At 55.7% G+C, this 114,906-nt stretch carries 110 protein-coding genes, 8 tRNA genes, 1 other RNA gene and 1 riboswitch (2 of these 120 only partly in view); of the genes, 57 read left to right on the forward strand and 62 right to left on the reverse strand.

The annotated features are described in order from the left end of the window. A protein-coding gene (gene ybbP, locus I6N93_RS05090) for a putative ABC transporter permease subunit YbbP (protein ID WP_085687089.1) crosses the window boundary here: on the forward strand, positions 1–616 show its 3' end. It extends 1,817 nt beyond the left edge of the window; only the last 616 of its 2,433 coding nucleotides appear in the window; its start codon lies off the left edge, out of view; the stop codon is at positions 614–616. Between the two features lie 802 nt (positions 617–1,418). Here ybbP and speG read toward each other — a convergent pair. Further along, entirely contained in the window at positions 1,419–1,988 is a 570-nt protein-coding gene (gene speG / locus I6N93_RS05095) for a spermidine N1-acetyltransferase (protein WP_085687087.1), read from the reverse strand. A 606-nt stretch (positions 1,989–2,594) separates the two neighbouring features. On the opposite strand from speG, the gene I6N93_RS05100 reads away from it, so the two are divergent. Beyond that, on the forward strand, positions 2,595–2,732 hold the full coding sequence (locus I6N93_RS05100) for a hypothetical protein (RefSeq protein ID WP_197669189.1): 138 nt from the start codon (positions 2,595–2,597) through the stop codon (positions 2,730–2,732). Positions 2,733–3,069: 337 nt separating this feature from the next. Here I6N93_RS05100 and I6N93_RS05105 read toward each other — a convergent pair whose 3' ends face one another. From I6N93_RS05105 to purM, 6 genes are all read right to left on the reverse strand, one after another. Next, positions 3,070–5,193 carry a TonB-dependent siderophore receptor gene (locus I6N93_RS05105; protein ID WP_085687085.1) on the reverse strand — a complete coding sequence of 708 codons (2,124 nt, stop codon included), beginning with the start codon at positions 5,191–5,193 and terminating at the stop codon, positions 3,070–3,072. Continuing rightward, on the reverse strand, positions 5,186–6,304 hold the full coding sequence (locus I6N93_RS05110) for an ABC transporter substrate-binding protein (protein ID WP_085687083.1): 1,119 nt from the start codon (positions 6,302–6,304) through the stop codon (positions 5,186–5,188). Before I6N93_RS05110 ends, I6N93_RS05105 begins: the two co-directional genes overlap by 8 nt. 278 nt (positions 6,305–6,582) lie before the next feature. Next, positions 6,583–7,401 (reverse strand): amino acid ABC transporter permease, encoded by an 819-nt coding sequence (locus I6N93_RS05115; protein WP_099017423.1) that lies wholly within the window; start codon positions 7,399–7,401, stop codon positions 6,583–6,585. 38 nt (positions 7,402–7,439) lie between these two features. Continuing rightward, positions 7,440–8,261 carry an ABC transporter substrate-binding protein gene (locus I6N93_RS05120; RefSeq protein ID WP_085687079.1) on the reverse strand — a complete coding sequence of 274 codons (822 nt, stop codon included), beginning with the start codon at positions 8,259–8,261 and terminating at the stop codon, positions 7,440–7,442. A gap of 248 nt (positions 8,262–8,509) precedes the next feature. Next, positions 8,510–9,148: a phosphoribosylglycinamide formyltransferase gene (gene purN, locus I6N93_RS05125; protein WP_085687078.1), complete on the reverse strand. Its 639-nt coding sequence runs from the start codon at positions 9,146–9,148 to the stop codon at positions 8,510–8,512. After that, positions 9,145–10,185, reverse strand: a complete 1,041-nt coding sequence (gene purM / locus I6N93_RS05130) for a phosphoribosylformylglycinamidine cyclo-ligase (protein WP_085687076.1) — start codon at positions 10,183–10,185, stop codon at positions 9,145–9,147. The genes purN and purM overlap by 4 nt, the downstream gene beginning before the upstream one ends. 232 nt (positions 10,186–10,417) lie before the next feature. Between purM and upp the strand changes: the two genes are divergently transcribed. The 3 genes from upp to hda all read left to right on the forward strand — a co-directional run bounded on the left by upp (position 10,418) and on the right by hda (position 13,340). Further along, positions 10,418–11,044: a uracil phosphoribosyltransferase gene (gene upp, locus I6N93_RS05135; protein WP_085687075.1), complete on the forward strand. Its 627-nt coding sequence runs from the start codon at positions 10,418–10,420 to the stop codon at positions 11,042–11,044. Positions 11,045–11,211: 167 nt separating this feature from the next. After that, complete coding sequence (uraA, locus tag I6N93_RS05140; RefSeq protein ID WP_085687074.1) at positions 11,212–12,501, forward strand: uracil permease; 1,290 nt, start codon at positions 11,212–11,214, stop codon at positions 12,499–12,501. Positions 12,502–12,632: 131 nt separating this feature from the next. Beyond that, on the forward strand, positions 12,633–13,340 hold the full coding sequence (hda, locus tag I6N93_RS05145) for a DnaA inactivator Hda (RefSeq protein ID WP_085687073.1): 708 nt from the start codon (positions 12,633–12,635) through the stop codon (positions 13,338–13,340). A gap of 6 nt (positions 13,341–13,346) precedes the next feature. Here hda and arsC read toward each other — a convergent pair whose 3' ends face one another. From arsC to I6N93_RS05165, 4 genes are all read right to left on the reverse strand, one after another. Then, positions 13,347–13,712 carry an arsenate reductase (glutaredoxin) gene (arsC, locus tag I6N93_RS05150; protein ID WP_085687072.1) on the reverse strand — a complete coding sequence of 122 codons (366 nt, stop codon included), beginning with the start codon at positions 13,710–13,712 and terminating at the stop codon, positions 13,347–13,349. A gap of 19 nt (positions 13,713–13,731) precedes the next feature. After that, complete coding sequence (gene bepA / locus I6N93_RS05155) at positions 13,732–15,195, reverse strand: beta-barrel assembly-enhancing protease (protein ID WP_085687071.1); 1,464 nt, start codon at positions 15,193–15,195, stop codon at positions 13,732–13,734. Positions 15,196–15,379: 184 nt separating this feature from the next. Further along, positions 15,380–15,847 (reverse strand): thioredoxin-dependent thiol peroxidase, encoded by a 468-nt coding sequence (bcp, locus tag I6N93_RS05160; protein WP_085687070.1) that lies wholly within the window; start codon positions 15,845–15,847, stop codon positions 15,380–15,382. A gap of 2 nt (positions 15,848–15,849) precedes the next feature. Further along, positions 15,850–16,419 (reverse strand): glycine cleavage system transcriptional repressor, encoded by a 570-nt coding sequence (locus I6N93_RS05165; RefSeq protein WP_085687069.1) that lies wholly within the window; start codon positions 16,417–16,419, stop codon positions 15,850–15,852. 147 nt (positions 16,420–16,566) lie between these two features. On the opposite strand from I6N93_RS05165, the gene dapA reads away from it, so the two are divergent. From dapA to ypfH, 6 genes are all read left to right on the forward strand, one after another. Beyond that, entirely contained in the window at positions 16,567–17,445 is an 879-nt protein-coding gene (gene dapA / locus I6N93_RS05170) for a 4-hydroxy-tetrahydrodipicolinate synthase (protein WP_085687068.1), read from the forward strand. A 16-nt stretch (positions 17,446–17,461) separates the two neighbouring features. Then, positions 17,462–18,502 (forward strand): outer membrane protein assembly factor BamC, encoded by a 1,041-nt coding sequence (bamC, locus tag I6N93_RS05175; RefSeq protein ID WP_085687067.1) that lies wholly within the window; start codon positions 17,462–17,464, stop codon positions 18,500–18,502. Between the two features lie 101 nt (positions 18,503–18,603). Next, on the forward strand, positions 18,604–19,317 hold the full coding sequence (gene purC, locus I6N93_RS05180; RefSeq protein WP_085687066.1) for a phosphoribosylaminoimidazolesuccinocarboxamide synthase: 714 nt from the start codon (positions 18,604–18,606) through the stop codon (positions 19,315–19,317). Between the two features lie 162 nt (positions 19,318–19,479). Beyond that, the gene (locus tag I6N93_RS05185; protein ID WP_085687141.1) at positions 19,480–19,935 is read left to right on the forward strand and encodes a DUF441 domain-containing protein; all 456 of its coding nucleotides are present in this window, start codon (positions 19,480–19,482) and stop codon (positions 19,933–19,935) included. A gap of 28 nt (positions 19,936–19,963) precedes the next feature. Further along, positions 19,964–21,973, forward strand: coding sequence for a tRNA(Met) cytidine acetyltransferase TmcA (locus I6N93_RS05190; RefSeq protein WP_085687139.1), 2,010 nt, complete (start codon positions 19,964–19,966; stop codon positions 21,971–21,973). Between the two features lie 149 nt (positions 21,974–22,122). Further along, a complete protein-coding gene (ypfH, locus tag I6N93_RS05195) occupies positions 22,123–22,806 on the forward strand; it encodes an esterase (RefSeq protein WP_085687065.1) in 684 nt (227 codons plus the stop codon). 143 nt (positions 22,807–22,949) lie between these two features. Here ypfH and I6N93_RS05200 read toward each other — a convergent pair whose 3' ends face one another. Genes I6N93_RS05200 through I6N93_RS05215 form a run of 4 tightly spaced genes read right to left on the reverse strand, consistent with a single transcriptional unit; the run spans position 22,950 to position 25,323 of the window. Beyond that, positions 22,950–23,162, reverse strand: a complete 213-nt coding sequence (locus I6N93_RS05200; RefSeq protein WP_085687064.1) for a YpfN family protein — start codon at positions 23,160–23,162, stop codon at positions 22,950–22,952. 1 nt (position 23,163) lies between these two features. Then, the gene (locus I6N93_RS05205) at positions 23,164–23,838 is read right to left on the reverse strand and encodes a M15 family metallopeptidase (protein ID WP_085687063.1); all 675 of its coding nucleotides are present in this window, start codon (positions 23,836–23,838) and stop codon (positions 23,164–23,166) included. Further along, entirely contained in the window at positions 23,835–24,962 is a 1,128-nt protein-coding gene (dapE, locus tag I6N93_RS05210) for a succinyl-diaminopimelate desuccinylase (protein WP_085687062.1), read from the reverse strand. The genes I6N93_RS05205 and dapE overlap by 4 nt, the downstream gene beginning before the upstream one ends. A gap of 1 nt (position 24,963) precedes the next feature. Further along, on the reverse strand, positions 24,964–25,323 hold the full coding sequence (locus I6N93_RS05215; protein WP_085687061.1) for an ArsC family reductase: 360 nt from the start codon (positions 25,321–25,323) through the stop codon (positions 24,964–24,966). A 544-nt stretch (positions 25,324–25,867) separates the two neighbouring features. Between I6N93_RS05215 and cspE the strand changes: the two genes are divergently transcribed. After that, a complete protein-coding gene (gene cspE / locus I6N93_RS05220; RefSeq protein WP_026738919.1) occupies positions 25,868–26,077 on the forward strand; it encodes a transcription antiterminator/RNA stability regulator CspE in 210 nt (69 codons plus the stop codon). Between the two features lie 45 nt (positions 26,078–26,122). Here cspE and crcB read toward each other — a convergent pair whose 3' ends face one another. After that, positions 26,123–26,506: a fluoride efflux transporter CrcB gene (gene crcB, locus I6N93_RS05225; protein ID WP_085687137.1), complete on the reverse strand. Its 384-nt coding sequence runs from the start codon at positions 26,504–26,506 to the stop codon at positions 26,123–26,125. A gap of 71 nt (positions 26,507–26,577) precedes the next feature. Next, positions 26,578–26,638: riboswitch (Fluoride riboswitch) on the reverse strand. Positions 26,639–26,732: 94 nt separating this feature from the next. On the opposite strand from crcB, the gene I6N93_RS05230 reads away from it, so the two are divergent. Both I6N93_RS05230 and tatE read left to right on the forward strand, forming a co-directional pair. Then, positions 26,733–27,530 (forward strand): deaminated glutathione amidase, encoded by a 798-nt coding sequence (locus tag I6N93_RS05230; RefSeq protein ID WP_085687060.1) that lies wholly within the window; start codon positions 26,733–26,735, stop codon positions 27,528–27,530. Between the two features lie 145 nt (positions 27,531–27,675). Beyond that, entirely contained in the window at positions 27,676–27,882 is a 207-nt protein-coding gene (gene tatE / locus I6N93_RS05235; protein WP_085687059.1) for a twin-arginine translocase subunit TatE, read from the forward strand. A 101-nt stretch (positions 27,883–27,983) separates the two neighbouring features. On the opposite strand, the gene lipA is transcribed toward tatE, so the two are convergent. The 13 genes from lipA to leuS all read right to left on the reverse strand — a co-directional run bounded on the left by lipA (position 27,984) and on the right by leuS (position 41,616). Beyond that, complete coding sequence (gene lipA, locus I6N93_RS05240) at positions 27,984–28,949, reverse strand: lipoyl synthase (RefSeq protein WP_085687058.1); 966 nt, start codon at positions 28,947–28,949, stop codon at positions 27,984–27,986. Positions 28,950–29,122: 173 nt separating this feature from the next. After that, positions 29,123–29,833, reverse strand: coding sequence for a lipoyl(octanoyl) transferase LipB (gene lipB, locus I6N93_RS05245; protein WP_176222538.1), 711 nt, complete (start codon positions 29,831–29,833; stop codon positions 29,123–29,125). A 107-nt stretch (positions 29,834–29,940) separates the two neighbouring features. Continuing rightward, entirely contained in the window at positions 29,941–30,204 is a 264-nt protein-coding gene (gene ybeD, locus I6N93_RS05250) for a DUF493 family protein YbeD (RefSeq protein ID WP_026738925.1), read from the reverse strand. Between the two features lie 118 nt (positions 30,205–30,322). Further along, the gene (gene dacA / locus I6N93_RS05255) at positions 30,323–31,534 is read right to left on the reverse strand and encodes a D-alanyl-D-alanine carboxypeptidase DacA (RefSeq protein WP_085687056.1); all 1,212 of its coding nucleotides are present in this window, start codon (positions 31,532–31,534) and stop codon (positions 30,323–30,325) included. Between the two features lie 171 nt (positions 31,535–31,705). After that, entirely contained in the window at positions 31,706–32,734 is a 1,029-nt protein-coding gene (gene rlpA, locus I6N93_RS05260; protein WP_085687055.1) for an endolytic peptidoglycan transglycosylase RlpA, read from the reverse strand. A gap of 9 nt (positions 32,735–32,743) precedes the next feature. Beyond that, entirely contained in the window at positions 32,744–33,856 is a 1,113-nt protein-coding gene (gene mrdB / locus I6N93_RS05265) for a peptidoglycan glycosyltransferase MrdB (protein ID WP_085687054.1), read from the reverse strand. A gap of 8 nt (positions 33,857–33,864) precedes the next feature. After that, entirely contained in the window at positions 33,865–35,769 is a 1,905-nt protein-coding gene (gene mrdA, locus I6N93_RS05270; protein ID WP_085687053.1) for a peptidoglycan DD-transpeptidase MrdA, read from the reverse strand. A gap of 36 nt (positions 35,770–35,805) precedes the next feature. Continuing rightward, positions 35,806–36,276, reverse strand: coding sequence for a 23S rRNA (pseudouridine(1915)-N(3))-methyltransferase RlmH (rlmH, locus tag I6N93_RS05275; RefSeq protein ID WP_085687052.1), 471 nt, complete (start codon positions 36,274–36,276; stop codon positions 35,806–35,808). Position 36,277: 1 nt separating this feature from the next. Continuing rightward, entirely contained in the window at positions 36,278–36,595 is a 318-nt protein-coding gene (rsfS, locus tag I6N93_RS05280) for a ribosome silencing factor (protein WP_085687051.1), read from the reverse strand. Positions 36,596–36,765: 170 nt separating this feature from the next. Next, a complete protein-coding gene (gene nadD / locus I6N93_RS05285; RefSeq protein ID WP_085687050.1) occupies positions 36,766–37,425 on the reverse strand; it encodes a nicotinate-nucleotide adenylyltransferase in 660 nt (219 codons plus the stop codon). Between the two features lies 1 nt (position 37,426). Next, positions 37,427–38,461 carry a DNA polymerase III subunit delta gene (gene holA, locus I6N93_RS05290; RefSeq protein ID WP_085687049.1) on the reverse strand — a complete coding sequence of 345 codons (1,035 nt, stop codon included), beginning with the start codon at positions 38,459–38,461 and terminating at the stop codon, positions 37,427–37,429. Next, positions 38,458–39,018, reverse strand: a complete 561-nt coding sequence (gene lptE, locus I6N93_RS05295) for an LPS assembly lipoprotein LptE (RefSeq protein ID WP_085687048.1) — start codon at positions 39,016–39,018, stop codon at positions 38,458–38,460. Before lptE ends, holA begins: the two co-directional genes overlap by 4 nt. A 15-nt stretch (positions 39,019–39,033) precedes the next feature. After that, positions 39,034–41,616, reverse strand: coding sequence for a leucine--tRNA ligase (gene leuS, locus I6N93_RS05300; protein ID WP_085687047.1), 2,583 nt, complete (start codon positions 41,614–41,616; stop codon positions 39,034–39,036). Positions 41,617–41,954: 338 nt separating this feature from the next. Here leuS and I6N93_RS05305 point away from each other — a divergent pair, with 338 nt between their 5' ends. Beyond that, positions 41,955–42,437 carry a zinc ribbon-containing protein gene (locus I6N93_RS05305; protein ID WP_085687046.1) on the forward strand — a complete coding sequence of 161 codons (483 nt, stop codon included), beginning with the start codon at positions 41,955–41,957 and terminating at the stop codon, positions 42,435–42,437. Positions 42,438–42,574: 137 nt separating this feature from the next. On the opposite strand, the gene I6N93_RS05310 is transcribed toward I6N93_RS05305, so the two are convergent. The 9 genes from I6N93_RS05310 to miaB all read right to left on the reverse strand — a co-directional run bounded on the left by I6N93_RS05310 (position 42,575) and on the right by miaB (position 51,818). Further along, positions 42,575–43,300 carry an amino acid ABC transporter ATP-binding protein gene (locus I6N93_RS05310; protein ID WP_085687045.1) on the reverse strand — a complete coding sequence of 242 codons (726 nt, stop codon included), beginning with the start codon at positions 43,298–43,300 and terminating at the stop codon, positions 42,575–42,577. Beyond that, positions 43,300–43,974 carry a glutamate/aspartate ABC transporter permease GltK gene (gene gltK, locus I6N93_RS05315; RefSeq protein WP_085687044.1) on the reverse strand — a complete coding sequence of 225 codons (675 nt, stop codon included), beginning with the start codon at positions 43,972–43,974 and terminating at the stop codon, positions 43,300–43,302. The genes I6N93_RS05310 and gltK overlap by 1 nt, the downstream gene beginning before the upstream one ends. A 2-nt stretch (positions 43,975–43,976) precedes the next feature. Further along, positions 43,977–44,717 carry an amino acid ABC transporter permease gene (locus I6N93_RS05320; RefSeq protein ID WP_085687043.1) on the reverse strand — a complete coding sequence of 247 codons (741 nt, stop codon included), beginning with the start codon at positions 44,715–44,717 and terminating at the stop codon, positions 43,977–43,979. 155 nt (positions 44,718–44,872) lie between these two features. Continuing rightward, positions 44,873–45,769, reverse strand: coding sequence for a glutamate/aspartate ABC transporter substrate-binding protein (locus I6N93_RS05325; RefSeq protein WP_085687042.1), 897 nt, complete (start codon positions 45,767–45,769; stop codon positions 44,873–44,875). Positions 45,770–46,121: 352 nt separating this feature from the next. Continuing rightward, positions 46,122–47,654, reverse strand: a complete 1,533-nt coding sequence (gene lnt / locus I6N93_RS05330; protein ID WP_085687041.1) for an apolipoprotein N-acyltransferase — start codon at positions 47,652–47,654, stop codon at positions 46,122–46,124. 6 nt (positions 47,655–47,660) lie between these two features. Further along, positions 47,661–48,539, reverse strand: coding sequence for a CNNM family magnesium/cobalt transport protein CorC (gene corC, locus I6N93_RS05335; RefSeq protein ID WP_085687040.1), 879 nt, complete (start codon positions 48,537–48,539; stop codon positions 47,661–47,663). Between the two features lie 119 nt (positions 48,540–48,658). Beyond that, positions 48,659–49,123 (reverse strand): rRNA maturation RNase YbeY, encoded by a 465-nt coding sequence (ybeY, locus tag I6N93_RS05340; RefSeq protein ID WP_085687039.1) that lies wholly within the window; start codon positions 49,121–49,123, stop codon positions 48,659–48,661. Then, positions 49,120–50,175 (reverse strand): PhoH family protein, encoded by a 1,056-nt coding sequence (locus I6N93_RS05345; protein ID WP_085687038.1) that lies wholly within the window; start codon positions 50,173–50,175, stop codon positions 49,120–49,122. Before I6N93_RS05345 ends, ybeY begins: the two co-directional genes overlap by 4 nt. Before the next feature lie 218 nt (positions 50,176–50,393). Then, positions 50,394–51,818 carry a tRNA (N6-isopentenyl adenosine(37)-C2)-methylthiotransferase MiaB gene (gene miaB / locus I6N93_RS05350; RefSeq protein ID WP_085687037.1) on the reverse strand — a complete coding sequence of 475 codons (1,425 nt, stop codon included), beginning with the start codon at positions 51,816–51,818 and terminating at the stop codon, positions 50,394–50,396. A gap of 197 nt (positions 51,819–52,015) precedes the next feature. On the opposite strand from miaB, the gene ubiF reads away from it, so the two are divergent. Both ubiF and I6N93_RS05360 read left to right on the forward strand, forming a co-directional pair. Continuing rightward, positions 52,016–53,182 (forward strand): 3-demethoxyubiquinol 3-hydroxylase, encoded by a 1,167-nt coding sequence (ubiF, locus tag I6N93_RS05355; RefSeq protein WP_085687036.1) that lies wholly within the window; start codon positions 52,016–52,018, stop codon positions 53,180–53,182. Between the two features lie 90 nt (positions 53,183–53,272). Continuing rightward, positions 53,273–53,605 carry an SMR family transporter gene (locus I6N93_RS05360; RefSeq protein ID WP_167459574.1) on the forward strand — a complete coding sequence of 111 codons (333 nt, stop codon included), beginning with the start codon at positions 53,273–53,275 and terminating at the stop codon, positions 53,603–53,605. A gap of 171 nt (positions 53,606–53,776) precedes the next feature. On the opposite strand, the gene I6N93_RS05365 is transcribed toward I6N93_RS05360, so the two are convergent. From I6N93_RS05365 to nagB, 10 genes are all read right to left on the reverse strand, one after another. After that, positions 53,777–53,850, reverse strand: a tRNA-Gln gene (locus I6N93_RS05365). Positions 53,851–53,855: 5 nt separating this feature from the next. Continuing rightward, positions 53,856–53,932 (reverse strand) — tRNA-Met (locus I6N93_RS05370). Between the two features lie 46 nt (positions 53,933–53,978). Next, positions 53,979–54,052, reverse strand: a tRNA-Gln gene (locus I6N93_RS05375). A 36-nt stretch (positions 54,053–54,088) separates the two neighbouring features. Continuing rightward, positions 54,089–54,163, reverse strand: a tRNA-Gln gene (locus tag I6N93_RS05380). Positions 54,164–54,193: 30 nt separating this feature from the next. After that, positions 54,194–54,278: transfer RNA gene (locus I6N93_RS05385), tRNA-Leu, on the reverse strand. A gap of 8 nt (positions 54,279–54,286) precedes the next feature. Then, a tRNA-Met gene (locus I6N93_RS05390) sits at positions 54,287–54,363 on the reverse strand. Positions 54,364–54,586: 223 nt separating this feature from the next. Next, complete coding sequence (gene asnB, locus I6N93_RS05395; RefSeq protein ID WP_085685643.1) at positions 54,587–56,248, reverse strand: asparagine synthase B; 1,662 nt, start codon at positions 56,246–56,248, stop codon at positions 54,587–54,589. Positions 56,249–56,552: 304 nt separating this feature from the next. Next, on the reverse strand, positions 56,553–57,776 hold the full coding sequence (gene nagC, locus I6N93_RS05400) for a DNA-binding transcriptional regulator NagC (RefSeq protein ID WP_085685641.1): 1,224 nt from the start codon (positions 57,774–57,776) through the stop codon (positions 56,553–56,555). A gap of 14 nt (positions 57,777–57,790) precedes the next feature. Then, positions 57,791–58,936 carry an N-acetylglucosamine-6-phosphate deacetylase gene (gene nagA, locus I6N93_RS05405; RefSeq protein WP_085685639.1) on the reverse strand — a complete coding sequence of 382 codons (1,146 nt, stop codon included), beginning with the start codon at positions 58,934–58,936 and terminating at the stop codon, positions 57,791–57,793. Positions 58,937–58,957: 21 nt separating this feature from the next. After that, the gene (gene nagB / locus I6N93_RS05410) at positions 58,958–59,758 is read right to left on the reverse strand and encodes a glucosamine-6-phosphate deaminase (RefSeq protein ID WP_085685637.1); all 801 of its coding nucleotides are present in this window, start codon (positions 59,756–59,758) and stop codon (positions 58,958–58,960) included. Positions 59,759–60,104: 346 nt separating this feature from the next. Here nagB and nagE point away from each other — a divergent pair, with 346 nt between their 5' ends. Both nagE and glnS read left to right on the forward strand, forming a co-directional pair. After that, a complete protein-coding gene (gene nagE, locus I6N93_RS05415) occupies positions 60,105–61,538 on the forward strand; it encodes an N-acetylglucosamine-specific PTS transporter subunit IIBC (RefSeq protein WP_373853574.1) in 1,434 nt (477 codons plus the stop codon). A 209-nt stretch (positions 61,539–61,747) separates the two neighbouring features. Beyond that, positions 61,748–63,406, forward strand: a complete 1,659-nt coding sequence (glnS, locus tag I6N93_RS05420; protein WP_085685633.1) for a glutamine--tRNA ligase — start codon at positions 61,748–61,750, stop codon at positions 63,404–63,406. An 86-nt stretch (positions 63,407–63,492) separates the two neighbouring features. Here glnS and fur read toward each other — a convergent pair whose 3' ends face one another. Then, positions 63,493–63,939, reverse strand: a complete 447-nt coding sequence (gene fur, locus I6N93_RS05425) for a ferric iron uptake transcriptional regulator (RefSeq protein ID WP_026738955.1) — start codon at positions 63,937–63,939, stop codon at positions 63,493–63,495. 344 nt (positions 63,940–64,283) lie between these two features. Next, complete coding sequence (gene fldA / locus I6N93_RS05430) at positions 64,284–64,796, reverse strand: flavodoxin FldA (protein WP_085685631.1); 513 nt, start codon at positions 64,794–64,796, stop codon at positions 64,284–64,286. A gap of 388 nt (positions 64,797–65,184) precedes the next feature. Here fldA and I6N93_RS05435 point away from each other — a divergent pair, with 388 nt between their 5' ends. Beyond that, positions 65,185–66,858, forward strand: coding sequence for a methyl-accepting chemotaxis protein (locus I6N93_RS05435; protein ID WP_085685629.1), 1,674 nt, complete (start codon positions 65,185–65,187; stop codon positions 66,856–66,858). A gap of 180 nt (positions 66,859–67,038) precedes the next feature. On the opposite strand, the gene ybfE is transcribed toward I6N93_RS05435, so the two are convergent. Together ybfE and ybfF are read right to left on the reverse strand one after the other, a co-directional pair. Beyond that, positions 67,039–67,320: a LexA regulated protein gene (ybfE, locus tag I6N93_RS05440; RefSeq protein WP_085685627.1), complete on the reverse strand. Its 282-nt coding sequence runs from the start codon at positions 67,318–67,320 to the stop codon at positions 67,039–67,041. A gap of 180 nt (positions 67,321–67,500) precedes the next feature. Then, complete coding sequence (gene ybfF / locus I6N93_RS05445; RefSeq protein ID WP_085685625.1) at positions 67,501–68,268, reverse strand: esterase; 768 nt, start codon at positions 68,266–68,268, stop codon at positions 67,501–67,503. A gap of 219 nt (positions 68,269–68,487) precedes the next feature. Here ybfF and seqA point away from each other — a divergent pair, with 219 nt between their 5' ends. Both seqA and pgm read left to right on the forward strand, forming a co-directional pair. Further along, on the forward strand, positions 68,488–69,024 hold the full coding sequence (gene seqA, locus I6N93_RS05450; RefSeq protein WP_085685654.1) for a replication initiation negative regulator SeqA: 537 nt from the start codon (positions 68,488–68,490) through the stop codon (positions 69,022–69,024). A 24-nt stretch (positions 69,025–69,048) separates the two neighbouring features. Then, on the forward strand, positions 69,049–70,692 hold the full coding sequence (gene pgm, locus I6N93_RS05455; RefSeq protein WP_085685623.1) for a phosphoglucomutase (alpha-D-glucose-1,6-bisphosphate-dependent): 1,644 nt from the start codon (positions 69,049–69,051) through the stop codon (positions 70,690–70,692). A 264-nt stretch (positions 70,693–70,956) separates the two neighbouring features. On the opposite strand, the gene I6N93_RS05460 is transcribed toward pgm, so the two are convergent. The 3 genes from I6N93_RS05460 to kdpD all read right to left on the reverse strand — a co-directional run bounded on the left by I6N93_RS05460 (position 70,957) and on the right by kdpD (position 74,863). Then, entirely contained in the window at positions 70,957–71,385 is a 429-nt protein-coding gene (locus I6N93_RS05460; protein ID WP_085685621.1) for an EamA family transporter, read from the reverse strand. A 62-nt stretch (positions 71,386–71,447) separates the two neighbouring features. Next, positions 71,448–72,128, reverse strand: coding sequence for a two-component system response regulator KdpE (gene kdpE, locus I6N93_RS05465; protein ID WP_085685619.1), 681 nt, complete (start codon positions 72,126–72,128; stop codon positions 71,448–71,450). A 17-nt stretch (positions 72,129–72,145) separates the two neighbouring features. Then, the gene (gene kdpD, locus I6N93_RS05470) at positions 72,146–74,863 is read right to left on the reverse strand and encodes a two-component system sensor histidine kinase KdpD (RefSeq protein WP_085685617.1); all 2,718 of its coding nucleotides are present in this window, start codon (positions 74,861–74,863) and stop codon (positions 72,146–72,148) included. Between the two features lie 294 nt (positions 74,864–75,157). Here kdpD and I6N93_RS05475 point away from each other — a divergent pair, with 294 nt between their 5' ends. The 8 genes from I6N93_RS05475 (at position 75,158) to nei (ending at position 81,887) form a co-directional block, all read left to right on the forward strand. Next, positions 75,158–75,364, forward strand: coding sequence for a YbfA family protein (locus I6N93_RS05475; protein WP_085685615.1), 207 nt, complete (start codon positions 75,158–75,160; stop codon positions 75,362–75,364). A 146-nt stretch (positions 75,365–75,510) separates the two neighbouring features. Beyond that, positions 75,511–76,470, forward strand: coding sequence for a YbgA family protein (locus tag I6N93_RS05480; protein WP_085685613.1), 960 nt, complete (start codon positions 75,511–75,513; stop codon positions 76,468–76,470). A gap of 22 nt (positions 76,471–76,492) precedes the next feature. Next, the gene (gene phrB / locus I6N93_RS05485) at positions 76,493–77,917 is read left to right on the forward strand and encodes a deoxyribodipyrimidine photo-lyase (RefSeq protein WP_085685611.1); all 1,425 of its coding nucleotides are present in this window, start codon (positions 76,493–76,495) and stop codon (positions 77,915–77,917) included. Positions 77,918–77,940: 23 nt separating this feature from the next. Then, complete coding sequence (locus I6N93_RS05490; protein ID WP_085685609.1) at positions 77,941–78,684, forward strand: type 2 GTP cyclohydrolase I; 744 nt, start codon at positions 77,941–77,943, stop codon at positions 78,682–78,684. A gap of 76 nt (positions 78,685–78,760) precedes the next feature. Next, positions 78,761–79,417, forward strand: a complete 657-nt coding sequence (gene pxpB / locus I6N93_RS05495) for a 5-oxoprolinase subunit PxpB (RefSeq protein ID WP_085685607.1) — start codon at positions 78,761–78,763, stop codon at positions 79,415–79,417. Next, the gene (gene pxpC, locus I6N93_RS05500) at positions 79,411–80,340 is read left to right on the forward strand and encodes a 5-oxoprolinase subunit PxpC (RefSeq protein ID WP_085685605.1); all 930 of its coding nucleotides are present in this window, start codon (positions 79,411–79,413) and stop codon (positions 80,338–80,340) included. Before pxpB ends, pxpC begins: the two co-directional genes overlap by 7 nt. After that, positions 80,330–81,067 (forward strand): 5-oxoprolinase subunit PxpA, encoded by a 738-nt coding sequence (gene pxpA / locus I6N93_RS05505; protein WP_085685603.1) that lies wholly within the window; start codon positions 80,330–80,332, stop codon positions 81,065–81,067. Before pxpC ends, pxpA begins: the two co-directional genes overlap by 11 nt. Before the next feature lie 28 nt (positions 81,068–81,095). After that, positions 81,096–81,887, forward strand: coding sequence for an endonuclease VIII (nei, locus tag I6N93_RS05510; protein ID WP_085685601.1), 792 nt, complete (start codon positions 81,096–81,098; stop codon positions 81,885–81,887). 148 nt (positions 81,888–82,035) lie between these two features. On the opposite strand, the gene I6N93_RS05515 is transcribed toward nei, so the two are convergent. Further along, positions 82,036–83,322, reverse strand: coding sequence for a citrate synthase (locus tag I6N93_RS05515; protein WP_085685600.1), 1,287 nt, complete (start codon positions 83,320–83,322; stop codon positions 82,036–82,038). Between the two features lie 655 nt (positions 83,323–83,977). On the opposite strand from I6N93_RS05515, the gene sdhC reads away from it, so the two are divergent. From sdhC to pnuC, 23 genes are all read left to right on the forward strand, one after another. After that, the gene (gene sdhC / locus I6N93_RS05520; RefSeq protein WP_085685598.1) at positions 83,978–84,367 is read left to right on the forward strand and encodes a succinate dehydrogenase cytochrome b556 subunit; all 390 of its coding nucleotides are present in this window, start codon (positions 83,978–83,980) and stop codon (positions 84,365–84,367) included. Then, entirely contained in the window at positions 84,361–84,708 is a 348-nt protein-coding gene (gene sdhD, locus I6N93_RS05525; protein ID WP_085685596.1) for a succinate dehydrogenase membrane anchor subunit, read from the forward strand. The genes sdhC and sdhD overlap by 7 nt, the downstream gene beginning before the upstream one ends. Then, positions 84,708–86,474 carry a succinate dehydrogenase flavoprotein subunit gene (sdhA, locus tag I6N93_RS05530; RefSeq protein ID WP_085685594.1) on the forward strand — a complete coding sequence of 589 codons (1,767 nt, stop codon included), beginning with the start codon at positions 84,708–84,710 and terminating at the stop codon, positions 86,472–86,474. The genes sdhD and sdhA overlap by 1 nt, the downstream gene beginning before the upstream one ends. Before the next feature lie 17 nt (positions 86,475–86,491). After that, positions 86,492–87,208 carry a succinate dehydrogenase iron-sulfur subunit gene (locus tag I6N93_RS05535; protein ID WP_085685592.1) on the forward strand — a complete coding sequence of 239 codons (717 nt, stop codon included), beginning with the start codon at positions 86,492–86,494 and terminating at the stop codon, positions 87,206–87,208. Between the two features lie 239 nt (positions 87,209–87,447). Next, positions 87,448–90,255 carry a 2-oxoglutarate dehydrogenase E1 component gene (gene sucA, locus I6N93_RS05540; RefSeq protein WP_085685590.1) on the forward strand — a complete coding sequence of 936 codons (2,808 nt, stop codon included), beginning with the start codon at positions 87,448–87,450 and terminating at the stop codon, positions 90,253–90,255. 16 nt (positions 90,256–90,271) lie between these two features. Continuing rightward, on the forward strand, positions 90,272–91,507 hold the full coding sequence (gene odhB, locus I6N93_RS05545; protein WP_085685588.1) for a 2-oxoglutarate dehydrogenase complex dihydrolipoyllysine-residue succinyltransferase: 1,236 nt from the start codon (positions 90,272–90,274) through the stop codon (positions 91,505–91,507). A 110-nt stretch (positions 91,508–91,617) separates the two neighbouring features. Then, positions 91,618–92,784 (forward strand): ADP-forming succinate--CoA ligase subunit beta, encoded by a 1,167-nt coding sequence (gene sucC / locus I6N93_RS05550; RefSeq protein WP_085685586.1) that lies wholly within the window; start codon positions 91,618–91,620, stop codon positions 92,782–92,784. Then, positions 92,784–93,662, forward strand: a complete 879-nt coding sequence (sucD, locus tag I6N93_RS05555; protein ID WP_085685584.1) for a succinate--CoA ligase subunit alpha — start codon at positions 92,784–92,786, stop codon at positions 93,660–93,662. Before sucC ends, sucD begins: the two co-directional genes overlap by 1 nt. Before the next feature lie 689 nt (positions 93,663–94,351). Then, complete coding sequence (gene cydA, locus I6N93_RS05560; protein WP_085685582.1) at positions 94,352–95,920, forward strand: cytochrome ubiquinol oxidase subunit I; 1,569 nt, start codon at positions 94,352–94,354, stop codon at positions 95,918–95,920. Between the two features lie 12 nt (positions 95,921–95,932). Further along, the gene (gene cydB, locus I6N93_RS05565) at positions 95,933–97,072 is read left to right on the forward strand and encodes a cytochrome d ubiquinol oxidase subunit II (RefSeq protein ID WP_085685580.1); all 1,140 of its coding nucleotides are present in this window, start codon (positions 95,933–95,935) and stop codon (positions 97,070–97,072) included. 16 nt (positions 97,073–97,088) lie between these two features. Further along, on the forward strand, positions 97,089–97,202 hold the full coding sequence (gene cydX, locus I6N93_RS05570) for a cytochrome bd-I oxidase subunit CydX (protein ID WP_071999786.1): 114 nt from the start codon (positions 97,089–97,091) through the stop codon (positions 97,200–97,202). Continuing rightward, the gene (gene ybgE, locus I6N93_RS05575) at positions 97,202–97,495 is read left to right on the forward strand and encodes a cyd operon protein YbgE (RefSeq protein WP_085685578.1); all 294 of its coding nucleotides are present in this window, start codon (positions 97,202–97,204) and stop codon (positions 97,493–97,495) included. The genes cydX and ybgE overlap by 1 nt, the downstream gene beginning before the upstream one ends. Before the next feature lie 141 nt (positions 97,496–97,636). Next, positions 97,637–98,041, forward strand: coding sequence for a tol-pal system-associated acyl-CoA thioesterase (ybgC, locus tag I6N93_RS05580; RefSeq protein ID WP_085685576.1), 405 nt, complete (start codon positions 97,637–97,639; stop codon positions 98,039–98,041). Further along, positions 98,038–98,724, forward strand: a complete 687-nt coding sequence (gene tolQ, locus I6N93_RS05585; protein ID WP_085685574.1) for a Tol-Pal system protein TolQ — start codon at positions 98,038–98,040, stop codon at positions 98,722–98,724. Before ybgC ends, tolQ begins: the two co-directional genes overlap by 4 nt. Before the next feature lie 12 nt (positions 98,725–98,736). After that, positions 98,737–99,162 carry a colicin uptake protein TolR gene (gene tolR, locus I6N93_RS05590; protein WP_085685573.1) on the forward strand — a complete coding sequence of 142 codons (426 nt, stop codon included), beginning with the start codon at positions 98,737–98,739 and terminating at the stop codon, positions 99,160–99,162. Positions 99,163–99,218: 56 nt separating this feature from the next. Continuing rightward, entirely contained in the window at positions 99,219–100,325 is a 1,107-nt protein-coding gene (gene tolA, locus I6N93_RS05595; protein WP_085685571.1) for a cell envelope integrity protein TolA, read from the forward strand. Between the two features lie 136 nt (positions 100,326–100,461). After that, positions 100,462–101,751: a Tol-Pal system beta propeller repeat protein TolB gene (tolB, locus tag I6N93_RS05600; RefSeq protein ID WP_085685569.1), complete on the forward strand. Its 1,290-nt coding sequence runs from the start codon at positions 100,462–100,464 to the stop codon at positions 101,749–101,751. 39 nt (positions 101,752–101,790) lie between these two features. Beyond that, the gene (gene pal, locus I6N93_RS05605; RefSeq protein WP_085652425.1) at positions 101,791–102,306 is read left to right on the forward strand and encodes a peptidoglycan-associated lipoprotein Pal; all 516 of its coding nucleotides are present in this window, start codon (positions 101,791–101,793) and stop codon (positions 102,304–102,306) included. A 9-nt stretch (positions 102,307–102,315) separates the two neighbouring features. Then, positions 102,316–103,089, forward strand: a complete 774-nt coding sequence (gene cpoB, locus I6N93_RS05610; protein WP_085685567.1) for a cell division protein CpoB — start codon at positions 102,316–102,318, stop codon at positions 103,087–103,089. 174 nt (positions 103,090–103,263) lie between these two features. Beyond that, a tRNA-Lys gene (locus I6N93_RS05615) sits at positions 103,264–103,339 on the forward strand. Positions 103,340–103,375: 36 nt separating this feature from the next. After that, positions 103,376–103,451: transfer RNA gene (locus I6N93_RS05620), tRNA-Lys, on the forward strand. 42 nt (positions 103,452–103,493) lie between these two features. Further along, a non-coding RNA gene (locus tag I6N93_RS05625) (RtT sRNA) lies at positions 103,494–103,624 on the forward strand. Positions 103,625–103,831: 207 nt separating this feature from the next. Next, entirely contained in the window at positions 103,832–104,557 is a 726-nt protein-coding gene (gene pnuC / locus I6N93_RS05630) for a nicotinamide riboside transporter PnuC (protein ID WP_085685565.1), read from the forward strand. Between the two features lie 15 nt (positions 104,558–104,572). Here the strand turns inward: pnuC and zitB are convergent, their stop codons facing one another. Further along, positions 104,573–105,517 carry a CDF family zinc transporter ZitB gene (gene zitB / locus I6N93_RS05635; protein WP_373853829.1) on the reverse strand — a complete coding sequence of 315 codons (945 nt, stop codon included), beginning with the start codon at positions 105,515–105,517 and terminating at the stop codon, positions 104,573–104,575. Between the two features lie 247 nt (positions 105,518–105,764). Between zitB and aroG the strand changes: the two genes are divergently transcribed. Further along, positions 105,765–106,817: a 3-deoxy-7-phosphoheptulonate synthase AroG gene (gene aroG, locus I6N93_RS05640; protein WP_085685561.1), complete on the forward strand. Its 1,053-nt coding sequence runs from the start codon at positions 105,765–105,767 to the stop codon at positions 106,815–106,817. 367 nt (positions 106,818–107,184) lie between these two features. Here aroG and gpmA read toward each other — a convergent pair whose 3' ends face one another. From gpmA to modE, 5 genes are all read right to left on the reverse strand, one after another. Next, entirely contained in the window at positions 107,185–107,937 is a 753-nt protein-coding gene (gene gpmA / locus I6N93_RS05645) for a 2,3-diphosphoglycerate-dependent phosphoglycerate mutase (protein ID WP_085685559.1), read from the reverse strand. A 350-nt stretch (positions 107,938–108,287) separates the two neighbouring features. Further along, the gene (galM, locus tag I6N93_RS05650; protein ID WP_085685557.1) at positions 108,288–109,361 is read right to left on the reverse strand and encodes a galactose-1-epimerase; all 1,074 of its coding nucleotides are present in this window, start codon (positions 109,359–109,361) and stop codon (positions 108,288–108,290) included. A gap of 75 nt (positions 109,362–109,436) precedes the next feature. Further along, complete coding sequence (galE, locus tag I6N93_RS05655) at positions 109,437–110,453, reverse strand: UDP-glucose 4-epimerase GalE (protein ID WP_085685555.1); 1,017 nt, start codon at positions 110,451–110,453, stop codon at positions 109,437–109,439. Positions 110,454–110,713: 260 nt separating this feature from the next. Further along, on the reverse strand, positions 110,714–112,186 hold the full coding sequence (gene modF, locus I6N93_RS05660; RefSeq protein ID WP_085685553.1) for a molybdate ABC transporter ATP-binding protein ModF: 1,473 nt from the start codon (positions 112,184–112,186) through the stop codon (positions 110,714–110,716). Between the two features lie 71 nt (positions 112,187–112,257). Continuing rightward, entirely contained in the window at positions 112,258–113,049 is a 792-nt protein-coding gene (gene modE, locus I6N93_RS05665) for a molybdenum-dependent transcriptional regulator (protein WP_085685551.1), read from the reverse strand. Positions 113,050–113,251: 202 nt separating this feature from the next. On the opposite strand from modE, the gene I6N93_RS05670 reads away from it, so the two are divergent. The 3 genes from I6N93_RS05670 to modB form a co-directional block, all read left to right on the forward strand. Then, complete coding sequence (locus I6N93_RS05670; RefSeq protein ID WP_085685549.1) at positions 113,252–113,407, forward strand: AcrZ family multidrug efflux pump-associated protein; 156 nt, start codon at positions 113,252–113,254, stop codon at positions 113,405–113,407. 141 nt (positions 113,408–113,548) lie between these two features. Then, entirely contained in the window at positions 113,549–114,322 is a 774-nt protein-coding gene (gene modA / locus I6N93_RS05675) for a molybdate ABC transporter substrate-binding protein (protein ID WP_085685548.1), read from the forward strand. Beyond that, positions 114,322–114,906: the 5' portion of a molybdate ABC transporter permease subunit gene (gene modB, locus I6N93_RS05680; RefSeq protein ID WP_085685546.1), read on the forward strand. The gene runs 105 nt beyond the window's last position; the window shows 585 of its 690 coding nt (coding positions 1–585); the start codon lies at positions 114,322–114,324; its stop codon lies off the right edge, out of view. Before modA ends, modB begins: the two co-directional genes overlap by 1 nt.

A 114,906-nucleotide genomic window follows, 5' to 3' on the forward strand; every position in this document is an offset into this window, starting at 1 on the left:
CGGTGCCAAAATCACCAGCTTCCGTCAGGTGGATTGGGAAAGCCTGCGGCCGAACTTCTTCTTTATCTTCCCGCCCGGCGCGCTGGAGCATCAGCCACAGTCGTGGCTGACCAGTTTCCGTCTCGTCGGGCAGGACAATGTGATAACCCAGCTTAACCGGCAGTTCCCGACGCTGAGCGTGCTGGATATCGGCTCGATCCTCAAGCAGGTCGGGCAGGTGCTGCAACAGGTCAGCCGCGCGCTGGAAGTGATGGTGGTGCTGGTCATCTGCTGCGGCCTATTGCTGTTGCTGGCGCAGATTCAGGTCGGGATGGGGCAGCGTCGTCAGGAGTTGCTGGTCTATCGCACGCTGGGGGCCAGCAAGAGGCTGCTGCGAACGACGCTGTGGTGCGAGTTTGCCTTAATGGGGCTCGCCGCCGGGCTGGCGGCGGCACTGGGCGCGGAAGCGGCGCTATGGATGTTGCAGCGCAAAGTATTCGACTTCCCATGGGAGCCCAACTGGCTGCTATGGATGGGTTTGCCGCCGCTGAGCGCCCTGCTGCTTTCCCTCTGTGGCGGATGGTTAGGATTGCGTTTGCTGCGCGGCAGGGCGCTGTTCCGGCGTTACGACGCCTAATGTCGCCGAAACGTCATCAAGCGCGAGATCGCGGGCAGATAAAGCGTTAAAGAAAGTGTGGGAAAAGCAAAGCTCGCGTGTCCTGTTCTAAAAGGGCGCGCGGCTTTGCTCACTTGATGCATACCTCCTTACTCGGGCGCGCGATATGTGGCGGCGAGGGTGACAATGAACAATATTTCCTGTTAGCCCGCTTCCCGCGGCTGATCCACTTAATGGCGCAATAAGGAAATTTTATTTTCCTCAGCGTGTGTTGACTGTTCCAAATATCGATGCCCGTCCTTCAAAATAGCCGTCTCGATAATAGACCGGTGAGGCCGAAAATTCATGGCGGGGAAGAGCCTCTAGTCCAGAATACTAACTGCACGGCCCTCATGCTATTTTGTTAATTTCCGTCAATTTGGGATGAATTTAGTATTTAAGTCACATTTCATTCTCAATGAGTCAATATAACGTTTAATTTAATTTTCAGAAAAAACTATTACCACGAAGTCCCGATGCTATATCGAGTCCTTTATATCAGACGAGACTTCAGTGACGGAGGCATGAATATCACGTCGTATTATCCCTGAATCGTCGTGAGATTTTCGGCAATAAAAGTTATGTGGGGATCTTAATTTTTGATGATTCTGATTTCCGTGCGAAGGGCATGAATGAAAGCAAATCTATCGTCGGACGGCAGGTTTGGTCGCGACGTTAATAATGGTTTTGTATACGCCTTTTTCAGCATTCATCAGTCAATCACCGCCGGTGCGAACGGGAGCGCCTGGAAGACAGACGGCGCGGGTTCGGCAATGCGTATCGATCACCGGGTGATATCCGCTTCGGGAGAAGGGGCGCCGCTGGGTTTTTTGTGCCTGGACAGATAGTTCTGTTGAAAAATGCACATCCGAATGGCGTTGCGGTACTCCCCATTAATAAAAAATTCGTGAATTAACTCGCCTTCTACATCAAAGCCCAGCTTACTGTAGATATGGATCGCCTTTTGGTTTTCCTTGTCCACAATCAGATACAGTTTGTAGAGGTTAAGAATGGCGAAGCCGTAGTCCATCGCCAGCCGGGCGGCGGCGCTGGCGTAGCCATAACCCTGATGCGCCGGGTCGATAATGATTTGAAACTCGGCCCGGCGATGGATGTGGTTGATGTCTACCAGTTCCACTAGGCCGACTTTGACTCGCTCGTGTTCGATGATAAAGCGGCGTTCGCTCTGGTCATGAATATGCTTGTCGTACAAATCGCTCAACTCCACGAAAGCTTCGTAGGGTTCTTCGAACCAGTAGCGCATGACGCTGGCATTGTTATCCAACTGATGAACAAAGGGTAAATCATCTCGTTCCAGAGGTCTCAGGCGAACGATGTTGGCGGTATTAGACATAATAAGTCCTCTATCATCAGTAGGTTATCGAAAAAATCCTGTTTTCTTCTCGTTCTTTATAGTGCCCGATATTCTCTATTTGGCGAACGATTTTTGCATCTCATTGAATTCCAATCAATGCAATGTACTATTTAAAATAGTATTTTCTCGTGGAAATAAGGTTTTATTCTTTTAGTGAAGATCGGACTCTTCTCTATTTTATTTAATTCCATAGTGAAACTGTATTTATTTTATTTTTATTATCTTCTGCGCGGTTTTTTTTGTTCAAATAACCTTTATCTATACAGATAATAGGCGCTATATACGTCTTCTTTTCATTTTATTGAACGGTGATTTATGTGACATTGAATAGCTGTTTATATTGGTGGTTGTTTAAACGTTAATAAGTGGCGGATGATGACAGGAAAGAGGGATGAGGTCAGATAGTGCGGTACCTGAGCCAATATGACTGATGTCTTTATGGCCTAAAATAAAAATTACAGAAAGATGATGAGTGTTTTATCAGTAGGGCGCGGGGACGTTCTGGTAATAAAAACTAAAAGAAAATAATATCTCTGGCTGAGAACTCCAAAGTTTTTTTATTTTAAAGTAAAGGGATTACACACCATGAATAATAAATTTGAATTAGCCGCAGCGGCTTTTGCGGTATCTCTGCTGGCAGGATATTCTTCTTATAATGCCAGCCAGCCGACGTCCGCGCTGGAAGGTAAAGTGGAATCTTCCGCTAAATCCGCGGCGGCCTAAACGCGGTTAAAGCGTCCGGCGCAGATCTGATCATTGCTTCGCGCTACGACATCACAACGAAAGACTACGGCGTATTCAAACAGCTGCACGTTGTGGTGACGGGTTATAAAAGCACCATCGCCAGCGTTGAATAATCTCGTTAGTGTCTCTGCCTGGCGCGCCGCGCCGGGCAATGCGATCCCCCGAAACCGCCTTTAATCTTGTTTCTTTCTCCGTCCTTTCAGCGCCGCGCCTGACATCGTTCACTCCTTCGCCGGCAAGGGTATCCCGTCGTCGTCGCTGTCAATGGCGTCAGAAGAAAAGCACTGCCCCGCCTTCGGAGCAGTGACGGCAAAGATTAGAAGTCTACGCTGGCGCGCAATACCACTTCCCGGGGTTCACCCACCGCGACGCGCAGGTTACTGCCGCTGGAAGGATAGTAGGTCTTATCGAACAGGTTCTTCACGTTGAGCTGCCATTTCACCGCATAGCCGTTGATCGGCAGACTATACGAGACGAAGGCATCCGCGACGGTGTAGTCGTCCAGCGTAAAGCTGTTGGCGGCGTTGCCGGCCCGGTGGCCGACGTAACGGGCGCCCGCGCCGACGCGCAGATTATCGCCCGCATGCAGCCCGAGATTGCCGAAGTCCTGCGTCAGGAACAGCGCAGCGGTATGGCGCGCCGCGTTCGGCATCCGGTTGCCGTTGTTGTCCGGATCGGAGGTGACCCGCGCGTCGGCAAAAGCATAGGAGCCGATCAGGCTCAGCGAATCGGTCAGCTTGCCGGCGATGTCCAGCTCAACGCCCTGCGAACGCACCTTGCCCGCCGTTCGCGTCACGGTCTCTCCGCCCACGTCCTCACTGACCATGACGTTGCGCTTATGAATATCGAACAGCGCGATGTTGGCGGTGATGCGGTTGGGCAGATCCAACTTGGCGCCGACTTCGTACGACTTGCCGAGTTCCGGCGGCAGCGCGCCGATCTGGGTGCCGATGGAGGTATTCGGCTTGAAGGATTCGCTGTAGCTGGCATACAGGGAGGCGTAGGACGTCAGGTTATACACGACCCCGGCGCGTGGAACGAGGCGGCCGTCGGAGCCGTCGGTATTGGTGACGAACGGGCGTCCCTTGCCGGACATGACGTCGAAGTGGTCGTAGCGCAGACCGCCCAGCAGCATCCAGTTGGCATTGAGACGGACGGCGTCCTGTATGAAGACGCCGGTGCTGTCGACGTTTTCACGCTGGTCGCTGTCCACCGCCCTGACGGACGTGGACGCCGGCAGCAGTCCATAAACCGGATCGTAGACGTTGAAGTTGGTGACGGCGGAGCCGCGGATCATGTCGCTGCGGTAGGTTCGGTCGGCTTCATGGTCGACGCCGAACAGCAGCTGATGGTGGGTTTGTCCCCAGTCGATATCGCCGTTCAGCGTCAGCTGTACAGCCTGTGACTGGCTGTGCGCGTCGGCGGTGGCGTCGGGCTGACGCGTCAGCGCGCCGGTTGCGGCGTTGTATCGGGTGGCGCGCGCCTGATTATCGCTGTAACGGTTGCGGCTATAGGCATAGGTCAGGCTGGTTTTCCAGCGGTCGGTCAGGTTGTGATCCGCCTGAAAGGTCAGAGTGTCCTGATCGCCGCGGGTAGCGTTATAGCTTTCATCGAAACGGCGGTCGCGCGGCACATCGACCGGTTTGCCGGTACGGCTGTCGATGACCGTGCCCCGGTCAAACGGGGTCAGGTATTCTTGATGCTCGTAAGCGACGCGTAAGGTGGTGCCCTCTCCATACCACATCAGCGACGGCGCGAGGGTGGTTTGGCGGTTGCGACCAAAGTTGCGCCAGTAATCGGTTTCGTCGTGATCGACGATCATGCGATAGGCGAGTCTGGAATCGCTAATCGGTCCGGTAACGTCCAACTGACCGCCGCCGCCGTTGAAGCTGCTGTTCCAGCCTTCAATATGGGTTTTCTGCACCAGCTCGGGTTTTTTGGTAATGACGTTAATCACGCCGCCGGGTTCGCCCATGCCGAACAGCATGGAGGCAGGCCCTTTCAGCACTTCGACGCGTTCGCTGGTCGGCGTAAAGTTACGCGCCTGAATTGAACGCACGCCGTCGTGGAAAATGGAGCCGTCACGGTTATCCCCGAAGCCGCGTTTGATCAGTGCATCCTGCGTTCCGCCCAGCGTGTTGGATTGGGTGATGCCGCTGACATTGTAGAGCGCTTCATCGATATTGGTCGCCGACCAGTCCTGCAGCACCTGCTGAGGGACGACGTTGACGGCCTGGGGAACGTCCAGCAGCCGGCTTTCGGTACGCGTCCCCGTTATCGTCTTGTGAGGCTGATAGCCGCTCTCCTTGATGCTGGAGGACGTTGCCGCCGTGTCGCGATTAATGACCAGCGTCTCTTCCTCCGGTTGCGTGGCGGCGTGTGCGGTGAAAGGCATGACGGCCAACAACGGCCAGCCTTTGCGCCATAAATGATTATTCATGTGATAACTGGCTCCAATAGGTCCCTGAAAAATCGATCGGTAAAAACTGCTGATAGAGTTGTTGTAAGGTGTGTTGCGGGTCGATATCGCCAAACAGCGACGGGTAAAGCGCCCTGGCGAACATTTCCACCATCACGACGTGATAAGGGCTGAGGTAAAAGTTGTGCCACATGCTCCAGGCTCTGCCGGATTGCACCGCGTCCAGATGCGAGAGTAACGGCTGTTGCAGCAGTAGCATGCTGAAGCTGTCGCGGGCCTCCTTTGGCGTCACTTCCGGGCCGAGCATCAGGTTAGATACGCGTTTTCCTTCCGGTCCGGCCATGCCGGTGGCGATATAGACCTCCGGTCTGGCGGCCAGCGCCTGTTCGGGATTAAGTTCGCCGTACACGCCGTGGATGATGCCTTTGGCGATATTGTCACCGCCGGCGAAGTCGATCAGTTCGCCCAAATTACCGTTGACGGCGGTGGTGCAGCAGGTATCACGCCGGCCCAGATGCAGGTGCAGCATGACGGTGGTTTTTTTGCCCTGATAGCGGCTGAGGCGGTCACGGATGACCTCCATATGTCGCTGATAAAACGCGCTGAAGGCGGCCGCGCGTTCGGGACGGTTCAGTGCTTCGCCCAGCAATTTGAGGCTGGGAAGGGTGTTTTTGAGTAGTTCGATGCGTAGATCGACATAGATATAAGGAATGCCGGCTTCCGTCAGGACCTGCTGCAAACGCTGTTCGTTATCTGACCCTTTTGCCAGACGCGGCAGGATCACCAGATCGGGTTTCAGCGGGAGCAGGATTTCGGCGTTGATGGTGTTGAGATTGCCGCTGCCCAGAATAGGGATTTGGGCGATAGCCGGGAATTTCCGCGTGTACTGTCGCCAGCTTTGCGCATCGTAGCGCGCCAGATCGTTGGGCCAGCCCACCACGCGCTGCGCCGGGTTGCCCGGCTCCAGCAGCGCCAGCGTATACAGCATGCGGCTTTCGCCGAGTACGATCCGCTGGGGATTATCCGGAATGACGACCTGGCGTCCCATTATGTCGGTGACGGTTTTCGCCGGGGACAGCGCGCTGAACAGGCTGCAAACGATCAAAGCGACGTAAGGAAATACCGGGCGCATGTAAAGTATCCGTATGAATGAAGCAGCGAAAGATAATAATTATTATTCAAGTTTTCAATACAGAGAATGCAGGGGTATTCGTCGATAAATAAAAAGCCTGAAATTTCAACGCGGGTCCGCGGATTTCGTAAATAAATAAAATGTGCCCGAGCGTGCGAGCCGGATGCGAAAGGATGTGGGGTGGTGATTGCGTCGCGTTTCGCGTTAAACGAACCGAAACGCTATCGGTTAAGCGGCGACTCGCCGATGGCCGAACAAGCGGCGGTCGGCGAGCATGCTCAGGAAGCGTCTTTACGGTCGTGGGGTTCGTAACCGCGTGCGAAATGACGCTCAAGACGGGTCTGCAACAGCTCCAGCACCATCGACAGCAGCCAGTAAATGGCGGCGGCGGAAGTCAGCATTTCCATATAGTGATAGGTGCTGCGACCATAAGACTGCGCCAGAAAGTTCAACTCCCACAGCCCCATCAGAGAGACCAGCGACGAATCCTTGATCATGGAAATAAACTGCGAACCGGCGGGCGGGATAATGATGCGCAACGCCTGAGGAGTGATGACGTGCGTGATGATGGTCCAGCGCGATAGCCCCAGCGCCATGGCGGCCTCTTTCTGACCGCGCGGCACCGACAGCACGCCGCTGCGGATGGTTTCGGCCAGATAGGCGCCATAGTTGAGCGACAGGGCGATAATGCCCGAGGTGAACGCGCCCATGACGATCCCAACCTGCGGCAAGGCCAGATAGATGATGAGTACCTGCACCAGCAGCGGCGTACCGCGAAATAGCGACACGTAAAACGTAGCGCAGCCGAAAGCCAGCGCGCTCGAGGAGAGGCGGCCCATCGCGGTGACCACGGCGAGCAGGATACAGAACAGCATGGAGATGACGGTGATGACGATGCTAAGCACCGCGCCCTGAATGAAACCGTCTGGCGACAGATGCAGCCCTAGCATGGACGGCAGCTTCTGACGGATCAGGCCCGTATCCAGGTGCATGCTGGCGAACAGCCAGAACAGCAGTCCGATCAGCAGCAGCCAGGTCAGTCCGGCCCGCACGCGGAATCCCAAACGGTTATCCTGGCTTCGCGCCGGCGCGCCCATCGTATCGAGAGGCGAGGAAGACGGTGTGTGCTGAGTCATTATTGGGAAATCTCGGTGATGTCTTCGCCAAACCACTGCTGCGAGATGCGCGACATCGTCCCGTCGGCGCGCAGGGCGTTAAGGGTTTCCACCAGCTTCGCGGTCCATTCGGGGTCGCCTTTGTCGGTGGCGATCCAGTTAGGTTCGGAATAGAGCGTTGAGACGATGCGCAACTGCGTCATGCGTGCCAGACGCGGCTTGGCGGTGATGCGGTCGGAGATCACGGCATCTAAGCGTTTGCCGGGACCGAGCGCCAGATTCTGGAACGCGATGGCCTCATCGGTCGGGACCGCCTGCACGTTTTGGAACGGGAAACCGATCGGCTTCCCGCCCGGAATCACGAGGCTTTTGTTGAGATAGCTTTCATAGCTGGAGCCGAGGCCCAACCCCACGCGTTTGTTGCTGAGGTCCGCCGCCGATCGAATCTGTTTTTCATCTTTATGCACGACAAGCACGGCATAGGTGCTGTAGTAAGGCGTGGCGAAATCGAGGACTTTTGAGCGCTCGGGGTTCGGCGTCATGGAACAAACGCACAGGTCCCAACGCCCCTGCCAGCGTCCGCCGACGATGGCCTCCCAACCCGGCGTCGCCAACTGCAGTTTTACGCCGAGCTTCTGTGCGATGGCCTTAGCGACGTCCACGTCAAAACCGACCAGCTGATTATTGTCATCGATGTAGCTGAACGGCGGATAGTCGTTAAACAGGACATTGCGCAGAACGCCGGTCTGGTTGACCCGGTCGAGTGTGGTTCCGGCCTGAGAGGGGATGCCGGCGGCGCACATCGCCAAACCGAGCATCATCAATGTGAAAAGTTTTTTCATTTGTTTTCCCTATTAATCAGGATGCTGACTCTAAAATCCCTTTTACAGAATGGCGGCTCTCAGCGGAAAAAGCGCGCTCAAAAGAAGTATCTTATAAACAGCAGGCGTGTCCTGTCAGCTATTACTCGTGCCGAATGACGACTTGCCGAACCTTGCGGCCTCGGCTTCAGGATCGTAAACGGGTAAAAAGCGGGGGAGAATACTCATGATAGGCCCCGTCGGCAAGTGCGATCGGGGCAAACGATGATTTAGTCAGCGGCGTAGCCGTGCGGCGGGATGCGAATGCCGTCCAGCCAGGCTTCGTTATCTTTCATTTTCAAACGGCCTTCCAGCAACCAATTGATCGCCAGCGGATAGATAGTGTGCTCCTGCGTCTGCACTCTCGCCTTCACATCCTGTTCTTCGTCATCGTCGAAGATGGGGACGCGCGCCTGCAGTACGATCGGCCCGCCGTCCAGCGCTTCAGTGACGAAATGCACCGAGGCGCCGTGCAATCGGTCGCGATTTTTCATCGCCTGGCGGTGCGTATGCAGCCCGGGGTACTTCGGCAGCAGGGAAGGGTGAATGTTGAGTATTTTCCCCTCGAAGCGGGAAACGAACTGGGCGCTCAATATGCGCATATATCCCGCCAGCACGATGACATCGGGCAGATACTTATCTATTTCGTCCGCCAGCGCCGCGTCAAAAGCGACGCGGTCTACCTCTTCAGTCGGGGACAACACGTGCGTCGGAATCTGAGCGTCCTGCGCACGGGCCAATCCCCCCGCTTCGGGATTGTTGCTGAAGACGGCGACGATCTTGCCTTTGACGCGGCTGCGTTCACAGGCGGAGATCAGCGTTTGCAGGTTAGTACCTTCACCTGAAATCAGCACAACGATATTTTTCATGCGTTAATAACCACGGTTTCTCCGGTATCGGTGTGGTTAATGTTACCGATTTTCCAGGCTTTTTCACCGTTGGCGTTCAGCAGGGCAATCGCGTCTTCTACCTGTTCGGCCGGCAGAGCGACGATCATGCCCACGCCGCAGTTGAAGGTGCGGTACATTTCATGGCGGCTGACGTTGCCGGCCTTTTGCAGCCAGTTGAAGACGGACGGCCATTGCCAGCTGGACTCGTCGAGGGTGGCCTGCATACCTTCCGGCAGTACGCGCGGGATGTTTTCCCAGAAACCGCCGCCGGTGAGATGACAGATGGCGTGAACATCCATTTTCTCAATCAGCGACAGGATGGATTTCACGTAGATTTTGGTGGGCGCCAGCAGGCGATCGGCCAGCGGCTGGCCGTCCAATAGCTCGGTGGCCGGATCGGTGTTGCTGAATTCCAAAATCTTGCGCACCAGCGAATAGCCATTGGAGTGCGGGCCGCTGGAGGCTAATGCTATCAAGGCGTCGCCTTCTTGTACTTTGCTGCCGTCGATGATTTCTGATTTTTCGACCACGCCGACGCAAAAACCGGCGACGTCATAATCTTCGCCGTGATACATCCCCGGCATTTCCGCCGTTTCGCCGCCGACCAGTGCGCAGCCGGACTGTTTGCATCCTTCGGCGATACCGGTGATGACGCTGGCGGCGGTGTCCACGTCCAGCTTACCGGTGGCGTAGTAGTCGAGGAAAAACAGCGGTTCGGCGCCGGCAACGACCAGATCATTGACGCACATGGCCACCAGGTCGATGCCGATGGTGTCGTGACGTTTCAGATCCATCGCCAGACGCAGTTTTGTGCCGACGCCGTCGGTGCCGGAGACCAGCACCGGCTCACGGTATTTTTGCGGCAGGGCGCACAGGGCGCCGAACCCTCCCAGACCGCCCATGACTTCCGGGCGTCGAGTCTGTTTCACTACGCCTTTGATACGTCCCACCAATGCATTGCCTGCATCAATATCCACGCCTGCGTCTTTATAGCTGAGAGAGGTTTTATCGGTCACTGCGGAGTCCCCACGAAGGTTACGTTTGGTGATTGGAAAATGGAGCGGGGCAATTCTAACAGCGTAAGCAAACGTTTGCGAGTGGCGCGTGCCGGCGGGGGCCTTTAGGAAATCAGGCCTCTAATTCCCAGAACGGTTTGATCTGGATCAGCCGCAGCCGTATGTTCCCGCTGGCAAAAGCGGTATAATCCGGCGATTTTTTTGCCGTCCGTAGCCGAAGGGGAGAAGAAAAATGAAGATCGTAGAGGTTAAACACCCACTAGTCAGACACAAACTGGGCTTGTTGCGCGAGCAGGATATCAGCACCAAACGTTTTCGTGAGCTGGCGTCGGAAATCGGGAGCCTGCTGACGTATGTCGCCACGGCAGATTTGGTCATGGAGAAAGTTACCATCGAAGGGTGGTGCGGGCCGGTCGAAATCGACCAAATCAAGGGCAAAAAAATTACGGTTGTGCCGATTCTGCGCGCCGGTCTGGGTATGATGGAAGGGGTACTGGAAAATCTGCCCAGCGCGCGTATCAGCGTCGTGGGGATGTACCGCGACGAAGAAACGCTGGAGCCGGTGCCGTATTTCCAGAAACTTGCGTCCAGTATCGACGAGCGTATGGCGCTGGTGATTGACCCGATGCTGGCGACCGGCGGTTCCATGATCGCCACCATCGACCTGTTGAAGAAAGCCGGCTGCAAGCGTATCAAGCTGCTGGTACTGGTCGCGGCCCCGGAAGGGATCGCCGCGCTGGAGAAAGCCCATCCGGATGTTGAGCTGTATACCGCATCCATCGATCAGGGGCTGAACGAACATGGTTACATTATGCCGGGCCTGGGCGATGCCGGCGACAAGCTGTTCGGCACCAAATAAGCAGAGACGATGAGCCGGCTGAAGAGCCGGTTTTTTTTTGGCTTATTTTGCGGGAAGCCGTTCGCGCCGGTGAGTGAGCGAACGGTCGCCCGGAGAGACGTTGTGTTCAAGCGGATACAACCGCTCCGCTGATTGTTTTTCAACACCTGAGATAAAGGAATAACAAGATGACTCGTCGCGCCATCGGCGTTAGTGAACGGCCACCGTTGTTACAAACCCTCCCGTTAAGCCTGCAGCACCTGTTCGCCATGTTCGGCGCCACGGTGCTGGTTCCGATTCTGTTTAAAATTAATCCCGCCACCGTGCTGCTGTTCAACGGTATCGGCACGTTGATGTATCTGCTTATCTGCAAAGGAAAAATTCCCGCCTATCTGGGATCCAGCTTTGCTTTCATCTCGCCGGTGCTATTGTTGCTGCCTCTGGGCTATGAGCTGGCGTTGGGCGGATTCATTATTTGCGGCGTGTTGTTCTGTCTGGTGGCGTTGATTGTCAAAAAAGCCGGGACCGCGTGGCTGTCGGTCATGTTCCCTCCCGCGGGGATGGGCGCTATCGTGGCGGTAATCGGTCTCGAACTCGCCAGCGTGGCGGCCGGGATGGCGGGGCTGTTGCCTGCCGATGGCGCGAGCGTCGACACCAACGCCGTGATCGTCTCGCTGGCGACGCTGGCCGTCACCATTCTGGGATCGGTGATGTTTCGCGGCTTTCTGGCCATCATCCCTATCCTGGTCGGCGTATTGGCGGGTTACGCGCTATCCTTCTTTATGGGCATGGTGGATCTGACGCCGGTCGCACAGGCCCGCTGGTTTGCTCTGCCGACATTCTACACGCCGCGTTTTGAGTGGTTCGCCGTGCTGTCCATTCTTCCCGCCGCGCTGGTGGTGATAGCCGAACACATCGGACATCTGGTGGTGACAGCCAATATCGTCAAGAAAGATTTGATGCGCGATCCCGGACTGCATCGTTCACTGTTCGCCAATGGGATCTCCACCGTTTTTTCCGGCTGTTTCGGTTCCACGCCGAACACGACCTATGGCGAGAACATCGGCGTATTAGCGTTGACCAAGGTCTACAGCACCTGGGTTATTGGCGGAGCGGCGGTGCTGGCTATCCTGCTGTCCTGCGTCGGTAAGCTGGCGGCGGCCATCCAGGCGGTCCCCGGGCCGGTGATGGGCGGCGTATCGTTGTTGTTGTATGGGGTGATTGCTGCGTCAGGTATCCGGGTGCTGATCGAATCGAAAGTGAATTACGACAAGGCACAGAATCTGATCCTGACGGCGGTCATCCTGATCATCGGGGTCAGCGGGGCGAAAGTGCACCTCGGTGCGGTCGAACTAAAAGGAATGGCGCTGGCGACGGTGGTAGGGATTTGTCTGAGTTTGCTGTTCCGCGCGATTTCCCTGCTGCGCAAGGAAGAAGTCGTGCTTGATCCGGCAGTTGAGGAAGAGCGTTCCTATTAATGCCATGACGAATGTCGCCGCTGTCGTTAGCCGGCGACGGGGACCGGCCCCGGCGGCGGGTGTGCTGCCGGTTCAACAGGGGAAAGTTTCTGTGATAGACTTGCCCCGTTTCCCTGCCCGTTAGGTTTGAGGTGCTTCTGAACACGCCGGCACAGCTTTCATTACCGCTTTATTTACCGGATGACGAAACGTTCGACAGTTTCTATCCCGGAGAAAACGCTTCGCTGCTGGCGGCGCTTCATTCGGCATTGACTCAGCGGCACGGCAGCTACATCTATTTCTGGTCGCGCCACGGCGGAGGCCGGAGTCACCTGCTGCATGCGGCCTGCGCCGAACTTTCCCGCAAAGACGAAGCCGTCGGCTATGTGCCGCTGGATAAGCGCGCCTACTTTGTGCCTGAGGTGTTGGACGGAATGGAGCAGCTTGCGCTGGTCTGTATCGATAATATCGAGGCCATTGCGGGCGACGAAGAGTGGGAAATGGCGATGTTTAATCTCTACAACCGCATTCAGGAAGGCGGCCGCACGCGGCTGTTGATCACCGGCGATCGTCCGCCTCGCCAGCTTAACCTGCAGTTGCCCGACCTGGCGTCCCGGCTGGACTGGGGGCAAATCTACCGCTTACTGCCGCTGTCCGACGATGAAAAAGGTGAAGCCTTGCAGTTGCGGGCCCGACTGCGCGGATTCGAGCTGCCGGAAGACGTCAGCCGCTTCCTGCTGAAACGGCTGGACCGTGAAATGCGCACGTTGTTCGTGACGCTGGACCAGCTCGACCACGCCTCGATCGCAGCGCAGCGTAAGCTGACCATCCCCTTCGTTAAAGAAGCCCTTGATCTCTAACGCCGGCTATTTTTGCGGCAGGATTGCCAGTACGTTCTCCGGCGGACGTCCGAGTCGCGCCTGACCGTCGACTACGACAATAGGGCGCTCAATCAATTTGGGATGGGTCGCCATCGCCTCAATCAGCTGCGCGTCACTCAGCGTCTCGTCCGCCAGATTTAATTCCTTGTAGAGCGCTTCGTTGCGGCGCATGAGATCCCGTGCGTGGATAAAACCGAGCATTCGAAGAAGCTTGTCTAGCGTATCGCTATCGGGTGGGGCATCCATATAGGGGATGATCTGCGGTTCGATGCCCTGTTGTTGCAGCAGCGCCAGCGTTTCACGGCTCTTGGAACAGCGTGGGTTGTGATATATCGCCACTCGATCGTTCATTGCGTATGACCTTGTGTTATCAGGATTTGTCGTATTGCCGGAAGCGTTTTTGCAGCGTGCGCAACTGGTCGATGCGGGCATCGTAGCGCGCCTGATCCAGGCTGCCGAGCTTGCTCTGGGCGCTGGCGTTGCTCAACAGGCGGATGGCCTGATCGAGTTTGTCGTTCAGCGCCAGGTTCTCAGCGCGGGCCGCCAGTTCTTCGCTGCGATTGCCCTGGTTGGCCGCCGCATGGGCGAGAAGCTCCCAACCGTTGGGATCGCTGGGGTTCGCGTAGGTGTATTTATGCAGGAGACGGCTGGCGGCCGCGGCCTGATGGCCTTCCACATAAGCGTTCGCCAGATTAAGCTGCAGCACCGGATTGGCCTGCGCGCCTGGTGTTTTTTGTAGACGGGCGATGGCCTGCGGCGCCCGCTGCTGACCAATATCGATATCGGTCATTAAGTCCAGGAACCACGGGTCAGCGGGCGATTTGTCGAGCAGGGGCTGGAGCGCCGCGCGCGCGTTGTCGTATTTTTTGGTCTGGTAGGCCTGAATCGCCCGGCCATACTGTGCCGCTTCTCGCTCTCGTACATTGCCTTTCTCCCAGTTGCTCAGAAGCGTGGCGGCGACCGGATTGTCGTCCGATGAATACATCGTCAATACACGAATACGCGCTAACAGGAAATTCTGCGACGAATGGGCCGGTGTGGCTCGCATCTGGTTGGCACGGTTGCGGGAGTCGGACAGTCTACTTTCCGGCAAGGGGTGAGTGAGCAGCATTTCCGGCGGCGTGGTGGCATAACGCGTCTGATCGGCCAGACGCTGGAGGAAATTGGGCATTGCCTGCGGATTGAATCCCGCACGTTGCAGCACCTGGATGCCGATGCGGTCGGCCTCCTGTTCATTCGCCTGCGTAAAGCTGATCATACCTTGCTGCGCGCCCGCCAGCGTTCCGCTGAGCGCCGCCATCCCCATCTGCGGATTCGCCATCGCCAGTAGAATCGACCCCAGCGCGCCCGCCCAGGTCAGCGGCGCGCTGTTTTTCTGCGACTCGATAGCGCGCGCCAGATGGCGCAGGGTAACATGGGAGATTTCATGCGCCAGTACCGAGGCCAGCTCGCTCTCATTCTCCACATAGCGGAACAGGCCGGAGTGGATCACCACGTTGCCGCCGAAAAAGGCGAAGGCGTTGATTGCGTCATTATTGACCAGGAAGAAGTGAAACGGCGTCCGGACGGAGTCGGCAGAGTTGACCAGTCGGTTACCGAGCTGGTTGATGTACTGTAAAAGCAGGGGATCGTTGACCAGCGGCGCGCCTGAACGCAGCTTGCGCAGATAGAAATCCCCCATTTCCAGTTCCTGATTGATGCTCAGCGTAGCGCCTGCCGTCGTGCCGATATCCGGCAGACGATCCTGAACGTCGGCGCCGATGACGACCGGGCTGCCGGTAAGCAGCGTTGTCGCCAGCATCGCCATCACCGTCTGGTGAATTCGGTTAGCCATTGTGCGTACCACCTTGTAGACAGGGCGAAATCGTTATCATGGTTTTCATCTTAGCCAGAGGTCGCCTGCAAAGGAAATACCCGGCATAAAAAGACAGAGTGCATGAAAGCGCGGAAGGTGTGTGAAGGGAAAGCGGCCGGCACGAAGCGCGTGTGCCGGCGGGCATGCCGGGCTCTGGAAGCAATTATTCGCTCTTCAGATAGCTCAGCACGATGTCATGGTGATTGCTGGTTTTAAAATCGTCGAAGACTTTTTCCACTTTGCCTTCTGCGTCGATCAAGAAGCTGATGCGGTGGATGCCGTCATAGGTTTTCCCCATGAAGGTTTTCTCGCCCCAGACGCCGTATTGAGCGGCGACCTGATGGTCTTCGTCCGCCAGCAGCGTAAAGTTCAGCAGCTCTTTTTCCACGAAGCGGGACAGCTTTTCAGGTTTGTCCGTGCTGATGCCGAGGACTTCAACGCCATAGTTCTTCAGGTCGTCCATGTTGTCGCGCAGGCCGCAGGCTTGCACGGTGCAACCCGGCGTCATGGCTTTGGGATAGAAGTAAATCAACACCTTCTGTCCCTGGAAGTCGGTTAAGTTAACGGGTTCGCCATCCTGATCGGGCAGGCTGAATTTGGGTGCGATATCGCCGGCTTTCAGTGTGGTCATCACTACTCTCCATCTCTCTTTTCATGCTGTGGATAGTTCACCACGCTAATACTGCCCTGTGCTTGCAGTTCTGTACATAGCTGATGAAAGGCCGGCTCAATAATTGAACCGTCCAGCGTTGCCGGACTGTGCGCGGTGATCTGGATGTACAGCTTAGGCAGGGCGTCTCCGATGGCCGGCTGGGTTTTGGAAACCAGTTCGGCAATATTCATCTGGTGGGAGTCAAACAGGTCGGTAAAGCGCTCAATGATGTGGGGGGAGTCGACGACCTCAACCTTGACCCATACCGCGGCAGGCATAGGCGGACGTGCATGCGACTCCGTGCGTTTCATGACGATCAACAGTTCCAGCTCGGCGCCGACGATCGGCAGCGTGGACTCGATCCGGGCGATGGCGTTCCAACTGCCGGAAAGGAGCATGATAAAGGTGAACTCTTTGCCCAGCATGGCAAGACGGCTATCTTCGATGTTGCAGCCGCTGCTGCTGACATGACGCGTAATCGTGTTGACGATGCCGTTGCGATCGGCCCCCAGCGCGGTGATGACCAGATAGTGTTCTTGAGGGCTAGGCAAAATGGCGCTTCCTGTTCAATGTGTTGAGATCTACATGGTACACATAAAAAAAACCGGCTGCCAAGCGCAGACAACGGCGCTTGCGCGCTTGCTTTTGCATGGGCGTCAAAAGTACCATGAGGCACTTGTTTTTGGAGGGGATGGCCAATGTTTACGGGAAGCAGTGTTGCTCTGATTACACCGATGGACGCCAAAGGCGCGGTCGATCGTGCGGGTTTAAAAAAATTAATCGATTATCACGTCGCCAGCGGAACATCGACGATTGTTTCGGTAGGGACCACCGGAGAGTCTGCCACGCTGAGCCACGACGAGCATGCGGAAGTGGTGATGTTGACGCTGGATATGTGCGGCGGACGCATCCCGGTTATCGCCGGCACTGGCGCTAATTCCACGGCGGAAGCCATCTCCCTGACCCAACGTTTCAACGACAGCGGCATCGCGGGTTGTCTGACGGTAACGCCATACTACAACCGGCCGACTCAGGAAGGGCTGTTCCAGCACTTCAAAGCGATTGCTGAACATACCGACCTGCCTCAGATCCTCTATAATGTACCCTCCCGTACCGGCTGCGACCTGCTGCCGGAAACCGTTGCCCGTCTTGCCGCCATCAAAAATATTGTCGGAATTAAAGAAGCTACGGGGAACTTAAGCCGGGTGACTCAGATCCAAGCACTGGTCGATGACGGCTTCGTGCTGCTGAGCGGCAATGACGACATCGGTCTGGACTTCATGCAACTGGGCGGTCACGGCGTGATTTCCGTGACGGCGAACGTTGCCCCCCGTGAAATGGCGGAAATGTGCTCGCTGGCGGCGCAAGGCAACTTTATTGAAGCCCGTCGTCTTAACCAACGGCTGATGCCGCTTCATCAGAAACTGTTTGTAGAACCCAATCCGATTCCGGTGAAGTGGGCCTGTAAGGCATTGGGATTGATAGCGACCGATACGCTGCGTCTGCCGATGACGCCTCTGACTGAAAGCGGTCGTGAGGCGGTAGGGCAGGCGTTAAAGCAGTCTGGTCTGCTGTAATCGTTAGGGAGTTTGAATGAGTTCTTCATTGCAAAAGTCAATGGTGGCAACTGTGGTCGGCCTTTCGCTGATCGCGCTGCTGACAGCCTGTACCAACGATCAGCGCTATAAGCGTCAGGTCAACGGTGATGAGTCCTACCTGCAGACGCCGGAGCACCGTGCGCTGAACGTCCCATCCGGTATGATTCTGCCGTTGCAAAACGGCGACTACGATTTGCCGCCGATTAATCCAAACGGTCAGGTGGGCAAAAATCTGGATATTCGTCCGCCGATGCAGTCGCTGGCGCTGCTGAACGGCTCACGCGGTCAGGTGAGTGGAAATACCGCGACCCTGCTGCTGGAAAACAGCGCTCAGAATAGCCAGCTGTGGTCCCAGATCGTTCAGGTGATGCAGTCCAAAGGCTACACCATCGACAACCGTCAAGATGCCAGCCAGACGCTGACCACCGGTTGGATCAGCTGGAATTCCGAAGAAGAAAAAGAAGCGCCTTATCAGGCGCGCTATGAAGTGTCGTTGAAGCCTCAGGGTTATCAACTGGCGCTGGGCGTGAAGCTCCTCGCCCTGCAGCAGAACAATGCGTCGGTGGACGATGCCTTCCTGACGCAGCGCTATACGAGCCAGATGATAAACTCGTTGTCCGATGGCCTGGAGAAGGCGGTGTCCGCCCGTGAAAATGCGCAGTCTCATCGCGGAAGTCAGTCTCTGGATGTTCAGAGCGCCGCCGATGATGCCGGTCTGCCGTTGATCGTGGTGCGCGGAAGCTATGTTCAGGTCTGGGACCGTTTGCCGAAGGCGTTGGAAAATATCGGTATGACGGTGAACGATCGCAGCCGTCCTCAGGGCTCGGTCTCCGTGACCTATCGTTCGCCGGGCAGCGACCGCTGGGATGCGCTGGGTGCGAAAGATCCGCAGATGACGAACGGGGATTACAAGCTGCAGGTCGGCGACCTCGGCAACCGCAGCAGCCTGCAGTTCATCGACTCGAAAGGTCGTCCCCTCACCCAGTCGCAAAACGACGCGTTGGTGGCGGTGTTCCAGGCAGCGTTTAATCGATAAGTGTTCAGGGCCGGAAAATCCGGCCCTTTTTTATTCTATTGTCAACGCATTAATTATCACGGGCCATGCGCGGATGGCCCTCACTGTGTGGAGTAATAAAGATGCAAAAGCTAGCTGAGTTGTATCGCGGAAAAGCGAAAACGGTTTACACCACGGAAGATCCCGATCTGCTGGTGCTGCAATTTCGCAATGATACGTCAGCGTTAGATGGTCAGCGCATTGAGCAGTTTGATCGTAAAGGGCTGGTGAACAACAAATTCAACCATTTCATCATGAGCAAGCTGGAAGAAGCGGGTATCCCGACTCAGATGGAGCGTCTGCTGTCCGATACCGAAGTGCTGGTGAAAAAACTGGATATGGTGCCGGTCGAATGTGTGATCCGCAACCGTGCCGCGGGCTCGCTGGTAAAACGTCTCGGCATCACAGAAGGCGAAATTCTGAATCCGCCGCTGTTCGACCTGTTCCTGAAGAACGACGCCATGCATGACCCCATGGTCAACGAATCCTACTGTGAGACCTTTGGTTGGGTGAGCGAGAAGCATCTGACGCGCATGAAAGCGCTGAGCTATCAGGCAAATGACGTGCTCAGCAAGCTGTTCGACGATGCCGGGCTGATCCTGGTGGACTTCAAACTGGAGTTTGGTCTGTTCAAGGGCGAAGTGGTGCTGGGCGATGAGTTCTCGCCGGATGGCAGCCGTCTGTGGGACAAAAACACGCTGGATAAGATGGATAAAGACCGTTTCCGTCAGAGCCTGGGCGGTTTGATTGAAGCCTATGAAGAAGTTGCCCGCCGTATCGGCGTTTCTTTAGACTAAAAAAGCAAACGTTTTCGTTTCGCCGTCAGGAAGTGAAAAACCTGACGGCGCTCCCATCGCTCTACTGAATTACCACTCTGACTGAGATTGATCCCCGGTCCTATCATGATCGGTGGTATTATTGCCCGCCGTATTTTCTGCTTTTCCCCGCAAGGAATTTTCATGGCCTATCTAGACCCGACGCTATTGATTTTGCTGGCTCTGGCCGCGCTCGGCATCATCAGCCACAACATGACCGTGACGCTAGCCATTCTGGCGTTGCTGGCGGTACGTATCACGCCGTTGAACAACTACTTTCCCTGGGTGGAGAAATACGGTCTGACCGTCGGCGTACTGGTATTGACGATCGGCGTGATGGCCCCCATCGCCAGCGGAAAAATCAGCGCGGGTGACGTCATGCACTCGTTCCTGCACTGGAAATCGCTGCTGGCGGTGCTGATCGGCGTGATGGTTTCCTGGCTGGGCGGGCGCGGTGTTGCGCTGATGACAAACCAACCTTCCGTCGTGGCCGGGTTGCTGGTCGGCACGGTCATGGGCGTGGCGCTATTCCGCGGCGTACCGGTCGGACCGCTGATTGCGGCCGGGTTGCTGTCTTTGCTGGTCGGTAAAGGCGGCTGACGTTTTGTCGGAGACATCGATCCCCGCAATCGGCGCGCTTGTCGCCGCGCAATCGACGCTGTCGCAGGCGGGTATTCGCCGCGTGCTGGCGATCAGCGGCGATCGGGAATGGTGCATAAAACAGGCCCGGACATTGCGGCAGGCGCTGCCCGGCGACTGGCTATGGGTCGGCAACACGGTGTCGGAATCAGTGATGGCGCCGTCTCAACTGAAAGGGAAGCTGGGGCAGGAGTTCCTGCACGCCGTCTTTGACGCGCACGAGGGATTGGATGCCGAGGCGCTGGCGATTCTGGCGGGCACCCTCAAAGCCGGAAGTTGGCTGCTGCTGTTGGTTCCGGACTGGGAAGCCTGGCCCCACAGTCCGGATACGGACAGCCTACGCTGGAGTGAAAGTGCGGCACCTATCGCGACGCCCGCGTTCATCCGTCGTTTGCGTGAGGCCCTGCTGTCCGACGGCGAAGCCGTAGTTTGGCGTCAGTCGATGCCGTTGGCCATGACGCCGCTTCGCGCGCGGCCAGCCTGGCATGCGCCGGACGGCAGGCCCACGCCAAGGCAACTGGATATTTTGCAGCAGTTACGGGCCGCCCGGCATGCGGCCTATGTCATCACCGCTCCGCGAGGACGAGGGAAATCGACGGTCGCGGGTCTGTTCGCTCAGCAATGTCGCGAACGCTGTTGGGTGGTTGCGCCCTCCCGTGCGGCCAGCGATGTCTTGCTGCGTCAGTCGGGCGACGCGACATCGTTCTGGTCGCCAGATAGCCTGTTGGCGCACTGCCGTCAGCATAGCGGCGGCGCGGAGTGGCTGTTGATTGACGAGGCGGCGGCGATCCCATCTTCAGTCCTCAATGAAATGTTGTCCTATTTTCCCCATGTGCTCATGACTACCACCGTGCTGGGCTATGAAGGGACCGGACGCGGTTTCTGGCTTAAATTTTGTGCCGGACTGCCTGACTGTCAAATGCTGGAGCTCAGTGAACCGCTGCGCTGGGCTATCGACGACCCGCTGGAACGTTTGCTGGATCGCGTCATGCTGTTTCAAGCCGAAAATCGGCTGGAGCGGCAACGTTCAACGGCGCCTGTCACTTTGGTCAGCGACGAGCCGGCCGGGTGGACACGCTTTTCGGCTCGGCTGGAACAGTGTTACGGCCTACTGTGCAGCGCGCACTACCGAACGTCCCCGTTGGACCTGCGTCGCCTGCTGGATGCTCCGGGTATGCACCTTGTCACCGCCCGCAGCGATGAGAGCCTGTGCGGCGTCATTTGGTCGGTGGACGAAGGCGGATTAAACGCCGGGCTGGCCCGCGATGTGTGGGCCGGACGTCGGCGGCCGCGCGGCAATCTGGTTGCCCAGTCGCTGGCGGCTCACGGCAATTTGTGGACGGCGCCGCAACTGCGCTCACGGCGCATCAGCCGGATTGCCGTTCTGCCTTCGGCGAGACGAGAAGGTATCGGACAGGCGCTGGTGCGGGAGCAACAGCGGCAGAGCGAGCAAGAGGGCATGGACTTTCTGTCGGTCAGCTTCGGCTACGAGCCAGCGCTGTGGCGGTTCTGGCAGCACTGCGGCTTTTGTCTGGCGCGTATCGGCAGTCATATTGAAGCCAGCAGCGGCTGCTATAGCGCGATGGCGTTATTACCGCTGAGCGATGCCGGTAAGACGATGGCGCAAGAGGCAGCGCGACAGCTGGCACGCGACTGGCGCTGGCTGCGACGGGATATCGGGCTGATGCTGGATATTGAACTGGATGACGATAGCTCGTTGGATGAAGCCGACTGGCTCAACCTGTGCGGATTCGCTTTCGCCCATCGTTCTCCTCAGGCGAGCCTGGCCTCGCTATGCCGACTGCTGGCGCATACCTCGCTGGCGCTGCCCGCGCTAAGGCTGTGGCTGGATGAAGGCGCGCAGGAAAGTCAATGCGTCGAGCGGTTGGGTCTGAGCGGTAAAAAATCCTTGCTGCGCCGCTGGCGTGAAGAAACCGCAGAGGCTTTGTCTCACTGTGATAATGACGCTCTCCAACGCGCGCGGCAGTGGCTGGCCTAGTTTTTCTCTTCTCTTGAAATCACTGCGCACCGTTACGATGCCGTGCAGGAATATGCAATAACTCGTTCAATGAACCTCAATATTGGGCGATTGACGGCAGGCGTATAGTGACGCTATCGGCTCAGATATCAGTCCGCAGGAGAGAAAACATGAAACACGAATACGTTATGGTACAACAGCCTTCCGCTCCCCGGCAGTTATTCCTGCTGTTTCATGGCGTAGGGGACAACCCGGCGTCGATGGCCGAGATCGGCCGCTATTTCGCCGACGCATTCAAAGAAGCGCTGGTGATTAGCGTGGGCAGCCCGAAAAGTGAGAATGGCAGCCGCCGCTGGTTCTCGGTGCTGGATATTACCGAGGCGAATCGTCCCGATCGCATTCAGTGCGTCCTGCCGAGCTTTATTGAGACCATTCGCTGTTGGCAGGCGCAAAGCGGCATCCACGCGAGCCACACGGCATTGGTGGGTTTTTCGCAGGGTGGGATGATGATCCTGGAGGCCCTGAAGGCAGAAGCGCAATTGGCCGGACGCTCTGTAGTCTTCAGCGGCCGCTATGCTACGCTGCCTGAACGGCCTTTGTCGGATGATAGCGTGGTGCATTTACTGCACGGCGAGGAAGATCCGGTGATTTCAATCGAGCATGCGTCTCTGGCGGCACAGCGCCTGCAAACGCTGGGGGCGGACTTTACCCTGGATCGGGTGCCGGAGTTAGGGCACGCCATCGGTATGCGCATGATGGACTTCGCGTTAGATCGCCTGCGGTACTACATTCCCCGGCGATATTGGGACGAGGCGGTGCAGGGGAAATGCGGGGAGCTTATCGCCTTTCGTTGAGCGTTAGCGCGTTTTCCGCCGTAGATCTTAGGTCGTTTAGGTAGGACACGGAAGCGTCGGTCAAGGTTGGAGAGCGAGGCGCATTGCGGTCGGCTCTGCGCCTGTTGCGGCTGACGCGAAAGAAGGTCAAACAGGATGAAAAACTATTTTTCGTCCTGTTTTTTATCTTGTTGCTTATCTTTAGGCCAATCGTCTTCTCCATCCCACTGTGCATTGTTATCGCGGTGAGGCGGAAGCACCGGTTTGTCTTTCAGGAATCGCTTGTAGTCTACGCGACTTAACTCCTTGATCCCGTTAATTAACATTCCCACCAGTATCAGCAGAATGATCCACCAGTAATCAGCCAGCCATGCCATATTATGCCTCATCGACAGCGTGTATAAATCGGGTGAACAGCGTGGGAAGGTGCGGTTTCAGCCAGTCGTAACCCGCGATGTTTTCACCTTCCCAGGCGCCAAGAATAATTTCCGGCGACAGCAACGTCATGGCCTCACGAGCCAGCGGCAGATAGCTGATGTGCCAAGGCTCAATGGCGACGCCGCCTCTGTCATGGGCATAAGGACGATAAAAATCGTACTTCCGCATGTGCTCCGTCAGCCAGTCGTTCAGCTCGAAAAAGTAACCGCCGGATTCATATTCCCATGGCTCAAGCTGCAACGACTGCCCTGATGGCAGCCGGCCGGGATCGTATATGTCCAGATCGGTGCCCCAATGGTGGCGGCTTCCGCCCGGAAGCGCAGACCATCGTAGGATCGTCTCACAGCGTTCGGGAACCGCCATCGACAGGGCGTCAACCGGTTGGTTGTTATGGGATAACAGCGGTCGCTGTCCGGTAAATTTGCCGTTCCATATCAGCCGCTGGCGCTCAAAGTCGCGAAATGTACTGGCGGGCTGAAGATTAAATCCCGCCTGTCGCGCTTCCCGCTGCAACGCCTGAAAGGCGCGTACCGCTTCGGCCTGTAGACGATGCTGGCCCGTCAGCGTCATCAGATGCTGATGATGCTTTCCGGTCAGCATAGCAGGGGTGATCATGCGATCAGTCGCTCCATAATCCGTTGATACATACGGCTCAGCAGCTGTAAATCGGCTGCGTTGACGCACTCGTCCACTTTATGAATGGTGGCGTTCACAGGCCCCAGTTCCACCACCTGCGCACCCATACGGGAAATAAAGCGTCCGTCTGAGGTGCCGCCGGTCGTCAGCAACTGCGGGGTTAATTCGCTGTAGTGCTCGACCGCGTTAACTACGGCATCCACCAACGCGCCGCGAGCGGTCAGAAAGGGCTGACCTGATAACCTCCAGTCCAAAGTATAGTTCAGCTGATGCTGGTCCAGCAGCTCGGTGACGCGCTGTTTAATGGTGTCGTCCGTCAACTCGGTACTGAACCGGAAATTGAACTGCACCTGCAGTTCGCCGGGGATCACGTTATTGCTTCCCGTGCCGGCTTTAATATTGGCGATCTGCATACTGGTGGGCGGGAAGAATTCATTGCCTTCATCCCATACGGTGGAGGCCAGTTCGTTCAACGCGGGTAGCGCGCGGTGGACCGGATTGTCGGCCAGGTGCGGATAGGCGACATGTCCCTGGATACCGTGAATGCGCAGGTCGGCGGTAATCGAGCCGCGACGACCGTTCTTGACGACATCGCCAGCCCGCTCGGTGCTGGAGGGCTCACCCACCAGGCAGTAGTCCAGACGCTCCTGACGCGCCATCAGCGCTTCCACCACTTTGACGGTGCCGTGCGTCGCATCAGCCTCTTCGTCTGAGGTAATCAAAAAGGCGAGTCGGCCTTTATGTTGGGGATTCGCAGCGACGAAGCGCTCAGCGGCGACGACCATCGCCGCCAGCGATCCTTTCATATCAGCCGCGCCACGGCCATACAACATACCGTCGCTGATGGTGGGTTCGAAAGGCGGATGTTGCCACAAACTGGCTTCTCCGCTGGGAACCACGTCGGTGTGTCCGGCAAAGGCCAGCGTTTCGCCCGTTCCGCGCCAGGCCCAGAAGTTCTGCGTATCACCGAAATTCATTTTTTCGATGGTAAAGCCGATGGCCTCAAGGCGTTCGATCATGAGCGTTTGGCAGCCGGCGTCGTCCGGGCTGAGGGAAGGGCGTTTAATTAACTGCTGAGCGAGTTCGAGGACGGGGCAGGACACGTTATTTCTCCTCCGCAAAAAATTGCTGGTAGCTATCGTCGCTGAAGCCAAGCAGCGTTTTCCCATCCTCGTCAACCAACAAAGGACGTTTAATCAGCGCTGGCTGATCCAGCATAACAGCTTTTGCCGCAGCGGCATTATCGATCGCATCGCGCCGGGCTTCGTCCAGCTTGCGCCAGGTCGTACCCCGCTTATTCACCAGCGGTTCCCAACCCAGGCTTTCGATAAACGATTGCAGTAGAGCATCGTCCAGTCCGTCTGTTCGGTAGTCATGAAAACGGTAGTCAATCCGATGGGCCTCCAGCCAACGGCGGGCCTTTTTGATGGTGTCACAGTTCTTGATACCGTACATGGTCGTCATGGCGAATAAACCCTTTGTTTTTTATTAGGAATTAGGATGCGGATCATAACGTTTAATTCAGGTCCGATGCCATACCAATCTATTAGCGTTATTTCATGTAAACCTCGGCGCGGTGACAGGAAGTCGGTGGATAGTGGATCATCTTTTAGCAACTGCCGGTTGAAGGGGAAATGAGGAAACCTGAGTAAATAAAAGAGGCTATTATTCGATGCCTATTTATTATCCTCTGCCCTTTTGGCGATCGCCGTGTTGCGCGGGGAGTACTGTATGAATTTCACGCTGCGATTTTGGCTAAAAATGCGTTATCGCTTTTGGCGGCCTTTTCTAACCGGGTTTTCATTATCCTAAAAACGAATAAAAACGATGTTATATGGTTGTAAAAAAGCATATGGCGCATGAATGCAGGTCGTAAAAGGCGCTAGTCGGATTTTTTAACGCTTTTTATTGCATTTCGTCGATGTTCAGCTGGACAAATGCTTCATCTATTGCTGTACTGTGCATGACACAGAGTTTGTGTCTTTCATTCATGTTAAAGGTAAGTTTGATGTCTAAGATTACAGGTAGCGTTAAGTGGTTTAATGAGTCCAAAGGTTTCGGTTTCATTACTCCTGAAGATGGTAGCAAAGACGTGTTCGTACACTTCTCTGCCATCCAGAGCAATGGTTTCAAAACTCTGGCTGAAGGTCAGCGTGTAGAGTTCGAAATCACTAGCGGTGCAAAAGGTCCTTCTGCCGCTAACGTTATCGCTATTTAATTATACCGATTTCTAAAAAACCCGCCGATTGGCGGGTTTTTATTTTTAGTGGGCAGCGAGCCAACTCACAAGAGAAAAAGCGAGGGCGGCCAGCGCCAGCGAACCGACAAAGCTCAATACCATATAGATCCCTGCCGTTAACCACTGTCCTTCTTGAATCATCCCCAGCATTTCCACTGAGAACGTGGAGAACGTGGTTAAGCCGCCGCAAAATCCCGTCGTTACCACCAGTTTCCAGTGAGAAGGTAAATCCGGTAAACGAACGAAATAGCTTGCCGCCGCCCCAATGATGGCCGCGCCAATCAGGTTTGCCATCAGCGTACCGGTCGGTATTCCCGACGCGCCGTTGTTAAAACGCAGAGTTAGCAGCCAGCGCGCGACGCAGCCAATGCCACCACCGAAAAAAACAGCGAATAAATTAGCGTTTATGGACATCTTTTATTTCCACAGCAAGTTGGGTTAATCTCGAAAGGATGGGCATATGCTACGTCAGGGTTTGAGAAGGCGTAGACATCATCAGCCAAAAGGCGTTTATGGAGGAATGCCACCTCCGTTGCAAACATCCAAAGTTTACCCGCTAGCGCCGCGTTTTTGTAGGGAAGAGCATCGGGTGACGGTTCATCGTGGTTTGTGACTCACCGAGTGAGGGTGTGCTATGAAAGTTGCGCTGGGTCAGTTTGCCGTACAGCGGCAGTGGCAGGATAATGCGAATACGTGCATCAGGCTGATGCACGAGGCGACAGCCGCGGGAGCCCGCCTGCTGGTGCTGCCGGAAGCGGTGCTGGCGCGAGATAATGCCGATGCTGAGTGGGGAACTAATCACGCGCAGCCTTTGAACGGGTCTTTCGTGAGCCAATTGCTTTCAGCCAGCGAATCTTCATCCCTCACCGTCGTCTTCACCCTGCATACCCCAGCGGAAGAGGGGCGCGTGTACAACACGCTGCTGGCGCTGCGTCAGGGGGAAGTGTTGGCTCATTACCATAAGCTCCATCTTTACGATGCCTTCTCATGGCAGGAATCTAAACGAGTCACGCCCGGGGGGATGCTCCCCCCGGTGATCGACATCGACGGGGTAAAGGTCGGCATGATGGTTTGCTACGACCTGCGTTTTCCGGAGATGGCGCGTATGCTGGCGATCAAAGGCGCCGACATGCTTGTGCTTCCCGCCGCGTGGGTTAAAGGTGCGCATAAAGAGATGCATTGGGAACTATTGAACCGAGCCCGTGCGCTGGAAAATACCTGTTACCTGATCGCTGTTGGCGAGTGCGGCGTGAAGAATATTGGTAATAGTATGGTGGTGGACCCCATGGGGATCGTCATCGCACAGGCGACGGAAGAACCCGCGCTGCTCTACGCCGATCTGAGTCTGGAGCGAATTCAACGCGTGCGTCGTCAATTACCTGTTCTGAATCATAACCGCTTCGAACCGCCTGTATTACGCTGTTACAGATAATCTCGGCTAATGGATCGTGCCGGGGGGAGGGGTGTTCCGGTCTTAATTTGTTACAGATGGTCGTTATATTATGATGAAGGCTGACTTAAAACGGGCCGAGGCACAAGTGCTGGCTGTCCCAGCGTATAAAATCAGGTAGGTATTTATGGAAGGTATCAGCATTGCTAAACTGTTGGTGATTGGCGCATTGATCGTTCTGTTATTCGGCACCAACAAACTTCGTAGCCTGGGCGGCGACCTGGGAGCGGCGATCAAAGGCTTTAAGAAAGCCATGAACGACGATCAGACTACGGTTAAAACACAGACGCCGGAAGAACCGGCCGCGCTCAACGACGTGCGCAACAAGGAATAATCATTTTTCAATGATGCCGGGCGTGCAGCGGACGGGATCCCGTCCGCTCAGTCCTAAGATTACACCAGCAAACTGTAATCATTTATTGCCGGATAGACGGGCTATTTGACTTCTTCGCCCTTGGCTTGCAGGTCAGCGTGGTAAGACGACCGCACAAAAGGCCCGCAGGCGGCATGGGTGAATCCCATCGCCAACGCTTCCTGTTTCATCTCATCAAACTCTTCTGGCGGAACGTAACGTTTCACTGCAAGGTGATGGCGGCTGGGTTGCAGATATTGACCTAATGTCAGCATCGTCACGCCATGACGGCGCAGGTCGCGCATCACTTCCACAATCTCTTCATTGGTTTCGCCCAGTCCTACCATCAGGCCAGACTTTGTCGGGATGTCCGGATGTGCGGTCTTGAAGTTTTCCAGCAGTTTAAGCGACCACTCGTAGTTGGCGCCGGGACGGACCTGACGATACAGACGCGGTACGTTTTCCAGGTTGTGGTTGAAGACGTCCGGCGGACTGGCGTTGAGAATTTCCAGCGCGCGATCCATACGGCCGCGGAAATCTGGCACCAGCGTTTCAATCTTGATCTGCGGACTTTTGCGGCGAATAGCGCTGATGCAGTCGGCGAAATGCTGAGCGCCGCCATCCCGCAGGTCATCACGGTCTACCGATGTGATGACGACATAACGCAGAGCCATATCGTGGATCGTTTGCGCCAGTTTTTCCGGCTCGTTGGCGTCGGGCGCAATCGGTCGGCCATGCGCGACATCGCAGAAGGGGCAGCGACGGGTACAGATTGCGCCGAGGATCATAAAGGTGGCCGTACCGTGGTTGAAGCATTCAGCCAGGTTAGGGCAAGAGGCTTCTTCACAAACCGAATGCAGTCCATTGCGGCGCATGGCGTCTTTGATTCCCTTGATCCGGCTTGAGTCGGCAGGGAGTTTAATTTTCATCCATTCGGGTTTGCGCAGCATATCCTGGCGTTCAACGGCAACGGTCCTTACGGGAATCAAGGCCAGTTTGTCGGCGTCGCGGTATTTTACGCCACGTTCGATCTGAATCGGTTTACTCATGTTTGCGTAAGTTCCAGTTCTGAATCGCTGTCATGAATTAACGACTAATTCATGAATCGCGTGAGTCGTTAAACTTTTTTTTAAAAAACTCACAAAATTATATCATCTTTGTCCGGTGACAATCAGCCTTTGAACAGGCAAAAAGCATCATTAGTGTAAACGAAATGTAATGGTTATGCCGGGTGTGATCGAGAAAGATACGTCATCGGCTGCGGTTCCCCCTGCTGTTCCCACGCCCAGTCTACCCATTCGCTTTCTGTGTAGCTGAGTCGCCGCAAAAAGGCAGTGGTCAAAATGGGCGCAGTGTCTTCAACGGTAGCACCGGGTACGAGCTCATTGAGCTGCGTCATTTGCATGCCGGCATAACCGCACGGATTGATGCGCCGGAAAGGAGACAAATCCATCGCAATATTCAGCGCCAGACCGTGGAAAGAGCAGCCATGTCGAATGCGAAGTCCGAGAGAACAGATTTTTTTATCGCTGACATACACGCCGGGCGCATCCGGGCGTGCATAGGCTTCGATCTCGAAATGCGCCAGCGTGTCGACGACGGTCTGTTCAATCGCGCTGACCAAATGACGGACGCCGACTTTGCGGCGTTTAATGTCAATCATCACGTACATCACCTGCTGGCCCGGGCCATGATAGGTGACTTGCCCGCCACGGTCACTCTGGATGACCGGGATATCTCCCGGCATCAGTACATGTTCCGCTTTGCCCGCCTGTCCCTGAGTGAACACCGGGGAGTGCTGAACTAGCCACAACTCATCAGCGCTGTCGTCGTCGCGTTGTTCGGTGAAGTGGTGCATCGCCAGGGATACCTGCTCGTAAGGGAGTAGGCCTAGCTGACGAATAATGATCTTGTCTTGTTCCACTGGCGTCATCTTCAGCGTCGGGAGTGAATGGCGGTCACTATACGGGATACCGCCGTGGGGACGAATAGCGCTTACGATCCGCGTCTGCCTTCCTGTGGTAAAAAAAGTCGACGAGATCAAAGCACCATACGAACGATGTCGATTTTACCCAGCTCTTCATACAACGTCTCAACCTGCTCGACGTGCGTGGCGTTAATCGTGATGGAAACCGAGTGGTAATTGCCCTTCGCGCTGGGTTTGATTTGCGGCGTGTAGTCGCCAGGTGCATGACGTTGCACGACTTCAACTACCTGATCGACGAGCTCCGGCTGCGCCAGACCCATCACCTTGTAGGTAAAGGAGCAGGGAAACTCGAGCAGTTCATTGAGTTTGGTTTTCATTAAGACACTCCAGAGTGGTTTTCCAACGGTAATACCATAGAAAGTATAACTCCCGCCGGGGCGGGAGTGTATTTATCCGTGTGATATGGGGGCGTTATGCCAGGAGACAAGGGGGGGATCAGCTGAACCAGCGGTGGAACATCAGTTTCACGTAGTCCATCAACCGGCCGAAAATGCCGCCTTCTTTTACTTCGTTCATCACCACCAGCGGGCGCTGTTCGATGGTCTTGCCATCCAGTTGGAAGTTGATGGTGCCTACGATCTGGTTCTTGCCTAGTGGGGCATGCAGTTCGGTGTTGTTCAATACGTAGCTGGCCTTCAGATCCTTCATCCGACCGCGCGGAATGGTGATGTAGACATCTTTTTCAACGCTCAGCGCAACGCGATCGCTGTCGCCAAACCAGACCGGTTCTGAAGCGAACTCTTTACCTGATTTCAGCGGCGCCACGGTTTCGAAGAAGCGGAAGCCCCAGGTCAGCAGTTTTTTGCTTTCGGCTTCGCGGCCTTTGAACGTTCTGCCGCCGAGAACGGCGGATATCAGACGCATCTGGCCTTCGGTCGCCGAGGCGACCAGGTTAAAGCCGGCGGAGGAGGTATGACCGGTTTTGATGCCGTCCACGTTCAGGCTCGTGTCCCACAGCAGGCCGTTGCGGTTGGTTTGACGGATGTTGTTGAAGGTGAACTCTTTCTCTTTGTACGTCGCGTACTCATCCGGTACGTCGCGGATCAGCGCCTGGCCGATCAGCGCCATATCCCGAGCCGAACTGTACTGTCCTTCGGCATCCAGCCCATGTACGGTTTTAAACTGCGTATTCTGCAGGCCCAGCGCGTTGACGTAGTTGTTCATCAGGTTGACGAACGAATCCTGACTGCCGGCGACATAGTCCGCCATGGCGACGCAGGCGTCGTTGCCCGACTGCAGAATAATCCCCTTGTTAAGCAGAGAGACGCTGACGCGGTCTCCGGGCTTCAGAAACATCAGTGAAGACCCCTGAAACTCCGGGTTGCCGGTCGCCCAGGCATCTTTGCCGATGGTCACAACATCATTCGGCGTAATCTTCCCCGCCTTGATAGCTTGCCCGATAACATAACTGGTCATCATTTTAGTCAGGCTGGCCGGATTACGACGGCTGTCAGCGTTCATTTCCGCAAGGACTTTACCCGAGTTGTAATCAATCAGAATATAAGCTTCGGCGTCGATCTGCGGCACACCTGGGATCATGGTTTTGAGGTTGACGTCGTCGGCGTGGGCGAAGGTCGAGGCGCAAAGTGCCAGCAGTGAGCCCAGCACGATGCGTGGCATAAAACGAGTTGTGGTTTCTGTATTCATGATGGAACAACAACATCCATGGGTATGAGTTAAAAACGAGTCACACTATAGCAGATGAAGATCCTGGGCGGCATCAGATAATACGTTACGCAATTTTGCCGCAGGGTCCCGCCGGGCGACGTTTTGGCGGGGAAAGACGATGTCACTTTCGCTTCCCCGGAGGGTATCGGCTTACAGCGTCGTAATAAAAGACTGTTGCTGTGCTTCATTAACCAGTCGCTGCTGTAGTTCTACCGCATGCTGTCGGCTGGTGAACGGCCCCAACTGAACGCGATACAGACCATTGTTCTGCATCACGTTGCCTTTGACGTTGAAGCGACTTTTTAGACTGCTCAGCCAGGCGTCGGCGCGTTGTTGATCCTTGAGCGCACCGACCTGAACCACCATATTGCCGCCAGCGGCGGGCGTAGTCGCCACCGTTGGTTGTGATGTTTCCAGAACCCCGCTGCGCAGCGGCTGAGGCGCGCCAAGGAATCCGCCGCTCGGGGTTGGATTGGCGGCCGGAAATATGGTTGAGGAGGCGTTTTCCGTTGCCGTATCGGCGATGGACGGTGTATTGCTGTCGGTTGCCGAATTCATGACCGGCGCGCTCATTCCGCCTACGCTGAGATCAGGGCGTTCGGGCAAAGCGAAGCTCTGCTTGGCCACCCGCGTGCCAACCGTGCCCGGACCTGACAGCGTACCGTCGGGCGCCACGCTGATGAAGTCGACCTTGACGCGGGTATTGTTGGAAATATTCAGCCGTTCACCCGCGGCGCGCGTCAGGTCAATAATTTTACCGGGCGTGAAAGGGCCGCGATCGTTGACGCGGACCACCAGTTGACGCCCATTACTGAGGTTGGTCACGCGCACATAGCTGGGAATAGGCAGGGTAGGGTGCGCGGCGGCCAGCGCGTTGGGATCGAACTCTTCGCCAATGGATGTGCGGTTGCCCGAGAGTTCTTCGCCGTACCAGGTCGCCAAACCGGTCTGGCTGAAGTTCTGCGGATTTTTGACGATGTTGTAGCTTCGGCCGTTAACGGTGTAATCCTGCATCGTGGAAGGATTAAACGGTTCGTAGCGCGGCTCCGCGCCGCCGATCTCTTTCACCGGACCGTTGTAAACCGTCGGCGCTGGCGTGGGCCTTACCTGTTCCGTTTCGGTGCTACAGCCAGACAACACCATACCGAGCGCTACAATCTCTAGCCAATTCTTACGCATTGCCCACCTCTATAAGCTTTTGGATAACATTTTGCGGTGAGTATGTATCGACATGACGATACCAAATCCCGCCATCAAGACTACCAGAGCCGAACCGCCATAGCTGACTAAAGGCAGCGGGACACCGACCACGGGCAGAATACCACTGACCATGCCGATGTTGACGAAAACGTAGATAAAGAAGATTAGCATTAAACCGCCGACCATGACGCGGCCGAAGGAGTTCTGCGCGTTGGCGGCGATCACCAGACCCCGCATAATCAGGAACAGATAGAGCGTCAGCAGGATGAGTACGCCGATCAGACCAAGCTCTTCCGCCAGTACGGCGAAGATAAAGTCGGTATGGCGCTCCGGCAGGAACTCCAACTGCGACTGCGTTCCCTGTAACCAGCCCTTGCCGGAAAGACCACCGGAGCCGATGGCGATTTTGGACTGGATAATATGATAGCCCGCGCCCAGCGGATCGCTCTCGGGATCCAACAGCATCATCACCCTGTCTCGCTGATAATCATGCATCAGAAAGAACCACAAAATAGGAATGAAGGCCGCGACAAGCAGCGCGGCAAAGCCAATCAACCGCCAGCTCATACCCGCGAGAAACAGCACGAACAGGCCTGAGGCGCAGATCAGAATCGACGTCCCCAGGTCAGGCTGCGCGGCTACCAGCAGCGTAGGCACGAAAATCAGGGCCAGCGCAATGGCGGTATTTTTCAGGGAAGGAGGGCACATATCGCGGTTGATATAGCGCGATACCATCAGCGGAACGGCGATTTTGGCGATTTCGGACGGCTGAAACCGGACCACGCCCAGATCCAACCAACGCTGTGCGCCTTTACTGATTTGGCCGAACACATCCACCAACACCAATAGGATCACGCACACGACATACAAATAGGGCGCCCACCCTTCGTACACCCGGGGCGGGATCTGAGCCATGATGATCATCACAATCAGACCAAGCACGCTCTGAGCGACTTTTCGCTCCATCATGTCGATGTTTTGACCGCTGGCGCTCCACATGACGATCAGGCTATAGCAGAGCAGCGCCAGTATGCAGAGAAGAAACGGGAGGTCAATGTGGATTTTGGTCCAGATTGAGCCTTTTTGTTGGCTGTCGGTCATGAATTTGCCTACTCAGTTTCACTGCCGGGGGGCGCGGGAGGCGCGACCGGGAGATTGACGTTGTTGTCGCCCAAAATAATATGGTCGAGGATCTGACGCACGATAGTCCCGACTGCGGGTCCGGCGCCTCCGTTTTCCAAAATAATGGTCATGGCCACTTTCGGATCGTTGTACGGGGCGAAAGCGACCATTAGCTTATGGTCGCGCAGCCGTTCAGCAATTTTATGGGCGTTATAGGTTTCGTTTTCCTTCAGGCCGAACACCTGCGCCGTACCGGTTTTGGCCGCGATTTTATACGGCGAGTCCGCAAAACTTTTGCGTGCGGTGCCGTTGGCGCGATTGGCTACGCCGTACATGCCGTCTTTAACCAGTTCCCAATAGCCTGAGTGAATATCGCCGATCTGCGTGTGCTCCTGCTGGGCATAAGGCACTTTGACGCCGTGCTCCTGAGTACTGGAGAGCAGATGCGGCGTTTTGACCTGACCGTCGTTGACCAGCGTCGTCAGCGCTTTCAGCATTTGGATGGGCGTGGCGGTCCAATAGCCCTGGCCGATGCCGACTGGGATAGTATCGCCCTGATACCACGGCTTTTTATACCGTCGCATTTTCCAGTCGCGCGTCGGCATGATCCCGGCGCGTTCTTCAGACAGATCGATACCGGTATAGTCGCCGTAACCGAATTTGCTCATCCATTCAGACAGGCGGTCGATGCCCATATCGTAGGCGACCTGGTAGAAATAGGTATCCGCCGACTCTTCCAACGCTTTGGTCAGATTAAGCCGTCCGTGTCCCCATTTCTTCCAGTCGCGGAAGCGTTTTTCCGACCCTGGCAACTGCCACCAACCGGGGTCGAACAAAGAAGTATTGGGCGTAATGACGCCCGCCGTCAGCGCGGAAACTGCGATATAGGGTTTCACGGTCGAAGCCGGCGGATAGACACCTTGCGTGGCACGGTTGATGAGCGGACGGTTGGGGTCGTTGAGCAGCGCGCGATAATCTTTGCCGGAAATGCCGTCGACAAACAGGTTCGGGTTGTAGCTGGGCGTTGATACCATTGCCAGAATACCCCCGTTGCGCGGATCGGTGACGATGACCGCGGCGCGGCTGCCTTCCAATAGTTTTTCAATGTAAATCTGCAGATTTAGATCCAGCGTCAGATAGATATCTTTGCCGGCCTGCGGCGGCTGTTCGTGCAGTTGGCGAATCACGCGACCGCGGTTGTTGACTTCAACCTCTTCATAGCCCGGTTTGCCGTGCAGCAGGTCTTCGTAGTAGCGCTCAATACCGAGTTTGCCAATATCGTGCGTGGCCGCATAGTCCGCCAGCTTATCCTCTTTACCCAGCCGATCGAGATCCCGGTCGTTGATTTTGGATACGTAGCCGATGACGTGGGTCAGTGCAGAACCGTAAGGGTAATAGCGGCGCTGGTAGCCTTTGACTTCCACGCCGGGAAAGCGATATTGGTTCACCGCAAAGCGTGCGACCTGTACATCGGATAGCCCGGTTTTTACCGCAATAGAGGTGAAGCGACGTGAACGCTTGCGCTCTTTACGGAAATTTTCCAGATCTTCGTCGGTGAGATCGGCGACGGGCTTGAGGGCATTCAGCGTCGCTTCAAGGTTGTTGACCTTTTCGGGGATCAGCTCAAGCTGGTAAATGGTCCGGTTCAGGGCCAGCGGCGTGCCGTTACGGTCATAGATAATGCCACGGCTGGGCGCGATAGGGACCAGCTTGATGCGGTTTTCGTTGGAACGAGTGCGGTAGTCGTCAAAGCGTGAAATCTGTAGATGGTACAGATTGACAACGAGGATGCCGATCAGCAGCAGAATGCCCAAAAACGCCACCAGCGCGCGGCGTACAAACAGGGCCGACTCAGCCGTATAATCACGAAAAGGTTTACGCTCTATGTTCATCCGGCAGGATCAGTTCTGATAGTTCATGGTATCGCCTTACTCCCGGTGGTAAGGATGGTTAGCCGTAATGCTCCAGGCGCGGTACAGGCTCTCTGCCACCAGTACGCGCACCAGCGGGTGGGGCAGCGTCAATGGGGACAGTGACCAGCTCTGTTCGGCCGCCGCTTTACACTGCGGCGACAGGCCTTCCGGCCCGCCAATCAGCAAACTCACGTTGCGTCCATCCAGTTTCCAACGTTCCAGCTGTTGGGCCAGCTGCGGGGTTTCCCACTGTGAGCCGGGAATATCCAGCGTCACAATCAGGTTGCCTTTCCCCACGGTGGCCAGCATCTGCTCGCCTTCTCGCTCAAGAATGCGGCGAATATCGGCGTTTTTGCCCCGTTTCCCGGCAGGAATTTCCACCAGTTCCAGTGGCATATCCTTAGGAAAACGGTGCAGATAATCGCTAAATCCGGTCTGCACCCAGTCGGGCATTTTGGTGCCCACGGCGACCAGTTGCAGTTTCATATCAACCCCAAAGCTTTTCCAGTTCGTACAGTTGACGGCTATCTTCCTGCATGACATGGACAATCACGTCGCCCAGGTCGACAACGACCCAGTCAGCCAGCGCTTCGCCCTCTACCCCTAGCGGGAGCAGTCCGGCGGCGCGGGATTCCTGCACGACGTGGTCGGCGATGGACGCAACATGGCGGCTGGACGTTCCGGTACAGATGATCATGCAGTCTGTGATGCTGGACTTATTGGCGACGTCCAACGCCACGATGTCCTGGCCTTTCAGGTCGTCGATTTTATCAATAACGAAGTCTTGGAGTGCTTGGCCTTGCAAATGTTCCCCCTGGGGTAATGTTAATCAGCCTGAGCTTGATGGGCGGAGCGATGTCGCTTTCAGCATGTACGCAAAAGCGTGGCGAGTTTGCCGCGGCAGGCCGGTTGCCTGCCGTTTGAACCAGCGGCGGAGTATACCATGCAGTCATGTTGAGTGGTATAAAGCCGTCGCTAGCGGTATAGCCCGTGTGTGTCTATATAATTCAGCACGGAGGCGGGCAGCAGATCGCTGCAGTCGCGCCCCTGTTGCCTGCGCTGGCGGATCTCGGTGGCGGAAATGGGGAGCAGCGGGGTATTCGCCAGATAGATTAGCCCCTGGGGATGCTGATGGAACCGGCTCACCTCGGTAGTGCGACGGGATATCAGCCATTGCTGTAATTCAGGGGTTTCCAGTGTTCGGCCATAGCCCGGACGGGCGCACACCAGCAGATGGCAATAAGACAGAATCTCCTGCCAGCGGTGCCAGTGATGCAGCGTTAACAGAGAGTCCTGACCGATGATAAACGCCAGCGGCACAGTCGGCCCGGCTTCCTGTCTTAACGCTTCCAATGTCTCAATCGTGTACGAAGGCGTTTCCCGCCGCAGTTCGCGGTCATCAATGCGGAAAAGCGGGTTATTCGCGATCGCCAGCGCGGCCATTTCTTTACGCTGGTGGGCGTCGGCTTCAGGTTGTTCGCGGTGAGGGGGAACATTATTGGGCAGCAGGACGACCTGCTGCAGTCCGACTTCGGCCGCCAGCGCGGCGACGGGCCGCAGGTGACCGAAGTGAATCGGGTCGAACGTACCGCCGAAGTAGGCGGTCAGTTTGCTAGTGGTATCCGGGATCGGCAAATCAGTAGACCTCGATCAGACTATCGGGCAGGGCTTTTCCACACAAGATCATCGCCAGTGTCTCCAATTCTGCCCAAATAGGCCGGCCGTAATTCTGTTTCAGGGTGATTTCCAGTCTGGCGAGCAGGGTGATGGCCTGCTGTAGCTGTTCCAGCGACAGGCGCTGCAAGGCCTGCGTTATCAGAGGATGGCGGTTTTGCCAGATCTTATGTTGGTCGAACAAGGTGCGCAGCGGGGTGGCGACCCTCTGCCGTTTCAACTGCAGCAGCAGCAACAGTTCACGCTGCACGGTTCGCAGCAGAATAACGGGCTCGCACTCTTCCAGACGCAGCTGGTGCAGGATATGCCAGGCGCGTTTGCTTTTGCCCGCCAGCAGCGCGTCCAGCCAGTGAAACGGCGAAAAGTGCGCCGCATCGCTGACCGCCAGTTCAACGCGGGGCAGCGGCAGTTTGCCGTCGGGGTAAAGCAAAGACAGACGTTCCAGCGCCTGGGACAGCGCCAGCAGGTTGCCTTCATAGCAGTAGCAGAGCAGTTGGCAGGCTGGCTCATCCAGTTCCAGCTTCATGTTCTTGGCGCGTTGCATTACCCAGCGCGGAAGCTGTTCCTGTTCCGGCGTCATGCAGGGCACATAGATGCTTTTCTGCGACAAGGCCTTGAACCAGGCGCTGTTCTCCTGGGCGCGGGTCAGCTTGGCACCGCGTAAAATCAGCAGAACGTCAGGGTGGAGTAACCCGGCGAGTTTGACCAGCTGTTCGCCTATCGGCGCGCCGGGACCGGCGTCTGGCAGCGTCAGCGACAATATTTGTCGTGATGAGAATAAGCTAAGCGCCTGACAGGCGCCGAAGATGGCGTCCCAGTCAGTCGAGTTATCCAGCGTAAACCGGAATTGTTCGTGAAAATCTTGCTGTTGAGCGGTACGGCAAATGTGATCCTGACTTTCCTGCAGTAGCAGCGGATCGTTGCCGAAAAGCAGATAACAACCGCGCAGCCCCTCTCGGAGCTGCGCGGCGAGTTGCTCAGGGTAGATACGGGTCATGAACGAGCGGGAACGGCAGGCGCAGGGGGCGTTGTTTCCTTCTGCTGCTCGGCGTTTTTACTGCCTGCTTTCACGGTCAGCAGGTTACGCACCAACTGTTGAGCTGCCTGCTCGCGCATTTCCTGGAGGATGATATCCTGCTCGGCGTCTTTGGCGAGCGCCGTGAGCGGATTATCAAAGAAGGTGCGGAAGACTTTGACGCTTATCGGGTAGATGTCGTCCCCCGGCATAAGCACCTGCGCTGTCAGCTCCAGAACAAACTGATACTCGGCGGCCTTACCATCCTGGAAGATAGACGCGGTGCTGCGTGTTTGCGTCGTCCCCAGCACGCGCAGGGATGGAATGTCCTGGCGTTTGGAATTCTCAACGATGTTTACATTGTTGAGCCGCAGCTGTTCGCGCACCGCGCGCGTCATAGGCCCATTCGGGTCTGAGCTATCCAAAATCAGGTTATGCAACTGAGGCGGCACCTGAGTCGTGCCGCGCAGATGAAAACCGCAACCGGCGGTAATAAGTACCGTCAGTCCCAGCAACAACGTCAATAGTGGGTGTCGCACAAGTTCCTCCTCGCCTTAACCCACAACCAGGTTAAGCAGTTTTCCAGGGACGTAAATCACTTTCCGCACGGTCACGCCATCAAGATACTTGGCTACCAGCGGTTCTTCTGCAGCGCGTTCACGAACTTGCTGCTCGTCGGCGTCGGCCGCAACGGTAATTTTGCCGCGCACTTTGCCGTTGACCTGAATCACGACCAGCTTCGAGTCTTCAACCATCGCCTGTTCATCCGCCACCGGCCACGGTGCGTTATCGAGGTCGCTTTCGCCGTGCAGCTCTTGCCACAGCGTGAAGCAGACATGCGGGGTGAACGGATACAGCATCCGGACGACGGCCAACAGCGTTTCCTGGGTCAGGGCGCGATCCTGATCGCTTACCTGAGAAGCCTTCGCCAACTTGTTCATCAGTTCCATAATAGCGGCAATAGCGGTATTGAACGTCTGACGACGGCCAATATCGTCGGTGACCTTGGCGATGGTTTTGTGCAGATCGCGACGCAGCGCCTTCTGGTCGTCCGTCAGTTTCGCGATGTTCAGCGGCTGTACGGCGCCTTTGGCGGTATGATCCAACACCTGTTTCCACACGCGTTTCAGGAAGCGGTTAGCCCCTTCAACGCCGGACTCCTGCCACTCCAGCGTCATTTCCGCCGGGGAAGCGAACATCATAAACAGACGTACGGTATCCGCGCCGTATTTTTCCACCATGACCTGAGGGTCGATGCCATTGTTTTTCGACTTCGACATTTTGCTCATGCCGGCATAAATCACTTCGCGGCCTTCGGCGTCGGACGCTTTCACGATACGGCCTTTCTCATCGCGCTCAACGGTCACGTCGGCCGGAGAGATCCACACGCGCTCGCCGTTTTCGCCGACGTAGTAGAAGGCGTCAGCCAGCACCATTCCCTGACACAGCAGGCGTTTCGCAGGTTCGTCGGAATTGACCAGACCCGCGTCGCGCAGCAGTTTGTGGAAGAAGCGGAAGTACATCAGATGCATGATGGCGTGTTCTATGCCGCCGACATACTGATCGACCGGCAGCCAGTAGTTGGCCGCGGCGGGATCCAGCATGCCTTCATCGTACTGCGGGCAGGTGTAGCGCGCGTAGTACCAAGAGGATTCCATGAAGGTATCGAAGGTATCGGTTTCACGCAGCGCAGGCTGGCCGTTGACCGTGGTTTTCGCCCATTCCGGGTCGGCTTTGATCGGGCTGGTGATGCCGTCCATGACCACATCTTCGGGGAGTTTGACCGGCAGCTGATCTTCAGGTGTCGGTATGACCGTGCCGTCTTCCAGCGTGACCATCGGGATCGGCGCGCCCCAGTAACGCTGACGGGAAACGCCCCAGTCGCGCAGTCGGTAGTTGACCTTGCGCTGACCGACGCCTTTCTCAACCAGCGTGTCGGCAATGGTTTGGAAGGCTTCTTCGAAATCAAGACCGTCGAATTCGCCGGAGTTGAACAGGCGGCCTTTTTCCGTCAGCGCCTGAGCGGAGAGGTCGACGTCTTGGCCTTCAGCGGCTTGTATAACCTGTTTGATCGGCAGACCGTATTTGGTGGCGAACTCCCAGTCGCGCTGGTCGTGAGCCGGTACGGCCATGACCGCGCCGGTGCCGTATTCCATCAGCACGAAGTTCGCGATCCACACCGGGACTTTTTCGCCGTTCAGCGGATGGATGGCGTACAGACCGGTCGGCATGCCTTTTTTCTCCATCGTCGCCATGTCGGCTTCGGCCACTTTGGTATTGCGGCACTCTTCGATGAAGTCATTCAGCGCAGGATTTTTTTCTGCGGCCAGCAGTGACAGAGGATGCCCAGCCGCGACGGCAACATAGGTCACGCCCATGAAGGTATCGGGACGCGTCGTGTAGACCGTCATCTGGCGACCGCTGTCCGCGATGTCAAAGGTGATCTCGACGCCTTCGGAACGGCCGATCCAGTTGCGCTGCATGGTTTTCACCTGCTCTGGCCAGCTTTCCAGCGTATCCAGATCGTTCAGCAGTTGATCCGCGTAGTCGGTGATTTTGATGAACCACTGCGGGATTTCTTTGCGCTCCACTTTGCTGTCACAGCGCCAGCAGCAGCCGTCGATGACCTGTTCGTTGGCCAGGACGGTCTGGTCGTTCGGGCACCAGTTGACGGCGGACGTTTTCTTATAGACCAGGCCTTTTTCGTATAGCTTGGTGAAGAACCACTGTTCCCAACGGTAGTAGTCAGGTTTGCAGGTGGCGATCTCGCGATCCCAATCGTAGCCGAAGCCCAGCAGTTTCAGCTGGTTCTTCATATATTCGATATTGTCGTAGGTCCAGGGCGCGGGAGCGGTTTTATTCTTAACCGCCGCGCCTTCCGCCGGCAGACCAAAGGCGTCCCAGCCGATAGGCTGTAGCACGTTTTTACCCAGCATGCGCTGATAGCGTGAGATGACATCGCCTATAGTGTAGTTACGGACGTGTCCCATATGGAGTCGTCCAGAAGGGTAAGGCAGCATGGAAAGGCAATAGTATTTTTCCTTGCTGGCGTCTTCGGTCACTTTGAAGGTTTGTTTTTCTTGCCAGTGAAGCTGGACTTGCGCTTCTATTTCGTCTGGGCGGTATTGCTCGTGCATGGCTGCCAGTGGTCCTTTGGGTAGTGATAATGGCTACATTTGTAGCCCATTGTGCATACTAAAAGATCCGCATAGCATAGCTGATAAGCGTCTTGGGCAACAACACCTTGAGCCCGTCCGGGGCGGATTTCTGCCAAGGCCGTTCATCAGCGAAGGCCCGTGCGCTTACGGTTGCGACGAAAACAAAGGGGAAGCGCGGAGAGCGACGCGGCCTGCGGTTCGATCATGAAAATCATCTACGCTGAAGCCATCCAGTATGCTGATATCACCAGGGTACCGCCCAGCGGCAAAATAGCGTGGCGCATGCATCATTCCACCCGGTCTGTTGAGGAGTCGTAATGAATAAAATCAGCCGTTACTATCAGGCGTTAATGTCGGACATCACCGCACGTCTGCACGAGGGAGAGCGTGATATGGCGAAGCTTATCGATCATGCGCGGCATCGTATCGCAGACGATAACGCCTTAACGCAGCAGGAAGGCGAACAGGTTCTGCAGGCTATTCGACGCGATATTGCCGAGTTCGGACGCAGCTATGAGGAGAGCCGGGATGAATTCACCGACAGCGTTTTTATGCGCGTCATCAAGGAAAGCCTGTGGCAGGAGCTGGCGGACATTACGGACAAAACGCAGTTGGAGTGGCGGGAGATGTTTCAGGACGTCAACCATCACGGTGTCTATCATAGCGGAGAGGTGGTCGGGCTGGGCAATCTGGTGTGCGAAAACTGCCACTACCATCTGACTTTTTATACCCCGGAGGTCCTGCCGCGCTGCCCGAAATGTTCGCATGACCAGTTTCATCGTCAGCCTTTCCAACCCTAGCGGGAAACGCAGCGCCCAGGTTTCTCCTTGAGGCAATCCTCTTGGTCGCTATGGGAAACTCATAAAAAATCCCGGCATCGGCTGCCGGGATTTTTTAGAGCAAATCGCTAACGTAACGCGCTACGCTTACTTGCGCATTAGTGCAGGATTTTCGCCAGGAAGTCTTTGGCTCGTTCGGATTTTGGATTAGTGAAGAAATCCTCTTTGCGGGTGTCTTCGACAATCTTACCCTCGTCCATAAAGATGACCCGGTGCGCCACTTTGCGGGCGAAGCCCATTTCGTGGGTCACCACCATCATGGTCATCCCTTCTTGCGCCAGCTCAACCATCACGTCCAGCACTTCATTGATCATTTCCGGGTCAAGCGCGGAGGTCGGTTCGTCGAACAGCATCGCGATGGGGTCCATGCACAGCGCACGGGCGATGGCGACACGCTGCTGCTGGCCGCCGGAGAGCTGTCCCGGATATTTATCCGCGTGGGCGGACAGACCGACGCGATCCAGTAGTTTCTTGGCCTTTTCACGCGCCGGTTCGCGCTGACGCTTAAGCACCTTGACCTGCGCCAGGGTGAGGTTGTCGATGATCGACAGATGCGGGAACAGCTCAAAATGCTGGAATACCATGCCGACTTTAGAACGCAGCTGGGCCAGATTAGTGCGTTTGTTGTTGACGGCGATGCCGTTAACTTCAATCAGCCCCTCTTGGATGGGTTCAAGTCCATTAACGGTTTTGATTAAGGTCGATTTTCCGGAACCCGAAGGTCCGCAAACGACGACTACCTCACCTTTTTTAACTTCTGTGGAGCAGTCGGTAAGTACCTGAAATTGACCGTACCACTTAGAAACATTTTTCAGGGAAATCATCAAACCGTCCTTTTCTTCAGATAATTAACCAGCATCGATGCGCAGATGCTGATAATAAAATAAACAAACCCGGCAAACAGGATCATCTCAACCTGCGTTCCGTCGCGCTCGCCGATGCTGGACGCGGTGCGGAAGAAATCAGCCAGACTGAGCACGTACACCAAAGAGGTGTCCTGAAACAGGACAATGCCCTGAGTCAGCAGCAGAGGAACCATTGCACGGAAAGCCTGAGGCAGAATCACCAATCTCATGGACTGCCAATGCGTCATGCCCAGCGCCAGCGCGGCGGAAGCCTGACCACGAGCGATACTCTGAATCCCGGCGCGGATGATTTCAGAGTAGTAGGCCGCTTCAAACAGGGAGAAGGCTACCATAGCCGAAACTAGCCGAATATCGGTTTTCGGCGACAGCCCAAGCACATTTTGTAGAAAGCTTGGCACAATCAGGTAAAACCACAGCAGTACCATGACTAACGGTACGGAACGGAACAAGTTTACGTACAGTTTGGCAAACCAACTGATAGGTTTGAACGAAGACAGCCGCATGACGGCGAGAAGGGTTCCCCAGATAATACCGAAAATGACGGCAATCACCGTGATTTTAATCGTAACGCCAAGGCCTTGCAGCAGGTAAGGCAGGCTGGGAGCGATAGAGCTCCAGTCAAATTCATACATTCTTATTTGCTCCCTATATTGCCCGGCAAACGGGTTTTTCTTTCAACGACCTGCATCAGCAACATGATGATGGCGTTGATGGCGATATAGGCCAGCGTAATCGCCGTGAAGGACTCATAGGCGTGCGCGGAATAATCGAGCAGTTTGCCCGCCTGTGCGGCCATGTCGACCAGACCGATCGTCGAGGCGATCGCGGAGTTCTTGACCAGGTTAAGCATTTCTGACGTCAATGGTGGAACGATGACGCGATAGGCGTTGGGCAATAGCACGTAGCGGTATGTCTGGGGCAGCGTCAGGCCAATCGCCAGACCAGCGGCTTTCTGCCCGCGGGGCAGAGATTGGATCCCGGCGCGCACCTGTTCGCAAACGCGTGCGGCCGTGAACATGCCGAGACAGATCATGGAAGACAGGAAGAACTGAATGTTCGGGTCCAGCTCCGCCTTGAACCACATGCCCAGTTCAACAGGCAGCAGCTCGGGAACCACCAGATACCAGATAAAGAACTGAACGATGAGCGGGACGTTACGGAACAGCTCCACGTAACAGGTGCCGATGCCTGAGATGAAACGGTTGGGCGCGGTACGAAGTATCCCCAGTAGCGAACCCAGCAGAAATGCGATGATCCACGCGCACAGAGACAATGTTACGGTCACCTGTAGGCCGGAAATAATCCATCCGAGGTAAGTCGTATTACCGAATGGAGCGGATTGCAGGAAAATACCCCAATTCCAATCTGTTGACATAAAAAACTCCGGTAAAAAGGGTAGCCAACGAGGCTACCCGAAGACTTGTGAACGGTCTGGAGCTCAGGGCAGGGAGCGACTGACCTGAACCCGCCAGCATGTTCGCAAATCAGCAATCAAAATGCCTGAACCTATTATCTTGAGATGCTTGCAGCTTAGAAAGCTTTATCATTGGGCGCTTTGAATAAGGCCTTCATATCGTCAGACAGCTCGAAGTTCAGGTTCAGATTGCGCGGTGGAATAGGCTGCTTGAACCAGGTGTCAAACCATTTTTCAGCTTCGCCTGACGTTTGGATCTGGGCGATGGTTTCGTCGACCAGCGCTTTGAACTGCGGATCGTCTTTACGCATCATGCAGCCATAGGCTTCTTTGGACTGCGGTTGTCCAAGAATGACCCACTGGTCTTGATTTTTCGACTTGGCGCGTTCACCCGCCAGTAGCGCATCGTCCATCATGAAGGCTACCGCGCGGCCACTTTCCAGAGTACGGAAGGAGTCGCCGTGGTCTTTCGCGCTGATGATGCGCATCTTCATTTTCTTCTCGTCGTTCATCTTGTTCAGAAGCACTTCAGAGGTAGTTCCTGAGGTGACAACGACGGTTTTCTCGTTCAGATCAGAGAAATCTTTGATGCCGGAATCCACTTTGGTCATCAGACGGGTGCCGATGATGAAGATGGTGTTAGAGAAATTGGCCTGTTTCTGACGTTCCAGGTTATTAGTGGTTGAACCACATTCCAGATCGTAGGTGCCGTTTTGCAGCAGCGGGATACGGTTTTGTGCGGTGATCGGCAGCAATTTGACCTGAAGGTTCGGCGCACCAATTTTCTTTTTAACCGCTTCGACGATCTTGTCTGAGTAGGCTTCGGAATAGCCAACGACTTTCTGCTGGTTATCGTAATAGGAGAAAGGAACGGAAGATTCACGGTGTCCAATAACGATAACGCCGTTGTCTTTCACTTTTTTCAATGTGCCGGTCAGCTCTTCCGCATGAGCCAGACTGCCTGCCGCTGTACCTGCCAGAAGTAGTGAAAATGCCAGTTTACGCAATTGCATGTGCTAACTCCTTTGCTGTTGTGATGGTGCTAATCAAATGAGTGGCGCTTTGCGGATGCACCGCGAAAGCGCAAATAAACTGCAACATCGTTAAAAATAGCCAACTGTTAACAATATGAGGCCATCATGTGTCTTTTTTGAGAGTTAATCTGCACTAAATTGCAGCATTTAATCAGCTTGGCACTATTTTGGTGCTAGCGATGCCCCGAATCCGTGCTGCGTGAGATCGCACACTCTTAAAAGACGCCAGGTTGGCCGCGCCGCATAGGTTTTAGCAATTAATATGCCAGGAGTTAGGAAGGGCACGTTTAGCATGCCCTTTGTTGTTCACGATGTACGATAGCGGGGAAGATCAGCGGCGGCGGATACAAGAAGAGAAAACAGCGCAGAGGCCGAACAGCAGCGTCAGTGTCCATAACGGCCACGCGCCCCAACGTGCGTATGGCGTCATACCGGTTGCCGGGGTAACGGAGGTTTCCAGCACACCACGCGTGAACTGCGGCAACGAGGCGCTGACCTCGCCTTCCGGTGTGACGACGGCCGTAATGCCGTTATTCGTGCTGCGCAGCAATGGTCGGCCCAGCTCCAGCGCACGCATTCTCGCCATCTGGAAGTGTTGCCACGGACCAATAGAGTGGCCGAACCAAGCGTCGTTGGAGATCGTGAGCAGCATATCGGTGCTTTCACGGAAGTTATCCCGCACCTGATGACCTAGGATGATTTCGTAGCAAATGGTGGCCGTGAGTCGATAGCCGCTGACGTCCAGCTGCGGTTGCACATAGTCGCCGCGGCTGAATGACGACATTGGCAGATCAAACAGCGGCGCCAGCGGGCGGAGCAGAGTTTCCAGCGGCACAAATTCGCCAAAAGGCACCAAATGGTGTTTGTTGTAGCGGTTGCTGGTGGGATAGCGGTATGACTGCTTGTCGCCCAAAACGATGATGCTGTTGTAATAGTCCACGTCGTTGTCTTTCGGACGGATGTCGACGATGCCGGTGATCAGGCTACTGTGGCGCTCAAGCAGCGCACGGTCGACCAGACGCAAATACGCCTGCTGGCGGGATTCGACGTCGGGAATTGCTGATTCCGGCCAGATAATGATCGGCGCTTTGCCCATGACGGGCAGACTGCTGTCCAGATAAATTTTTAGCGTGTTCAGCAGCTCGTCGGGATCCCATTTCAACGACTGGGGGATGTCGCCTTGTACCAGCGCGACGTTAACCGCCCGGTCAGGCTCGAGCTTGAACCAGGCGATGCCTCTCAATGGCCACGACAACAGTAGCAAGGCCGCCGCGACGACGGCTGGCAGCCAGCGGCGGGAGGCGATGGCAAACGTCAGCAGCCCGCTGACGATCATCAGCACGAACGTAATAGCGTCTACGCCGAGAATCGGCGCCAGCCCTTTTAAAGGGCCATCGATTTGGCTATAGCCGAATTGAAGCCATGGAAAGCCGGTCAGCACCCAGCCACGCAGGAACTCGGTCAACTGCCAGAGCGCGGGCGCGGCGATAGCGACGCGCCACAGGTTCGTCTTGGGCCAAAAGCGGGCCAAGACGCCGGCAAACAGCATCGGGTACAGCGCCAGATAAAACGCCAGCAGGACGACCAAACCTACGTTTATGGGGCCGGGCATACCACCGAAATCAGCGATGCTGACGTAGACCCACTGTACGCCGCTGATGAACAGTCCAAAGCCCCATGCAAAGCCAACGGCAGCAGACTGACGAGCGCTGCGGCCGAGCGTAAGCACCTGCAGACCGAACAGAGAGATAAGGGCGGCGGGCCAGAGATCAAAAGGAGAGAATGCCAGCGTGCCGCTGGCGCCGAATAAAAGCGCCAGCAGAATGCGGCTCTGCTGGCGTTGTAATAGGGAAGCGACAGCCATGGCTGATTAGTTTTCCAATATAGGTTGGGGGGCGTGTTCAGGTATTCTGACATGCACCTGAATAATTCTGCGGCTGTCCGCCATCGCGACTTTGAACTGGTAACCGTCCAGTTCGATGGTTTCACCCCGGGCCGGCAGGTGGCCGAAAGCCTGCATGATCAATCCGCCGATGGTATCGACCTCTTCGTCGCTGAATTGGGTGGAGAAGGACTCGTTGAAGTCTTCAATTGGCGTTAACGCGCGAACGGTATAGGTTTGACGAGTGAGATGGCGGATGTCGCGATCTTCTTCATCATCGTATTCGTCTTCGATCTCCCCAACGATCAGTTCCAGAATGTCCTCAATCGTGACCAGGCCGGAAACACCGCCGAATTCGTCGATGACGATAGCCATGTGATAACGCAGCGAGCGGAATTCATTCAGCATGCGGTCGACGCGTTTACTTTCCGGGACGACGACCGCAGGACGCAGGACTTTGTCCATACTGAACGGCTCGGAATCGTTGCGCATGAACGGCAGCAGGTCCTTGGCCATCAGAATCCCTTCGATGTGGTCTTTATCTTCGCTGATGACCGGGAAGCGAGAGTGGGCGGACTCGATAATCACGTCCAGGCACTCTTCAAGCGTTTGGTTGTGCTTCAGGGTAATCATCTGCGAACGCGGGATCATGATGTCCCGTACTCGCTGTTCAGCAATATCCATTACCCCTTCCAGCATGTCGCGGGTTTCCGGATCGATGAGATCGTTTTGTTCCGAATCCCGAATCAGAGTGAGCAGATCGTTACGATCTTTGGGTTCACCGTGAAAAAGCTGGTTGAGAATAAGAGAAAAGAAGCCCTTTTTGGGGCTAGGGTTATCGCTGTTGGAAGAATGGTCGTCGCTCATGGCGTATCTGTTGACGTCTCTCAGGTTAGAAAAAGTGACCAGCGGGGGAAAGCTTGTGCGATGCCGCCACTGGCGTATAGCTGTGTAAGATACCGAATTTAAAGCAACTCGGTAACCGTTTATTTTTCTGCCAGATAAGGATCGGCGTATCCCATCCCTTGCATGATCTCAGTTTCCAGCGATTCCATCTCTTCGGCCTCGCTGTCTTCAATGTGATCGTAGCCCAGCAGATGCAGGCAGCCGTGCACCACCATATGTGCCCAGTGCTCTTCCTGCGTTTTCTCCTGCTCGACGGCTTCTTGCTCTACCACCTGACGGCAGATGATGAGATCGCCCAGCAGCGGCAGCTCCACTTCCGGTGGCGCTTCAAACGGGAAAGACAGCACGTTGGTGGGCTTGTCCTTCCCGCGATAGGTCTGATTTAGCTGATGGCTTTCCGCTTCGTCGACGATGCGGATCGTCACTTCCGACTCCGCCTGAAAATGAGGTAGCACCGCATCCAGCCAGCGTTGAAAGTGAGCTTCTAAGGGCAGGCCATCGCTGTTTTTACAGGCGATCTGCAGATCGAGAGTAACCTGACTCATTTCTGCTCCTGCCCGGCAGCTTGCAGCGCTTCGCGTTGACGCTGTTGGGCCAGCGCGTCTTTTCGCTTTTGCTCCGCGGTTTCCCAGGCTTCATAGGCGTTGACGATACGCGCGACCACCGGGTGGCGCACTACGTCTTCACTGTGGAAGAAGTTGAAACTGATTTCTTCGACGTCGGACAGCACTTCAATTGCGTGCCGTAACCCGGACTTCTGGTTGCGCGGCAGGTCGATCTGAGTCACGTCGCCGGTAATGACGGCTTTCGAATTGAAGCCGATACGCGTGAGGAACATCTTCATCTGTTCGATAGTAGTGTTCTGACTTTCATCCAGAATGATGAAGGCGTCGTTGAGCGTGCGGCCACGCATGTAAGCGAGCGGCGCGACTTCGATCACATTGCGTTCAATCAGCTTCTCGACTTTTTCGAAGCCCAGCATTTCGAAAAGCGCGTCATACAGCGGGCGCAGATACGGGTCCACTTTCTGGCTTAAGTCACCCGGCAGGAAACCCAGCTTTTCACCGGCTTCCACCGCCGGACGGGTTAACAGAATTCGGCGAATTTCCTGACGCTCCAGCGCATCGACGGCGGCGGCAACGGCCAGATAGGTTTTCCCGGTACCGGCCGGGCCTACGCCGAACGAAATATCATGATCGAGAATATGGGCGACGTACTGCGCCTGATTCGGCGTTCGGGGTTTGATGACGCCGCGTTTGGTACGAATATTCACCGCTTTGCCGAATTCAGGCACGCTGTCGGCGGACTGTTCCAAGACGCCGGACTCCTTGATCGCCAGATGAATCTGCTCTGGGTCGATATCCTGGCTAGCGCCTTTCATCGACGCGGTATCAACGTACAGATGCCGCAGAATATCGGCAGCCGCCTTGACGCACAGTTCGGTTCCGACCAGTTTGAATTGATTGTCGCGGCGGTTAATTTCAATGCCCAGGCGGCGTTCCAACTGTTTGATATTGTCGTCAAACGGGCCGCACAGGCTGAGTAAACGTTTATTGTCCGCGGGTTCGAGTGTGATCTCTTTGGTCGTTACGTTCAAATTATTCCTCTTGGTATTTAACCGGAAAATGGACGGATTGAGACTGGAGTCCATCGGCTGGCGATCGCCAGCTATGCATGAATAACCATGATTATTTATCGCTAACCCGTAAAGGCGCAAGTCGCACTACCGATATTGGGGGCGGTTTCATAAAAACAAGGCAGGATCTTCGGGATGGGAATACGGGCAGCCAGGACTGCCCGTCGATAGCGGGATTATCAGGGTTGATAAGTGCCAACACCAATCTCATTTTCCTTACGGGTACGGGCGATGACTGCCGCCGGCGATTCAATTACACGCAGCCCCATTTGATCTTCGGTGCGGACCAGCACGCCGCGCAGCGAGTTCGGATAAACGTCGACGATTTCCACATCCACGAACTTGCCGATCATCTCCGGCGAGCCTTCGAAGTTGACGACGCGATTGTTTTCGGTACGGCCGGACAGCTCCATCACGTTCTTGCGGGAGGTGCCTTCAACCAGCACGCGCTGCACGGAGCCCATCATCTGGCGGCTGTAGCGCATGGCCTGCTGGGTGATGCGCTCCTGGAGGAGATACAGGCGCTGTTTTTTCTCCTCTTCGCTGACGTCGTCCACCATATCGGCCGCCGGGGTGCCGGGGCGCGGTGAATAGATGAAGCTAAAGCTCATGTCGAAATTGACGTCGGCAATCAGGTTCATGGTCTGTTCAAAATCGTCTTTCGTCTCGCCAGGGAAGCCGACGATAAAGTCGGAGCTGATCTGAATACCCGGGCGTGCTTTATGGAGTTTGCGGATTATCGCCTTGTACTCCAGCGCGGTATGACGACGTTTCATCATGGTCAGTACCCGGTCGGAACCGCTCTGTACCGGCAAATGCAGGAAGCTGACCAGCTCCGGCGTATCTTCATACACGCCGATGATATCGTCGGTGAATTCGATCGGATGGCTGGTGGTGAAACGGATGCGGTCGATGCCGTCGATGGCCGCCACCAAACGAATCAGTTCTGCGAAGGTGCAGATGTTGCCGTCATAGGTTTCGCCGCGATAGGCGTTGACATTCTGACCCAGCAGGTTAACTTCGCGCACGCCCTGTTCGGCCAACTGCGCCACTTCAAACAGTACATCGTCGCAGGGACGGCTGACTTCTTCTCCGCGGGTATAGGGGACCACGCAGAACGTACAGTATTTATTGCAGCCTTCCATAATGGAGACAAAGGCGGTCGGGCCTTCGGCGCGCGGTTCCGGCAGACGGTCGAATTTCTCGATTTCGGGGAAGCTCACGTCAACGATCGGGCTGTGCGTACCGTTCACGTGATTAATCATTTCCGGCAGGCGGTGCAGCGTTTGCGGCCCGAAAATGACGTCCACGTAGTGGGCGCGTTCGCGAATGTGCGCGCCCTCCTGGGAAGCGACGCAGCCGCCGACGCCAATGATAAGGTTTGGATTGCTGTCTTTCAGCGCCTTCCAGCGGCCGAGCTGATGAAAGACTTTTTCCTGCGCCTTTTCACGGATAGAACAGGTGTTCAGCAGAAGAAGGTCCGCTTCTTCTGCGATGTCGGTCAGCTCATAACCGTGAGTGCTTTCCAGTAAGCCGGCTATCTTGGATGAATCGTATTCGTTCATCTGACAGCCCCAGGTTTTTATATGCAGTTTTTTTATCATCGTTATAGACTTGCCATTATTCAGTTCGGGTGAACACGCTTTACCTTGATGCGGGCGCGTATTGTAATCGTTTGGCGCCGCGGTGACCAGTATGCACCCATCTTCGCTTTTCTGATAAAACGGCCGAGATCCAGTAAACTATGCTCAATTCTTTTCCTGTTATACACGGGACTCTGTTTAGAAATGGTGGGGCACGTATGCACTTTGACGTAGTCATCGTCGGTGGGGGTATGGTGGGCGCCGCCGCCGCATTAGGGTTGGCGCAAAACGGTTTTCAGGTGGCGTTGGTGGAGCAGGATGCGCCGCCGGCGTTTGATGCCGAAAGTCCGCCGGATTTGCGTTTATCGGCGATTGGCTATGCCTCTGTGGCGTTACTGCGCCAGTTGGGGGCGTGGGCGAACGTGGAACAGATGCGCAGCGCTCCGTATCGTCGGCTGGAGACCTGGGAGTGGGACAGCGCTCGGGTCGCGTTCGACGCCAGCGAGCTGAGCCTGCCGGAATTAGGCTACATGGTCGAAAACCGGGTGTTGCAACTGGCGCTTTGGCAGTCGTTGGAAAATATGCAGGGAGTAACGCTACTCTGCCCACGGCATCTTAAACAGTTGAACTACGCAGCGCCGGTCTGGCAGGTGACGCTGGATGATGATGCCGTCATCGAAACGACGCTGGTGGTGGGTGCGGACGGCGCGCAGTCTCGCGTTCGTCAGTGGGCGGGTATCGGCGTCAGTGGTTGGCAGTATCGCCAGTCCTGTATGTTAATTAGCGTTCGCACGGAAGCTCCGCAGCAGGATGTCACCTGGCAGCAGTTTACGCCGGATGGCCCGCGAGCCTTCTTGCCCTTGTTCGACCAATGGGGATCGCTGGTATGGTATGACGGTCCGCAGCGCATTCGCCAGTTGCAAAGCTTATCAATGGCGCAGTTGGATGACGTCATCGCTGAGACCTTTCCGGCGCGTATCGGGCGAGTGAATGCCGTGGCGGCGGGCGCATTCCCGTTGATTCGCCGGCATGCCCAGCGTTACGTGGTGCCGGGGCTGGCGCTGCTGGGCGATGCGGCGCATACCATCAATCCGCTGGCGGGGCAGGGCGTGAATTTGGGCTATCGTGATGTCGAAGCCTTACTGTCTGTGGTCACTCAAGCGCGCGATCGCGGTGAGTGTTGGTATGAAGAATCCATTCTACAGCGCTACCAACGGCGGCGCAGGATGGACAACCTGCTGATGCAAAGCGGAATGGATTTATTCTATGGGGCTTTCAGCAATCGACTGGCGCCATTAATGCTGGCGAGGAACGTGGCGCTGATGGCGGCTCAGCGGGCGGGTAAACTTAAACAGCAGGCGCTGAAATACGCGCTGGGGCTTTAGTCCAGGCGGCCCGTCGGGGCCGCGTTTAAGTTCGCACGGGTAGAGTGCATAAGCTGTACGCGTTTTCCAACGACCATTTATGCGAAGAGAATGATGATATACCTCTATTTGAGTTTGGCGATTGTTTCCGAGGTCATTGCGACGACGGCGCTTAAGCTGTCTGACAGCTTTACCCGTTTTATTCCGAGCGTGGTGACCGTGGTGTTTTACGCGGTGGCGTTCTACTGCCTGACGATCACCATGCGCGTGCTGCCGACAGGCGTCATCTACGCCATTTGGTCTGGTGCGGGAATCGTATTAATTGCTGGCGTGAGCTGGGCTATTTATGGTCAACGTCTGGATTTTCCGGCTGTGCTGGGCATGGGGTTGATTATTGCTGGCGTCATCATAATCAACGTCTTTTCCAAATCAGTCGCGCATTAATATCGAGAGAGAAGGGATGACGGATAGCGATATGCCGACAGGCGCGCCGAGCATAGAATTGGATGCGTTCTATGGGGCATCCCGGCGTTGAGGGCTGGAATGAGTCAACGCTATTTAGGACGGGTCGCCAACAACTAAAAAGCCTGCATCAGCAGGCTTTTTTTGTATTCGTGGCTGGGGTACCAGGATTCGAACCTGGGATGCCGGAATCAGAATCCGGTGCCTTACCGCTTGGCGATACCCCAAAATGTGGTGGCTACGACGGGATTCGAACCTGTGACCCCAGCATTATGAGTGCTGTGCTCTAACCAGCTGAGCTACGTAGCCTTGGTACTGCTATTGACCAGAAGAAAGTTTCTTCGTGGCGAATGTTTGGCTGGGGTACCAGGATTCGAACCTGGGATGCCGGAATCAGAATCCGGTGCCTTACCGCTTGGCGATACCCCAACGGGTTGCACTCCTAACGAAGTGTCTCACTGAAATTGGCTGGGGTACCAGGATTCGAACCTGGGAATGCTGGGATCAAAACCCAGTGCCTTACCGCTTGGCGATACCCCAATAAAACGTTGCTTAGCCTAGAAGATTACATGGTGCGGGAGGCGAGACTTGAACTCGCACACCTTGCGGCGCCAGAACCTAAATCTGGTGCGTCTACCAATTTCGCCACTCCCGCAAAAAAGATGGTGGCTACGACGGGAATCGAACCTGTGACCCCAGCATTATGAGTGCTGTGCTCTAACCAGCTGAGCTACGTAGCCATCTTTTCCGCGTCACCTTCATCGGCGTTGCGGGGCGCATTATGCGTAGTTGACTTTGAACCGTCAACACATTTTTTCCCGAAAATCGCCTGCCGGCGGCCGTTTGTCTGGCTTATGAACAGTATGAACAGAAAAGCGTCAAAAGGCCGTTTTTTTTGCCATCATCGATAAGAAAAACGGGCCTCTGGAGGCCCGTTTAGGATGAAAACCGTAAAATAGACGGTTAGTACGCTGACTGGTGAACGCCCACGGCGCGACCAGACGGATCGTCCATTTTCTTGAAGGATTCGTCCCACTCGATCGCCTTGGCGGAAGAACAGGCGACGGACGGACCACCAGGAACACATTCTGCGGCGCTGGGAACCGGGAACAGCTCTTCAAAAATTTCGCGGTACAGATAGCCTTCTTTGGACGTCGGTGTGTTGTACGGGAAACGGAAGTGCGCGGTTTCCATCTGCTGGTCGGAAATTTGCTCAGCGGCGATCTCTTTCAGAGAATCAATCCAGTTGTAGCCGACACCGTCGGAGAACTGCTCTTTCTGGCGCCATGCCACGTCGTGCGGCAGGTAAGATTCAAAGCACTCGCGCAAGATGTGTTTTTCCATTTTGCCGTTGCCGCACATTTTGTCTTTCGGGTTAACGCGCATCGCCACGTCGAGGAACGCCTTATCCAGGAAAGGAACGCGCGCTTCAACGCCCCACGCAGACATCGCTTTATTGGCGCGGGCGCAGTCGTACTGATGCAGTGCCAGCAGTTTACGCACGGTTTCTTCGTGGAACTCTTTAGCGTTCGGCGCTTTATGGAAGTAAAGGTAGCCGCCAAACACTTCGTCGGCACCTTCGCCGGACAGCACCATTTTGATGCCCATCGCTTTAATTTTACGGGACATCAGATACATCGGCGTAGACGCGCGGATCGTCGTCACGTCGTAGGTCTCGATGTGATAAATCACATCGCGGATAGCATCCAGGCCTTCCTGCACCGTAAAGTTGATCTCGTGATGCACGGTGCCCAGATGGTCTGCCACCTGCTTAGCCGCTTTCAAATCAGGCGCGCCTTTCAGACCGACGGCGAAAGAGTGCAACTGCGGCCACCAGGCTTCGCTGCGCGCGTCGTCTTCCACACGGCGAGCCGCGTATTTTTTTGTGATGGCGGAAATGATAGAGGAATCGAGTCCGCCGGACAGCAGTACGCCGTAAGGAACGTCGGACATCAGATGGCTCTTGACGGACTCTTCCAGCGCGTCGCGCAGTTGGACTTTATCCGTCATGTTGTCTTTGACGTTTTCGTAGTCAAACCAGTCGCGGCGGTAGTATTCGCGGATTTCACCCTCCTGGCTCCACAGGTAGCTGCCCGCTGGGAATTCTTTAATCGCGCGGCAGACCGGCACCAGCGATTTCATTTCGGACGCGACATAGAAGTTGCCGTGTTCGTCGTAGCCCATATACAGCGGGATGATACCCAGATGGTCGCGGCCGATCAGGTAAACGTCTTTTTCGCTGTCGTACAGCGCGAAAGCGAACATGCCGTATAGCTCATCAAGGAACTCCGGTCCTTTTTCCTGATACAGCGCCAGGATGACTTCACAGTCGGAACCCGTCTGGAATTCGTAACGATCGGCGTACTTCTCACGCAGTTCCTGATGGTTGTAAATTTCGCCGTTGACGGCCAGAACGTGGGTGCGAGATTGGTTGTACAGCGGCTGAGCGCCGGTGTTGACGTCGACGATAGAAAGACGCTCGTGGGCCAGAATTGCTTTATCGCTGGCATAGACGCCGGACCAATCCGGGCCGCGGTGGCGCATCAGGCGGGACAGCTCCAGCGCTTTTTTACGTAATTCAACCGGGTCGGTTTTCAGGTCAAGCACACCAAAAATAGAACACATAAGATGAAGCTCCTTGATTCGCCGATCTCGCGAATATTCGCGAGTCAAGATGAGATGTTGCCAGCAGTGGATGGAGCAATGTTTCTATGCCGAATGGCCGAGCTGTGTGTACCGCTGCTGTGTCAGTAACGAAGATTTAGCATCAAAATGGCACTTGAGTTCAATAACCTTTAATGAAAAAAGCATTCATGATGAGGAATGCTTAATATTTAGCGCAATATAATAAACATTCCATAAAATGCATTTACGGGATGCGCCTTTTTTTGGTGATTCCATAATTCGGCCTTATGGCCTTAATCGGCGCTTAATCTTTTTCCAGCAGCCGGATCAGCAACGTACCGTTAAGCATCGCCCGTTTGACCAGCGCGAAGGCGCCGATGGCGGACAGATGATGCAGTTCGGAAACCACCACGGGCAGGTTATTGCGAAAGTCCTTCAACACCTGCGCATTTATGCAGCGCTGGATGGCGGGCAGCAAAATTTTCGCCGCCTCGGTCACTTCCCCGGCGATCACCACCTGCTGCGGATTGAACAGGTTGACCGTCAGTGCGATGGCTTTGCCCAGATACAACCCCGCGAGTTCAACCACTTCAAGCGCCAGCGCATCGCCACGATTGGCAGCCTGACAGATAGGCGTTATCTGGCTGGTTTCCACGGTGAGTTTGCTGGGATAGCCCTGTTTTAACAGGTGAAGTACGCGCTGCTCAATGGCGGAATTGGATACCACGGTCTCCAGACAACCGAAGTTACCGCAGTGGCAGTGCTCCCCCAGCGGATCGATCTGAATATGGCCGATTTCGCCGACGTTGCCGTTGCTACCGAGAAAAATCTGCCCGTTGACGATAATTCCCGCGCCGGTGCCGCGATGAACACGGATCAGGATCGAATCCTGACAGTGGCGGCTTGCCCCGAAATAGTGTTCGGCCAGCGCCAGACTGCGAATATCGTGGCCGATAAAGCAGTCGACCTCGAAGCGCTCTTGCAAATGCTGCACCAGCGGCCAGTTGTCGACGTTGATATGCGGCATGTACCGGACCAGACCGGCGGTAGGGTCGACCAGTCCCGGTAGCACGACGGAAATAGCGATCAGCTCGCGAATCCGGTTCTGATGTTGACCGATGAAGTGGTCTATCGCTTTGAAGAGCGCTGTTTCTACCGTTTCCTGCGTTTTCTCCGGCAGCGTGTAATACGCTTCCGCCAGCTGTCGCCCTTCCAGATTGTAGAGCGCGATGGTGGCGTCGTAGCGTCCCAGACGAACGGCGATGGTATGGAAAGGGCGGGCCTCCGACACAATGGAGATGGCCCGGCGGCCGCCGGTGGAGGCTTGCTGATCGACTTCTTTGATCAGCCCGCGCTCCAGCAGTTGGCGAGTGATTTTCGTGACGCTGGCGGGCGCAAGCTGGCTCTGTTCGGCGATTTGTATGCGGGAGATCGGCCCTTGTTGATCGATAAGCCGGTATACCACCGCGCTGTTTAACTGCTTTACCAGATCGATATTGCCTATCTTCGCTTGCTCGCCTGTGGTCATGAAATTTGCTCGACTTAGTTCAATACTTCCTCGCCGTTGACAAAAGTATTGATGACGTGGAAATCGCGGGTGAACGCCGTCAGATTCGCGACTTTACCGCGCTCGATACTGCCCAGTCGGTGGTCGATGCCGATGGCGCGGGCAGGGTAGAGCGTGGCCATTCGGAGCGCTTCATCCAGGGCGATCCCCGCCTGTTCTACGCAATTGCGTACCGCATCGATCATGGTGAGCGCCGACCCGCTTAGGGTGCCGTGCTCATCCACGCAGATGCCGTCGCGGTAGTATATGGGTTTGCCGGCAAAAATGAACTGGTCAATTTCGGCTCCGGCAGGCGCCGTGGCGTCGGTAACCAATACCAATCGGTCGTCCTTAATGCGTTTACTGTTGCGGATATTGGCCCAGCTGACGTGATGGCCGTCGGCGATGATGCCGCTGTAGATTTCGGGCGCGTCGTAAATCGCACCGACCAGCCCCGGCTCGCGTCCGGCAATGACCGGCATGGCGTTGAAAAGGTGAGTTGCGCAGCGGATGCCGGCGGCAAAACCGCGTTTGGCCTCTTCCCAGGTCGCATTGGAGTGGCCGGCGGAAACGATAATGCCGGCGCGGGCCAGCCGCTGGATGATGTCGGCGGAAACCCGTTCGGGCGCGAGCGTGATTTGGGTTATCACATCCGCGTTGTTGCACAGAAACTCGACCAGAACCTCGTCCGGCTGGCGGATCAATGAGATGTCGTGAGTGCCTTTCTTGACAGGATTCAGCCACGGGCCTTCTATATGCAGCCCCAGCGCCTGATGGTTGTTCTGCGCCAGATAGGCGCGCATGACTTCCACCCCGCGCCGGATGAAGTCGTCCGAGGCGGTAATCAGCGTTGGCAGGAAACTGGTGCAGCCGGATTTCTCATTGGTCTGCTGCATGATTTCCAGCGTCTTGACCGAGATATTGTCCAGCGTGTCGTTAAACTGCACGCCGCCGCAGCCGTTCAACTGAAGGTCGATAAAACCTGGTGCGAGCAGGGCGCCATTGAGGCCGCGCGTGTCGATATCGGTCGGTAGTTCTTTCAGCGGACAAACACGGTCTATCAGCCCATCGGCAATGATGACGGCGTGGTCGTCAAGAATTTGATGGCCGGTAAAAATGCGGCCATGAGTTAAAGCGTACATTGTGAGCTCCCGGCTAACCGATCAAAATCGAATAAGATTCTCAGCTTCGAGTTCGCGAAAATACTTAACGGTTTTCACCTTCAGTTCCATCGTCGAGGGTTCGTCGCAGACCATCATGGACTTGGCGTGCAACTGCAGACAACTGATGGTCCACAGGTGATTGACGTTGCCTTCAACCGCAGCCTGCAGCGCCGGCGCTTTGTTTCGACCGGTGACCAGAATCATGATTTCTTCCGCATCGAGCAGCGTGCCGACTCCCACGGTAAGGGCATATTTGGGCACCAGGCTGACATCGCCGCCGAAAAAGCGCGAGTTGGCGATGCGGGTTTCTTCGGTCAGGGTCTTAATACGCGTGCGCGACACCAGTGATGACGCCGGTTCGTTGAACGCGATATGGCCATCGCTGCCTACGCCGCCCATGAACAGGTGAATTTTGCCGTAAGCGCGGATTTTGTCCTCGTAGCGCTGGCACTCCGCGGTGATATCCTTCGCGTTTCCGTTCAACAGGTTAATGTTTTCACGTGGGATATCAATGTGATTAAAGAAATTATGGAACATGAACGTCCGATAGCTCTCCGGATGATCCGGCGGAAGCCCTACGTATTCATCCATATTAAAGGTGACGACGTGTTGGAAGCTGACATCGCCCGCCTGATGGAGAGCAATCAGCGCCTTATAGGCTTCCAGCGGCGTGCTGCCGGTGGGAAGTCCCAGTACAAAAGGGCGTTCTTGCGTAGGATTAAAGTCGTGGATGCGCTGGGCAATATAACGTGCGGCCCATTTGCCGACTTCCTCGGTGGTGTTGAGCGGGATCAGTCTCATTGGCGTTCTCCTGAAGCGTCAGCCATCGCTTGAAATTTAGTTCTATAGTCGAATAACACGGCGATCTTCAACTATCTTGCTATGAAATGTAGTCTAGCTTGTTTTTTTTTATCTTGAAATAAGTGCTTTGAGTAAGCAGTCATAAACTTTTTATATGTGATATTAAGGTGGGGTTTATCACATAATCGATGCTGTTATTTCGCAATAAAAAATATATTTCTTACACTCAAAACCTATCCGCAGGGTGGGGCTAAAACGATTAAATCGACTGGCCGTTTCATTGTTCGCAAGGGGAGAGAGGAAAGTGAGTACACTCGGTTATCTACAGAATATAGGCCGGGCGCTGATGGTGCCTGTCGCCACATTGCCTGCCGCCGCCATTTTGATGGGGGTAGGATACTGGATCGACCCGACGGGATGGGGCAGTCAGAACGCGCTGGCCGCGCTATTGCTGAAATCTGGCGCTGCCATCATTGAACACATGGCGGTGCTGTTCGCCATCGGCGTGGCATACGGCATGTCCAAGGATAAAGACGGTTCCGCTGCGTTAAACGGATTCGTGGGCTATCTCGTTCTGACCTCGCTGTGTTCGCCGGCGGCGGTCGCCATGATTCAGCAAATCCCGCTGGATCAGGTGCCGGCAGCGTTCGGTAAAATTGAAAATCAGTTCGTCGGTATCCTGGTCGGAGTAATTTCGGCCGAACTTTATAACCGTTTCAGCGGCGTTGAGCTGCCGCGAGCTCTCTCTTTCTTCAGCGGCCGCCGTCTGGTGCCGATCCTGACTTCCATGCTGATGATCGTCGTCGCCGCCATCCTGATGTACGTGTGGCCGGTGATTTACGGCGGTCTGGTCTCCTTCGGCGAACACATACAGCGTATGGGGTCCGTCGGAGCGGGGATTTACGCCTTCTTTAACCGCATGCTGATCCCTGTCGGTCTGCATCATGCGCTCAACTCCGTCTTTTGGTTCGACGTCGCGGGGATCAACGATATCCCTAACTTCCTGAGTGGACAGCAGGCTATCGATGCGGGTAAAGCGATTCCAGGCATCACCGGGCGTTATCAAGCGGGCTTTTTCCCTATCATGATGTTCGGCATGCCGGGTGCAGCGTTAGCGATTTATCACTGTGCCCGCACTGAGAATCGTAGCCGGGTGGCCGGGATCATGATAGCCGGCGCCTTTGCCGCTTTCTTTACCGGCATCACGGAGCCGCTGGAGTTCTCCTTTATGTTCGTGGCGCCAGTGCTGTATTTCCTGCATGCGCTGCTGACTGGGCTGTCGGTTTACATCGCCGCGAGCATGCATTGGATTGCCGGTTTCGGTTTTAGCGCAGGTCTGGTGGATATGGTGCTCTCATCCCGCAACCCGCTGGCGACGCAGTGGTACATGTTGATTCCGCAGGGGCTGGTATTCTTCGTTATCTACTACATCGTCTTCCGTTTTACTATCCAACGTTTTAATCTCCTGACGCCGGGGCGCGAAGCGGTTGCGACTGTCATAGAGACCCCGTCCACGCAGGTTTCATCTTCAGATAAGTTGGAAACGGCGGCTGAGGGGTATTTGCGCGCCGTCGGCGGGAAAGACAACCTGACCGGTATTGACGCTTGCATCACGCGCCTGCGTTTAAATGTGAAAGACTCGGCGCGGGTGGATGAAGCGTTAGCCAAACAGCTGGGCGCTTCCGGCGTGATTCGCCTGAACGCGCAAAGTGTGCAGATTGTTGTGGGGACGCAGGCTGAAACTATCGCGTTTGCTTTACGGCAGCTATCGAAAAAATAGGGCGACACTTTATCGGTCGGGTAATAACGTATGACCCCGCCGGGCGATTTCGTCATTGAAATATTCATAGCGGGGCGAAGATAAAACTTCACCCCGTTTTTTATGCTGTCCACGCCTATGCAATTTAGGTGAAACAAACGGTTGTTTCCCGGCGTGGCTTGTTGGATCATTAGCGGTTATGTGTTGTTTTTCGTTTTAAGGAATCAAGCATGAGTGAGGCAGAAGCCCGCCCAACGAATTTTATTCGCCAGATCATCGACGAAGATCTGTCATCTGGTAAGTATGATCATATTCAGACGCGTTTTCCGCCGGAGCCCAATGGCTACCTGCATATCGGTCATGCAAAATCGATTTGCCTGAATTTCGGCATTGCCGAAGACTATCACGGCCAATGCAACCTGCGTTTCGACGATACCAACCCGGTCAAAGAGGACATCGAATTTATCGAGTCCATCAAGCACGACGTCCATTGGCTGGGCTTCTCCTGGAGCGGCGAAGTCCGTTATTCGTCCAACTATTTCGACCAACTGCATCAGTACGCGATTGAGTTGATTAATAAAGGGCTGGCGTATGTCGATGAGCTGACGCCGGAGCAGATCCGCGAGTATCGCGGTACGCTAACCTCCCCGGGTAAAAACAGCCCTTACCGCGATCGCGACGTTCAGGAAAACCTGGTGCTGTTTGAAAAAATGCGCAGCGGCGGATTTGCCGAAGGCACCGCGTGCCTGCGCGCCAAAATTGATATGGCGTCGCCTTTCATGGTGATGCGCGATCCAGTGCTGTATCGCATCAAATTCGCCGACCACCACCAGACCGGCAACAAGTGGTGCATCTACCCGATGTACGACTTTACCCACTGCATTTCCGATGCGCTGGAAGGGGTGACTCACTCTCTGTGTACGCTGGAGTTCCAGGATAACCGCCGTCTGTACGATTGGGTGCTCGACAATATCTCCATCCCCGTGCATCCGCATCAGTATGAGTTTTCTCGTTTGAATCTGGAATATGCGGTGATGTCCAAGCGCAAACTGAACCAACTGGTGATGGAAAACGTCGTGGAAGGCTGGGACGATCCGCGTATGCCGACGATCTCCGGTCTGCGTCGTCGTGGTTATACCGCAGCTTCTATTCGCGAATTCTGCCGCCGTATCGGTGTGACCAAACAGGACAACACGGTAGAAATGGCATCGTTGGAATCCTGCATTCGCGATGATTTGAACGAGAATGCGCCGCGCGCCATGGCCGTGCTGGATCCGGTGAAAGTGGTTATCGAAAACCTGCCTGAAGGCCACGAAGAGTGGGTGACGATGCCAAACCATCCCAACCAGCCGGAGATGGGAACGCGTCAGGTCGGTTTCAGCCGCGAACTGTACATCGACCGTGCCGACTTCCGTGAAGCCGCCAACAAGCAGTACAAACGTCTGGTGCTGGGAAAGGAAGTTCGTCTTCGCAACGCCTATGTGATCAAAGCTGACCGTATTGAAAAAGACGAGCAGGGCGAGATCGCAACAATTTACTGTAGCTATGATCCAGATACGCTGAGCAAAGATCCGGCCGATGGACGCAAGGTAAAAGGCGTCATCCACTGGGTTTCCGTGGCGCACGGCATTCCGGCCGAATTCCGCCTGTACGACCGTCTTTTCAGCGTAGCGAACCCAGGGGCGGCGGAAGATTTCCTGTCGACCATCAACCCTGAGTCGTTGCAGATCGCGAATGGATTTGTTGAAGCCAGCATGGCGGAGGCTCTGGCGGAGAAAGCGTACCAGTTCGAGCGTGAAGGGTACTTCTGCGCGGACCGCGTTTACTCCAGCGCCGATCATTTGGTATTTAACCGAACCACAGGTTTGCGAGACACTTGGGCCGGTTGACTTTATCGTGCCCGAATAAAGAAAAAAGAAAACCGCCGTGGCGGTTTTCTTTTTTTGTGAATCATTTTTTCTGATTAGAAGAGGAATCAGTTCCCTTCGTGCAGTTTTTCGTCTTCACGGCAGTTGCCGGAGCTGCAGTGGCCGTACAGGTACAGACTGTGGTTAGTCAGTTTGATACCGTGGCGCTCTGAAATCTCACGCTGGCGAGCTTCAATGGATTCATCGCTAAATTCAATGACGCGTCCGCAGTCTAGACAAATCAGATGATCGTGATGCTGTTGCTGAGTCAGCTCGAAAACTGATTTTCCGCCCTCAAAGTTGTGACGAGTAACGATACCGGCGTCATCGAACTGGTTTAGCACGCGATAAACGGTAGCCAGGCCAATTTCCTCTCCCATATCAATCAGTTTTTTATACAAATCTTCCGCACTGACGTGATGGCAAGTTGGGTCCTGCAGGACTTCCAGGATTTTAAGACGAGGAAGGGTTACTTTCAGGCCGGCCTTCTTTAATGCGGTGTTGTTGTCAGTCATGCGGATTTAGTCCTGTTACTCTACTTTCATCAAGGGAGGCTAACTAGCCTAATATCATCGGTCGGCTCAAACATGTTTATTCGTCTCAATTATAGAACTGCATAGGCGAAATGAAAACCGCAGAACCGTAACCATATCAGGCTTACCCATCGGTGAGAGGGACGGCGCAACGCCGTTTTAAAAGCGAAAAATGGTGAGAAACCAGCTAACCGAAGGGGGTATTGTACCGCGCAAAGCGGAAAAGTTAAAAAAATGTATCTATATTTATGACAGGTTTTACCTATTGATACGGCTCCGACACAAACTTGTGCCGGGCCGCAACGGGGAGAACTGATCTAAAATGCTTACAAATTCAGCTCAGAACTGATTTGTTTAACCCATGCGCTCACGCGCTCCTCGGTCAGCTCCGGCTGACGGTCTTCATCAATCGCCAGGCCGATGAAGTGGTTGTCGTCAGCCAGACCTTTCGAGGCTTCGAAGTAGTAACCTTCGGTAGACCAGTTACCGACGATGGTCGCGCCGCGCGGTTCGATAATATCGCGCAAGGTGCCCATGGCATCACAGAAATACTCGGCATAGTCTTCCTGATCGCCGCATCCAAAGAGCGCTACGCGCTTTCCGGCGAAATCGATGTCTTCCAGCGTCGGAAAGAAATCGTCCCAGTCACACTGTGCTTCCCCGTAATACCAGGTTGGAATGCCCAGCAGCAGAATGTCGAAACGCTCAAGATCTTCTTTGCTGCTTTTGGCGATGTCATGGACTTCTGCGACATCGGAGCCCAGCTGCTGTTGGATTGCCTTGGCAATGTTTTCGGTATTGCCAGTATCGCTGCCGAAGAAAATACCTATAAGTGCCATGGATAATATAACCTCTTGATTCCTATTGATATGGTGCCTGAGCTACCACAGATCGGATAATGATAGCAGACCCTTTCTGAGGGAGAAACTTGTATCTGCCGGTGCCTCGACTCTCTCTGCCCTCGCGGTGATTTTTTATGTCATAGATATTTTTGTAATTTTTTTAATCTACTATCTTATTGAAAAACTTTAACTAAATATTATTTCTGGTTTTTTTCTTATTTTTGCGAAGTCTGTCCTCTAAATTTTTGTCCGATATTGACGATGGTGAACACTGAGCGCTTTGTCAGTGACGCCCAATCAGCACCGTGCTTTCCCTTAACAAAGGCGCTTCAGCCAGTCTTAGTTACACCAAACTTAATCTTTTGCTTCGGCAGGGAGTTTTGATATGCGATTGCTGAGAAATATTGCTATCCGTACGGCATTACTGTGGGTGTTGGGCACTTTCTGTGTGTTGTGGGGCGCGGTTTCGGCTTACACCTTCTATTCATTCCATGCGATGACCCAAACATCGCACACCAGCACGCTCCTGGTTAAAAATATGAACCTAGTCAACACGGGGAACGATCAGTATTTTCGTATGGTGACTCGACTGGCCAGATCGGTGGACTATCGTCGGTCGGGCGATATCGCCAATGCGGACAAAGAGCAGCGGTCTGCAGCGGAAGCGCTCAATAATATGAAAGAGGGTTTGGTGGCGTTCAAACAGATCGACCACGCCGGCATGGACAGTTCTTTGGCTGATGCGGTGGCCAACGACTGGACGAATCTTATCCAAAATGGCGTAGAGCCGATGTTCCAACGCGCGGCTGCCTCTGCGCTGGATGAGTATCAGGAATATGCTAAAACGACCGTCCCTGCGTTAAGTCGTCAGTTCGGCATTTCTGTTACGGCGTTCAACAAAGCGGGCGCTGAGAAGTTTAGCGCAGCGGGCGAGCGTTTCAACCGTCTGACTTTCATTGGCCAGACTATCCTGGTAGCGGGACTGATAGCGGGCATATTAATGTTGCTGTTCACCGATCGTTATCTGGTCAAATATTTGATGCGCCCTCTCAACGAACTTCGCGACTACTTCCAGATCATCGCCGCCGGGCGGTTGGGTAAACCGATCGTGGACTTCGGCAACAACTGCGTGGGCAAACTGTTCCCTCTGCTGCGCGATATGCAGGGCAGCCTGGCTAATACGGTCAGCACCATCCGCAGCAGCGCCGAATCCATTTATCAGGGCGTGGCGGAAATCGCCGCTGGCAACAATGACCTCTCGGCGCGCACGGAGTCTCAGGCCTCCGCGCTTGAAGAGAGCGCGGCCAGTATGGAGCAGTTAACGTCGACGGTGAAACAGAACGCCGAGAACGCCGGGCATGCGCGTCAGCTGGCGCAGCAGGCTTCGGTCACGGCCCACAAGGGTGGAGAACTGGTCGACAACGTGGTGAAAACCATGTCTGAAATTGCCAGCAGCTCCAAGAAGATTGCTGAAATCACCACGGTGATTAACGGGATTGCATTCCAGACCAACATTCTGGCGCTGAACGCCGCAGTGGAAGCGGCCCGCGCCGGAGAACAAGGGCGTGGTTTCGCCGTCGTCGCGGGGGAAGTGCGTAATCTGGCTCAGCGAAGCGCGCAGGCGGCCAAGGAGATCGAACATCTGATTTCCGATTCGGTACGCAGCGTCGATTCCGGATCGTCGCAGGTCGCGGACGCAGGAACGACCATGAGCGAAATAGTCCGCTCCGTATCGAACGTGACCGATATCATGGCGGAAATTGCCACGGCGTCCGAGGAGCAAAGTAAAGGGATTGCTCAGGCAGGGCAGGCGATTGCGGAAATGGATGGCGTCACACAGCAGAACGCCGCGTTAGTTGAAGAAGCGTCCGCCGCCGCGCGCTCGCTGGAAGAGCAGGCGGCTCTGCTGACGCAGGCCGTGTCGGTCTTCCGCCTGACGGAATCGTCGGCCAAAGACGCGCCCGTAGTTCATAGCCGTGAGGTAAAATCGGCCGCTCCCGCGCCTGCGTTAAAAGCACTCCCATCAGGGAAATCGGCGGATAACTGGGAAAAATTCTAACCAAGCCACGCGATTTCACACGCTAGCAGCTATGCCTGTTACCCTTATCGTCGCCGCGAGGAGCGCGATGATAAGGGCGGATTGGGAATTAGACTGAAAGATGTGCGGAGCGTGGGAGTCAGTGAACGTCGTAATGAAAACAATAAATTCGGGGCGTCTCTGACGACGCGTTATGTGCGATCAACGTGTTGCGCCTGCCAGCTGCGATAGCAAAATTTGCTCGATGAGCTCACTTCGGCTGATCTTTTTCTCTTCCGCCAACGCGTTGAGAATATCGACCGCTTCTGCGTTAATTTTCAGCTCAACCCGCCTTAACCCACGATTTTTGTCTCGTCTCAGCTGATTGCGCTTGTTGATTCTCAGCTGTTCATCTCGTGAAAGCGGATTGGTTTTCGGACGGCCCGGACGACGCTCATCAGCGAAAAGATCCGGCGTGGTGCGATCCGTTTGTTCTTTTGCCATAGGTAGTGGTACTGCAAAGATTCGGACCAAAAGGCGCATTTTATCTGCGACATTTTGATGATGTGGTTAACAATGCCAGTGGCTAGAAAGCCGACCCTTCAGTGCGTAAAGCGGGCGACATGATACCCCAGCGGAACCAGCCGCGACAATGGTTTACTGGTGTCGCGGCGAACGGTTGGGTTAACTCTGGGCCATAAAACGGTGTATTGCCCGCAGCACGGCCTCGGGTTTTTCTGCATGGACCCAATGCCCTGCGCCTGCGATGGCATAAGCCGTCGCACCGGGAAACTGGCGCAGCAGCGCATCGCGATAGCGGCGATCCAGATAAGGCGAATTCTCTCCGCGAATGAACAGAATGGGGTGCGCCCAGACGGGGACGTCCTGCCAGCCTGAAATGGCCTCGTACTGGTCCCATAAAACCGGCACGTTGAATCGCCACGCTCCCTGAGCAAATGACTTCAGCAGGAACTGAATTACGCCATCGTCGGCGATGCTTTCGCGCATCAATTCCGCAGCGGCAGTACGTTGTGTAATCCCGGCGGCGCTGACGGCTCTTAGCGCGGCAAAGATGTCGTCGTGTCGTCGACTGTGATAATGCACCGGCGCAATATCAATCGCGACGATGCGCTCAATGCGATCCGGAATCAGCGCGCTCAGCGCCATGGCGACTTTACCGCCCATGGAGTGGCCGATCACCATGACACGATCCAGCGCCAGTTCGTCCAGCAGATCCACGACATCTTGCGCCATATCCTGATACTGCATGGAGGGATCGCGTGGAGACAACCCGTGGTTACGCAGATCGATCTGTAAAATATCGTGTTGATTTTGCAGATTGCGGGCTAATACGCCAAGATTATCCAGGTTGCCGAACAGGCCGTGAATGAGAATAACCGGAAGCTGCTGCTGAGGCAGTTGTGCGTTTTGCCAGCGATAATTCAATTTCATAGTGAAGTTCATTCAGGGAGACGTTTGCTTAGGGTATCATGAGATTATCCTGCGATCTCGCAGTGCCATGAACGTTCGCCTCTGGCGACCCTCCATGCGCAAAGGCATCACTCAGCCTAATCTGACTTTATGCGGATACCCCCGTTTGCTGCTGTTCGCGGGAGAAAGGTAACTTTATACTCCCTGATGATTGAAGAAATAAAACCGTACTGGATGAAGATGAAAACTATTGAGGTCGACGAAGAGCTTTATCGTTATATTGCCAGCCATACCCAGCATATTGGCGAAAGCGCATCAGACATTTTACGGCGCATGCTGAAATTCAGCGCCGGACAGGTTGCACAGACAGCCCCCTCCAAAGCTGCGGCGGCTGAACAGCCGGCGGCGGCGATTCAACCCAGCCCGCGAGACCGGGTGAGAGCGCTCCGCGAGCTGCTGTTATCAGACGAATACGCTGAGAAGAATAAAGCGATCAACCGCTTCATGTTGATATTGTCCACGTTGTATGACTTGTCACCTGCTGAATTCAGCGCGGCGACCGAGTCGCTCCACGGCCGGACCCGCGTTTACTTTGCCGGTGACGAGCATACGCTGCTGCAAAATGGCACGCACACTAAACCCAAACATATTCAGGGCACGCCATACTGGGTTATCACGAATACCAATACGGGTCGTAAACGAAGCATGGTCGAACACATCATGCAATCGATGCAGTTCCCGCCGGAGCTGATTGAGAAAGTCTGCGGCACCCTCTAAATCACGCGTCAGGAAAACAAGGTAATGGCTAATCACCCGAGAGCTGGACAACCTACCCGGCAGAGCGACTTGATTAACGTCGCGCAGTTGACGTCACAGTATTACGTGTTGCAACCGGACCCTGCCAATCCGGCCCATGCCGTGAAATTCGGCACCTCTGGTCATCGCGGTAGCGCCGCGCGTCACAGTTTCAATGAAGCGCATATTCTGGCTATTGCACAGGCCATCGCCGAAGAGCGCCGTCGTCAGGGAATTAGCGGCCCTTGTTACGTGGGTAAAGACACGCATGCGTTGTCTGAACCCGCGTTTATTTCCGTTCTGGAAGTGCTGACGGCGAACGGTGTGGACGTGATTATCCAGCAGGATAACGGCTTCACCCCAACGCCGGCGGTCTCCAACGCGATTTTGACGCACAACCGCAACGGCGGCGCACTGGCAGATGGCATTGTCATTACGCCGTCGCACAACCCGCCGGAAGACGGCGGCATCAAGTACAATCCCCCCAATGGCGGTCCCGCAGACACCAATCTGACCAGCGTGATTGAAAAGCGCGCCAACGCGTTGCTGGCAGAAGCATTGTGCGGCGTTAAGCGTCAGACCATGGACGCGGCCAAACAGGGCGCTCATCTTCACGAACAGGATCTGGTGCAGGCCTACGTGGAAAGGCTGGGCGATGTCGTCGATATGGCGGCCATCCAGCGCGCCGGGCTGAAGTTGGGCGTCGATCCTCTGGGCGGTTCCGGTATCGCTTACTGGCAGCGGATCGCCGAACACTACCAACTGGATCTGACCATGGTCAACGACGAAGTTGATCAGACGTTCCGCTTTATGACGCTGGATCACGACGGCGTCATCCGTATGGACTGCTCATCGGAGTTCGCCATGGCCGGGCTGCTGGCGCTGCGCGACAAGTTCGATCTGGCCTTCGCCAACGATCCGGACTATGACCGCCACGGCATCGTGACTCCCGCCGGGCTGATGAATCCGAATCATTACCTTGCCGTCGCTATCAACTATCTGTTCCAGCATCGTCCGCAGTGGAGCGACAGTGTCGCAGTCGGCAAAACGCTGGTGTCCAGTGCGATGATCGACCGGGTCGTCAACGATCTGGGACGCAAGCTGGTGGAAGTACCGGTCGGCTTCAAATGGTTTGTCGATGGGTTGTTCGACGGCAGTCTGGGCTTCGGCGGCGAGGAAAGCGCGGGCGCGTCCTTCCTGCGCTTTGACACTCAGCCGTGGTCGACTGACAAAGACGGCATCATCATGTGTCTGCTGGCGGCGGAGATCACGGCAGTGACCGGTAAGAACCCGCAGCAGCACTATGATGAATTGGCGAAACGCTTCGGTGCGCCTAGCTATAACCGTATTCAGGCACCGGCCACGCATGCGCAAAAAGCCGCGTTGTCCAGGCTGTCGCCGGAGCAGGTCTCCGCGAGTACGCTGGCGGGTGATCCGATTACCGCGCGCCTGACCACCGCGCCGGGCAATGGCGCGTCTATCGGTGGGCTGAAGGTGATGACGAATAACGGCTGGTTTGCCGCGCGTCCTTCCGGTACGGAAGAAGCCTACAAAATCTACTGTGAAAGTTTCCTCGGCGACGAACATCTACGGAAAATTGAAAAAGAAGCGGTAGAGATTGTCAGCGAAGTGCTGAACAACGCGAAATAACGCTCTCGACAACGAGAAGTCAAAAAAGGCACCGAAGAGGGTGCCTTTTTGTTATTCGACGCAGCCTCAACGACGGGGAGCGTAGCCCGTCGTTTGGGGCGGACGCGGTATCAACGATTATGCGAATGTCTCGTCCGGACGAACCTGTCCGCCTACCGTGTTTACCGTGTTGCAGAGGGGGTCGAGCGTCTCCGTTTCTTATGTCGGGGGGGCGGCCCGCTGTGACGAACAGACCGATGTTATCGAGCAACGGGCCGCTTGCCGTTATCCCAATGCGACCAGCAGCGCGTCGGCTGAGATCAGCGCGACGCCCACGCCCGCCAGCAGAGATATCTTTTCCCCCAGCAGGATCACCGCCAAAATCACGGCAAAGACGACGCTCAGTTTATCTATCGGGGCGACCTGCGCTACCGAGCCGTTTTTGAGCGCCATGAAGTAGAACAGCCATGACATGGCTCCGGCAACGCCGCTGAGGACGATGAACAGCATGGCTTTATGCTGCGTCAGCATCGATCCTACCAGGCCCAGTTTGCCTTGCGCGACGACAACGCCGACCAGGAACAGGGCCATGATGACGGCGCGCACGGCGGTCGCCGTATTGGCGTCCGACTGTTGCAGTCCCACTTTACCGAATATCGCAACCAGCGCGGCGCACAGCGCGGATAGCAGTGCATAGATCAACCAGCTACTCATGACTCTTTTCCCGCTCAGAAATAAGCGAGAATGCTACTCCTGCCTCATGGGAAAGGCTATCTTCAGGGGATGAAGCGATAGCCGACGGCGGTCTCCGTAACCAGGTGCCGTGGGCGGGCGGGGTCCAGCTCCAGTTTTTGGCGCAGGTGTCCCATATAGATGCGCAGGTAGTGGCCGTTTTCCACCGCGTTGGGTCCCCAGACGTCGTTCAGCAATTGGCGCTGCGTCAAGACTTTGCCGGGATTGGCGACCAGCAGGGACAATAGGCGGAACTCGGTGGGAGTGAGATGCAGCGTTTCGCCGTTGCGGATCACCTGACGGTCGAGCAGATCGACACTGACGTCGCCGAACGTCACCTTCGGGCTCTCCTGACGCGACAGGGTAAACCGGCGCTGTGCGACGCGCAGCCGGGCCAGCAGTTCTCCAATGCCAAAGGGTTTTGTCAGAAAATCGTCGGCGCCAGCATCCAGCGCCGCGATTTTATCTTGTTCATCGCTGCGGGCGGACAGGACGATAATCGGGATGCTGCTCCACTGGCGCAGGTCGTGAATATAATCGATGCCGTTGCCGTCCGGCAGTCCCAGATCGAGGATAATCAGCGACGGCTTGCGGGTGGCGGCCTCAAGCAGGCCGCGCTGTAGCGTATCGGCCTCAAAGACATGACACCCTTCCGCTTCGAGCGCTTGCCGCACGAAGCGCCGTATCTCTTTTTCATCTTCTACGATCAATACGTTGGTAAGCACCTGCGTGGTGACTCCTCTTATTCAGGTTCCAGATCCGGCGGGGTTATCAGCGGCAGTGTGAAGTGAAACACGGCGCCGCCGCCTTCGGCATTCGTCGCCCAGATTTTTCCGCCGTGAATGGCGACGATGGCCCGACAGATAGCCAGCCCCAAGCCTACACCAGGAATGGCGGACTCCGGATGTCCGCGGGCGAATTTATCGAAAATCATCTTAGCCTTGTCGGGGTCGATGCCCGGTCCGTTGTCCTGCACGCGCACTTCGACGTCGCGTTCGCCGGTTGCCGTGACGATCGGCAGAGCGGAGAGCGTGATGGCCGCCCGGTTGCCCGCGTACTTGACGGCATTCTCCAAAAGGTTGATCAGCACCCGTTCTATCAGGGTGGCATCGCAGTAGACCAGCATCAGTTCTTGCGGCAGCGCCAGCGTCACGTCTGGCGCGTCTTCGCCATTTTCCAGATGGCGCAGTGCGCTGTCCGCCAGCTCCTGAAGGGACTGCCAGGCTTTGCGGGGATGGAAACCGTCCGACTGGAGACGAGCCATATCCAGCAGATTATTGACCAGCCGCGTCGTGTTCTGGATCTGCCGTCCGATCTGGCCGGCCTGAGAAGCATAAGGGGACGCCTGTGCGCTCAGATTACGCGTCAGAATTTCCGCCTGGCCGGACAGCACCGTCAACGGCGTTCTCAGATCGTGAGACAGCGCGGACAGCAGCGAGTTGCGCAACTGCTCGCGCTCGGTGTCGAGACGTGCTTTCTCGGCGCTTTGGATGAGATGCAGCCGTTCCAGCGCATTGGCGATCAATACCGTGCAGGTCTCCAGCATGCGCTGCTGTTCGGGGATCATCAGTTGGCGCGCATGCAGCGGCTCAAGCGCGATGACGCCGAACGTCAGCTGCGGCGTCGACAGCGGCTGAATCTGGTAGGGAACGCCGGGCAGGGTACGTGTTCCATAGCCCGCCGGCGCATGATGGTCGAAGCTCCAGCGTGCGATAGCCGGATCGACGATAAGCGGTTCTTGCGTTTGCGCCGAGACGGGCTTCAGTTCGGCCGTCGGCGAGGACGGCGGATCTGCCAGCCAGATCGCGGCGCGAGCCTGAAACGTCGAGCCAAGATAGTGATGGCTGGCGGCGGCGATATCTTCCACGGTCAGGCTGCGGTTAAGCGCGTTGGACATCTCGTACAGATGGCGCATGCGCTGTTCACGGTAGCGGGCGACGCGCGCCTGATAGCGCACGTCAGCGGTCAGGCTGCCCACCAGAATGCCGACACTGAGCATCACGATAAACGTGACCAGATACTGTGCATCGGCCACGGCCAGTTTGCCGCGAGGCGCGACGAAGCAGAGATCGAAGGCGATGACGTTGATCAGCGCGGCAAAAACCGAGGGCCAACGTCCGAAAAACAGCGCGACGATCGCCACGCCGAGCAGGTAAATCATCACCAGATTGACCGGTTCGAGCATGGAAAATGGAGACCACAGCGCCAGCAGCGTGATTGCGGCGCACAGGGCAATCGCCAGCGCGCAGCCATACAGCTGACGCCGCCATTTTTCGGTGAGACTCCGGTTGTCTTCCGGTTTGACCTGCGGGGAAGAGGGCTCATCCTGAACGGAAACCACCACCAGATCGAGATCGGGTCCCAATAGCCCCAGCTTCTCGGCGAAACGCGCCCGACGCCAGCGATTCCATCGGCGATCCGTGTGACGACCAATTACGATTTTGCCGAGATTATGTTCGCGTGCGTAACGGAGGATGGCGTTTTCCACGGAGGGATCGGACAAGGTGGCCGTTTCTGCTCCCAAATCCTGCGCCAGCTTCAACGCGCGCAGGATGGCCCGGCGACGGGATTCAGGCAGTCGGTGTAACCGGGGCGTTTCCACGTACACCGCGTGCCAGACGCCGCCCAACCGCGCCGCCAGCCGGGCGGCGGTCCGCACCAGTTTTTCATTACCCGCGTCCTGACCGATGCAGAGCAGAATCGCATCGCGGGTATGCCATACGCGCTCGTCGCCCTGAAGGTCGCGCATCGCCCGCACCTGGTCGTCCACGCGGTCAGCCAGCCGACGCAGGGCCAGCTCACGCAGCGCAACGAGATTGCCCTTGCGGAAGAAATGTTCGATGGCGCGCTCCGCCTGTTGCGGAAGATAAACCTTGCCTTCATGCAGGCGTTGGCGCAGGTCGTCCGGCGGCAAATCCACCAGCACGACTTCCTCCGCGTCGTCAAAGAACGGATCGGGCAGGGTTTCGCGTACGCGAATACCGGTGATCCCGCCCACCACATCATTAAGGCTTTCCAGATGTTGTACGTTGACCGTTGTGAAAACATCGATCCCGGCTTCCAAGAGCTCCTGCACATCCTGCCAGCGTTTAGGATGACGACTTCCGCGCAGGTTACTGTGGGCCAGTTCGTCTACGAGGATCAGCGCAGGCTCCCGCGCCAGCGCGGCGTCCAGGTCAAACTCCTCATGATCTCTGCCCGCCGCGCCGATTTTTTTCCCCGGCAACTGCGGCAACCCGTCTAACTGCGCGAGGGTCTCTACACGCCCGTGGGTTTCCACCACGCCGACCAGCACATCCAGCCCCTGCTCCTTGAGACGCCGCGCTTCTTGCAGCATCGCATAGGTTTTCCCGACGCCCGCGCTGGCACCGAAAAAAATCTTCAGTTTTCCCCGCGGGGATTCTCCAAGCTGGGACAGCAACGTATCCGGGTCGGGACGACGCGGTTCCTCATTGGTCATGAACAGTCCTTATCGCCAGGGCTCAGTGAATCATGGGTTGGGTCTAACAGTAATACCTAAGCGGCGGCGTTTCCGCCAGAGCCAGACGTCTCCGGCGTTTATTCGCGGGTGGCAAAAGTCAGCTTTTTTATCATCGTCAGGCCGGTTACTTCACAAATTTTTAGGATAAATGCGGCCTGGATTTCTGGTCGGATGAGTAGCTAACCGGGCGCAAAGGAGGTAGAGTTTTAACCTGTTGCAGTGACGCGTTCATCACCCGCGGGAGTGCCTCCCGCGCATCGTATGACTCGGAGGATGGCCATGTCTTACGCTTACCCGTTCCACCGTATTGTTCTGCGCCGCAGCGCGGTTGTGATTATTGGTCTGCTGGCGTTGCCGGTGATGCTGTTCCGTCGCGATCGCGCTCGTTTCTACAGTTATCTGCATCGAGTGTGGTTAAAAACCAGCGACGAGCCGGTGTGGCATAGGCAGTCAGAACACGCAGCCGGCCACTTCTACTGACCGTAGGCTGTCGCCGTCACCTTCCTGTCGTCTCCTTCGCGTCTGACATCGTCAGGCGCGACGGCATGATTTTCCTCATCTTTCTCATGAGTTGTCTGTAAATCCGCTATGCTATTGAGATAGCAATTTATTTGATGAGGCACCTCATGTCGAACTCGTTAATTCCCGTTGGCATAAGCGCCTGCTTGCTGGGAAATCAGGTCCGTTTCGATGGTGGGCATAAGCGCTTTGGGTTTGCTGCGGACCAACTCACCCCCTATTTCAGCTTTGAGCCGATCTGCCCTGAGATTGCGGTCGGGTTGCCGACCCCTCGTCCAGCGCTGCGCCTGGTCAAGAATGAACACGATGAGATCGCGTTGCAGGCCAGCAATGGCGGGGATCTGGACGTCACCGAGGACATGCACGCCTTCTCGGCAAGCAAGGTGAGCGAACTGGGGCATCTGTGCGGCTATATCGTCTGCGCCAAATCCCCCAGTTGTGGGATGGAGCGAGTACGCGTGTATGACGCCGACCAGAAAAATGCGCGGCGAAGCGGCGTCGGGCTCTTTACCGAACACCTGACGGCCGCCATGTCGTGGCTGCCCGTCGAAGAGAACGGCCGCCTGAATGACGCGGTGCTGCGCGAGAATTTCATCGAGCGGGTTTTCGCGTTGCACGAGTTAAATCAGCTGTGGCAGCGGGGGCTTACCCGCGGGCGGATAATGGCGTTTCACAGCCGTTACAAGCTGCTGCTGCTGGCGCACTCCCAGCTGGAATATCGCACGCTGGGGCGCTTTGTCGCCACGATGGATCAGTGGGCGTCTCTTGAAGCATTCATTGAGGAATACCGGCTGCGCTTGATGTCGCTGCTTTCAAATCCGGCGACCCGCCGCAATCACACCAACGTGCTTATGCATGTGCAGGGTTATTTCCGCAATCAGCTGAATGCTTCACAGCGCCAGGAACTGACCCAGTTGATCGACCGCTATCGTCAAGGGGTACAGCCGCTGCTCGCTCCGATTACGCTCTTGCGCCACTATCTGTCCGAATATCCGGACGACTATCTCGAGCAGCAGCGCTATTTCGCGCCGTATCCCGAAGCGTTGCGCTTGCGGTACGGCTACTAGTTTGTTGTCACAAGGACTTGTTATGGCTACGCACCTGGTCTGGTTTCGCCACGATTTACGCCTAAGCGATAATCTCGCTCTCCACGCCGCCTGTCAGGATAAAAAAGCCCGTGTTATCGGGCTGCTCATCGCCACGCCCCGGCAGTGGGCGAACCATAAGATGTCTGAGCGTCAGGCCGCGTTTATGTTCGAAAACCTGCAACGGCTACAGCAGTCTCTGCACGATAAAGGCATCCCGCTGTACTATCAGCAGTGCGGCGACTTTAACGACAGCGTCGCGGCGCTGGTGGATTTTTGCCAGCGCGAGCAGGTGACGCAGCTGTTCTACAACTATCAGTACGAGCTAAATGAACGCCAGCGTGACAGAAAGATGGAGCAGGCGCTGGACGGGAAAGTCGTCTGTCAGGGCTTTGATGACAGTCTGCTGCTGCCGCCCGGCAGCGTGATGACGGGCGACGGCAAGATGTATCGCGTCTTCACGCCGTTCAGTAAAGCGTTCGTTAAACGGTTGCAGCAAAGCGAAATCGCCTGCGTATCAGCGCCGGCCGAGCGCGGCAAGACGACGGACGATGTCCCGCCGGTGAAGCCGTTTGACTATCCGACAATTGCCGTGTCCGACGATTTTCCGGCCGGAGAGGAAGCCGCGCAGCAGCGGTTGCGTCAGTTCTGCCGCCACAAAGCCAACAACTATGCTTCCCAGCGTGACATCCCCGCCGCGCCTGGAACCAGCCAACTATCGCCGTATCTGGCGATCGGCGTCATCTCGCCGCGGCAGTGTCTCGAAGGGCTGCTGGCCGAGTACCCTGATGCGTTGCGTCAGCCTGACGGCGGCGCTTTTGTCTGGTTCAACGAACTCATCTGGCGCGAGTTCTATCGTCACTTGATGGTCTATAGCCCCGAGCTGTGCCGCCATCAGCCGTTTATTACCTGGACGAAACAGGTCGAGTGGCGGGACGATCCCAAAGGACTCAAGGCCTGGCAGGAGGGCTGCACCGGCTATCCCATCGTGGACGCGGGCATGCGCCAGCTTAATCGCACGGGTTGGATGCACAACCGGCTTCGTATGATCTGCGCCAGTTTCCTCATTAAGGATCTGCTGATTGACTGGCGTGAGGGAGAGCGGTATTTCATGAGCCAACTGGTGGACGGCGATCTGGCCGCCAACAACGGCGGCTGGCAGTGGGCGGCGTCGACGGGGACTGACTCTGCGCCTTACTTCCGTATCTTCAATCCGACCACGCAGGGTGAACGCTTCGACCCGGACGGCGATTTTATCCGGCACTGGGTGCCGGCGCTGGAGAAGGTTCCTGGTAAGGCGATTCATCACCCGCTGCGATGGGCGGAGCAGCAAGGGCGTAAGCTCGACTACCCGGCGCCTATCGTCGACCATAAACAGGCGAGAACCCGCACGCTGGCGGCGTTCGAGGCCGCAAAGAACAAACAATAAATTATCAGGGAGCCGTTGTACCTATGCGTAATACCGAACTGGAAACCGTCATTGACCGATTTCTGAATGTGTCCGCTTTTTCCGACTATGCCCCGAATGGGCTGCAGGTCGAAGGCCGTCGCGATGTACAACGCATCGTCACCGGGGTGACGGCGTGTCAGGCGTTGTTGGACGCCGCCGTGGCGCAGCAGGCCGATGCGGTACTGGTGCATCACGGCTATTTCTGGAAAAGCGAACCGGCCGTGATACGCGGTATGAAACGTCGGCGTTTGAAAACGCTGTTGGCCAACGACATAAATCTGTACGGCTATCACCTGCCGCTGGATGCGCACCCCGAAATCGGCAACAACGCCTGTTTGGCGAACATGCTGAATATCACGACGCTGGGCGAGATTGAATCGCTGCTGCCTTATGGCGAGCTGCAGCAGCCGCAGAGCGGCGATGAGCTGCGCCAGCAGTTGGAAGAGGCGTTAGGACGCTCGGTGCTGCACTGCGGCGATCATGCTCCGGCAATGATCAGACGGGTTGCCTGGTGTACCGGCGGCGGGCAGGGGTTTATCGATCAGGCCGCCGCTTTCGGGGTGGATGCGTTCATTACCGGCGAAGTGTCTGAGAAAACGGTGCATAGCGCGCGAGAAATGGGGCTTCACTTTTATGCGGCTGGACATCACGCGACGGAGCGAGCGGGGATCCGCGAACTGGGCGAATGGCTGGCGCAGCAGCACGGCTTTGACGTGACCTTTATCGATATTCCTAACCCGGCCTAATCGATCGTCACCGCGAGGGATGAGGCTGGGCGACGGCGATGCGGCGTCACAGCGGAGGTTTTCAGGGGAGGTTAGGATGCAACAGGTTCGCTGTTATCTGCTGGGAGAAAGTGCGGTGGTGCTCGAGTTGGCGCCACCGGCCGCGCTGCAAAGTCAGCAGCGTATCTGGGCCCTCGCGGAGCGTTTGGGCGGAGAGAGCGGGGTAAAAGAAGTGATCCCCGGAATGAACAATCTGACCGTGGTTCTGGCGCAGCCGGTGTTTGCACCGACGGCCGTGTTAGCCCAGCTTCGTCATGCCTGGGATGAAAGCGCGGCGCGGCCTCAGGTCTCGCGGGATATCGACATTCCGGTGATCTACGGCGGGACGCACGGGCCGGATTTGGCGCATGTCGCGGCGCACAGCGGGATGACGCCGCGTCAGGTCGTTGAGTGCCATGCCGCCACGCGCTATGTCGTTTACTTCATCGGTTTTCAGCCCGGCTTCGCCTATTTGGGCGATTTAGATGTACGGCTGCATACCCCGCGGCGTACAGAACCTCGCTTGAAAGTACCTGCTGGCTCCGTCGGCATCGGCGGCCATCAGACCGGTATTTATCCTTTATCTACCCCCGGCGGTTGGCAACTGATCGGCCGTACCGAACTTTCGCTGTTCACGCCCGAATCGACGCCGCCGACGTTGCTGCGTCCGGGCGATCGGGTGCGCTTCGTTCCACAGCGGGAGGGACTATGCTGACGATTATTCGGGCGGGTTTACAAACCACGGTTCAGGACGCGGGTCGGTTCGGCTATCGCCAGTTCGGCATCGGTCAATGCGGCGCGCTGGATATGCCCGCGCTGAGCATCGCCAACCTGCTGGTGGGCAACAAGGCCGAGACGGCCGCGCTGGAAATCACGCTCGGCCAGTTTACGGCCAAATTCAACCGCCGCTGTTGGATCGCGCTGAGCGGGGCGGACGCGCGCGCGGAGCTGAACGGTCAAACCCTGTGGACCGGATGGCGCTATCTGGTCGAGCCGGGACAGACGCTGCATCTGGGGATGCCGCGACGTGGTATGCGCAGCTATCTGGCGATTTCCGGCGGCATCGACGTGCCTGAAGTGCTGGGGTCGCGCAGCACCGATCTCAAAGCGGCATTCGGCGGCTTGGCGGGACGTCCGGTGGCGGACGGCGATCGTCTGCCCTTAGGCGCGCCACAGCGGCTACCCGGCAAGCCGATCGGCATAAAACAGCTGCTGTTCCACAACCGGGTTCGGGTCTTGACGGGGCCGGAGTATCAGGAGTTCAGCGAAGCCGCGCATGATAAGTTTTGGAGCACCGGCTGGCAGTTGAGCCCCCAGAGCAACAGGATGGGATATCGGTTGCAGGGGGCGGAGCTGGAGCGCGTTTCCCACCGCGAGATATTATCTCACGGTGTTTTACCAGGGGTAATTCAGGTGCCACATAACGGCAAACCGATCGTCCTGATGTCGGACGCTCAGACGACTGGCGGCTATCCATGCATCGCCAGCGTGATCGCCGCCGATCTTTACCACCTGGCGCAGATCCGTCTGGGAGAATCGGTGCATTTCATTCACTGTTCGCTGTCTGAGGCTCGGCAGGCATGGCTGACCCAACAGCGCTATCTGGAACAACTGGCTTGGAGGCTACATGGTGATTGACTTGAACGCGGATCTGGGAGAAGGCGGGAAACATGACGAGGCGCTGTTGCAGTTGATCAGCTCAGCCAATATCGCCTGCGGCTTTCATGCCGGCGATGCGCAGACGATGCATCGTTCGGTGCGCTCGGCCATCAAATACGGCGTCACCATCGGTGCGCATCCGGGCTATCCCGACCGGGAACATTTTGGTCGCCGGGCGTTGCAGCTTACGCCCGACGTAGTCTTTGCTCAGGTGGTTTATCAGGTGGGTGCCCTGGCGGCCTTAGTCAAAGCGGAGGGCGCACGCATGTTCCACGTGAAGCCCCACGGCATGCTTTACAATCAGGCTGCGAAAGATCCGCAGCTGGCGGATGCGATCGCCAGAGCGGTCAAGGTCGTCGATCCTTTGCTGCATCTGGTCGGCCTGGCGGGCAGCGAGCTGATTAACGCGGGTAAACGGTACGGGTTAAAGACGCGCGAGGAAGTGTTCGCCGACCGCAGTTATCAGGCCGACGGCACGCTGGTGCCGCGCGATCAGAGCAGCGCGTTGATCACCAGCGACGAACTGGCGCTGGCGCAAACGCTGGAGATGATCCAACGCCAGCGGGTGCGCGCCACCGACGGCAGTTGGGTGCCGGTGAAAGCCGATACGGTGTGCCTGCACGGCGACGGCGAGCACGCACTGCAGTTCGCCAGCAAGCTGCATCACAGTTTCGCGCAGTACGGCATTTATATCGCCGCCTGCTGAGAAAAGACTATCAACGGGAGCGAGAGTTATGCCGGAAGGCCCTGAAATCCGCCGCGCGGCCGATATGCTGTCGGCGGCCATCGCCGGGAAAACGCTGACCGCTGCCTGGTTTGCGTTTCCCGCATTGAAAATCTATGAACATCGACTGGCGGGCGCGCATGTGACGCAGATTGTGACTCGAGGCAAGGCCTTGCTGACCTGTTTTTCCAACGATTGTGTGCTGTACAGCCACAATCAGCTGTACGGCGTTTGGCGCGTGGGCCTTCCCGAAACGTTGCCGGAAACCAAACGCGACCTGCGCGTTCGGCTGACGACGGCCGATAGCGCCGTGTCTTTGTATAGCGCGTCGGATATCGACATACTGACCACGGACCAACTGGCGACGCATCCTTTCTTGCAACGCATCGGACCGGACGTGCTTGATATGACGGTGACGGCTGAACAGGTGCAGGAACGGCTGTTATCGCCCCGTTTCCGTCGTCGTCAGTTTAGCGGGTTGTTGCTGGATCAGACTTTCCTGGCCGGACTCGGGAACTATCTTCGTGCGGAAATCCTGTGGCAGGCCGAGCTGGCGCCGCAGCATCGAGCCGCAGATTTGTCGCCACAACAATTGGCGGTCCTCAGTCAGGCTCTGCTGGAGATTCCTCGTTTGTCGTATCTGACGCGCGGCGAAGGGGATGAACGACGACATCACGGCGCCGTGTTCCGCTTTCGCGTTTTCCACCGCGCCGGTAAACCGTGCGAGCGCTGCGGTCATCTCATCGAGCGTTCGGTGCTGTCGTCGAGACCGTTCTACTGCTGTTCCCACTGCCAGCGTTAGGTGAGGTACGGCGTGTGATGGGCAGGAAATAGTGCGTGTGGCATCTGTTTGAGGGCGGGGCTTTATTGATATGCGGACAGAAGTGAGCGGTGGAGAGGGAAACGGTGTCGCCCTAAGCTGAGTATCTGCGGCTTGGGGCGATGTTTTATTAGTGCTCTTTCACCTCAGGCACGAAGTCGCGTCGTTCGTAACCGGTGTACAGCTGGCGCGGTCGGGCAATCTTCAGGCCTTCGCCGTGCATCTCGCTCCAGTGGGCAATCCAGCCGACCGTGCGCGCCATTGCAAAAATAACGGTGAACATTGACGACGGGATCCCCATCGCTTTCAGAATGATGCCGGAGTAAAAGTCTACATTCGGGTAGAGTTTGCGCTCGATGAAGTACGGATCGTTCAGCGCGATACGCTCCAGCTCCAGCGCCACTTCCAGCAGATCGTCCTTGGTTTTCAACTCTTTGAGCACTTCATGACAGGTTTTACGCATGACGGTGGCGCGCGGGTCATAGTTTTTGTACACGCGGTGGCCGAATCCCATCAGGCGGAACGAATCGTTTTTGTCTTTCGCACGCTCAATGAATTCCGGGATGTGTTTGACTGAACTGATCTCTTCCAGCATGCGCAGACAGGCTTCGTTAGCGCCGCCGTGGGCGGGGCCCCATAGCGATGCGATGCCGGCGGCGATACAGGCGAACGGATTGGCCCCGGACGAACCGGCGGTGCGCACGGTCGACGTAGAGGCGTTCTGTTCATGGTCCGCATGCAGGATCAGAATTTTGTCCATGGCGCGTTCCAGCACCGGATTCACCACATAGTCTTCGCACGGCGTGGCGAACATCATATGCAGGAAGTTGCCCGCATAGGAAAGATCGTTACGCGGGTAGATGAACGGCTGGCCCAGCGAATATTTGTAGCACATGGCGGCCACGGTCGGCATTTTCGACAGCAGGCGATAGGCGGCGATCTCGCGGTGGCGCTCATTGCCGATGTCCAGCGAGTCGTGGTAGAAGGCGGCCAGCGCGCCGGTCACGCCGCACAGCACCGCCATAGGGTGCGAGTCGCGGCGGAAACCATGAAACAGGCGGGTAATTTGCTCATGGATCATGGTGTGGCGGGTGACGATGGTTTTGAATTCGTCATACTGCGCCTGCGAGGGCGCTTCTCCGAACAGCAGCAGATAGCAAACTTCCAGGTAGTTGGACTTTTCCGCCAGTTGATCGATTGGGTAGCCCCGGTGCAGCAGAATGCCTTTTTCGCCGTCGATAAAGGTGATTTTGGACTCGCAGGACGCCGTGGAGGTGAAACCAGGATCGAACGTGAAATAACCTTTTGCACCGAGGCTGCGGATATCGATCTCGTCGTAACCGAGCGTACCGGACAGGACATCAAGCGCAATAGGCTCTTGACCGTCGATGGTAATCGTTGCGTGTTTGTCAGCCATTGACATTCTCCTTAGCGTTTTAGTTGACGACATTGCTCACCGCGACAGCGAGTCATCCTACCTGGGAGAGGCGACCGGAAGCCGGCTGGCATGACTCGGTAAAAACCGGTTGTTCGGGACGGGCTGGCGGAGGTGATTTCCGCAGAGCGCAGGCCGTTTTTCAGCCAGGCGTTTGCCGGTAATCCGGCGCGTCGTCCTGAATTCATTGTAGTCATACCGATGACTTTTACGTGGACTCTTTCGACACTGTTACATAACCCGCGGCAATCGAAAAGCACCGTCTATCGCCTTTAATATCAGCAACAAGCATAAAAAAATAAGTTGTAAAATTAATGTTTAATAATTGCCTATAACGCTGCTTTATTTTTAATAACTTGTTAAATTCGTGATCTAATTCACCATTCCAAGCAAATTCCCTCAAACTCTATGTGTGCTATTTGTAATGAGATTGTGAAGCACCTATACTTTTTTTCAGGTCTCCGGAACACTCTGCAGTAGGAGCACCCAGCGTGATAGGTTTGCGTCGCCCTGGCTTGAAATCGGCTGATGGAGCGTGTGGTGAAATAAGGCGATGCCCGGCTTATCTTCCTTTCTGCAACCTCTTATGCTGTCTGACCCCACGACAGGTCCGGAGTAAGAAAATAATAAAAGCTGTGTGGGTGAATCTGTGAAAAAACAAAGACCTGTCAATCTGGATCTGCAAACGGTCCATTTTCCCGCTACTGCGGTAGCCTCCATTCTCCATCGCGTTTCCGGCGTTATCACCTTTGTTTCCACCGGTATCCTGCTCTGGCTGCTGGGCCTTTCTTTATCTTCCGAAGACGGCTTTGGGCAGGCGGCGGCCATCATGGATAGCATTATCGCCAAGTGGGTCGTCTGGGGCATTTTGACCGCTCTGGCCTACCATGCCGTAGGCGGTTTGCGCCATCTGCTGATGGACTTCGGCGGCATCGAGGAAACCTTCGCCTCGGGTGAACGCTCCGCATGGATCGCTTTTGTTATTACTGTCGTGCTTTCAATCTTGTCTGGAGTCCTTGTATGGTAAGCAATGCTTCTGCACTCGGGCGTAATGGAGTACACGATTGGTTATTACTTCGCGCTGCTGCCATCGTCATCGTGCTGTACGTTTTGTATCTCGTGGGTTTTTTCGTCACCGCGCCTGAACTCACCTATCCCGTCTGGCGTGATTTCTTCGCCCTGCGTCTCACCAAAGTGCTCACTCTGCTGACTCTGCTTTCGATTCTGGTGCATGCCTGGATCGGCTTATGGCAAGTGTTGACCGACTACGTCAAACCGCTGGCCATTCGGCTCACGTTACAGCTGGCGGTGGTCGTCGTGCTGATGGTTTATGTCATTTATGGAACGATTGTGGTGTGGGGGGCGTAATGAATTTGTCAGTCAGAGAGTTTGATGCAGTGGTGATTGGCGCGGGCGGCGCGGGTATGCGCGCTGCATTGCAAATTTCCCAAATGGGACTGTCCTGCGCCCTGATCTCCAAAGTGTTTCCGACGCGTTCTCATACCGTCTCCGCACAGGGCGGTATCACGGTCGCGCTGGGCAATACTCACGAAGATAACTGGCAATGGCATATGTACGATACGGTGAAGGGATCGGACTATATCGGCGATCAGAATGCCATCGAGTACATGTGCAAGACCGGTCCGGAAGCTGTGCTGGAGCTGGAACATATGGGGCTGCCGTTTTCGCGGTTGGATGACGGGCGTATTTATCAGCGTCCTTTCGGCGGTCAGTCGAAAAACTTCGGCGGCGAGCAGGCGGCGCGTACCGCGGCGGCGGCCGACCGCACCGGACATGCGCTGCTGCATACGCTGTATCAGCAAAACCTAAAAAATCACACCACCATTTTTTCCGAATGGTACGCGCTGGATCTGGTGAAAAATCAGGACGGTGCAGTGGTGGGCTGTACCGCGATTTGTATCGAAACCGGCGAAGTCGTCTACTTCAAAGCTCGCGCAACGGTGCTGGCGACCGGCGGCGCAGGGCGTATTTATCAGTCAACGACCAATGCGCATATTAATACCGGCGACGGGGTAGGCATGGCGCTGCGCGCCGGCGTACCGGTGCAGGACATGGAAATGTGGCAGTTCCACCCGACGGGGATCGCCGGAGCGGGGGTGTTGGTTACCGAAGGCTGTCGCGGCGAGGGCGGCTATTTGCTGAATAAAGACGGCGAACGCTTTATGGAGCGTTACGCGCCGAACGCGAAAGATCTGGCGGGCCGAGACGTCGTCGCGCGCTCCATCATGATCGAAATTCGCGAAGGCCGCGGCTGCGACGGTCCGTGGGGGCCGCACGTTAAGCTGAAGCTTGACCACCTCGGCAAAGAGGTCCTGGAGTCCCGCCTGCCGGGTATTCTGGAGCTTTCTCGCACCTTCGCCCACGTCGACCCGGTGAAAGAGCCGATCCCGGTCATTCCGACCTGCCACTACATGATGGGCGGCATTCCTACCAAGATCACCGGCCAGGCGCTGACCGTTAACGAACAAGGCGAGGATGTGGTGATCCCCGGCCTGTTCGCCGTGGGGGAGATCGCCTGTGTCTCAGTGCACGGCGCCAATCGTCTCGGCGGTAACTCGCTGCTCGACCTGGTGGTGTTCGGCCGCGCCGTGGGGATGCACCTCGAAGCGTCGTTGTCTGAGCAGGGTGCCAGCCGCGATGCCAGCGAGTCGGATATCGAGGCCTCGCTGACACGCCTCAACCGCTGGAACAACAATCGCGATGGAGAAAGTCCGGTGGAGATCCGCCGGGCATTGCAAGAGTGTATGCAGCATAACTTCTCCGTATTCCGCGAAGCCGATGCGATGGCCCAGGGGCTGGAGGAACTGAAAGCGATCCGCGAACGGTTGCAGCACGCCCGTCTGGACGACACCTCGCAAGAGTTCAACACCCAGCGTATCGAGTGCCTGGAGCTGGATAACCTGATGGATACTGCATACGCCACCGCGCTGGCCGCCAACTATCGCACAGAGAGCCGCGGCGCGCACAGCCGCTCCGACCATCCCGATCGCGACGACGAACACTGGCTTTGCCACACGCTGTATCTGCCGGAAACCGAAAGCATGACGCGCCGTGAGGTAAACATGCAACCGACGCTGCGTGAGGCGTTCCCGCCAAAAGCGCGCACCTATTAAAGGACGGAGAAACAGCGATGAAACTTGAATTTTCGATTTATCGTTACAACCCGGACATTGATAATGCCCCGCGGATGCAGGACTACCAGTTGGAGGCCGACGAAGGCACGGATATGATGCTGCTCGACGCATTAATCCAGTTGAAAGAGCAGGACCCGACGCTGACGTTTCGCCGCTCCTGCCGCGAGGGCGTATGCGGTTCGGACGGAGTAAATATCAACGGTAAAAACGGACTGGCGTGCATCACGCCGGTTTCCAGCCTGCGTCGCGGCAGCCGCAAAATCGTCGTTCGCCCGCTGCCGGGCTTGCCGGTCGTCCGTGATTTGGTGGTAGACATGGGGCAATTCTATGCCCAATATGAGAAAATTAAACCTTACCTGTTGAATAATGGGAAGAATCCTCCGGCACGCGAAAATTTACAGCTGCCGCAGGATAGGGCGAAGTTAGATGGACTGTATGAATGCATTATGTGCGCGTGCTGTTCCACCTCGTGTCCGTCCTTCTGGTGGAACCCGGATAAGTTTATCGGTCCGGCCGGATTGCTGACGGCGTACCGCTTCCTGATAGATGACCGCGATACGGAAACCAAACCGCGTCTCGATGAACTGGATGACGCTTTCAGCGTGTTCCGCTGCCACAGCATCATGAACTGCGTCAGCGTGTGCCCGAAGGGCTTGAATCCGACGCGAGCCATCGGCCATATCAAGTCGATGTTATTGCAGCGCGGCGCCTGAGGCCGCATCGAACGGAGGGCCTCCGCCGTCGGATGGAGGTCATTGGGAACGCTGTTTTATATAGCGAACGGGCGCGATAGACTGTTATTTCAAGGTTCCTTTGACGGGCAGTATTCTCCTCGACATGCTCACCGTCGGCACGGAGAGTGAACTGTTTATCCGGCAATGCCACTTTCACACTGTGCGATAAAAATGTTAACCACGGCGAAAACTAAAGTATATCAGCTTAAGGGATCACAATGCAGAACGGTGCCATGAAGGCCTGGCTGGATTCCTCGTATCTGGCGGGAGCGAACCAGTCCTACATAGAGCAGCTCTATGAAGATTATTTAACCGATCCGGCCTCTATCGACACCAGTTGGCAAACGCTTTTCCAGCAAATGGTGGCAACGGGAGTCAAACCTGATCAACTGCACTCTCAAACCCGAGACTATTTTCGTCGTCTGGCGAAGGACAGCTCGCGTTATACCGCCTCTGTTCACGATCCGGACAGCGATGCCAAACAGGTCAAGGTGTTGCAGCTCATCAATGCGTTTCGCTTTCGCGGCCATCAGCATGCCAACCTCGACCCGCTGGATTTGTGGAAACAAGAAACTGTATCCGACCTCGACCTCGCCTATCATCATCTGACTGAAGCGGACTTGGACGATACCTTCAACGTGGGGTCGTTCGCTATCGGCAAAGAGACCATGAAACTGCGGGATTTGTACGCGGCGTTGCGGCAGACCTACTGCGGCTCTATTGGCGCGGAGTATATGCACATCACTAACACGGAAGAGAAACGTTGGATTCAGCAGCGGATCGAATCCGTTGTCGGGCAGCCGTCGTTCAGCGTCGATGAGCGCAAGCGTTTTCTGAAAGAGTTGACGGCGGCGGAAGGTTTGGAGCGTTATCTGGGCGCAAAATTCCCCGGCGCCAAGCGCTTTTCTCTGGAAGGCGGTGACGCGTTGATCCCGATGCTGAAGGAAATTGTGCGTCATGCCGGCAATAACGGCACGCGCGAAGTGGTATTGGGGATGGCGCACCGGGGACGTCTGAATGTACTGGTCAACGTTCTGGGCAAAAAGCCGCAGGATCTGTTCGACGAGTTTATCGGCAAACACAAAGAACATCTCGGCACGGGAGATGTGAAATACCATCAGGGTTTCTCTTCGGATATCGATACCGAAGGCGGCAGGGTCCACCTTGCGCTGGCCTTTAACCCCTCGCATCTGGAAATTGTCAGCCCGGTCGTCATTGGCTCGGTGCGGGCGCGTCTGGATCGGCTGGATAACCCCAGCAGCGCGCCGGTGCTGCCAATCACCATCCACGGCGATGCCGCCATGACGGGGCAAGGCGTGGTGCAGGAAACGCTGAACATGTCTAAGGCGCGCGGTTATGACGTAGGCGGTACGATCCGCATTGTCATTAACAACCAGATAGGGTTCACGACCTCCAATCCGCACGACGCGCGCTCGACCGAATACTGTACCGACATCGGCAAGATGGTGCAGGCGCCCATTTTCCACGTGAATGCGGACGATCCCGAGGCCGTCGCGTTCGTCACCCGGCTGGCGCTCGACTTCCGCAATACCTTCAAGCGCGATGTTTTCATCGACATGGTATGCTATCGCCGCCACGGCCACAACGAGGCCGATGAGCCGAGCGCCACCCAGCCACTGATGTATCACAAAATCAAAAAGCATCCGACGCCGCGTAAAATCTACGCCGACCGTCTGGAGCAGCAAAACCTGATACAGCTTCAAGATGCCACCGAAATGGTCAACCTGTACCGCGACGCGCTGGATGCTGGCGAATGCGTGGTGGAGGAGTGGCTGCCGATGGATATGCAGGCGCTGGCCTGGATGCCGTATCTTAACCATGACTGGGATGAAGACTATCCGCACCAGGTCGAGATGAAGCGTCTGCAGGAACTTGCCCGCCGTATCAGCACCATTCCTGCGGCGATAGAGATGCAGTCCCGCGTCGCCAAAATCTACAACGACCGCGCCGAGATGGCGAAAGGCGGCAAGCCGTTCGACTGGGGTGGCGCCGAAACGCTGGCCTACGCCACGCTGGTGGATGAGGGCATTCCTATTCGGTTGTCGGGTGAAGACACTGGCCGCGGCACCTTCTTCCACCGTCACGCCGTTGTGCACAATCAGAAGAACGGCTCGACCTATACGCCGTTGTCGCATGTGCATAATGCACAGGGAGAGTTTAAGGTATGGGACTCGGTGCTGTCGGAAGAGGCGGTGCTGGCGTTCGAATACGGTTATGCCACGGCTGAGCCGCGCACGCTGACCATCTGGGAGGCACAGTTCGGCGACTTCGCCAACGGCGCTCAGGTAGTGATTGACCAGTTTATTAGCTCCGGCGAGCAGAAATGGGGGCGCATGTGCGGTCTGGTGATGCTACTGCCTCACGGCTATGAAGGGCAGGGACCGGAACACTCGTCGGCCCGCCTGGAACGCTATCTGCAGCTGTGCGCTGAACAGAATATGCAGGTCTGCATTCCCTCCACTCCGGCACAGGTTTACCACATGTTGCGACGTCAGGCGCTGCGTGGAATGCGGCGTCCATTGGTGGTGATGTCGCCGAAGTCGCTGCTGCGTCATCCGCTGGCGACATCGACGCTTGATGAACTGGCCTCCGGTAAATTCCAGCCTGCGATTGGCGAGGCTGACGATATTGATCCTCGTAAAGTGAAGCGCGTTGTGATGTGTGCAGGCAAGGTCTACTACGACCTGTTGGAAAAACGTCGCAAGAACGAGCAGAAAGATGTGGCGATTGTCCGCATTGAGCAGCTGTATCCCTTCCCTCAGCAGTATGTGCAGTCCGTGCTGGAACCTTACGCTCACGTTCTGGATTTCGTCTGGTGTCAGGAAGAGCCGCTGAATCAGGGCGCCTGGTACTGCAGCCAGCATCATCTGCGTGAGGTGATTCCGTTCGGTGCTTCCCTGCGTTATGCCGGCAGACCGGCATCCGCATCGCCCGCCGTGGGTTACCTGTCAGTCCACCAAAAGCAGCAGCAAGATCTTGTTGATGACGCGCTGAACGTTAATTGAATCAAAAGGATAAATAATGAGTAGCGTAGATATTCTTGTCCCCGACCTGCCTGAATCGGTAGCTGACGCCACCGTGGCGACCTGGCGCAAACAGCCTGGCGACAGCGTCCTGCGTGACGAAGTGCTGGTAGAGATTGAAACCGACAAGGTGGTGCTTGAAGTGCCTGCCTCCGAAGCCGGGATCCTGGATGCGGTACTGGAAGCGGAAGGCGCGACCGTGACCTCACGCCAAATCCTTGGACGTCTGCGCCCCGGGGACAGCCGCGGCAAGGAGTCCAGCGAGAAACCGACGAACAAAGAGTCTACGCCGGCCCAGCGTTACACCGCCGGGCTGGAAGAGGATAGCAACGATGTGCTGAGCCCAGCAATCCGCCGGCTGATCGCGGAGCATGACTTAGACGCGTCTTCGATTGTAGGCAGCGGCGTGGGCGGACGCATCACCCGGGAAGATGTCGAAAAACAGCTTGCCCGACAGCGCGAGGCTGCCGTCGTCGCTCCTGCAAGCGCGGACGAGAGCGCCGCTACTACACCCGCCGATCCTGCACAGGAGCATCGTAGTGAAAAACGGGTGCCGATGACGCGCTTGCGCAAGCGGGTGGCTGAGCGCCTGCTCGACGCGAAAAACAGCACGGCCATGCTGACAACGTTCAACGAGGTCAACATGAAACCGGTGATGGATCTGCGTAAACGGTACGGCGAAGCGTTTGAAAAACGGCACGGAGTTCGTCTGGGCTTTATGTCTTTCTACATCAAGGCGGTGGTCGAAGCGCTCAAACGTTATCCCGAAGTCAATGCCTCGCTGGATGGCGAAGATGTGGTGTATCACAACTACTTCGACGTCAGCATCGCCGTCTCGACGCCGCGCGGTCTGGTCACGCCGGTGCTCAAAGATGTCGACTTGCTGAGCATGGCGGATACCGAGAAAAGGATTAGGGAACTGGCAATTAAGGGCCGTGATGGCAAACTCACCGTGGATGAGTTGACGGGGGGAAACTTCACTATTACTAACGGCGGCGTGTTTGGTTCATTGATGTCGACACCGATCATCAATCCACCGCAAAGCGCGATTCTGGGAATGCACGCCATCAAGGATCGCCCGATGGCCGTTGAGGGTCAGGTGGTCATTCTGCCCATGATGTATTTGGCGCTTTCCTACGACCACCGGCTTATCGACGGCCGCGAATCAGTCAGTTTCCTGGTGACGATTAAAGACATGCTGGAAGATCCGGCGCGTCTGCTGCTGGACGTTTAAGGCAGGCAGGATAGGGCGACTGGGCGCCGCCCTTCGTCATCCAGGCCGTCTGTACGCCGCCACTCATGAAATCGCGGATTTATCTTCAAATATAAAATGGATTGAACACCATGAATTTACACGAATATCAGGCAAAACAGCTCTTTGCTCGGTATGGCATACCGGCACCAGAGGGCTATGCCTGCAAGACGCCGCGTGAGGCGGAAGAGGCCGCCGCGAAAATCGGCGCAGGCCCGTGGGTCGTCAAGTGCCAGGTGCATGCCGGGGGACGAGGCAAATCAGGCGGCGTTAAAGTCGTCAACAGCAAAGACGACATTCGCGCCTTCGCGGAAAAGTGGTTGGGCAAGCCGCTGGTGACTTACCAGACTGACGCCCACGGTCAGCCGGTCCAGCAGATTCTGGTTGAAGCCTCGACGGATATTGCCAGCGAACTGTATCTTGGGGCGGTTGTCGATCGCGGCAGTCGGCGCGTCGTGTTCATGGCGTCCACGGAGGGTGGCGTAGAAATTGAAAAAGTCGCGCAGGAAATGCCGCATCTCATCCATAAAACGGCGCTGGACCCCCTGACCGGACCGCTGCCGTATCAAGGCCGAGAGCTTGCATTCAAACTGGGCCTTAGCGGCAAACAGGTTGCCCAGTTCACTCAAATTTTCATGGGGTTGGCCAAGCTGTTTCTGGAGCGGGATCTGGCGCTGGTTGAGATCAACCCGCTGGTTATTACCGGGCAGGGCGAGCTGCTGTGTCTGGACGGCAAACTGTCGGTGGACGGCAATGCGCTGTTCCGTCAGCCTGAGCTGCGCGAGATGCATGACCCGAGTCAGGCTGATGAACGCGAGGAACACGCGGCCCAGTGGGAATTGAACTATGTCGCTCTGGACGGCAACATCGGCTGTATGGTCAACGGTGCGGGTCTGGCGATGGGCACGATGGATATCGTGAAGCTGCACGGCGGCGCGCCGGCCAACTTTTTGGATGTTGGCGGCGGCGCGACTAAAGAGCGTGTGACAGAAGCCTTTAAAATCATTCTGTCAGACAGCAAGGTGAAAGCCGTGCTGGTCAACATTTTCGGCGGCATCGTTCGCTGTGACCTGATCGCCGATGGTGTCATCGGCGCCGTGGCGGAAGTGGGGGTCAACGTACCGGTGGTGGTGCGTCTGGAAGGTAACAATGCGGATCTTGGTGCGCGGAAACTGGCGGAGAGCGGTCTGAATATCATTGCTGCAACCGGTCTGGCGGATGCGGCCCGGCAGGTAGTGGCTGCCGTGGAGGGAAAATAATGTCTATTCTGATCGATAAACATACCAAAGTGATTTGCCAGGGCTTCACCGGAAGTCAGGGAACGTTTCACTCGGAACAGGCGATAGCCTACGGCACGCAGATGGTCGGTGGGGTCACTCCGGGCAAGGGCGGTACTCAGCATCTTGGTCTGCCCGTGTTTAATACGGTACGCGACGCCGTTGCCGCCACCGATGCGACGGCCTCGGTCATTTATGTTCCGGCGCCTTTCTGCAAAGATTCGATTCTGGAAGCGATTGATGCGGGTATCGATCTGATTATCTGCATCACCGAAGGTATCCCGACGCTGGATATGCTGACGGTGAAAGCCAAGCTGGAGCAGACCGGGGCGAAGATGATCGGCCCGAACTGTCCGGGTGTTATTACACCGGGAGAATGTAAAATCGGCATCATGCCCGGCCATATTCATCTGCCGGGAAATGTCGGCATCGTTTCGCGTTCCGGTACGCTGACCTACGAAGCGGTCAAGCAAACGACGGACGTCGGTCTCGGCCAGTCTACCTGCGTCGGCATCGGCGGCGACCCGATCCCGGGTTCCAACTTCATTGATATTCTTAAGCTGTTTGAACAAGACCCGCTGACGAAAGCGATTGTGATGATCGGTGAAATCGGCGGAACGGCGGAGGAGGAGGCGGCAGCCTTTATCAAAGAGCACGTCACCAAACCCGTCGTCGCCTACATTGCCGGTGTCACTGCGCCAAAAGGAAAGCGGATGGGCCATGCGGGCGCCATCATCGCTGGCGGAAAAGGAACGGCTGACGAGAAATTCGCTGCACTGGAAGCGGCAGGCGTTAAGACGGTGCGCAGCCTGGCGGATATCGGCGAGGCGGTGAAAAGCGTTACCGCCCTAACGTGCTGAGAATACCGTTGCGCTGACACAAAAAACAGGCGCATGCAGAAAAGGTCATCTTCGGATGGCCTTTTTTTATGTTTGAGCCTGGTGAATATTTGTTGGGAATAGCACTCATTTCGAAAAATAACAGAGCGGCAACATTATAAATCAATAAATATAAAAGTAAGTCATCATGTAGAAACAAAAATGCAGTAAATACCCTGAAAAATAAATCGGCAAATATTAATTATTGAAACGCCGTGGTTACCACTAATTAACAATATCGGCCTAATGAAAACGGAATGTGTCTCACTGTTAACGCGATGGATGCGTATTACGTCAAATCAAAAAATACAGGCTGGATATCTTCGTCAAAATACGCTTAAATTGCGCCCGATCAATTTACTATCAAAGGTATTGGGTTGTGAAAAAGGGGGGCGAGTCAAAACTCTAACCGGCGTCACGTAAAAACCTATTTATTACAGGGGATTGTAGGCGTAATATATCGGTCACTCTGTTTAGGTACGACATTGGTAATTTTCATAACCTTTATTGGCTTATTTTAATTAAATATATTGTCGTGGCGTGATTTGCGTCATGCGATGTTTAAGCCTGTATTCAGCAATTTGTTGTGTTCTTTTAGGGTATTGCAGCCGTTATTCAACGGATTGCTTCTACTGCGAGCGAAACCTTCCTGCGAGGAGCAAGGAGTTAAGATGTTTGATATAGTCGAACTGTCACGTTTACAGTTTGCCTTGACAGCCATGTACCATTTTCTGTTTGTGCCGCTAACGCTGGGGATGGCGTTCCTGCTGGCAATTATGGAAACGGTCTACGTACTGTCTGGCAAGCAAATTTATAAAGATATGACCAAGTTCTGGGGCAAGCTATTTGCGATCAATTTCGCACTCGGCGTGGCTACCGGGCTGACCATGGAGTTCCAGTTTGGGACCAACTGGTCTTACTTCTCTCACTATGTGGGTGATATCTTCGGGGCTCCACTGGCTATCGAAGGCCTGATGGCGTTTTTCCTGGAGTCTACCTTCGTCGGGTTGTTCTTCTTCGGCTGGGATCGCCTGAGCAAAGTGCAGCATATGGCAGTAACCTGGCTGGTCGCTCTGGGTTCAAACTTCTCCGCGCTGTGGATTCTGATCGCCAACGGCTGGATGCAAAACCCTATCGCCTCCGACTTCAACTTCGAAACCATGCGCATGGAGATGGTGAGTTTTGCGACGCTGGTCTTCAACCCTGTCGCGCAGGTGAAATTCGTCCATACGGTTGCCGCCGGCTACTGTACGGGCGCCATGTTCATTCTGGGCATCAGCTCTTACTATCTGCTGAAAGGCCGCGATATCGCATTCGCCAAGCGTTCATTCGCTATCGCCGCCAGCTTCGGGATGGCCTCCGTGCTTTCCGTGATCGTGCTCGGTGACGAATCCGGTTACGAAATGGGCGACGTTCAGAAAACCAAACTGGCTGCAATCGAAGCCGAATGGGAAACTCAGCCGGCTCCGGCCGCGTTTACCCTGTTTGGTCTGCCGGATCAGGAAGCCAGAGAGAACAAATACGCGATTCAAATTCCTTATGTTCTGGGTCTGATCGCGACGCGTTCCACGGATAAAACAGTGACGGGGCTGAAAGAGTTGATGGAGCAGCACGAAGTGCGCATCCGTAATGGGATGAACGCCTACCATCTGCTCGAGCAGTTACGTGCGGGCAACACTGACCCAGCGGTTCGCGAAGCCTTCAACGCCAGCAAGCAAGACCTGGGATACGGCCTGTTGCTGAAACGCTATACGCCGCAGGTTTCCGATGCGTCCGAAGCGCAGATTCAGATGGCGGTGAAAGACTCGATTCCTCACGTAGCGCCACTGTACTTCTCGTTCCGCATCATGGTGGCCTGTGGGATCCTGATGCTGATTATCATCGGTCTCTCTTTCTGGACTGTGCTACGTAACAAGATTGGTCAGCGTAAATGGCTGCATCGTGCCGCACTGTACGGTATTCCTTTGCCGTGGATCGCGGTGGAAGCCGGGTGGTTTGTCGCAGAATACGGCCGTCAGCCTTGGGCGATTGGTGAAGTGCTGCCGACCTCTGTCGCCAACTCATCGTTGACAGCAGGCGATCTGCTGTTCTCCATGGGATTGATTTGCGGTTTGTATACGCTGTTCCTCGTCGCGGAATTGTACCTAATGTTCAAGTATGCGCGTCTGGGTCCAAGCAGCCTGAAAACGGGCGCATATCATTTTGAACAGCCGACCGCCGCTGCGCCGGAAGCACGGTAACAGGAGTCCACTATGTTTGAGTATGAAGTACTGCGTTTTATCTGGTGGGCGCTTATCGGCGTACTGCTGATTGGTTTCGCCATCACCGATGGTTTTGATATGGGCGTGGGGATGTTGGTCCGTATGATGGGCCGTAGCGACGTTGAACGTCGCGTTATGATTAACTCCATCGCGCCTCACTGGGATGGCAACCAGGTATGGTTGATCACGGCGGGGGGCGCGCTGTTCGCCGCCTGGCCAATGGTTTACGCCGCCGCTTTCTCCGGTTTCTATGTCGCCATGATTCTGGTCTTGGCGGCGCTGTTCTTCCGTCCGGTCGGTTTTGACTACCGTTCGAAGATTGAAGACGCACGCTGGCGCAACATGTGGGACTGGGGCATTTTCATCGGCAGCTTCGTGCCGCCTCTAGTCATCGGCGTTGCTTTCGGCAACCTGCTGCAGGGTGTTCCGTTCCACATCGACGCTTACCTGCGTCTGTACTACACCGGCAACTTCTTCCAGTTGCTGAATCCGTTTGGCCTGCTGGCGGGTGTGGTCAGCGTGAGTATGATTCTGGCTCAGGGCGCGACTTACCTGATGATGCGTACCAACGGCGAACTGCACCTGCGTGCTAAAGGCGTAGCGCAACTGGCGTCGCTGGTTATGTTCATGACGTTCGCCTTGGCCGGTGTTTGGGTGGTCTACGGTATCGACGGCTACACCGTGACGTCGGTGATCGACACCGCTGCGGAATCCAACCCACTGCGTAAAGAAGTGGTCCATCAGGCGGGTGCCTGGTTAGTCAACTTCAACAACTATCCTGTTCTGTGGGTAATTCCGCTGTTGGGTGTGGTATTCCCGTTGTTTACGGTGCTGATGGCGCGCGTGGAAAAGGGCGCATTGGCATTCCTGTTCTCCTCGCTGAGCATTACCTGCGTCATCCTGACGGCCGGGATTGCGATGTTCCCATTTGTCATGCCGTCGAGCACGATGCCGAACGCCAGCCTGACCATGTGGGATGCTACATCCAGTCTGCTGACGCTGAAAGTGATGACCTGCGTGGCGATCGTCTTCGTCCCGATCATTCTGTGTTACACCACTTGGTGCTACTACAAAATGTTCGGTCGCATCACCAAAGAGCATGTCGAGCAGAACTCGCATTCCCTGTACTAAGTAAGGAGCTTATTTTATGTGGTATTTTGCCTGGATACTCGGAACGCTTCTTGCCTGCTCGCTGGGCGTGATTACTGCGTTGGCGATTGAGCATGTTGAAGATGCCAAAGCGGGAAAAGACGACGCGTGATGAGTCAGTTTATCCATCGTCTGTACTGCACCATGGACAAGGGGCCATTGCGGGCCCTTTCCCTAATCATGGCCCTGCTGCTGGCGGGATGCGTTTTTTGGGACCCTACCCGCTTTGCGGCGAAAACCAGCACGCTGGCAGTCTGGCAGGCGTTCGTCCTGATGTGGGCGATCTGCGCGGGCGTGATTCACGGGATGGGATTTAGACCGCAGCGCCTGCGCTGGAAGGCTTTTTCCTCGCCCTTGCCCGCGGCCATCATTTTGGCCGCCGGCCTGTACTATTTTTTCCGGTAATCTTCGCGTTAAATCCCTTGCCATGTGGGCCGTTTCTGGCTCACATTTATTTACCAGCCTGTACATTCTCCCCATTCCAAACCACAATTCTCTTGCGTATAGTAGCCTAAGTTTTATTGGCACTAATTGCTGGAATATAAAGTGAGTAATCAAGTGTTCTGCTGGCCCATTCGCATCTATTATGAAGATACTGATGCTGGCGGCGTTGTTTATCACGCGCGCTATGCTGCGTTTTATGAAAGAGCTCGCACGGAAATGCTGCGTAAACATGGTATTCATCAACAACAACTGATGGAGCAAAGTCTTTCCTTCGTCGTATGTAAGTTGACGATAGAGTACTTCTCTTCCGCGCGCCTTGATGATGTATTGGAAGTGCAAAGCGAGATTGTTTCGGTTCGCAGAGCGTCCATGACGTTTGTGCAGCGCATTCTCAATTCCCAGGGTGAAGTGATGAGCCAGGCCGAAGTTTTGATCGCATGCATCGACCCACATCAAATGAAGCCGATTGCGCTTCCTAAGTCTTTTGTCGCGGAGTTTAAGCAGTGACTGACATGAATATTCTTGATTTGTTTCTGAAGGCTGGCCTTCTGGTGAAACTTATCATGTTGATTTTAATCGGTTTTTCCATCACGTCTTGGGCGATAATCATACAGCGCACCCGCATCCTCAACGCAGCGACCCGTGATGCTGAAGCGTTCGAAGACAAATTTTGGTCGGGCATCGAACTCTCCCGCTTGTATCAGGAGAGCCAGACGCGGCGCGAAACCCTGTCTGGGACAGAGCAAATCTTCTATGCCGGATTCAAAGAATTTGCCCGGCTGCATCGCGCCAACCATCATGCGCCCGAGGCGGCGGTTGAAGGTTCCTCGCGTGCAATGCGCATTTCGATGAATCGGGAACTTGAAACGTTGGAAACTCACATTCCTTTCCTTGGAACAGTCGGTTCCATTAGTCCTTACATCGGTCTGTTCGGTACGGTGTGGGGGATTATGCACGCTTTTATCGCGTTAGGGGCCGTTAAGCAGGCGACATTGCAGATGGTCGCGCCGGGGATCGCCGAAGCGTTGATTGCCACGGCTATCGGCCTTTTCGCCGCTATTCCAGCTGTTATGGCCTACAACCGCCTCAACCAACGCGTTAACAAACTGGAACAGAACTACGATAACTTCACGGAAGAATTTGTTGCCATCCTGCATCGTCAGGCGTTCTCCAGCGATAGTAACCGTTAATCAGGAGAGAGCATGGCACGTGTACGTCGAGGTCGTCGGGAACTGAAGTCCGAGATCAATATCGTCCCCTTGCTGGATGTGCTGTTGGTGCTGCTGCTGATATTCATGGCGACGGCGCCGATTATCACGCAAAGCGTTGAGGTGGATCTGCCAGATGCCACGGATTCCAAAAACGTTTCCAGCGATGATAATCCGCCTGTGATTGTTGAGGTATCGGGCATCGGCCGCTATAGCCTGGTGGTCGATCATAACCGTATGGAGCAACTGCCGGCAGAGCAGGTGGTGGCTGAAGCGCAGTCTCGCCTTAGCGCCAATCCGAAAACGGTGTTCCTGATCGGAGGCGCTAAGGAAGTCCCCTACGACGAAATCATCAAAGCGCTTAATTTACTCCATCAGGCCGGTGTGAAATCCGTGGGTCTGATGACGCAACCGATTTGAGCCGGTAAACAGAGTATGAGTGATCTATTTGGCCACACTGTATTTGGGAATGACTTGTGCTAAAGGGAAACGGACAAAACGATAAGCTAAAACGGGCTTTGATTATCTCAGCCGTTTTGCACGTCATTTTGATTGCGCTGCTAATTGTGAGCTCCTTGCACCAGTCAATGGACGCCAGCAATGGCGGCGGAGGCGGGTCTGCTATCGATGCCGTGATGGTCGATCCCGGCGCAGTTGCGGAACAATACAATCGTCAGCAGCAGCAACAAAGCGATGCGCAGCGCGCTGCACAGTTGCGTCAGAAGCAAGCCGACCAGCAGACGAAAGAGCTACAGGAAAAACAGGCTGCGGAACAACAGCGCCTGAAGGAGCTGGAAAAAGAGCGCCTGCAAGCGCAGGAAGAAGCTAAAAAACAGGCGCAAGTGCAAGAACAGCAGCGTAAGCAGGCTGAAGAAGCGGCGCAGCAGGCTAAAGAACAGCAGAAACAAGCCGAGGCAGCGGCGGCGAAAGCCAAAGCTGACGCCGAGCAACAGGCTAAAGCAGCCGCGGCGAAAAAGCAGGCGGAAGAGGAGGCCAAGAAACAGGCTGCTGCAGACGCGAAGAAAAAGGCTGAACAGGAAGCGAAGACTAAAGCGGCAGAAGTGGCTAAAGAGAAAGCCGCGGCTGACGCTAAAGCAGCCGCGGATGCTGCCAAGAAAGCGGAAGCCGCAGCAGCCAAAAAAGCGGCTGACGACAAGAAAAAGGCTGCAGCGGCTGAAGCTGCCAAACAGGACAGCGAAGTGGACGATCTACTCGGTGGACTGTCGTCGGATAAAAATGCCCCAAAATCAGGCTCTACGGCGAGTAGCGGTGGCGCAGCAGGCGCAGGTAACAATAAGAAAAGCGGGGCGTCAGGGGCTGCGTTAGATAGCTATGGCAGTCAGATTAGAACCGCCATACAGAGTAAGTTTTACGATTGGGAATCCTATAAAGGTCGGACGTGTACGCTGCGCGTCAAACTGGCGCAGGATGGTTTGCTAATCGATGTCACTACCGAAGGTGGCGATCCTGCTCTGTGTCAGGCTGCAATTGCTGCAGCCAAGCAGGCCAGAATTCCTAAACCGCCGAGCAGTGAAGTGTATGAAGCATTCAAGAATGCCCCGATAGACTTTAAGCCGCAGTAAATCCGCCTAAAGTCGAGAGTGGGGGTTAAGATTATGACTATGGTCGACAGACCTGATAATCGTGTTTTGTTGGCATTGGTTTTGTTCACATTCTGCTAATTTATCGCAGGTTAAACGCCTGGATAAGGGAGATGAAATGAAGCAGGCATTTAAAGTTGCATTAAGTTTTTTGATGCTGTGGGCGGCAGTGCTCCACGCGGAAGTGCGCATTGAAATCACCCAGGGGGTCGACTCCGCTCGTCCGATCGGCGTGGTTCCGTTCAAATGGGCGGGTCCCGGCGCCGCACCGGAAGAAATCGCGGATATTGTCGGCGCGGATTTGCGCAACAGCGGTAAATTCAATCCTATCGATCCTGCTCGTATGCCGCAGCAACCGGGCAGCGTGGTGGAAGTGACGCCTGCGGCCTGGACTGCGTTGGGCATTGATGCGGTTGTAGTCGGGCAGGTTCAGCCAAGCGCAGATGGTTACGTTATTTCTTATCAACTGGTAGACACCTCGGGCAACGCAGGCAGCGTGCTGGCGCAGAATCAGTTTAAGGTCACCAAGCAATGGCTGCGTTATGCGGCGCATACCGCCAGCGATGAAGTTTTCGAGAAACTGACCGGTATCAAAGGCGCATTCCGCACGCGCATCGCTTATGTGGTTCAAACCAATGGCGGCCAATATCCGTATGAACTTCGGGTGGCGGATTATGACGGGCACAATCAGCTCCCCGTGCATCGCTCACCGCAGCCTCTAATGTCACCAGCGTGGTCACCCGACGGTACCAAATTGGCTTACGTTACCTTTGAAAGCGGCCGTTCCGCGCTGGTTGTGCAGACGCTGGCCAATGGCGCGATCAAACAGGTTGCCTCATTCCCACGTCACAACGGCGCTCCGTCCTTCTCTCCGGACGGCAGCAAACTGGCTTTTGCGCTGTCCAAAAGCGGCAGCCTGAATCTTTACGTAATGAATCTGGGCTCTGGGCAGATTTCTCAGGTTACCGATGGACGCAGCAATAACACGGAGCCTACCTGGTTCCCGGATAGTCAGACACTCGCCTATACTTCCGATCAGGCGGGGCGTCCGCAGGTGTACAAAATCAATGTCAACGGCGGCGCGCCTCAGCGCCTGACCTGGGAAGGTGCCCAGAATCAGGACGCGGATGTCAGCGGCGACGGTAAATTTCTGGTGATGGTAAGCTCTAATAGCGGAGTGCAGCATATCGCCAAACAAGATCTGGTAACGGGTGCCGTTCAAGTATTGACGGACACGTTCCTGGACGAAACGCCAAGCGTTGCGCCTAACGGCACCATGGTAATCTACAGTTCCAAACAGGGGATGGGATCCGTGCTGCAGCTGGTTTCGACTGATGGCCGTTTCAAAGCGCGTCTTCCGGCAACTGATGGTCAGGTAAAATTCCCTGCCTGGTCGCCGTATCTCTAAATGCAAATATCTATGATAACCTTTTGAAAGGACATAAAAATGCAATTCAATAAAGTGCTGAAAGGCCTGATGTTGGCTCTGCCGGTGCTGGCTGTTGCCGCGTGTAGCTCTAACAAACATGCTAACAACGACCAATCTTCTGAGAATGGCGTCGGCGTTGGCAGCGGTATGGAAAACGGCGGCAACATGTCTTCCTCTGAGCAGGCTCGCCTGCAGATGCAGGAACTGCAACGCAACAACATCGTTTACTTCGATCTGGACAAGTATGACATCCGTTCAGATTTCGCTCAGATGCTGGACTCCCATGCCGCGTTCCTGCGTAGCAACCCGTCTTACAAAGTGACCATTGAAGGTCATGCGGATGAACGTGGTACGCCGGAGTACAACATTGCGCTGGGCGAGCGTCGAGCGAATGCCGTGCAGATGTATCTGCAGGGCAAAGGGGTTTCTTCCGACCAGATCTCTATCGTTTCTTACGGTAAAGAAAAACCTGCGGTTCTGGGTCATGACGAAGCTGCTTACTCTAAAAACCGTCGTGCCGTTCTGGTCTACTAAGAGTATTGCATGAACAGTAACTTCAGACCTTACCTTCTAAGTCTGTCGTTACTGGTTGGCGTAGCGGCCCCCTGGGTCGCTACCGCCCAAGCGCCAATCAGTAATGCCGGCTCAGGCTCGGTGGAAGATCGAGTCACTCAACTGGAGCGAATCTCAAACGCTCACAGCCAGCTTTTAACCCAACTTCAGCAACAGCTCTCCGACAACCAGCGCGATATCGACAGCCTGCGTGGTCAGATTCAGGAAAGTCAGTATCAGCTCAATCAAGTCGTAGAGCGTCAGAAACAGATCTACCAGCAAATAGACAGCCTAAGCTCTCAGGGCGCGCAAACGCCTTCTCCTGCGGCCTCAGACGCTAACCATTCCCCTGCGGCGAGTCACGCTGCTCCGACCGCGCCTGTCAGCACAGGAGACGCTAATAGCGATTACAATGCCGCTGTGGCGCTGGTGCTTGAAAAAAAGCAGTATGATCAGGCTATTGTTGCGTTGCAGAGCTTCGTTAAGAAATATCCTGATTCCGCTTATCAGCCTAATGCCAACTATTGGCTGGGGCAGTTGAACTACAACAAAGGTAAGAAAGACGACGCGGCCTACTATTTCGCCAATGTCGTGAAAAACTACCCTAAATCTCCCAAAGCATCTGAAGCCTTGTACAAGGTTGGGGTGATCATGCAGGAGAAAGGGCAGCCTGATAAGGCCCAGGCGGTCTATCGTCAGGTGGTCAAGATGTATCCAAACACTGAAAGTGCCAAACTGGCGCAGAAATCTTTGTCGCACTCGTAATTTCTACGATAAGGCGCAAAATTCGCTCAAAATGAGCGGTTTTTGCGCCTATTTGTTTGAGTTGTAATCAGTTAAACGTTTTTTTTATAAAATAGGTTGCGTGGAAAAATTATCACAGTAATATATGCCGCCGTTGCTAGGGCGATGGCAAATCGCTGAAGTGATGTGGAAATTGGGTCGTTAGCTCAGTTGGTAGAGCAGTTGACTTTTAATCAATTGGTCGCAGGTTCGAATCCTGCACGACCCACCATTTTCCAGCGCTACATCTTGCAGTACTCCGCAGTGCGGGTCGTTAGCTCAGTTGGTAGAGCAGTTGACTTTTAATCAATTGGTCGCAGGTTCGAATCCTGCACGACCCACCATCTCAAGTTGGTCTTCAATCTAAAACAAATACATATAAATTCTTATATTGCACGTGTCGTGCGGGTGAGAACCTGCGCTCAGGTTCGAGTCGAGCGTAGCGAGACAACAACGCGCAGCGTTGGCCCGAAGGACGAGGCCATAGGCCGAGTACATTACCGGCCGAATACTGCCAGCACTTCGCCATAGCGAGAAGCAGCACTCCGTTTATCGTTATCAATCCCATGTTTTTTAATAAATTAAACTCAACTGCAATTTATACCGCATTAAGGCGGAATTAATTGGTGTGAAGGGATGACTTTGTTTAGTATATGAAACACTGTCTGGCTCTATGGTCAGATACTATGACGATAGCGTGTTTTTAGGGTCAGACGAGGTGAAGATGGATTTTTTCAGCACGAGCAATATTTTGGTTCATATCCCTATAGGAATGAATGGTTATGACCTCTCATGGGTTGAAGCCTCAGGAACTTTATTCGGTTTACTGTGTATCTGGTTAGCCAGCCTCGAGAAGACGAGCAATTATCTTTTCGGACTGATCAACGTCACTTTGTTTGCACTGATTTTCTTCCAGATTCAGCTCTATGCCAGTCTGTTGCTGCAGATCTTTTTCTTTGGTGCGAATATCTATGGCTGGTATGCCTGGAGCCGTAAGACCAGCGCCGACGAATCCGAGCTGCACATACGCTGGTTGTCTTTGCCGCAGGCACTGGGGTGGGGAATCGTCTGCATCGTTGCTATCGGTCTGATGACGGTTTATATCGACGCACTCTTTGCGCTGTTGACCGATATTACCGTGATACTGATGAAAGTCATCGGAATCAGCGTAGAGCGGCCTCAACTACAGCCTGATGCCTTTCCTTTCTGGGATTCAACTATGACCGTGTTGTCCATCGTGGCGATGATCCTGATGACGCGGAAATACGTTGAAAACTGGCTGGTGTGGGTAGTCATTGATGTTATTAGCGTGGTGATCTTTGCCTACCAGGGCGTGTACGCGATGTCGCTGCAATACGCCGTCTTGACGTTGATAGCGCTTAACGGCTCCTGGCTGTGGATAAAGGGCGCACGTGAGAATCAGTCACGTCCTCTGGCCCGAACCCGCTAGCAGCGCTGAGCGCCATCAGTGGTGATGATGGTGGCGCTCTCCAGCCACTTGCTGAATGTGGCAGTGGCCGTGATTGCAGTGGTGATATTCCATCTGAATGGTCACGTGATCTATTTGATAATGCTGCAGCAGGTACTCCTGAATTTGTTGCAACAGGGCATCGTGATCGTCAGGGGGCGTCACCTGCGCGTGCAGCGTTAGCAGCGGTTTTTCGCCGACCTGCCACAAGTGGACATGATGCACGTTCTGCACCGCCGGAATATCGGCTATCAAATCCCGCTTTAACGCTTCGGCATCAATTTGGGCAGGCGAACCTTCCAGTAACTCATGAAGACTTTCTTTCAGCAATCCCCAGGCGCTGCGTAATATCAGCACCGACACCACCAAAGACAAAATGGGGTCAATCGGCGTCCAACCGGTCATCATGATAATCAGCGCCGCGATAATCGCGCCGACCGAACCCAGCATATCTCCCAGCACATGCAGAGCCGCTGCTCGAACGTTCATATTTTTTTCGCCGCTGCCTCGATGTAACAGCCAGAATGCGAGCAGATTAACCAATAGACCGCCGACTGCGATGATCAGCATCGGGACACCTGCCACCGGTTGGGGATGGCTAAAGCGCTGGAAAGCTTCCCAGCAAATCCATACGGTGATGATAAATAACGCGATGGCATTTACGAAAGCCGCGAGCGTGGTCAGCCGCAGGAAGCCGAAGGTGTGGTTGGCGGTGGGTCGGCGTGCAGAGAAGCGGACGGCCAGTAAGGCCACCAGTAGCGAGGCGGTATCGGTCAGCATATGTCCGGCGTCCGCCAGCAGCGCCAGAGAGCCGGACAGCAGCCCACCGACCGTTTCAACCACCATGAAAACGGCGGTGATCGTAAATGCCGCCAGTAGTCGTTGACTATTGTTCTGTTCGTTAGAGCGAGATTGGGTCATCGAATGGCTTCCTGTTTGCATGCCGGTTTTAACTGTATGTGAAGTGGGGCGATAAAACCAGATAAGCATCGGGAAAGGGCATTCATTGCTGGCAAGCACCGCAGACACCTGTGTATTCCTCGGTCGAGGGTGAATTATTCAGGGATTTTAGTCATGGGCTTGTTTTATAATGCGCCATCCATGGCGTTTGTGCTTTTATTTGTGGCTGAGAGGATTGTGGGCAATGACCACAGGCCAAGCTCACCGTTCGGGAATCATTGGGATTACTATGAGTTATCAAAACGACGATTTAAGAATCAAAGAGATCAAAGAGTTGTTGCCACCTGTCGCTCTGTTGGAGAAATTTCCCGCGACGGAAAATGCCGCTAAGACGGTGTCCCAGGCCCGTACAGCCATCCATAAAATACTGCACAGCGGCGACGATCGTCTGCTGGTGATCATCGGTCCTTGCTCTATCCACGATGTTAAAGCCGCAAAAGAGTACGCGGCTAAACTGCAGGAACTGCGACAGGAATTGCACGGCGAGCTGGAAGTCGTGATGAGGGTCTACTTTGAGAAACCGCGCACCACGGTGGGCTGGAAAGGGCTTATCAACGACCCGTACATGGATCACAGCTTCCAGATCAATGACGGCCTGCGCATCGCACGCAAACTGCTGCTGGATATCAACGATACCGGTCTGCCGGCGGCGGGTGAGTTCCTGGATATGATCACGCCGCAGTACCTTGCCGATCTGATGAGTTGGGGTGCGATTGGCGCGCGTACCACCGAGTCTCAGGTGCACCGTGAACTCTCTTCCGGTCTGTCCTGCCCGGTTGGGTTCAAAAACGGTACAGACGGCACCATCAAGGTCGCTATCGATGCGATCAACGCCGCTCAGGCGCCGCACTGCTTCCTGTCCGTGACCAAATGGGGTCACTCCGCAATCGTGAATACGAGCGGCAATCACGATTGCCACATTATTCTGCGCGGCGGTAAAGAGCCCAACTACAGCGCGAAGCACGTTCAGGAAGTCAAAGCCGGCTTGGAAAAAGCCGGGCTGACGCCGCAGATGATGATCGACTTTAGCCACGCGAACAGCAGCAAACAGTTCAAGAAACAGATGGACGTCGGCGCCGACGTTTGCGCCCAGATCGCCGGTGGGGAAAAGGCCATCATGGGGGTGATGATCGAAAGTCATCTCGTCGAAGGCAATCAGAACCCAGATAGCGGCGAGCCGCTGGTATACGGTAAAAGCATTACCGACGGTTGCGTTGGTTGGGATGATACTGCGACGCTGCTGCGTCAGTTAGCTGACGCAGTGCGTCAACGCCGCGGCTAATCGTCTGTCAGCGCCATGAAAACCACCGCCTGAAGTGAACTGCACCCTAAAAGTTGGACATCTAACGAGTAAGGTGGCAGTTCATATGGGCGGTGGTTTTACATCGGGGATAATGAAGGGATAAGGGGATGGATGTGTTCTCGCCCTGTTGCCGTCTCGTTTAGCCGATCCCGTTCCAGTCAGCCCCTTAGATGTCGGTTACAGATATCGTCTGAGAATGCTTGCATCGGCTTAGTCAGCGTCTGCAAGGTTGTCCTCAGAGTAAAGTGACTTCCCCGCAGTCTTAAATCTCCTCTTAAGAAGTGATTTAGCACTGGCCATAAAAAACCCGGCCTAAGCCGGGTTTTTTTATGGGGTGAAAGCTGAATTACTTCGCTTTACCCTGGTTCGCTACTGCTGCAGCTTTCGCGGCGATTTCGTCCGCGTTGCCCAGGTAGTAACGTTTAATCGGTTTGAAGTTCTCGTCGAATTCATAAACCAGCGGTACGGCAGTCGGGATGTTCAGCTCCAGAATTTCGTCTTCACTCAGGTTGTCCAGGTATTTCACCAGCGCACGCAGTGAGTTACCGTGAGCAGCAATGACTATGCGCTCACCGGTTTTCAGGCGCGGCAGAATGGTTTCGTTCCAGAATGGTACAACGCGATCGATGGTCAGTGCCAGGCTTTCAGTCAGCGGCAGCTCTTCGTCGGTCAGGGAAGCGTAACGTGCATCGTGGCCCGGGAAACGTTCATCTTCACGAGTCAGTTCCGGCGGAGTAACGGCAAAGCCGCGACGCCACAGTTTCACCTGATCGTCACCGTATTTTTCAGCGGTTTCGGATTTGTTCAGTCCCTGCAAAGCGCCGTAATGGCGTTCGTTCAGTTTCCAGCTTTTCTCTACTGGCAGCCAGGCCTGATCCAATTCGTCCAGCACGTTCCACAGTGTGTGGATGGCACGTTTCAGCACGGAAGTGTAAGCGAAATCGAAAGAAAAACCTTCTTCTTTCAGTAATTTACCAGCTTGTTTGGCTTCGTTGACGCCTTTTTCAGACAGTTCAACGTCCATCCAGCCGGTGAAGCGGTTTTCCTTGTTCCACTGGCTTTCGCCGTGTCGTACCAGTACCAGCTTAGTTACAGCCATAGCTTAACTCCTTCAGATCCTAAGATTTCTGTAATGACTGGCCACATTATAGGGCTGTAGAACAGTCATCGGCAATCGCTTGTCGTCTCACTGTCAGTTTATTGCGCGCAATTGCGGCATAAAACAGCCAGCTTGATCGGTTCAGCTTGTCACTTTCCCCAAATGCCAGTGTGTCGGGGGACCGATGACCGAAAGTCGCGGCCAGCGGGCGGCATTAAAACCGACGAACCATATAGTATCCCCTGGTGACTATTCGAGCCACCTATCGCCGGTAAGGGCTGCGGGTAGTGTACTCATAATCAGCCAATGATTTTTGATCTGACCTAAGGTCGCGGACATTAGTCCAGCCATCAGCTATCGAGATGGTAGAGCACGTTCGGCGCATCATCGAAGAAAAACCGATGGACGGTCAGCGACAGGTAGGTTTCTCCCGGCCTGAGCCAGCAGTCAGGCTGCGGCCATTCGGAGTGATGAGGGCTATCCGGTAAAAACTCGCTTTCGAGCGCGATGCCGGCGCAGTGGGGGTAGCGGCCGCCGTTGCGGTCTGGCGTACCTTCAAGCGCATTGCCGGTGTAAACCTGCAATGCGGGTGCGCTGGTGCTGACGTCCAATCTGATCCGCTTATCGCTGGACCACAACACGGCGGCGGGATGGGGCGCGGGCGTGTCCTGCCGCAGTAAAAAGGCATGGTCATAGCCGCCGACCGCGCGTTGATCGTCGTCCGTCAAAAAATCCTGCTGCAGCGTTTTCAGCAGACGGAAATCCATGCTGCTGTCGGCTACGGGCTTGAGCTCGCCAAAAGGGATGCCTTGTGCGTCGGTCGGCAGGAAATGGTCGGCGAACAGCTGGAGGTGGTGCCGACGCACATCCTCAAACGTCCCATCGAGGTTAAAATAGGCGTGGTTGGTCAGGCAGACCGGGCAGGGACTATCGACCTCTGCACGATAGGCGATCGTCAACTGATTGTCGTCGGTGAGATGATAATGCGCTTCTACGATGAGATGACCGGGAAAGCCCTGATCGCCCGCCGGAGAGTGCAGCTGATAAGTTATGGCATTCTCGCTGTGCTGGACAATCTGCCAACGACGCGCATTAAACCCGACAGGGCCGCCATGCAGCTGATTTTTTCCGCTGTTGGCCACCAGAGGTGTGACATGTCCGCCTTGCTCAATGACCGCATTGGCAATTCTGTTGGCGTAACGACCGACGGATGCACCCATGTAGGCGCTCTGATGGGGATAATGTTCGGGCGTGCAGCCGAGCAGAACTTCGCGCGTCTCATTCGATGACAGCGGCAGAAGGCAGGAGGTCCACGTCGCGCCCCAGTCCATTACGGTGACGCACATACCGGACGCGTTTCGCAGGAAATTCAGTTGAAAAGGCTGACCGTCAGGGGCCTGCGTACAGGACGTTTCACTATGCATTGCGCTCTCCACTTTGCGACTGACAACACGTCCCGCTCTGTGATGCGGCGCGGAGAGACGCCACTGCCGTCGAAATTAGTCAGGAAACCCCGTCGGATGAGAGGACTGCCAGCGCCAGACATCGGCGGCCATTTCATCCAGAGTCCGTGCCACGCGCCAGTTGAGATCGCGGGCCGCTTTTTCCGCATCCGCCCAGTAGGCGGGTAAATCGCCTTCACGTCGCGGCGCGAAGTGATAAGGGATGGGTTTGCCGCAGGCTTTGCTGAATGAGGCAACGACCTGCAGCACACTGTAACCTACGCCCGCCCCCAAATTATAGATGTGAACGCCGGGCTGGCGATGCAGCGTGTTCATGGCGGCGATATGGCCGTCAGCCAAATCGACGACGTGAATATAGTCCCTTACGCCGGTGCCATCGGCGGTGGGATAATCATTGCCGAATATTGCGAGAGAATCGCGGCGGCCGACGGCGACCTGCGCAATGTAAGGCATCAGATTATTGGGAACCCCCTGAGGATCTTCGCCCATTTCGCCCGACGGATGCGCGCCGACCGGATTGAAATAGCGCAGCAGAACGATACTCCACTCCGGTTCGGCGCGTTGCAGATCTTGTAGGATCTGCTCCACCATCAGTTTGCTGCGTCCGTAAGGACTGGCAGGCATTCCCGTGAGAAAACTTTCCTGGTAGGGGATCTGCGGCTGATCGCCATAGACGGTGGCCGAAGAGCTGAAGATGAGCGTTTTGACGTTGGCTTTTCTCATCGCCTCGACCAGCGTCAGCGTTCCATAGACGTTGTTATCATAGTAGTCGATCGGCTTTTGTACCGACTCGCCCACCGCTTTGAGTCCGGCGAAGTGGATCACGGCATCAACTGCGTGCTCGGAGAAAATTTCATCGAGCAACTGCCGGTCGCGGATATCGCCCTGATAGAAGATAGGAGTTTGGCCGCTGAGTCGCGCGATGGTGGGGATAACGCTCGCTTTGCTGTTGCACAGATTATCGACAATGATGGGCTGATGGCCTGAGGCGATCAACTGCACGCAAGTATGGCTTCCTATGTAACCGCTCCCACCCGTAACCAGTACCTTCATAATGACCTCTAGTCAAAAAATAGGGGAAAAGGGAGCACGCAAAGCCCGACGTCAAATCGATTGAAAAGGAAACAATGAGCTTTATTGAGCCTGATGCTCTCATCATGAAGACAGTGTACAAACTTCCGCGAAACAATTAAGTCTTTTACCTACAGAATAAGCCGAAAAGTAAAATTGTGAAATCGCTATCACGACGATGACCTGACGATGAGAACGTCAGGCGCACAGGCCGACGTCATCGCCAGCTTATGGTGAGATGATCAGCACGTTTCTTGCAGATAGCGGTAGCTTGGGCCTTCCGGCACAAATCGCAGGCGATGCGTAATGCAGTGCGGCGCATCTTCCGCATGATGCGAGACGAAGAGCAGCTGCGTGTCGCCTTCTCCAATCAGTCGGTCCAGCCAGCTGCGGATCAACTGACGATTAATCGGGTCCAGGCCCTGTAACGGCTCGTCGAGGATAAGCAGGGCGGGGTGTTTCACCAGCGCGCGGACGATCAGTACCAACCGCTGCTGTCCCCAAGACAGCGATTGGAAGGGCGCATCCGCCGTTGCATCCGGCAGTCCCAGTAGCGACAGCCACTGGGCCGTTAATTGGTTTTGCCGATCGGAAGGGATTCGATACACGCCGATAGAGTCAAAAAAACCGGAAAGAATGACGTGGCGAACGCTGATGCTGACGCGGTAGTCCATGTGCAGGCTGCTGCTGACGTAGCCGATATGCCGTTTAATGTCCCAGATGGTTTCACCGCTGCCCCGGCGGCGGCCGAACAGCGTCAAATCGTTGCTGTAGCCCTGCGGATGATCGCCGGTGATGAGGCTCAACAGCGTCGATTTCCCCGCCCCGTTAGGCCCGATAATCTGCCAGTGCTGGCCCGGCATCACGGTCCAACTGAGGTCGTCCAGTATCCGGCGGTCGTCGTAGCTCACAACGCCGTGATTAAGCCTGATCAAGGGCTGTGTCGATGTGGCTGAGGTCCCTTGCGGTCGCGGCGACTCCGGCTCCGGCAAACGCACATCGTGGTGTTTCTCGCTGTGGGCCAGCAGTGCTACCAGCTCATCCGCCATCATCTGTTTGCGTTTGCCGTGTCGGGTGAGCGAACAGTCCGCCAGCACGCCGACATATTCGACAAAAGCGGGAATATCTTCGAAGCGGTTGATGATCAGCACCAGCGTGTAGCCCTGTGTCGTTAATTGCCCTAACAGATTGCTCAACTGTCGACGGGAGGCTAGGTCCAGCCCATCGAACGGCTCGTCCAGAATCAGCAGGTCAGGCTGCGGCATCAGTGCCTGACACAGCATGGACTTACGTGCTTCCCCCGTGGACAGATGCTTGAAACGCCGTTGCAGCAGGTGGGCGATGCCGAACTGTTCGGCCAGCGCTGAACAGCGCGCGTCGTCCCTGACGGCGTCCTGAATCACTGCTGCGGTAGTTCGGCCGGCATCGTGTTCGCCTTCGCTCAGCATATCGGTATTGTTGCGCTGCCACTCCTGGCTTACCAACTGTTGCAACTGTTCGAACGACAGCCGTGCAATGCGCTGAAAGCTGCACTGCCGTTGGCCTTCCAGCAACGGCAACTCGCCGGATATGGCCTTTGCCAGCACCGATTTGCCGCTGCCGTTGGCGCCGACGAACGCCCAGCTCTCTTTCTGGCGAACGGTCAACTCATCCAGCCAAAACGTGCGGGTGTCGCTGAGCCGATAGCGTGCCTGATGCAGTTGCAAAAATGACATAGTGGTTTCCTTCGTAAGTATTCCTGCGCCCTAATAGAGGTTGGAGTGCGGGCCATCGGCGCGTGTGCGGCTCAGCACAGCGTGGCGATAATCACCTGTTCGGCGCTGAAGCTGGCGTTGACGAACTGGTCGGGCCGAAGCGCATATCGCTCCACGGTGGCGTTGGGGAGCGTCGCGCACAACACTTCTCCACCGGCCAATGTCACCAGTATTTCGCTATGATCGTGACCTGCTTGCAGATGAGTGATTTTGCCCGGCAGCACGTTATCCGCACCTGTCGCGGTCTGGTTCTGCGGCGTGACGCTGACCCAAGGCGCTTTGACCAGCGCCAGCACCTCTTTCCCCTGCGTCAGTTGCAAACGCTCCGCGCTCTGGGCGGTGACGGCGGCCTGAATTTGGGTTTCGCCGTCGGCCAGTAAAATCTTCAGGTGTTGCTGCACCGGCTGTTCCGCCCGGCCGATCAGCGTGCCGAACAGCTGATTGCGCGCGCTGGTTTGCAGCGAAAAACGCGCGATGGCGGCCAGCAGGCTGTCGAGCGGCAGCGTGTCCTGCTGTAGGACATCAAAGGCTTTCTGCTGAATCTGCGCCAACAGGTCATACAGCTGGATCAATCGTTCCCCGTAGCTTGTGACCGCCGCGCCGCCGCCGCCTTTACCGCCGGTTACCCGGTCGACGAGGGGCTGGTCGGCCAGTTGATTCATTTCGTTGATGGCGTCCCAGGCGCTTTTATAACTGATGCCGGCCAGCTTAGCTCCCTGACTGATGGAACCCGTCTGCGTGATCTGTTTAAGCAGCGCAATGCGGCGGGGATCGGCAAACAGACGGTGTTGCAGTTTCAGGGTAAGAAGAATTTCTGCTTGCATGGCAATAGGTTCCATTGAGAGACGCGCGTCGGCGAAAGGTATTGTCACCATTTTTCCTGCGGTGGGCAAATCGCACGAAAGGCCGCATTAATTCATACTTTTCGGGTAGACTGTTGACCAGCGCAGGCTAGCGTTTGACGATAGCCTGATGAATCTGAATCGCTGTCTTGCCACGACAGCTTTTGCTTCAAGTGAGGTCGACATGTTGGAGTTGCTGAAAAGTCTGCTGTTTGCGGTATGTATGGTGCCGGTGATGATGGCCTTGATTCTGGGGTGCATCTATGGTCTGGGCGAGGTGTTCAACGTCGTCTCCGCCCTTGGTCATCATGAGTCAAAATCTTCACACAAAGCGTCCTGAACCCCTTTTTTGAAAATCCGGCGTTCGCCGGATTTTACACTGCCACGATTCGGTCAATTCAGCTTCCACAAAGCGGATGCCATTTTGTCATGACCGTTATATTATTCCCTACACAACGATAAAATAACCGGAAACATCGTCATGCCGTATTCATGGAAAACGTGGCTGGCCGTATTCACATTAAGCCTGGGAATGATCGCTGCGGCCTGCGCCGCGACCGAGAAGGTGACGGTGTTCGCCGCCGCGTCGCTGACCAATGCGCTGCAGGAAATCGCCGAGCGTTATCAGCAAGAGAAACCGGTGTCGATCGTGGCGTCTTATGCCTCTTCGTCGACGCTGGCGCGTCAAATCGAGCAGGGCGCTCCCGCTGATATATTTATCTCCGCCGACCAGCAGTGGATGGATTATGCCCAGAACAAACAGCTGATCGAGAACGGTAGCCGCTATACGCTGTTGGGGAACGCGCTGGTAGTGATCGCACCGAAAAGTGCCGATGTCAAAACGATCGATATCAATGCCGCCACCGTCTGGAAAAGCCTGCTGAAAGGCGGTCGTCTGGCCGTCGGCGATCCGGACCATGTTCCTGCGGGTATCTACGCCAAAGAGGCGCTGCAAAATCTGAAAGCCTGGGACACCGTATCGCCGCTGATGGCCCGCGCCAGCGATGTGCGCGGCGCGTTAGCGCTGGTCGAGCGTGAAGAAGCGCCGCTGGGTATTGTCTATGGTTCCGATGCGGTGGCCAGCGCGAAAGTGAAGGTGGTGGGGACTTTCCCGGCCGGCAGTCATAAACCGGTAGAATACCCGGTCGCTATCGTTAAAAGTCACGACACGGCGGCGGCCAAATCCTTTTCTGATTATTTGAAAACGTCGCAGGCTGCTGACGTCTTCAAACGCCACGGCTTTACTCCGCGCTAATGTGGCTCAGCGACTATGAATGGCAGGCGATCCTGCTGAGTCTTAAGGTTTCTCTGTTAGCCGTGAGCTGTAGCCTGCCGCTGGGGATCCTGATGGCCTGGATCCTGGTGCGCTGTCGATTTCCCGGCAAGTCGCTGCTGGATAGCCTTATTCATTTGCCCTTGGTTCTGCCGCCGGTGGTTATCGGCTATCTGCTGCTGGTGGGTATGGGACGTAAAGGCGTGATCGGCGCCTGGCTCTACGAATGGTTCGGCGTCAGTTTCAGCTTCAGCTGGCGTGGTGCCGCGCTGGCCTCCGCCCTGGTGGCGTTTCCGCTGTTGGTAAGGGCGATTCGCCTGTCGCTGGAAACGGTGGATCCGCGTCTTGAACTGGCCGCACGCACGCTAGGCGCGCATCCGTGGCGCGTCTTTTTCACCGTCACGCTGCCCTTGACGTTGCCCGGTATTATCGTCGGTACGGTGCTGGCGTTTGCGCGCTCTTTGGGGGAGTTCGGCGCGACGATTACGTTCGTGTCCAACATTCCCGGTGAAACCCGCACTATCCCGCTCGCGATGTATACGCTGATCCAGACGCCTGGCGCGGAA

Source organism: Lonsdalea populi (assembly GCF_015999465.1).
Taxonomy (GTDB): Bacteria; Pseudomonadota; Gammaproteobacteria; order Enterobacterales; family Enterobacteriaceae; genus Lonsdalea; species Lonsdalea populi.

Bases quoted from the DNA above. Each gene is read 5' to 3' on its own strand.
- speG (WP_085687087.1), bottom strand. From the start codon at position 1,988: ATGTCTAATACCGCCAACATCGTTCGCCTGAGACCTCTGGAACGAGAT.
- I6N93_RS05100 (WP_197669189.1), top strand. From the start codon at position 2,595: ATGAATAATAAATTTGAATTAGCCGCAGCGGCTTTTGCGGTATCTCTG.
- I6N93_RS05105 (WP_085687085.1), bottom strand. From the start codon at position 5,193: ATGAATAATCATTTATGGCGCAAAGGCTGGCCGTTGTTGGCCGTCATG.
- I6N93_RS05110 (WP_085687083.1), bottom strand. From the start codon at position 6,304: ATGCGCCCGGTATTTCCTTACGTCGCTTTGATCGTTTGCAGCCTGTTC.
- I6N93_RS05115 (WP_099017423.1), bottom strand. From the start codon at position 7,401: ATGGGCGCGCCGGCGCGAAGCCAGGATAACCGTTTGGGATTCCGCGTG.
- I6N93_RS05120 (WP_085687079.1), bottom strand. From the start codon at position 8,261: ATGAAAAAACTTTTCACATTGATGATGCTCGGTTTGGCGATGTGCGCC.
- purN (WP_085687078.1), bottom strand. From the start codon at position 9,148: ATGAAAAATATCGTTGTGCTGATTTCAGGTGAAGGTACTAACCTGCAA.
- upp (WP_085687075.1), top strand. From the start codon at position 10,418: ATGAAGATCGTAGAGGTTAAACACCCACTAGTCAGACACAAACTGGGC.
- uraA (WP_085687074.1), top strand. From the start codon at position 11,212: ATGACTCGTCGCGCCATCGGCGTTAGTGAACGGCCACCGTTGTTACAA.
- arsC (WP_085687072.1), bottom strand. From the start codon at position 13,712: ATGAACGATCGAGTGGCGATATATCACAACCCACGCTGTTCCAAGAGC.
- bepA (WP_085687071.1), bottom strand. From the start codon at position 15,195: ATGGCTAACCGAATTCACCAGACGGTGATGGCGATGCTGGCGACAACG.
- bcp (WP_085687070.1), bottom strand. From the start codon at position 15,847: ATGACCACACTGAAAGCCGGCGATATCGCACCCAAATTCAGCCTGCCC.
- dapA (WP_085687068.1), top strand. From the start codon at position 16,567: ATGTTTACGGGAAGCAGTGTTGCTCTGATTACACCGATGGACGCCAAA.
- bamC (WP_085687067.1), top strand. From the start codon at position 17,462: ATGAGTTCTTCATTGCAAAAGTCAATGGTGGCAACTGTGGTCGGCCTT.
- purC (WP_085687066.1), top strand. From the start codon at position 18,604: ATGCAAAAGCTAGCTGAGTTGTATCGCGGAAAAGCGAAAACGGTTTAC.
- I6N93_RS05185 (WP_085687141.1), top strand. From the start codon at position 19,480: ATGGCCTATCTAGACCCGACGCTATTGATTTTGCTGGCTCTGGCCGCG.
- ypfH (WP_085687065.1), top strand. From the start codon at position 22,123: ATGAAACACGAATACGTTATGGTACAACAGCCTTCCGCTCCCCGGCAG.
- I6N93_RS05200 (WP_085687064.1), bottom strand. From the start codon at position 23,162: ATGGCATGGCTGGCTGATTACTGGTGGATCATTCTGCTGATACTGGTG.
- I6N93_RS05205 (WP_085687063.1), bottom strand. From the start codon at position 23,838: ATGATCACCCCTGCTATGCTGACCGGAAAGCATCATCAGCATCTGATG.
- I6N93_RS05215 (WP_085687061.1), bottom strand. From the start codon at position 25,323: ATGACGACCATGTACGGTATCAAGAACTGTGACACCATCAAAAAGGCC.
- cspE (WP_026738919.1), top strand. From the start codon at position 25,868: ATGTCTAAGATTACAGGTAGCGTTAAGTGGTTTAATGAGTCCAAAGGT.
- I6N93_RS05230 (WP_085687060.1), top strand. From the start codon at position 26,733: ATGAAAGTTGCGCTGGGTCAGTTTGCCGTACAGCGGCAGTGGCAGGAT.
- tatE (WP_085687059.1), top strand. From the start codon at position 27,676: ATGGAAGGTATCAGCATTGCTAAACTGTTGGTGATTGGCGCATTGATC.
- lipA (WP_085687058.1), bottom strand. From the start codon at position 28,949: ATGAGTAAACCGATTCAGATCGAACGTGGCGTAAAATACCGCGACGCC.
- lipB (WP_176222538.1), bottom strand. From the start codon at position 29,833: ATGACGCCAGTGGAACAAGACAAGATCATTATTCGTCAGCTAGGCCTA.
- ybeD (WP_026738925.1), bottom strand. From the start codon at position 30,204: ATGAAAACCAAACTCAATGAACTGCTCGAGTTTCCCTGCTCCTTTACC.
- dacA (WP_085687056.1), bottom strand. From the start codon at position 31,534: ATGAATACAGAAACCACAACTCGTTTTATGCCACGCATCGTGCTGGGC.
- rlpA (WP_085687055.1), bottom strand. From the start codon at position 32,734: ATGCGTAAGAATTGGCTAGAGATTGTAGCGCTCGGTATGGTGTTGTCT.
- mrdB (WP_085687054.1), bottom strand. From the start codon at position 33,856: ATGACCGACAGCCAACAAAAAGGCTCAATCTGGACCAAAATCCACATT.
- mrdA (WP_085687053.1), bottom strand. From the start codon at position 35,769: ATGAACATAGAGCGTAAACCTTTTCGTGATTATACGGCTGAGTCGGCC.
- rlmH (WP_085687052.1), bottom strand. From the start codon at position 36,276: ATGAAACTGCAACTGGTCGCCGTGGGCACCAAAATGCCCGACTGGGTG.
- holA (WP_085687049.1), bottom strand. From the start codon at position 38,461: ATGACCCGTATCTACCCTGAGCAACTCGCCGCGCAGCTCCGAGAGGGG.
- leuS (WP_085687047.1), bottom strand. From the start codon at position 41,616: ATGCACGAGCAATACCGCCCAGACGAAATAGAAGCGCAAGTCCAGCTT.
- I6N93_RS05305 (WP_085687046.1), top strand. From the start codon at position 41,955: ATGAATAAAATCAGCCGTTACTATCAGGCGTTAATGTCGGACATCACC.
- I6N93_RS05310 (WP_085687045.1), bottom strand. From the start codon at position 43,300: ATGATTTCCCTGAAAAATGTTTCTAAGTGGTACGGTCAATTTCAGGTA.
- gltK (WP_085687044.1), bottom strand. From the start codon at position 43,974: ATGTATGAATTTGACTGGAGCTCTATCGCTCCCAGCCTGCCTTACCTG.
- I6N93_RS05320 (WP_085687043.1), bottom strand. From the start codon at position 44,717: ATGTCAACAGATTGGAATTGGGGTATTTTCCTGCAATCCGCTCCATTC.
- I6N93_RS05325 (WP_085687042.1), bottom strand. From the start codon at position 45,769: ATGCAATTGCGTAAACTGGCATTTTCACTACTTCTGGCAGGTACAGCG.
- lnt (WP_085687041.1), bottom strand. From the start codon at position 47,654: ATGGCTGTCGCTTCCCTATTACAACGCCAGCAGAGCCGCATTCTGCTG.
- corC (WP_085687040.1), bottom strand. From the start codon at position 48,539: ATGAGCGACGACCATTCTTCCAACAGCGATAACCCTAGCCCCAAAAAG.
- ybeY (WP_085687039.1), bottom strand. From the start codon at position 49,123: ATGAGTCAGGTTACTCTCGATCTGCAGATCGCCTGTAAAAACAGCGAT.
- miaB (WP_085687037.1), bottom strand. From the start codon at position 51,818: ATGATAAAAAAACTGCATATAAAAACCTGGGGCTGTCAGATGAACGAA.
- ubiF (WP_085687036.1), top strand. From the start codon at position 52,016: ATGCACTTTGACGTAGTCATCGTCGGTGGGGGTATGGTGGGCGCCGCC.
- I6N93_RS05360 (WP_167459574.1), top strand. From the start codon at position 53,273: ATGATGATATACCTCTATTTGAGTTTGGCGATTGTTTCCGAGGTCATT.
- asnB (WP_085685643.1), bottom strand. From the start codon at position 56,248: ATGTGTTCTATTTTTGGTGTGCTTGACCTGAAAACCGACCCGGTTGAA.
- nagC (WP_085685641.1), bottom strand. From the start codon at position 57,776: ATGACCACAGGCGAGCAAGCGAAGATAGGCAATATCGATCTGGTAAAG.
- nagA (WP_085685639.1), bottom strand. From the start codon at position 58,936: ATGTACGCTTTAACTCATGGCCGCATTTTTACCGGCCATCAAATTCTT.
- nagB (WP_085685637.1), bottom strand. From the start codon at position 59,758: ATGAGACTGATCCCGCTCAACACCACCGAGGAAGTCGGCAAATGGGCC.
- nagE (WP_373853574.1), top strand. From the start codon at position 60,105: ATGGTGCCTGTCGCCACATTGCCTGCCGCCGCCATTTTGATGGGGGTA.
- glnS (WP_085685633.1), top strand. From the start codon at position 61,748: ATGAGTGAGGCAGAAGCCCGCCCAACGAATTTTATTCGCCAGATCATC.
- fur (WP_026738955.1), bottom strand. From the start codon at position 63,939: ATGACTGACAACAACACCGCATTAAAGAAGGCCGGCCTGAAAGTAACC.
- fldA (WP_085685631.1), bottom strand. From the start codon at position 64,796: ATGGCACTTATAGGTATTTTCTTCGGCAGCGATACTGGCAATACCGAA.
- I6N93_RS05435 (WP_085685629.1), top strand. From the start codon at position 65,185: ATGCGATTGCTGAGAAATATTGCTATCCGTACGGCATTACTGTGGGTG.
- ybfE (WP_085685627.1), bottom strand. From the start codon at position 67,320: ATGGCAAAAGAACAAACGGATCGCACCACGCCGGATCTTTTCGCTGAT.
- ybfF (WP_085685625.1), bottom strand. From the start codon at position 68,268: ATGAAATTGAATTATCGCTGGCAAAACGCACAACTGCCTCAGCAGCAG.
- seqA (WP_085685654.1), top strand. From the start codon at position 68,488: ATGAAAACTATTGAGGTCGACGAAGAGCTTTATCGTTATATTGCCAGC.
- pgm (WP_085685623.1), top strand. From the start codon at position 69,049: ATGGCTAATCACCCGAGAGCTGGACAACCTACCCGGCAGAGCGACTTG.
- I6N93_RS05460 (WP_085685621.1), bottom strand. From the start codon at position 71,385: ATGAGTAGCTGGTTGATCTATGCACTGCTATCCGCGCTGTGCGCCGCG.
- kdpD (WP_085685617.1), bottom strand. From the start codon at position 74,863: ATGACCAATGAGGAACCGCGTCGTCCCGACCCGGATACGTTGCTGTCC.
- I6N93_RS05475 (WP_085685615.1), top strand. From the start codon at position 75,158: ATGGCCATGTCTTACGCTTACCCGTTCCACCGTATTGTTCTGCGCCGC.
- I6N93_RS05480 (WP_085685613.1), top strand. From the start codon at position 75,511: ATGTCGAACTCGTTAATTCCCGTTGGCATAAGCGCCTGCTTGCTGGGA.
- phrB (WP_085685611.1), top strand. From the start codon at position 76,493: ATGGCTACGCACCTGGTCTGGTTTCGCCACGATTTACGCCTAAGCGAT.
- I6N93_RS05490 (WP_085685609.1), top strand. From the start codon at position 77,941: ATGCGTAATACCGAACTGGAAACCGTCATTGACCGATTTCTGAATGTG.
- pxpB (WP_085685607.1), top strand. From the start codon at position 78,761: ATGCAACAGGTTCGCTGTTATCTGCTGGGAGAAAGTGCGGTGGTGCTC.
- pxpC (WP_085685605.1), top strand. From the start codon at position 79,411: ATGCTGACGATTATTCGGGCGGGTTTACAAACCACGGTTCAGGACGCG.
- pxpA (WP_085685603.1), top strand. From the start codon at position 80,330: ATGGTGATTGACTTGAACGCGGATCTGGGAGAAGGCGGGAAACATGAC.
- nei (WP_085685601.1), top strand. From the start codon at position 81,096: ATGCCGGAAGGCCCTGAAATCCGCCGCGCGGCCGATATGCTGTCGGCG.
- I6N93_RS05515 (WP_085685600.1), bottom strand. From the start codon at position 83,322: ATGGCTGACAAACACGCAACGATTACCATCGACGGTCAAGAGCCTATT.
- sdhD (WP_085685596.1), top strand. From the start codon at position 84,361: ATGGTAAGCAATGCTTCTGCACTCGGGCGTAATGGAGTACACGATTGG.
- sdhA (WP_085685594.1), top strand. From the start codon at position 84,708: ATGAATTTGTCAGTCAGAGAGTTTGATGCAGTGGTGATTGGCGCGGGC.
- I6N93_RS05535 (WP_085685592.1), top strand. From the start codon at position 86,492: ATGAAACTTGAATTTTCGATTTATCGTTACAACCCGGACATTGATAAT.
- sucA (WP_085685590.1), top strand. From the start codon at position 87,448: ATGCAGAACGGTGCCATGAAGGCCTGGCTGGATTCCTCGTATCTGGCG.
- odhB (WP_085685588.1), top strand. From the start codon at position 90,272: ATGAGTAGCGTAGATATTCTTGTCCCCGACCTGCCTGAATCGGTAGCT.
- sucC (WP_085685586.1), top strand. From the start codon at position 91,618: ATGAATTTACACGAATATCAGGCAAAACAGCTCTTTGCTCGGTATGGC.
- sucD (WP_085685584.1), top strand. From the start codon at position 92,784: ATGTCTATTCTGATCGATAAACATACCAAAGTGATTTGCCAGGGCTTC.
- cydA (WP_085685582.1), top strand. From the start codon at position 94,352: ATGTTTGATATAGTCGAACTGTCACGTTTACAGTTTGCCTTGACAGCC.
- cydB (WP_085685580.1), top strand. From the start codon at position 95,933: ATGTTTGAGTATGAAGTACTGCGTTTTATCTGGTGGGCGCTTATCGGC.
- cydX (WP_071999786.1), top strand. From the start codon at position 97,089: ATGTGGTATTTTGCCTGGATACTCGGAACGCTTCTTGCCTGCTCGCTG.
- ybgE (WP_085685578.1), top strand. From the start codon at position 97,202: ATGAGTCAGTTTATCCATCGTCTGTACTGCACCATGGACAAGGGGCCA.
- tolR (WP_085685573.1), top strand. From the start codon at position 98,737: ATGGCACGTGTACGTCGAGGTCGTCGGGAACTGAAGTCCGAGATCAAT.
- tolB (WP_085685569.1), top strand. From the start codon at position 100,462: ATGAAGCAGGCATTTAAAGTTGCATTAAGTTTTTTGATGCTGTGGGCG.
- pal (WP_085652425.1), top strand. From the start codon at position 101,791: ATGCAATTCAATAAAGTGCTGAAAGGCCTGATGTTGGCTCTGCCGGTG.
- cpoB (WP_085685567.1), top strand. From the start codon at position 102,316: ATGAACAGTAACTTCAGACCTTACCTTCTAAGTCTGTCGTTACTGGTT.
- pnuC (WP_085685565.1), top strand. From the start codon at position 103,832: ATGGATTTTTTCAGCACGAGCAATATTTTGGTTCATATCCCTATAGGA.
- zitB (WP_373853829.1), bottom strand. From the start codon at position 105,517: ATGCAAACAGGAAGCCATTCGATGACCCAATCTCGCTCTAACGAACAG.
- aroG (WP_085685561.1), top strand. From the start codon at position 105,765: ATGAGTTATCAAAACGACGATTTAAGAATCAAAGAGATCAAAGAGTTG.
- gpmA (WP_085685559.1), bottom strand. From the start codon at position 107,937: ATGGCTGTAACTAAGCTGGTACTGGTACGACACGGCGAAAGCCAGTGG.
- galM (WP_085685557.1), bottom strand. From the start codon at position 109,361: ATGCATAGTGAAACGTCCTGTACGCAGGCCCCTGACGGTCAGCCTTTT.
- galE (WP_085685555.1), bottom strand. From the start codon at position 110,453: ATGAAGGTACTGGTTACGGGTGGGAGCGGTTACATAGGAAGCCATACT.
- modF (WP_085685553.1), bottom strand. From the start codon at position 112,186: ATGTCATTTTTGCAACTGCATCAGGCACGCTATCGGCTCAGCGACACC.
- modE (WP_085685551.1), bottom strand. From the start codon at position 113,049: ATGCAAGCAGAAATTCTTCTTACCCTGAAACTGCAACACCGTCTGTTT.
- I6N93_RS05670 (WP_085685549.1), top strand. From the start codon at position 113,252: ATGTTGGAGTTGCTGAAAAGTCTGCTGTTTGCGGTATGTATGGTGCCG.
- modA (WP_085685548.1), top strand. From the start codon at position 113,549: ATGCCGTATTCATGGAAAACGTGGCTGGCCGTATTCACATTAAGCCTG.